104 protein-coding genes, 3 tRNA genes and 3 rRNA genes (1 of these 110 cut by a window edge) are annotated in these 114,556 nt (G+C 66.3%); 63 read left to right on the top strand and 47 right to left on the bottom strand.

Features of this window, described 5'->3' with window-relative positions:
- The 4 genes in view from ACUWEX_RS00550 to ACUWEX_RS00535 are tightly spaced (at most 42 nt apart) and all read left to right on the top strand, a layout consistent with a single transcriptional unit that may run on beyond the window.
- Positions 1–403: the end of a glycoside hydrolase family 1 protein gene (locus ACUWEX_RS00550; protein WP_079726363.1), read on the top strand. The gene continues 1,049 nt to the left of window position 1, outside the view; only the last 403 of its 1,452 coding nucleotides appear in the window; its start codon lies off the left edge, out of view; its stop codon occupies positions 401–403.
- 42 nt (positions 404–445) lie between these two features.
- A complete protein-coding gene (locus tag ACUWEX_RS00545; RefSeq protein WP_445996750.1) occupies positions 446–1,276 on the top strand; it encodes a PRD domain-containing protein in 831 nt (276 codons plus the stop codon).
- 28 nt (positions 1,277–1,304) lie between these two features.
- Positions 1,305–1,568 carry an HPr family phosphocarrier protein gene (locus tag ACUWEX_RS00540; protein ID WP_079726361.1) on the top strand — a complete coding sequence of 88 codons (264 nt, stop codon included), beginning with the start codon at positions 1,305–1,307 and terminating at the stop codon, positions 1,566–1,568.
- On the top strand, positions 1,568–2,296 hold the full coding sequence (locus tag ACUWEX_RS00535) for a histidine phosphatase family protein (RefSeq protein WP_445996749.1): 729 nt from the start codon (positions 1,568–1,570) through the stop codon (positions 2,294–2,296). Before ACUWEX_RS00540 ends, ACUWEX_RS00535 begins: the two co-directional genes overlap by 1 nt.
- Here the strand turns inward: ACUWEX_RS00535 and ACUWEX_RS00530 are convergent.
- The 4 genes from ACUWEX_RS00530 to ACUWEX_RS00515 form a co-directional block, all read right to left on the bottom strand.
- Complete coding sequence (locus ACUWEX_RS00530) at positions 2,228–3,220, bottom strand: hypothetical protein (protein ID WP_445996748.1); 993 nt, start codon at positions 3,218–3,220, stop codon at positions 2,228–2,230. The two genes, ACUWEX_RS00535 and ACUWEX_RS00530, sit on opposite strands and share 69 nt — an antisense overlap.
- A gap of 187 nt (positions 3,221–3,407) precedes the next feature.
- Entirely contained in the window at positions 3,408–4,493 is a 1,086-nt protein-coding gene (locus ACUWEX_RS00525) for a Gfo/Idh/MocA family protein (RefSeq protein ID WP_445996747.1), read from the bottom strand.
- A gap of 84 nt (positions 4,494–4,577) precedes the next feature.
- Positions 4,578–5,609: a S66 family peptidase gene (locus tag ACUWEX_RS00520; protein WP_445996746.1), complete on the bottom strand. Its 1,032-nt coding sequence runs from the start codon at positions 5,607–5,609 to the stop codon at positions 4,578–4,580.
- Between the two features lie 9 nt (positions 5,610–5,618).
- The gene (locus ACUWEX_RS00515) at positions 5,619–6,104 is read right to left on the bottom strand and encodes a YxiG-like protein (RefSeq protein WP_079726356.1); all 486 of its coding nucleotides are present in this window, start codon (positions 6,102–6,104) and stop codon (positions 5,619–5,621) included.
- Between the two features lie 36 nt (positions 6,105–6,140).
- On the opposite strand from ACUWEX_RS00515, the gene ACUWEX_RS00510 reads away from it, so the two are divergent.
- From ACUWEX_RS00510 to ACUWEX_RS00500, 3 genes are all read left to right on the top strand, one after another.
- Positions 6,141–6,797: a hypothetical protein gene (locus ACUWEX_RS00510; RefSeq protein ID WP_143785250.1), complete on the top strand. Its 657-nt coding sequence runs from the start codon at positions 6,141–6,143 to the stop codon at positions 6,795–6,797.
- Between the two features lie 95 nt (positions 6,798–6,892).
- The gene (locus ACUWEX_RS00505) at positions 6,893–8,482 is read left to right on the top strand and encodes a purine-cytosine permease family protein (RefSeq protein ID WP_079726354.1); all 1,590 of its coding nucleotides are present in this window, start codon (positions 6,893–6,895) and stop codon (positions 8,480–8,482) included.
- On the top strand, positions 8,479–9,024 hold the full coding sequence (locus ACUWEX_RS00500) for a cysteine hydrolase family protein (RefSeq protein ID WP_445996745.1): 546 nt from the start codon (positions 8,479–8,481) through the stop codon (positions 9,022–9,024). The genes ACUWEX_RS00505 and ACUWEX_RS00500 overlap by 4 nt, the downstream gene beginning before the upstream one ends.
- A gap of 69 nt (positions 9,025–9,093) precedes the next feature.
- Here the strand turns inward: ACUWEX_RS00500 and ACUWEX_RS00495 are convergent, their stop codons facing one another.
- Positions 9,094–10,197: an alkene reductase gene (locus tag ACUWEX_RS00495; RefSeq protein WP_445996744.1), complete on the bottom strand. Its 1,104-nt coding sequence runs from the start codon at positions 10,195–10,197 to the stop codon at positions 9,094–9,096.
- Positions 10,198–10,287: 90 nt separating this feature from the next.
- Here ACUWEX_RS00495 and ACUWEX_RS00490 point away from each other — a divergent pair, with 90 nt between their 5' ends.
- A complete protein-coding gene (locus ACUWEX_RS00490) occupies positions 10,288–11,019 on the top strand; it encodes an AAA family ATPase (protein WP_445996743.1) in 732 nt (243 codons plus the stop codon).
- Here ACUWEX_RS00490 and ACUWEX_RS00485 read toward each other — a convergent pair.
- A complete protein-coding gene (locus ACUWEX_RS00485) occupies positions 10,999–11,853 on the bottom strand; it encodes a helix-turn-helix transcriptional regulator (RefSeq protein WP_445996742.1) in 855 nt (284 codons plus the stop codon). The genes ACUWEX_RS00490 and ACUWEX_RS00485 overlap by 21 nt on opposite strands.
- Before the next feature lie 101 nt (positions 11,854–11,954).
- Here ACUWEX_RS00485 and ACUWEX_RS00480 point away from each other — a divergent pair, with 101 nt between their 5' ends.
- The 4 genes from ACUWEX_RS00480 (at position 11,955) to ACUWEX_RS00465 (ending at position 16,197) form a co-directional block, all read left to right on the top strand.
- Entirely contained in the window at positions 11,955–12,635 is a 681-nt protein-coding gene (locus ACUWEX_RS00480) for an SDR family NAD(P)-dependent oxidoreductase (RefSeq protein WP_445996741.1), read from the top strand.
- Between the two features lie 125 nt (positions 12,636–12,760).
- On the top strand, positions 12,761–13,165 hold the full coding sequence (locus tag ACUWEX_RS00475; RefSeq protein WP_079726348.1) for a DUF2256 and DUF3253 domain-containing protein: 405 nt from the start codon (positions 12,761–12,763) through the stop codon (positions 13,163–13,165).
- Between the two features lie 263 nt (positions 13,166–13,428).
- On the top strand, positions 13,429–15,465 hold the full coding sequence (locus ACUWEX_RS00470; RefSeq protein WP_445996740.1) for an ABC1 kinase family protein: 2,037 nt from the start codon (positions 13,429–13,431) through the stop codon (positions 15,463–15,465).
- 48 nt (positions 15,466–15,513) lie between these two features.
- Positions 15,514–16,197 carry an SDR family oxidoreductase gene (locus tag ACUWEX_RS00465; RefSeq protein WP_445996739.1) on the top strand — a complete coding sequence of 228 codons (684 nt, stop codon included), beginning with the start codon at positions 15,514–15,516 and terminating at the stop codon, positions 16,195–16,197.
- A 95-nt stretch (positions 16,198–16,292) separates the two neighbouring features.
- Here the strand turns inward: ACUWEX_RS00465 and ACUWEX_RS00460 are convergent, their stop codons facing one another.
- Positions 16,293–16,598: a DUF7882 family protein gene (locus tag ACUWEX_RS00460; protein WP_079726345.1), complete on the bottom strand. Its 306-nt coding sequence runs from the start codon at positions 16,596–16,598 to the stop codon at positions 16,293–16,295.
- A gap of 222 nt (positions 16,599–16,820) precedes the next feature.
- Entirely contained in the window at positions 16,821–17,354 is a 534-nt protein-coding gene (locus tag ACUWEX_RS00455; RefSeq protein WP_200811457.1) for an Lrp/AsnC family transcriptional regulator, read from the bottom strand.
- Between the two features lie 159 nt (positions 17,355–17,513).
- On the opposite strand from ACUWEX_RS00455, the gene ald reads away from it, so the two are divergent.
- The 6 genes from ald (at position 17,514) to ACUWEX_RS00425 (ending at position 22,736) form a co-directional block, all read left to right on the top strand.
- Positions 17,514–18,635 (top strand): alanine dehydrogenase, encoded by a 1,122-nt coding sequence (gene ald, locus ACUWEX_RS00450; RefSeq protein WP_445996738.1) that lies wholly within the window; start codon positions 17,514–17,516, stop codon positions 18,633–18,635.
- 100 nt (positions 18,636–18,735) lie between these two features.
- On the top strand, positions 18,736–19,410 hold the full coding sequence (locus ACUWEX_RS00445) for a DUF4166 domain-containing protein (protein WP_445996737.1): 675 nt from the start codon (positions 18,736–18,738) through the stop codon (positions 19,408–19,410).
- 9 nt (positions 19,411–19,419) lie between these two features.
- Positions 19,420–20,862, top strand: a complete 1,443-nt coding sequence (locus tag ACUWEX_RS00440; RefSeq protein WP_445996736.1) for a hypothetical protein — start codon at positions 19,420–19,422, stop codon at positions 20,860–20,862.
- Positions 20,863–21,115: 253 nt separating this feature from the next.
- Positions 21,116–21,709, top strand: coding sequence for a sulfite oxidase-like oxidoreductase (locus ACUWEX_RS00435; protein WP_445996735.1), 594 nt, complete (start codon positions 21,116–21,118; stop codon positions 21,707–21,709).
- On the top strand, positions 21,685–22,428 hold the full coding sequence (locus tag ACUWEX_RS00430; RefSeq protein WP_445996734.1) for an FAD-binding oxidoreductase: 744 nt from the start codon (positions 21,685–21,687) through the stop codon (positions 22,426–22,428). The genes ACUWEX_RS00435 and ACUWEX_RS00430 overlap by 25 nt, the downstream gene beginning before the upstream one ends.
- Entirely contained in the window at positions 22,428–22,736 is a 309-nt protein-coding gene (locus ACUWEX_RS00425) for a DUF6510 family protein (RefSeq protein ID WP_079726339.1), read from the top strand. The genes ACUWEX_RS00430 and ACUWEX_RS00425 overlap by 1 nt, the downstream gene beginning before the upstream one ends.
- 94 nt (positions 22,737–22,830) lie before the next feature.
- Here the strand turns inward: ACUWEX_RS00425 and ACUWEX_RS00420 are convergent, their stop codons facing one another.
- The gene (locus tag ACUWEX_RS00420; protein WP_079726338.1) at positions 22,831–24,426 is read right to left on the bottom strand and encodes a hypothetical protein; all 1,596 of its coding nucleotides are present in this window, start codon (positions 24,424–24,426) and stop codon (positions 22,831–22,833) included.
- A 186-nt stretch (positions 24,427–24,612) separates the two neighbouring features.
- Here ACUWEX_RS00420 and ACUWEX_RS00415 point away from each other — a divergent pair, with 186 nt between their 5' ends.
- The 4 genes from ACUWEX_RS00415 to ACUWEX_RS00400 all read left to right on the top strand — a co-directional run bounded on the left by ACUWEX_RS00415 (position 24,613) and on the right by ACUWEX_RS00400 (position 29,320).
- Positions 24,613–25,068 carry an SRPBCC family protein gene (locus ACUWEX_RS00415; protein ID WP_079726337.1) on the top strand — a complete coding sequence of 152 codons (456 nt, stop codon included), beginning with the start codon at positions 24,613–24,615 and terminating at the stop codon, positions 25,066–25,068.
- A 176-nt stretch (positions 25,069–25,244) separates the two neighbouring features.
- A complete protein-coding gene (locus ACUWEX_RS00410; RefSeq protein ID WP_445996733.1) occupies positions 25,245–26,858 on the top strand; it encodes an APC family permease in 1,614 nt (537 codons plus the stop codon).
- 18 nt (positions 26,859–26,876) lie between these two features.
- Positions 26,877–28,112, top strand: a complete 1,236-nt coding sequence (locus tag ACUWEX_RS00405; RefSeq protein ID WP_445997588.1) for a saccharopine dehydrogenase C-terminal domain-containing protein — start codon at positions 26,877–26,879, stop codon at positions 28,110–28,112.
- A 110-nt stretch (positions 28,113–28,222) separates the two neighbouring features.
- Complete coding sequence (locus ACUWEX_RS00400) at positions 28,223–29,320, top strand: aquaporin (RefSeq protein WP_200811456.1); 1,098 nt, start codon at positions 28,223–28,225, stop codon at positions 29,318–29,320.
- Here ACUWEX_RS00400 and ACUWEX_RS00395 read toward each other — a convergent pair.
- From ACUWEX_RS00395 to ACUWEX_RS00360, 8 genes are all read right to left on the bottom strand, one after another.
- Positions 29,284–29,988, bottom strand: a complete 705-nt coding sequence (locus ACUWEX_RS00395; RefSeq protein ID WP_079726335.1) for a response regulator — start codon at positions 29,986–29,988, stop codon at positions 29,284–29,286. The two genes, ACUWEX_RS00400 and ACUWEX_RS00395, sit on opposite strands and share 37 nt — an antisense overlap.
- Positions 29,985–32,522 (bottom strand): ATP-binding protein, encoded by a 2,538-nt coding sequence (locus ACUWEX_RS00390; RefSeq protein WP_445996732.1) that lies wholly within the window; start codon positions 32,520–32,522, stop codon positions 29,985–29,987. Before ACUWEX_RS00390 ends, ACUWEX_RS00395 begins: the two co-directional genes overlap by 4 nt.
- Positions 32,523–32,529: 7 nt before the next feature.
- Positions 32,530–33,135: a potassium-transporting ATPase subunit KdpC gene (gene kdpC, locus ACUWEX_RS00385; protein WP_445996731.1), complete on the bottom strand. Its 606-nt coding sequence runs from the start codon at positions 33,133–33,135 to the stop codon at positions 32,530–32,532.
- Between the two features lie 59 nt (positions 33,136–33,194).
- The gene (kdpB, locus tag ACUWEX_RS00380) at positions 33,195–35,480 is read right to left on the bottom strand and encodes a potassium-transporting ATPase subunit KdpB (protein ID WP_445996730.1); all 2,286 of its coding nucleotides are present in this window, start codon (positions 35,478–35,480) and stop codon (positions 33,195–33,197) included.
- Positions 35,481–35,482: 2 nt separating this feature from the next.
- Complete coding sequence (gene kdpA / locus ACUWEX_RS00375) at positions 35,483–37,156, bottom strand: potassium-transporting ATPase subunit KdpA (RefSeq protein WP_445996729.1); 1,674 nt, start codon at positions 37,154–37,156, stop codon at positions 35,483–35,485.
- Positions 37,156–37,245, bottom strand: a complete 90-nt coding sequence (locus ACUWEX_RS00370; RefSeq protein ID WP_143785249.1) for a potassium-transporting ATPase subunit F — start codon at positions 37,243–37,245, stop codon at positions 37,156–37,158. The genes kdpA and ACUWEX_RS00370 overlap by 1 nt, the downstream gene beginning before the upstream one ends.
- Before the next feature lie 410 nt (positions 37,246–37,655).
- Positions 37,656–37,889, bottom strand: coding sequence for a DUF3072 domain-containing protein (locus ACUWEX_RS00365; RefSeq protein WP_077054599.1), 234 nt, complete (start codon positions 37,887–37,889; stop codon positions 37,656–37,658).
- A 141-nt stretch (positions 37,890–38,030) separates the two neighbouring features.
- Positions 38,031–38,114: transfer RNA gene (locus tag ACUWEX_RS00360), tRNA-Leu, on the bottom strand.
- Positions 38,115–38,315: 201 nt separating this feature from the next.
- Between ACUWEX_RS00360 and ACUWEX_RS00355 the strand changes: the two genes are divergently transcribed.
- The 7 genes from ACUWEX_RS00355 (at position 38,316) to pknB (ending at position 47,357) form a co-directional block, all read left to right on the top strand.
- Positions 38,316–39,068 (top strand): FhaA domain-containing protein, encoded by a 753-nt coding sequence (locus ACUWEX_RS00355; protein ID WP_445996728.1) that lies wholly within the window; start codon positions 38,316–38,318, stop codon positions 39,066–39,068.
- Positions 39,065–39,658 carry an FHA domain-containing protein FhaB/FipA gene (locus tag ACUWEX_RS00350; protein ID WP_079726328.1) on the top strand — a complete coding sequence of 198 codons (594 nt, stop codon included), beginning with the start codon at positions 39,065–39,067 and terminating at the stop codon, positions 39,656–39,658. Before ACUWEX_RS00355 ends, ACUWEX_RS00350 begins: the two co-directional genes overlap by 4 nt.
- Before the next feature lie 5 nt (positions 39,659–39,663).
- On the top strand, positions 39,664–40,911 hold the full coding sequence (locus ACUWEX_RS00345; protein WP_079726327.1) for a Stp1/IreP family PP2C-type Ser/Thr phosphatase: 1,248 nt from the start codon (positions 39,664–39,666) through the stop codon (positions 40,909–40,911).
- Between the two features lie 110 nt (positions 40,912–41,021).
- The gene (locus ACUWEX_RS00340) at positions 41,022–42,362 is read left to right on the top strand and encodes an FtsW/RodA/SpoVE family cell cycle protein (RefSeq protein ID WP_445997587.1); all 1,341 of its coding nucleotides are present in this window, start codon (positions 41,022–41,024) and stop codon (positions 42,360–42,362) included.
- Positions 42,359–43,816 carry a peptidoglycan D,D-transpeptidase FtsI family protein gene (locus ACUWEX_RS00335; RefSeq protein ID WP_077054603.1) on the top strand — a complete coding sequence of 486 codons (1,458 nt, stop codon included), beginning with the start codon at positions 42,359–42,361 and terminating at the stop codon, positions 43,814–43,816. Before ACUWEX_RS00340 ends, ACUWEX_RS00335 begins: the two co-directional genes overlap by 4 nt.
- Entirely contained in the window at positions 43,813–45,540 is a 1,728-nt protein-coding gene (locus tag ACUWEX_RS00330; RefSeq protein ID WP_445996727.1) for a protein kinase domain-containing protein, read from the top strand. Before ACUWEX_RS00335 ends, ACUWEX_RS00330 begins: the two co-directional genes overlap by 4 nt.
- A gap of 77 nt (positions 45,541–45,617) precedes the next feature.
- Positions 45,618–47,357, top strand: coding sequence for a Stk1 family PASTA domain-containing Ser/Thr kinase (gene pknB, locus ACUWEX_RS00325; protein WP_079726323.1), 1,740 nt, complete (start codon positions 45,618–45,620; stop codon positions 47,355–47,357).
- Between the two features lie 120 nt (positions 47,358–47,477).
- Here the strand turns inward: pknB and ACUWEX_RS00320 are convergent, their stop codons facing one another.
- From ACUWEX_RS00320 to ACUWEX_RS00310, 3 genes are read right to left on the bottom strand one after another with little or no spacing between them, the layout of a single operon-like run.
- On the bottom strand, positions 47,478–48,113 hold the full coding sequence (locus ACUWEX_RS00320; protein WP_079726322.1) for an anthranilate synthase component II: 636 nt from the start codon (positions 48,111–48,113) through the stop codon (positions 47,478–47,480).
- A gap of 4 nt (positions 48,114–48,117) precedes the next feature.
- Positions 48,118–48,276: a hypothetical protein gene (locus ACUWEX_RS00315; protein WP_179100253.1), complete on the bottom strand. Its 159-nt coding sequence runs from the start codon at positions 48,274–48,276 to the stop codon at positions 48,118–48,120.
- A 34-nt stretch (positions 48,277–48,310) separates the two neighbouring features.
- Positions 48,311–49,081 (bottom strand): class E sortase, encoded by a 771-nt coding sequence (locus ACUWEX_RS00310; RefSeq protein WP_445996726.1) that lies wholly within the window; start codon positions 49,079–49,081, stop codon positions 48,311–48,313.
- Between the two features lie 137 nt (positions 49,082–49,218).
- On the opposite strand from ACUWEX_RS00310, the gene ACUWEX_RS00305 reads away from it, so the two are divergent.
- Positions 49,219–49,464 (top strand): cell division protein CrgA, encoded by a 246-nt coding sequence (locus tag ACUWEX_RS00305; protein WP_077055528.1) that lies wholly within the window; start codon positions 49,219–49,221, stop codon positions 49,462–49,464.
- 178 nt (positions 49,465–49,642) lie between these two features.
- Here the strand turns inward: ACUWEX_RS00305 and ACUWEX_RS00300 are convergent, their stop codons facing one another.
- Both ACUWEX_RS00300 and ACUWEX_RS00295 read right to left on the bottom strand, forming a co-directional pair.
- Positions 49,643–50,482, bottom strand: a complete 840-nt coding sequence (locus ACUWEX_RS00300; protein WP_079726320.1) for a rhomboid family intramembrane serine protease — start codon at positions 50,480–50,482, stop codon at positions 49,643–49,645.
- Positions 50,483–50,620: 138 nt separating this feature from the next.
- Positions 50,621–51,160 (bottom strand): peptidylprolyl isomerase, encoded by a 540-nt coding sequence (locus tag ACUWEX_RS00295; protein WP_077054609.1) that lies wholly within the window; start codon positions 51,158–51,160, stop codon positions 50,621–50,623.
- Positions 51,161–51,272: 112 nt separating this feature from the next.
- Between ACUWEX_RS00295 and ACUWEX_RS00290 the strand changes: the two genes are divergently transcribed.
- The gene (locus ACUWEX_RS00290) at positions 51,273–51,794 is read left to right on the top strand and encodes a hypothetical protein (RefSeq protein ID WP_077054610.1); all 522 of its coding nucleotides are present in this window, start codon (positions 51,273–51,275) and stop codon (positions 51,792–51,794) included.
- 181 nt (positions 51,795–51,975) lie between these two features.
- On the opposite strand, the gene ACUWEX_RS00285 is transcribed toward ACUWEX_RS00290, so the two are convergent.
- The 13 genes from ACUWEX_RS00285 to dnaA all read right to left on the bottom strand — a co-directional run bounded on the left by ACUWEX_RS00285 (position 51,976) and on the right by dnaA (position 66,265).
- Entirely contained in the window at positions 51,976–52,401 is a 426-nt protein-coding gene (locus ACUWEX_RS00285; RefSeq protein ID WP_445996725.1) for an NUDIX hydrolase, read from the bottom strand.
- A 76-nt stretch (positions 52,402–52,477) separates the two neighbouring features.
- The gene (locus tag ACUWEX_RS00280; protein WP_445996724.1) at positions 52,478–53,104 is read right to left on the bottom strand and encodes an FMN reductase; all 627 of its coding nucleotides are present in this window, start codon (positions 53,102–53,104) and stop codon (positions 52,478–52,480) included.
- An 11-nt stretch (positions 53,105–53,115) separates the two neighbouring features.
- Positions 53,116–54,282 carry an LLM class flavin-dependent oxidoreductase gene (locus tag ACUWEX_RS00275; RefSeq protein WP_445997586.1) on the bottom strand — a complete coding sequence of 389 codons (1,167 nt, stop codon included), beginning with the start codon at positions 54,280–54,282 and terminating at the stop codon, positions 53,116–53,118.
- Between the two features lie 259 nt (positions 54,283–54,541).
- A tRNA-Ala gene (locus ACUWEX_RS00270) sits at positions 54,542–54,614 on the bottom strand.
- A gap of 45 nt (positions 54,615–54,659) precedes the next feature.
- Positions 54,660–54,733: transfer RNA gene (locus tag ACUWEX_RS00265), tRNA-Ile, on the bottom strand.
- Between the two features lie 72 nt (positions 54,734–54,805).
- The gene (locus tag ACUWEX_RS00260) at positions 54,806–55,210 is read right to left on the bottom strand and encodes a DUF3566 domain-containing protein (protein ID WP_077054613.1); all 405 of its coding nucleotides are present in this window, start codon (positions 55,208–55,210) and stop codon (positions 54,806–54,808) included.
- A 4-nt stretch (positions 55,211–55,214) separates the two neighbouring features.
- A complete protein-coding gene (gene gyrA, locus ACUWEX_RS00255) occupies positions 55,215–57,830 on the bottom strand; it encodes a DNA gyrase subunit A (protein WP_445996723.1) in 2,616 nt (871 codons plus the stop codon).
- Between the two features lie 66 nt (positions 57,831–57,896).
- Positions 57,897–59,924, bottom strand: coding sequence for a DNA topoisomerase (ATP-hydrolyzing) subunit B (gene gyrB, locus ACUWEX_RS00250; protein ID WP_079726315.1), 2,028 nt, complete (start codon positions 59,922–59,924; stop codon positions 57,897–57,899).
- A gap of 121 nt (positions 59,925–60,045) precedes the next feature.
- Positions 60,046–60,531 carry a DUF721 domain-containing protein gene (locus ACUWEX_RS00245; RefSeq protein ID WP_179100230.1) on the bottom strand — a complete coding sequence of 162 codons (486 nt, stop codon included), beginning with the start codon at positions 60,529–60,531 and terminating at the stop codon, positions 60,046–60,048.
- Positions 60,524–61,855 carry a DNA replication/repair protein RecF gene (locus ACUWEX_RS00240; protein ID WP_445996722.1) on the bottom strand — a complete coding sequence of 444 codons (1,332 nt, stop codon included), beginning with the start codon at positions 61,853–61,855 and terminating at the stop codon, positions 60,524–60,526. The genes ACUWEX_RS00245 and ACUWEX_RS00240 overlap by 8 nt, the downstream gene beginning before the upstream one ends.
- Before the next feature lie 57 nt (positions 61,856–61,912).
- On the bottom strand, positions 61,913–62,800 hold the full coding sequence (gnd, locus tag ACUWEX_RS00235; protein WP_079726312.1) for a phosphogluconate dehydrogenase (NAD(+)-dependent, decarboxylating): 888 nt from the start codon (positions 62,798–62,800) through the stop codon (positions 61,913–61,915).
- Between the two features lie 25 nt (positions 62,801–62,825).
- Positions 62,826–63,971: a DNA polymerase III subunit beta gene (gene dnaN, locus ACUWEX_RS00230; protein WP_077054618.1), complete on the bottom strand. Its 1,146-nt coding sequence runs from the start codon at positions 63,969–63,971 to the stop codon at positions 62,826–62,828.
- Positions 63,972–64,891: 920 nt separating this feature from the next.
- Positions 64,892–66,265, bottom strand: coding sequence for a chromosomal replication initiator protein DnaA (gene dnaA / locus ACUWEX_RS00225; protein ID WP_407668747.1), 1,374 nt, complete (start codon positions 66,263–66,265; stop codon positions 64,892–64,894).
- Between the two features lie 445 nt (positions 66,266–66,710).
- Here dnaA and rpmH point away from each other — a divergent pair, with 445 nt between their 5' ends.
- The 8 genes from rpmH to ACUWEX_RS00185 all read left to right on the top strand — a co-directional run bounded on the left by rpmH (position 66,711) and on the right by ACUWEX_RS00185 (position 73,238).
- The gene (rpmH, locus tag ACUWEX_RS00220) at positions 66,711–66,848 is read left to right on the top strand and encodes a 50S ribosomal protein L34 (protein ID WP_010204566.1); all 138 of its coding nucleotides are present in this window, start codon (positions 66,711–66,713) and stop codon (positions 66,846–66,848) included.
- 20 nt (positions 66,849–66,868) lie between these two features.
- The gene (gene rnpA, locus ACUWEX_RS00215) at positions 66,869–67,207 is read left to right on the top strand and encodes a ribonuclease P protein component (RefSeq protein ID WP_079726310.1); all 339 of its coding nucleotides are present in this window, start codon (positions 66,869–66,871) and stop codon (positions 67,205–67,207) included.
- Complete coding sequence (gene yidD / locus ACUWEX_RS00210; protein WP_077054621.1) at positions 67,204–67,515, top strand: membrane protein insertion efficiency factor YidD; 312 nt, start codon at positions 67,204–67,206, stop codon at positions 67,513–67,515. The genes rnpA and yidD overlap by 4 nt, the downstream gene beginning before the upstream one ends.
- 7 nt (positions 67,516–67,522) lie before the next feature.
- A complete protein-coding gene (gene yidC / locus ACUWEX_RS00205) occupies positions 67,523–68,515 on the top strand; it encodes a membrane protein insertase YidC (RefSeq protein WP_079726309.1) in 993 nt (330 codons plus the stop codon).
- A gap of 4 nt (positions 68,516–68,519) precedes the next feature.
- Entirely contained in the window at positions 68,520–69,029 is a 510-nt protein-coding gene (locus tag ACUWEX_RS00200) for a Jag family protein (RefSeq protein WP_445996721.1), read from the top strand.
- A gap of 19 nt (positions 69,030–69,048) precedes the next feature.
- Positions 69,049–69,678 (top strand): 16S rRNA (guanine(527)-N(7))-methyltransferase RsmG, encoded by a 630-nt coding sequence (gene rsmG, locus ACUWEX_RS00195; protein ID WP_234991032.1) that lies wholly within the window; start codon positions 69,049–69,051, stop codon positions 69,676–69,678.
- 1,581 nt (positions 69,679–71,259) lie between these two features.
- Positions 71,260–72,168, top strand: coding sequence for a ParA family protein (locus ACUWEX_RS00190; RefSeq protein ID WP_079726306.1), 909 nt, complete (start codon positions 71,260–71,262; stop codon positions 72,166–72,168).
- 14 nt (positions 72,169–72,182) lie between these two features.
- The gene (locus tag ACUWEX_RS00185; protein WP_445996720.1) at positions 72,183–73,238 is read left to right on the top strand and encodes a ParB/RepB/Spo0J family partition protein; all 1,056 of its coding nucleotides are present in this window, start codon (positions 72,183–72,185) and stop codon (positions 73,236–73,238) included.
- A 616-nt stretch (positions 73,239–73,854) separates the two neighbouring features.
- Here the strand turns inward: ACUWEX_RS00185 and ACUWEX_RS00180 are convergent.
- From ACUWEX_RS00180 to ACUWEX_RS00150, 7 genes are all read right to left on the bottom strand, one after another.
- Positions 73,855–74,808 carry a D-alanine--D-alanine ligase family protein gene (locus ACUWEX_RS00180; protein WP_445996719.1) on the bottom strand — a complete coding sequence of 318 codons (954 nt, stop codon included), beginning with the start codon at positions 74,806–74,808 and terminating at the stop codon, positions 73,855–73,857.
- Between the two features lie 18 nt (positions 74,809–74,826).
- A complete protein-coding gene (locus tag ACUWEX_RS00175; protein WP_445996718.1) occupies positions 74,827–76,149 on the bottom strand; it encodes an aminotransferase-like domain-containing protein in 1,323 nt (440 codons plus the stop codon).
- A gap of 106 nt (positions 76,150–76,255) precedes the next feature.
- Complete coding sequence (gene trxA / locus ACUWEX_RS00170) at positions 76,256–76,579, bottom strand: thioredoxin (RefSeq protein ID WP_077054629.1); 324 nt, start codon at positions 76,577–76,579, stop codon at positions 76,256–76,258.
- A gap of 92 nt (positions 76,580–76,671) precedes the next feature.
- A complete protein-coding gene (gene trxB / locus ACUWEX_RS00165; RefSeq protein WP_445996717.1) occupies positions 76,672–77,715 on the bottom strand; it encodes a thioredoxin-disulfide reductase in 1,044 nt (347 codons plus the stop codon).
- Positions 77,716–77,805: 90 nt separating this feature from the next.
- Positions 77,806–79,449: a murein biosynthesis integral membrane protein MurJ gene (murJ, locus tag ACUWEX_RS00160; RefSeq protein WP_445996716.1), complete on the bottom strand. Its 1,644-nt coding sequence runs from the start codon at positions 79,447–79,449 to the stop codon at positions 77,806–77,808.
- Positions 79,442–81,724 carry a DUF6049 family protein gene (locus tag ACUWEX_RS00155; RefSeq protein WP_445996715.1) on the bottom strand — a complete coding sequence of 761 codons (2,283 nt, stop codon included), beginning with the start codon at positions 81,722–81,724 and terminating at the stop codon, positions 79,442–79,444. The genes murJ and ACUWEX_RS00155 overlap by 8 nt, the downstream gene beginning before the upstream one ends.
- 141 nt (positions 81,725–81,865) lie before the next feature.
- Complete coding sequence (locus tag ACUWEX_RS00150; protein ID WP_234990920.1) at positions 81,866–82,222, bottom strand: hypothetical protein; 357 nt, start codon at positions 82,220–82,222, stop codon at positions 81,866–81,868.
- Positions 82,223–82,370: 148 nt separating this feature from the next.
- Here ACUWEX_RS00150 and ACUWEX_RS00145 point away from each other — a divergent pair, with 148 nt between their 5' ends.
- Positions 82,371–83,345, top strand: a complete 975-nt coding sequence (locus tag ACUWEX_RS00145) for a phosphodiesterase (protein ID WP_079726298.1) — start codon at positions 82,371–82,373, stop codon at positions 83,343–83,345.
- On the opposite strand, the gene ACUWEX_RS00140 is transcribed toward ACUWEX_RS00145, so the two are convergent.
- Entirely contained in the window at positions 83,263–84,927 is a 1,665-nt protein-coding gene (locus ACUWEX_RS00140) for a stealth family protein (RefSeq protein ID WP_445997585.1), read from the bottom strand. The two genes, ACUWEX_RS00145 and ACUWEX_RS00140, sit on opposite strands and share 83 nt — an antisense overlap.
- Before the next feature lie 375 nt (positions 84,928–85,302).
- Between ACUWEX_RS00140 and ACUWEX_RS00135 the strand changes: the two genes are divergently transcribed.
- From ACUWEX_RS00135 to rplI, 9 genes are all read left to right on the top strand, one after another.
- Positions 85,303–86,910 (top strand): DUF7059 domain-containing protein, encoded by a 1,608-nt coding sequence (locus tag ACUWEX_RS00135; protein ID WP_445996714.1) that lies wholly within the window; start codon positions 85,303–85,305, stop codon positions 86,908–86,910.
- Positions 86,911–86,970: 60 nt separating this feature from the next.
- On the top strand, positions 86,971–88,428 hold the full coding sequence (locus ACUWEX_RS00130) for a CCA tRNA nucleotidyltransferase (protein WP_445996713.1): 1,458 nt from the start codon (positions 86,971–86,973) through the stop codon (positions 88,426–88,428).
- Positions 88,429–88,480: 52 nt separating this feature from the next.
- Positions 88,481–88,723 (top strand): hypothetical protein, encoded by a 243-nt coding sequence (locus ACUWEX_RS00125; protein ID WP_077054638.1) that lies wholly within the window; start codon positions 88,481–88,483, stop codon positions 88,721–88,723.
- Positions 88,724–88,876: 153 nt separating this feature from the next.
- A complete protein-coding gene (locus tag ACUWEX_RS00120) occupies positions 88,877–89,062 on the top strand; it encodes a hypothetical protein (RefSeq protein WP_077054639.1) in 186 nt (61 codons plus the stop codon).
- 187 nt (positions 89,063–89,249) lie between these two features.
- Positions 89,250–90,593, top strand: a complete 1,344-nt coding sequence (locus ACUWEX_RS00115; protein ID WP_445996712.1) for an ABC transporter substrate-binding protein — start codon at positions 89,250–89,252, stop codon at positions 90,591–90,593.
- Between the two features lie 121 nt (positions 90,594–90,714).
- Positions 90,715–91,089 (top strand): 30S ribosomal protein S6, encoded by a 375-nt coding sequence (gene rpsF / locus ACUWEX_RS00110; RefSeq protein WP_077054641.1) that lies wholly within the window; start codon positions 90,715–90,717, stop codon positions 91,087–91,089.
- Positions 91,090–91,094: 5 nt separating this feature from the next.
- The gene (locus ACUWEX_RS00105; protein ID WP_077054642.1) at positions 91,095–91,616 is read left to right on the top strand and encodes a single-stranded DNA-binding protein; all 522 of its coding nucleotides are present in this window, start codon (positions 91,095–91,097) and stop codon (positions 91,614–91,616) included.
- 23 nt (positions 91,617–91,639) lie between these two features.
- Positions 91,640–91,900: a 30S ribosomal protein S18 gene (gene rpsR / locus ACUWEX_RS00100; protein WP_077054643.1), complete on the top strand. Its 261-nt coding sequence runs from the start codon at positions 91,640–91,642 to the stop codon at positions 91,898–91,900.
- Between the two features lie 11 nt (positions 91,901–91,911).
- Positions 91,912–92,364, top strand: a complete 453-nt coding sequence (rplI, locus tag ACUWEX_RS00095; RefSeq protein ID WP_077054644.1) for a 50S ribosomal protein L9 — start codon at positions 91,912–91,914, stop codon at positions 92,362–92,364.
- Between the two features lie 69 nt (positions 92,365–92,433).
- Here the strand turns inward: rplI and ACUWEX_RS00090 are convergent, their stop codons facing one another.
- Entirely contained in the window at positions 92,434–92,580 is a 147-nt protein-coding gene (locus tag ACUWEX_RS00090; protein ID WP_159449443.1) for a hypothetical protein, read from the bottom strand.
- A gap of 191 nt (positions 92,581–92,771) precedes the next feature.
- Between ACUWEX_RS00090 and ACUWEX_RS00085 the strand changes: the two genes are divergently transcribed.
- From ACUWEX_RS00085 to ACUWEX_RS00070, 4 genes are all read left to right on the top strand, one after another.
- Positions 92,772–94,265: an FAD-dependent oxidoreductase gene (locus tag ACUWEX_RS00085; RefSeq protein WP_445996711.1), complete on the top strand. Its 1,494-nt coding sequence runs from the start codon at positions 92,772–92,774 to the stop codon at positions 94,263–94,265.
- A 560-nt stretch (positions 94,266–94,825) separates the two neighbouring features.
- The gene (dnaB, locus tag ACUWEX_RS00080) at positions 94,826–96,205 is read left to right on the top strand and encodes a replicative DNA helicase (protein ID WP_077054646.1); all 1,380 of its coding nucleotides are present in this window, start codon (positions 94,826–94,828) and stop codon (positions 96,203–96,205) included.
- 100 nt (positions 96,206–96,305) lie between these two features.
- Positions 96,306–96,962 carry a DUF308 domain-containing protein gene (locus ACUWEX_RS00075; protein ID WP_445996710.1) on the top strand — a complete coding sequence of 219 codons (657 nt, stop codon included), beginning with the start codon at positions 96,306–96,308 and terminating at the stop codon, positions 96,960–96,962.
- Positions 96,959–97,213 carry a hypothetical protein gene (locus ACUWEX_RS00070; protein WP_445996709.1) on the top strand — a complete coding sequence of 85 codons (255 nt, stop codon included), beginning with the start codon at positions 96,959–96,961 and terminating at the stop codon, positions 97,211–97,213. The genes ACUWEX_RS00075 and ACUWEX_RS00070 overlap by 4 nt, the downstream gene beginning before the upstream one ends.
- 69 nt (positions 97,214–97,282) lie before the next feature.
- On the opposite strand, the gene purB is transcribed toward ACUWEX_RS00070, so the two are convergent.
- The 3 genes from purB to ACUWEX_RS00055 form a co-directional block, all read right to left on the bottom strand.
- Entirely contained in the window at positions 97,283–98,671 is a 1,389-nt protein-coding gene (gene purB / locus ACUWEX_RS00065; RefSeq protein WP_445996708.1) for an adenylosuccinate lyase, read from the bottom strand.
- Positions 98,668–99,114: a low molecular weight protein-tyrosine-phosphatase gene (locus ACUWEX_RS00060; RefSeq protein ID WP_445997584.1), complete on the bottom strand. Its 447-nt coding sequence runs from the start codon at positions 99,112–99,114 to the stop codon at positions 98,668–98,670. Before ACUWEX_RS00060 ends, purB begins: the two co-directional genes overlap by 4 nt.
- A gap of 103 nt (positions 99,115–99,217) precedes the next feature.
- On the bottom strand, positions 99,218–99,616 hold the full coding sequence (locus ACUWEX_RS00055) for a phage holin family protein (protein WP_077055531.1): 399 nt from the start codon (positions 99,614–99,616) through the stop codon (positions 99,218–99,220).
- A 98-nt stretch (positions 99,617–99,714) separates the two neighbouring features.
- On the opposite strand from ACUWEX_RS00055, the gene ACUWEX_RS00050 reads away from it, so the two are divergent.
- The 10 genes from ACUWEX_RS00050 (at position 99,715) to rrf (ending at position 114,489) form a co-directional block, all read left to right on the top strand.
- Entirely contained in the window at positions 99,715–100,821 is a 1,107-nt protein-coding gene (locus ACUWEX_RS00050; RefSeq protein WP_445996707.1) for a histidinol-phosphate transaminase, read from the top strand.
- A 4-nt stretch (positions 100,822–100,825) separates the two neighbouring features.
- A complete protein-coding gene (locus ACUWEX_RS00045; RefSeq protein ID WP_445996706.1) occupies positions 100,826–101,968 on the top strand; it encodes a thiamine pyrophosphate-dependent dehydrogenase E1 component subunit alpha in 1,143 nt (380 codons plus the stop codon).
- 74 nt (positions 101,969–102,042) lie between these two features.
- On the top strand, positions 102,043–103,002 hold the full coding sequence (locus tag ACUWEX_RS00040) for an alpha-ketoacid dehydrogenase subunit beta (RefSeq protein ID WP_407668746.1): 960 nt from the start codon (positions 102,043–102,045) through the stop codon (positions 103,000–103,002).
- A 94-nt stretch (positions 103,003–103,096) separates the two neighbouring features.
- Positions 103,097–104,611 carry a dihydrolipoamide acetyltransferase family protein gene (locus ACUWEX_RS00035; protein WP_445996705.1) on the top strand — a complete coding sequence of 505 codons (1,515 nt, stop codon included), beginning with the start codon at positions 103,097–103,099 and terminating at the stop codon, positions 104,609–104,611.
- Positions 104,612–105,134: 523 nt separating this feature from the next.
- Positions 105,135–106,424: a quaternary amine ABC transporter ATP-binding protein gene (locus tag ACUWEX_RS00030; RefSeq protein ID WP_445997583.1), complete on the top strand. Its 1,290-nt coding sequence runs from the start codon at positions 105,135–105,137 to the stop codon at positions 106,422–106,424.
- Entirely contained in the window at positions 106,421–107,350 is a 930-nt protein-coding gene (locus ACUWEX_RS00025; protein WP_445996704.1) for an ABC transporter permease, read from the top strand. The genes ACUWEX_RS00030 and ACUWEX_RS00025 overlap by 4 nt, the downstream gene beginning before the upstream one ends.
- A gap of 76 nt (positions 107,351–107,426) precedes the next feature.
- The gene (locus ACUWEX_RS00020) at positions 107,427–108,317 is read left to right on the top strand and encodes a glycine betaine ABC transporter substrate-binding protein (protein WP_445996703.1); all 891 of its coding nucleotides are present in this window, start codon (positions 107,427–107,429) and stop codon (positions 108,315–108,317) included.
- A gap of 737 nt (positions 108,318–109,054) precedes the next feature.
- Positions 109,055–110,576: ribosomal RNA gene (locus ACUWEX_RS00015) — 16S ribosomal RNA — on the top strand.
- A 461-nt stretch (positions 110,577–111,037) separates the two neighbouring features.
- Positions 111,038–114,159 (top strand): 23S ribosomal RNA (locus ACUWEX_RS00010).
- Positions 114,160–114,372: 213 nt separating this feature from the next.
- Positions 114,373–114,489 (top strand): 5S ribosomal RNA (rrf, locus tag ACUWEX_RS00005).
- The 16S, 23S and 5S rRNA genes sit together here, the layout of an rRNA operon.
- The last annotated feature ends 67 nt before the right edge of the window (positions 114,490–114,556 follow it).

Raw genomic sequence — 114,556 nt, 5'->3', positions numbered from 1 at the left:
GAGCGAGTGGGGCTGGCAGATCGACCCCGTCGGCCTGCGCATCTCGCTCATCGACCTGTACGACCGGTACAACAAACCGCTGTTCATCGTCGAGAACGGCCTGGGCATGCGCGACGAGCTGACGGATGACGGAAAGGTGCACGACCCTTACCGCATCGACTACTTCCGCCGGCACTTCGAGCAGATGATCCAGGCCGTCGATGAGGGTGTCGACCTCATGGGCTACGTGAGCTGGGCTCCCATCGACCTGATCAGCGCATCGAGTTCTCAGATCTCGAAGCGATACGGTTTCATCTACGTCGATCAGGACGATCTCGGCAACGGTTCCGGCGACCGGCTGCGCAAGGATTCGTTCTTCTGGTACCAGAAGGTCATCGCCTCGAACGGCACCGACCTGGAGTAGTCGCCCCGCCGCCCGGTGCGGTGGGTGTCGATGGAGTCACGCATGCAGATCATCAAGAAGGTGCTCAACTCGTCGGTCGTGCTCGTCGAAGACGAGCGCGGCGTCGAGCGGGTGCTGCTCGGCAAGGGCATCGGTTTCGGTCAGAAGGCCGGAACCGCCCTGCCGTCGACCGCCGCGGACCAGGTGTTCGTGGCGCTCGACGACTCCGACCACCGCAACCTCGTCGAACTGCTGGCCCAGATTCCGGCCGAATACGTCGAACTCACGCGCGCCATCGTGGCGGATGCCGAGGGCTCCGGTCTCGAGCTCGACCCGCACATCTACCTGACGCTCACCGACCACCTGCACTTCGCGGTCGACCGGCAGCGTCGGGGGCTGTTCGTGGCCAACCGGCTCGCGTGGGAGATGCGCACCGTCTACCCCACCGAACACGCCATCGGGGTGCGCGCCGTCGAGCGGCTGCGCGAGCGGCTGCAGGTCGAGCTACCCGCCGAGGAGGCCGCCAACGTGGCCTTCCACCTCGTCAACGCCGAGGTCGGCAAGGTGGGCATCGACTCGCAGCGCGTCGTGCAGCTCATCGCGCAGGTCACCCAGATCGTGTCGCACACGAGCGGCGTGCGCGTGAACCGCGACGATCTGCACTCCTCACGGTTCGTCGCGCATCTGCAGTACTTCGCCGAACGGTTCTTCGCCGGCAAGCTGCTCACGAGCGAAGACGACTTCCTGTTCCGCAGCCTGAGCGAGCGCTATCCCGCGGCCGTCGCCTCGGCCGAACGGGTGCGCACCTTCGTGCGCCACGAATATGACGCCGACCTCCCCAACGAAGAGGTCGCGTTCCTCGCCCTGCACATTGCACGGGCGTCATCCGAATAGGTTTGATCACAGAAGAAAGGCACCACCCATGGCACAACGCACCACCACCGTCGCCTCGTCCGTCGGCCTGCACGCCCGCCCCGCCGCCGTGCTCGCCAAGGCCGTCGCCAAGACCGGCCACGAGGTCACCCTCACGGCCAAAGGCAAGACCATCGACCCGAAGAGCCTGCTCTCGGTCATCGCGCTGTCGATCGGCCACGGCGACGAGGTCACCCTCGACGTGACCGGTGACGACGCCGAGCGTGTCGCCGACGAACTACAGGCGCTGCTCGAGTCGGACCTCGACGCCTAGTGCCCTCCGTCGCGCGCATCCATTTTGTCCGGCACGCCGAGACGCTGTTCAACGTCAACCGCCAGCTGCAGGGGTGGTGCGATTCGCCGCTCACCGAACGCGGTGAACGCCAGGTCGCCGCGCTGGGCGAGTGGATGCGTGGGGTGCCGCTGACCGCGGCGTTCATGAGCGACCTCACGCGCACGCGCACCACCATGGCGGGCGCGCTGGTCGGCCACCCCGACCTCGAGCCCGTGCCCATGACGGCGCTGCGCGAGTGGCACTACGGCGGATGGGAAGGGCAGCCCAACCCCGACATGTGGACGCCCGTCTATGCCGACCACGGTTTCACCTACAAACCCGGTTCGGGCAGCTGGCCCGCGCTCACGATCGACAGCTTCGACCACGTGATCGACTCGATCCACGCGCACGACCCGCTCGGCCGGGCCGAGACATCCGCTCAGGTTCGCGCGCGCGTCGAGACGGCTTTCGAGACCATCCTTGCCGAGGCGCGCTCGGGTTCGGGTGACGTCATCGTGGTCACGCACGGCACCATGCTGGGCAGCCTCCTGCGGCACCTCGTGCCCACCAACGTGTCGCCGCCCTCGGGTTACCCCAACTGCGGCGTCGTCACGGCCACGGTCACCTGGCCCGACGCCGACGCCCCGGATGCCGCGGCCTCAGCTGCGGCGCTCAGCTACACCGTCACGCTCGCCGACGTCGACGGCTCGAACGCGACCCCCGCCTGATCGGGTTCGCAACGCTCGGGCGGCGAGGCCGAGCGCGGCGACGACGATCGCGAGGGCGACGTAGCGGAGCGAGACGCCGGGCTCGAGAAGAGCGGCCTGGAAGACCTGCAGCCCGTAGTCGAGCATTTCTGCGGGGTAGCGGGCGAGGCCGCGGGAGCCGATGGACGAGGTGACGGCCGTGAAGGTGACCGGGCCGATCCACAGCACGATGAGGCTGAAGAGGGCGGCCACGATGCGGCCCGCCGACCCGAGCCCGCACCACGCGATGGTGAGGCCGACGACGATGGCGGGGATCCACAGTGAGGCCGACTGCAGGAACGCGAGGAAGTCGGGCGGGACCGGCTGAAGCGTGTGCGGCAGAATGAGGCCGCTCAACCAGGGGCCGAGCGCGACGGCGGCGAGGCTCGTGCCGACCAGGACGCCCGCGGCAGGGGCTGCGGCGATGAGGCCGAGCACGAGCATCCCGACCCCCATGGATGCCGCAGCACCGCCCGTCAGGCCGTAGAAGTAGAGCTCCGTGGCGCTGGTCTCGCGCAGACCGTCCTCGACGACGGAGGCGGTCTGGATGACGGCGATCAGCTGCACGAGCAGAACCCCGGCGGCCACCGCCGCCGTTCCGAATCGCGGCCGGCGCTGCTTCGTCAGGCGCGCGACGAGGCCGCCGAGCGCCGAACCCACCGCGATCACGCCGATGAGCAGCGTCACGAAGTACTGACTGAAGGGCAGCAACACGAACGGCATCGGCTCGCCGAGCCCGGCCCCCTCGTCGGCCCACAGGTTCTGCAACGGCAGCCGCATACCCGTGATGATCCAGGGCAGAAGCCCCACCACGGCAGCGCCGATGCCCATGAGCACGTAGAGCCACACGTTCCAGGTCTTCGCCGCAGCGGTCCCACTTGCGGTAGCGGTAGCGGTAGCGGTCACATTCACGTCTTCAGAACTCCCCCGGTCATGCACGCCGTCAGCCTAGCGGCCGTGACGCCTGAGGCGACCCGGCCAGCAACTGCGTTTCCGTCCCGTGAGTATCCGAGTTACTCATAAACTCGGCGGCGCTTTTTATGAGTAACTCAGTTACTCATAATCTCTGGGCTGACGGTTATGAGTAACGGGGTCAGTCGGCCCAGGCTTGGCGCGCGGAGCGGATCGTGTCGCCCGTCTCGGCGGCCCGGTGCATGAGTATCCCCAGGTAGTGGTCCTGGCTGGCCTCGGCGAGGCTGTAAAGCGCGGGGCCGCCCGCGATGTGGTCGCGCATGCGCACGAGGCAGCTGGCGATGGCGATCTCGTCGTCGTTGAGGCGCGCGGGCGCGAACTCGTTGACGTACTCCCACGACGAGCCCACCAGGATGCCGCGCAGGAACATGCCCTCGAGGTTGCCGCCCTCCCCCGTCGCGACGCGGCGGAACTCGGAGAACACGGGCGTGCGGAAATCGTCGAGGTACGCGAGGTCGAGGTTGTTGATCTCGCCGCGGTCGCCACGGATGAGGATGCGGTTCGCGCGGATCCAGGAGAAGTACTGCTCGTCGGCGAAGTCGTAGACGCCGAGGCGGTCGCCGAAGTCGAGGCGGGCCGAGAGCTGCCGGGCGGTCACGTGCGACTCCTCGCGCGGATCGCCGTCGCGGTCGGGCCCCTGCACGAGCGGGGACTCGAAGAGTGACGCGGTGATCACGGCATCCTCGAAACCGATGCCGAGCGCCCGCCGCAGCACGCTCACGCCGTGATAGTCGTGGCACTGCGCGACCAGGGCCGAACTGACCGTGCCCAGGCGACCGGATGCCGCGACCCCGAGTTGCGCCCGCAGCAGCGGCGACAGGTGATACTGCTCGGCGACCTGGATGATCGCGCCCCCGAGCACGAGCTCGTGCAACCATTCGAGCGCCGCGACGTCGGGTGCGGGCGGCGTCTCGGTGAGCACGGGCATGCGGCGCTCGGCGAGTTGCGCGATGATCGCGGGCGCGGCGTCGCGCGGCACGGAGACGACCACGAACTCGGGGGTGGAGGCATCCAGGAGCGCGTCGATGTCGGGAAAAGCTCGCACGTTCCACTCGGTTTCGATGGCGCGGGCGGTCTCGGGGTTGCGCGTCACGAGGCCCGTCACCTCGAAGCGGTCGGGCAGGGCGCGGGCGATGCGCAGGAAGAACTCGCTGCGCCATCCGCTGCCCATGATGCCGAATCGGATGCGGTCGCCGTTGTCGCTCATGCGTCCAGCCTAAAGTCGGTCGCCGGGTGGCGCGAGGTTCGGGCACCGGGCCGCCCGCGCGGTTCTCTCAGCGAGGAGGCGCGCTCAGGGGACGAGGCGTTGCGTGATGCGGGCGGATGCGGCATCCCACTCGACCTCGGCGAGCGCGCCGTTGACGAGCGGCAGCTGCGGCGGTTCGTGGCCGACGTCGGCGTCGTACAAGACCGGGATGCCGAGGCCGCCGAGCGTGTCGGTCAGCGCCTGCAGCCGCGGGTAGCCCGGGCTTTCGGGGGCCGGGGTGCGGCCGATGAGTACGGCATTGGCGTGATCGAACCAGCCGGCGAGGCGCAGGCGGTGCAGCAGGCGCGCGGTTTCGAGAGTGTCGGCTTCGGCCGCCTCGAGGTAGACGAGCAGGCCCTCGGGGGCGTGGCGGCGGGCGAATCCGTCGAGGTCGCCGGAGGGGGTTCCGGGCAGGAGCGCGATGGTTTCGAGGCATCCACCGATGAGTCGGCCCGTGACCGTGACGGGGTCGTCGCCGTCGAGGCGGCGCCAGCGCGTCGGTTGCTCGTAGGCGTCGTCGCGCGTGCGGGGTTCGGTGGCCCAGGGACCCCACGGCCGGATGCGGCGGCGAGGGGCGGCCGATTGCACGAGGATGGCCCCGGCCGGCGCGGTGACGACATCCACCCAGCTGGAGAATTCGACGGGCAGCTCGTAGGGCGTGTCCATGAGGTTTGCCCCGTGCAGCGTGGCGATGCCCGTTGCGAGGGTCAGCGGCGTCATAAGCGTGGACAGGTCGGAGTAGCCGATCAGCCAGGTCGGGTCGACGGCCAATGCGTCGACGTCGAGCCGGTCGAGCAGGTCGACGGCGAGGTCGCCACCCCACGGCGGGATGACGGCGCGCACAGTCGGGTCGGTCATCATCTCGGTGAGCTCGGCGGCGCGGGCCTCGGGCGGGCCCGACGTCACGCCGTCCACGCGGGCCAGCTCGCCGACACGTGTGCGGAATCCGTGCGCGGCAACCGCGTCGAGCGCCGCGTCGAGCCGGTCGTGCAGCGACGCGGGAACCCCCGAAGACGGTGTCGCTACGCCGACGAGATCGCCGGCGACGAGGGGGCGTGGGTAACGGATTCCGACCATCGCCACAGCCTAACGACCGTGCGCGGGCACGATGAAGGGCGCATAGCCCGCGGGTGCCGGCTCGACGCGCAGATCGGAGAATACGACCGTCAGGGTGTGGCCGTTCGCCTGCACGCGGACCTCGTGAAACGGGATCCCGACGTCGGCCGACCAGGAGCGAGCGAGCTCGGAATCGGGAACAATCGCGAAACCGGGGTAGATCGCCTGCCACTTCACGCCCCAGACATACCCGTCGAGGTCGATCCCGGTCGCCGCGTCGATCAGACGTTCGTCGAGCGAACCCGCCCAGCCGGTTGGGCTCAGGGCCGTCGTGACCTCGGCGCGAACGCAGTTCACGAAGAGGAACCGGAGGAAGCGCGTCGGGATGCCGGTGCTCGGCGCGGCACTGGTCTCGATCACGACCTCGTAATCCCTCATGTACGTCGTGAAGCCATGGAAGACGATCGCCTCGTCGAACACGTCATCGAACGCCGCCTGCATCTCCCCGATATCCATGACCCCCAGGCTAAGCGCCCGGCTAGGGTGGCGTGCATGCCCTCCGTTCCGGCGACGCCGCTTTTGACGATCGCTCATGATCCGCGTCGCCTGCGTCGGCAATTGGTGGGCTCGGGGCTCGGCGTGCTCGCGGCCACCGCGCTCATGGGCTACTTCCTCTGGTTGGCATGGCGCGAACCCGCCGCGTGGCTGCTCGTGGTGTTGTGGGTGCTGCCCACGCTGCTGCCGCTCGCCACGTTCGCCGAGTTCGTCGCGGTCGCGCGCAGCCGCGATCGCAGCGTGCTGCAGGTCTTCGACGATCACGTGCTCATCGCCCAGAAGGTCGTCGTGCCGTGGCGGCACATCCGCCGGGTCAGCGTCGTCGACGAGCAGGGCGGCACCCTCGCCGGCGGCCGAGGAAAGTGGATGTCGCGCGTCTCCGTGCTCGCGCGCCCCTTCGGTCTCGGCGACGGTCAGCGCGGTTTCAACTTTCACCTCGACGACTACGAGCGGCTCAAACGTGAAGCGGGCTCGGCAGGCGCGCTCCATTTCGCCGATCCGTCGCTTCTCGACACCACGCTGCCGGCCGACAGCGCCGCCGCGTACTGCTTCGTCTCCAACGAACTGACGTCCGTCGACTTCTGGGGCGCCCAGCGGGCCCTCGCGGCCATCGTCGCGGCGAAAGGGGTCGGCTTCGGCCCCTCTCGCGTCTGAATGCACGCCGCGGGAATGAGCGAGCGCGCGGCGTCCGTTACCTTTGACACACCGAGCGCGGCCGATGCCCGTGCCCCGCCGACGAAGGGACCGCCATGTCCGCGAACAGCACGCCCTCCTCATCCGCCCCGTCGTCGCGACCAGCGGGCTCATCGTCAGCCTCGTCGTCAGCGTCATCGACGGCCGCCGATGCCGCCAGCCGCACGCTCGGCGTCGAGCTCAACGGCATCAACGTCGTGCACGAGAGCGAGCACAAGGGGCGCCCGCGCGACCTCTTCTGGCCGTGGTTCGCCGCCAACGTGTCGGTACTGGGCGTGAGCTACGGCTCGTTCCTGCTCGGCTTCGGCATCTCGTTCTGGCAGGCCACCGTCGTGGGCCTCATCGGCATCGTGGTGTCGTTCCTCTTCTGCGGCATCATCGCGCTCGCGGGCAAACGCGGCAACGCGCCGACCATGACGCTCAGCCGCGCGCCCTTCGGCGTCAACGGCAACCGCGTTCCCTCCGCGATCTCGTGGGTGCTCACAGTTGGTTGGGAGACCGTGCTCGCGTCGCTGGCCGTGCTCGCCACCGCGACGGTGTTCGAGGCGCTCGGCTGGGAGGGCGGCGTCGTCACGAAGGTCGTGGCGCTGGTGGTGGTCGCCGCGCTCATCGTGGGCGGAGGCATCCTCGGTTTCGAGTTCATCATGAAGCTGCAGATGTACATCACGATCGTCACGGGCGTGCTGACGGTGGTCTACATCGTGCTCGTCGCGCCGACCATCGACTTCGCGGCCGTCTCGGCCATCCCGGCGGGTTCAGCCCCCGCATTCATCGGCGCGCTCGTGTTCATGATGACCGGTTTCGGCCTCGGCTGGGTGAATGCCGCCGCCGACTATTCGCGCTACCTACCGAAGTCGGCCTCCAGTCGCGGCGTGGTGTTCTGGACCACGTTCGGCGCCTCGCTCGCACCCCTGCTGCTGCTCTTCTTCGGCCTGCTGCTCGCCGGCAGCGACCCCGAGCTCAACGCCGCCATCGCCTCCGACCCGATCGGCGCGCTGACCACCATCCTGCCGATCTGGTTCCTCGTGCCGTTCGCCATCGTCGCCATCCTGGGCCTCGTCGGCGGCGCCGTGCTCGACATCTATTCGTCGGGCCTCGCGCTGCTGAGCACCGGTTTGAAGGCGCCGCGCTATGTCGCCGCCTCGATCGACGGGCTGCTGATGATCGCGGGTGCCATCTACGTGGTGTTCTTCGCGGCCGACTTCCTCGGCCCGTTCCAGGGGTTCCTCATCACGCTGGGCGTTCCGGTCGCGGCGTGGTGCGGCATCTTCATCGCCGACCTGCAGCTGCGCAAGAAGGACTACGCGCTGGCCGAACTGTTCGACCCGAAGGGTCGCTACGGCAACTGGAACGTGCGCGCCATCCTGCTCATCGTCGTCGGCGCGATCGTCGGCTGGGGCTTCGTCGTCAGCTCGTCGCCCGGCTTCGAGTGGGAGGGCTACCTGCTGGGCCTCGTCGGTGGCAAGGACGGCGAGTGGGCCTACGCCAACCTGGGCGTGCTGTTCGCCCTCGTGATCGGATATCTGGGCACGCTCGTCTTCGGCCGCGCCTCGGTGCGCCGCCAGGAGTCGCTGCCGACCAACAACGAGCAGATCGCGGGTCGGGCGGCTGCAGAAGCCACGACGCCGACGGGGCTCGACCGATGACCAGCACGCTCATGATCATCGACATGCAACGCATCTTCGGTGAGCAGACCAGTGGATGGTTCACGCCCGAGTTCGCGGCCGCGTCGGAGGGTTCGCGCCGCCTGCGTGCCGCCTTCGGGTCGCGCGTCGCCCTCACCCGCTTCGTCCCTCCGGCCGAGCCGCAGAGCGCGTGGGTGCCCTACTACGAGGACTGGCCGTTCGCCCTCGATCCCGCCAACGCCGACCTCTACGAGCTGATGCCCGAGTTCCCGGTCGACGACGCCACGGTCATCACGCGCACCACGTTCGGCAAGTGGGATGACAACACCCGGTCCGCGCTCGGCAACCCCGACAGCCTCGTGCTCACGGGAGTGTCGACCGACTGCTGCGTGCTCTCGACGGCCCTCGCCGCCGCGGATGCCGGGGTGCACGTGCGCGTGGTCACCGATGCCTGCGCGGGTGCCAGCGCGGCCGACCATCAGCGCGCGCTCGACGCCATGGCGCTCTATGCGCCGCTCATCGAGCTGACGACCGTCGACGAGGTTCTCTCAGAGATGGCGTAACTCCGGTCACCACGACGACGCCCGCCCCGGCAGTGCCGAGGGCGGGCGTCGTTTCGTGCGTTCCGCAGGTCACGCGTTCGCGTCCTCGCGGGTTCCGTTGGCTTCGGCCAGCGTCGGGTAATCGGTGTAGCCGTGCGGGCCGGGCGAGTAGAACGTCGACGGGTCGGGCTCGTTCAGCTCGGCATCCTGGGCCCAGCGCTCGGCCAGGTCGGGGTTGGCGATCGCCAGGCGGCCGACGGCCACGGCATCCGCGTGGTCGCCACCGACGAGCTCGAGAGCCTCGTCGCGCGTCGTCATGACGCCGAAACCGGTGTTGGCGATCCAGTTGCCGCCGAAGCGGTGGCGCAGGTCCTGCACGAGCGAGCCCGTAGGTTCGGCGTGCAGCACGCTCACGTAGGCCAGGCCGAGGGGCGCGATGCCGTCGACGAGGGCCTCATAGGTGGCGCGCACGTCGGCGTCGTCCTTCTCCCAGACATCCTGGATGTTGTGAGCCGGCGAGATGCGAATGCCCGTGCGGCCGGCACCGATGGCCTCGGCAATGGCCGTGGTGACCTCGACGCCGTAGCGGGCGCGGTTCTCGGGCGATCCGCCGTACTGGTCCTCGCGCACGTTGGCGACGGGCGACAGGAATTCGTGCAGCAGGTAGCCGTTGGCGCTGTGCACCTCGACGCCGTCGAATCCGGCGCGGATGGCGTTGCGGGCGCCGGCGACGAGAGCCTGCTTGGTGGTCTCGAGCTCGTCGAGCGTGAGGGCGTGCGGCACGGGGAAGGCCTGCTTGCCCGTGGGCGTGTAGAGCTCACCCTCGATGGCGACGGCGCTCGGCGCGACGATGCGGTCGGTGCCCGTGATGTCGGTGTGGGTGACGCGTCCGCCGTGCATGAGCTGCAGCACGATGGTTCCGCCGGCGGCGTGCACCGAATCGGTGACGACCTTCCAGCCGGCGACCTGCTCGTCGGTCTCGATGCCGGGCTGGCCCGAGTAGGCCTTCGACTCCTGCACGGGGAAGACACCCTCGGTGACGATCATGCCGAGGCCGGCGCGCTGCGTGTAGTGCTCGACGACGATGTCGCCGGGAACCCCGTCGGCGCTCGAGCGCATGCGGGTCAGCGGGGCCATGGTGATGCGGTTGGCAAGGTGCAGGTCGCCGAAGGTGGCGGGCGAGAACAGGTCCATTGATGAAGCCTTTCGAGAGATCGGTACCAACGCTGAAACGCTCGCGCAGCATCCCTATTCCATGTCGGTGGGGTCTGTCAGAGTATTCACATGGCCCAGGATGATTCGGACGCGTTCGGTCGCCTGCCCGTGCGGCAGGTGCGCGAGCTGTCGGTCAAACCGATGGCGCGCACTCGCTGGCCGGCCACCCTGGCGCCCGTGCGGCAGCTGCTCGACGACGGTCTCGACCTCGGCGCGATCACGGTGCTCGTCGGCGACAACGGCGCCGGCAAGTCCACGATGGTCGAGGCCATCGCCGCGGTCTACGGCCTGAACCCCGAGGGCGGGTCGACGAGTTCGAGATATCAATCGCGCGTCGACGAGTCGGGGCTTGCCGAACATTTGCAGCTGGTGCGCAACGGCGGTGCATCCAAGCGTGGCTTCTTCCTGCGCGCCGAGACCATGCACGGCTTCTTCACCTACCTCGAGTCGATCGGCGACTCCGGGGTGTTCCACGAGCGCAGCCACGGCGAGTCGTTCCTCGACATCGTGGTCGAGCGGTCGCGCATCAGCGGCCTCTGGATCCTCGACGAGCCCGAATCGGCGCTCTCCCTGCCGGGATGCTTGGCGCTCATCGGCCTGCTGCGCGATCTCGTGGCCGGGGGCTCGCAGATCATCCTGTCGACGCACTCACCCGTGCTCGCCGCCATCCCCGGGGCCGAGCTGTACGAGATCGGCGAGTGGGGCATCCGCGCCTGCGACTACGACAACCTCGACCTGGTGCGCAATTGGCGGGCGTTCCTCGACGCCCCCGAGCGCTATCTACGGCACCTCGACGGCTGACGCCGACCCGGCGAAGGTCTGCAACCCCGTGACGCGCAGCAGCTCGAGAGCTTCGGCGTGCCGGCTGCCGGGAACGGTCGTGTAGACGACGATGCGCAGGTCGCCGCCCGGCACCGCGAGCACGTCGCAGTCGATCTCGATGGGGCCGACGGGTGTGCTCACGACCTTGCGGCTCGACCGGTGTTCCGCGATGCGCGCCGAGCCCCAGCGACGCTCGAATTCGGGCGAGCTGGACCGCAGGCGTGCCACGAGGGCAGCCAACGACGGGTCCCGCGGGTAACGCCCGACCGCGGCGCGCAGATCGGCCACGAGGTCGCTGGCGAATTCTTCCTCGTGGATGTCATCGAACTCGACGCCGTCGTGCCCGTGCGTGAAGTGCCGCCAGACCAGGTTGCGTTCGAGCGCCGATTCGGCCGACGGGTCGCCGTTGACGGCCGCCCACAGCGGGTTCCACATGATGATGTCGTGCGCCGCGCTGAAGACCGCGAGCGGCACGTCGCCGAGCCGGTCGACGAGCCGTTGCACCCCGGGCGTGACGTGGCGGGGCACGAGGTCGCGCGAGGGTGGCGCGGCGCCCGCGACACGGTAGAGGTGGTCGCGTTCGTCGACGCTCAGGCGCAGGGCCAGGGCCAGGGCTCCCAAAAGCTGTGGCGACGGATGCTGCGCCCGCCCCTGCTCGAGCCGCACGATGTAGTCGACGCTCACCCCGGCGAGCGCCGCCAACTCTTCGCGCCGCAAACCGGTGGCGCGTCGCCCCGAACCCGTCGGCAGCCCGACATCCGCGGGACTGAGCCGTTCACGCCAGGACCGCAGCACACTCGCGAACTCACTCATCACCCCATCATGCCCCGGCGGCGCGCCCGGTCGGTGGTATCAGCAGTCCTACCGTCGACCAAGGCCTGTGCGCAGGGCCGATCGGGGCGCAGGCTGTGAACATGACAACGACACTCATCACCGGGGCCAACAAGAGCCTCGGCCTCGAAACCGCCCGCCGCCTGATCGACGCGGGCCACACCGTCTATGCCGGCATGCGCGACCCCGCCAACGGTGACGCCGCCCGGGCCCTCGGCGCCCGCATCGTGCAACTCGACGTCACCGACCAAGCCAGCGTGGATGCCGCCATCGCCGCCCTGCCGAACCTCGACGTGTTGGTGAACAACGCCGGCATCCTGGGCACCTCGTTCGGGGTCGACGACCTCGACGCCGACGCCATGCGCACCGTGCTCGAGACCAACGTCGTCGGCATCGTGCGGGTGACGCAGGCTGCGCTTCCGCTTCTGCGAGCGTCCGAGCATCCCGTGATCGTCAACGTCGCCTCTGGCGTGGGCTGGCCGCGATTCCTGTCCACCGAGACGGCCGACGAGTTCCCGGTGAAGGCCGTGCCCTATGCCTCCTCGAAGGCCGCGGTCATCGCGCTGACGGTTCAGTATGCGAAGAACCTTCCCGACTTCCGCGTCAACGTGACCGACCCGGGCTACACCGCCACGGACTTCAACGGGCACGGCGGCCACCAGACCATCACCGAGGGCACCGACGCAACGGTCGCCCTGGCCCTCGTCGGCGCCGACGGCCCGACGGGTGAGTTCCACAGCCGCCACGGCCGCATCGACTACTAGTCGGCTGCCAGGTCACCGCGCGGCGGTTCGTCAGCCCCGTAACGCTGGCGTGCCGCCGCGCACCTGAAGGATGTCGCGGGGAGCCAGCCCCTTGACGCGGGCGTGCCGTCGCGCACACTTGAAGGATGGCTCACAAACAACGCTCGGCAGCCTCCCCCGTGCCCGAGAGCAAGGTCTGCGCCTCCTGCGGCCGCGAGATGCAGTGGCGATCGAAGTGGGCCGACAATTGGGATGCCGTGCGCTATTGCTCGGACGCCTGCCGACGCCGCGGCGTCACCGACGTCGACCGCCGTCTCGAAGAAACCATCATCGAACTCCTCGACAAACGCGCCGCCACCTCCACCATCTGCCCGTCGGATGCGGCGCGGGCCGTCGGCACGAAGGACGACTGGCGCGACCTCATGGAGCCCGCCCGCCGCGCCGCCCGCCGCCTGGTCGACGCGGGCGTCGTCGACATCACGCAGGGCGGCTCGGTCGTCGACCCCTCCACGGCCCGCGGCCCCATCCGCATCCGCCGCCACCGGCCCTGATGGGTCTCATCCTCGAACCTTGAGAACGGGACCGCCTGGGCTCCGTTCGTCAGGAGTAGTGTCGGGCCGACGGAACCCGTCGACGGCAGGCATCAGAGTAACGATCGACCCGATCCCAGCCCGGGGCAACGGGCAACGGGCAACGGGCACTAAACGCAACAGACGAACCCGAGCCGCGCGCGGACATTTCTCCTGAGCCCCCGGCCGCGCCCCGCACTAGGCTGAGCGCACGCGCCAGGCGACCGACACCGGGGGTTTCACACGTGTATCTGTTCATCGTCATTCCCCTCGCGATCGTCTACGCCCTCGGCGTCGGCTTCGTCACCCGCCGCCTGCTCGGCGCACCGGTCGGGTGGCCGCGCACCTTCGTCGTGGGCCTCGTCGTCTTCGCCACCAGCGTGCCGTTCACGCAGTACACGGCCGGCAAGGCGGGCTTGCTCGACGGCACCGGCGGCCTCGACGTGCACCCCGTCGTCGCGCTCGCCTTCATCCTGCTCGCCTTCGGGTGGACCTTCGCGTTCGGCGTCGCCTTCCTCGTCGGCATCGAGGCCATCTGGCCCACCGCGTCGGTGCCGAACCCCATCTACGCGTTCCAGGAGGCCGTGCACCGCCGCCGCCGCACCCAGCGCTACCTGCAGATCCTCGCGATCGCCTCGCGCCACGGCGTGGGGCACGCCATCCACGGTCACCCTCATCGACGCACAGCGGCGGATGCGACGGCCGGCGCCTCGGTGGCGACCACCCCCAGCAGCACACCGTCGCCCTCCGGGGCCACCCGCTCCCCCGACGCCATCGTCTCGTTCCTCAACGACGCCGGAGTCACCTTCGTGAAGCTCGGCCAGGTCATGTCCACGCGTCGCGACCTGCTGCCCCCGCGCTTCATCGAGGCGCTGTCGTCGCTGCAGACGAGCGCCACGACGCTCCCCTGGTCGGATATCGAGCGCGTCGTCGAGCGCGAGCTGGGTCGGCCGCTCGGCGAGGTCTTCGCGTGGGTCGATCACGAACCCCTGGCCGCGGCATCCGTCGCTCAGGTGCACCGCGCGACGCTTCTCGACGGCACCGATGTGGTGCTCAAGGTGCAGAGGCCGGATGCCGAGCGCCAGGTGCGCGCCGACGTCGACATCATTCTGCGCATCGCCGATCGCATCGAGGCCAAGACGTCGTGGGGAGCCGAGTTCGGGGCCGTGTCGCTCGCCAACGGTTTCGCGAAGACGCTTGAAGAAGAGCTCGACTACCGCATCGAATTCGGCAACACCGAGATAATCCGCAGTGCCGTCGAGCACACGGCATCCCACGTCTTGTCGGTGCCGCGCGTGTTCGGCGAGGCGAGCAGCCGCCGCGTGCTGACGCAGGAGCGGGTCGACGGCATCCCTCTCGGCAAGGCGCAGGAACACCTCGCGAGCATGCCGATGGTAGACCGCCAGGCGCTGGCCGAGGCGTTGCTGGATGCCGTGCTGCAGCAGGTCATCGTCGAGGGCGTGTTCCACGCGGATCTGCACCCGGGCAACCTCATCCTGCGCGAGGACGGCACGCTCGGCATGATCGACTTCGGTGCCATCGGTGTGCTCGAGCGCAGCATGCGCGAGGCGTTAGCCACACTGCTGCTAGCCGCGGCCAGTGAAGACGATGTCGCGACGACCGACGCCCTACTGCTCGTGGTCACGGTTCCCGACGGCACCGACACGCAGGCCATGCAGCGCGAGATCGGAAAGGTGCTCACGTTGATGCGGCATCGCAGAAAGGGCGACGGCTCGATCTTCAGCGTGCTGCTCGACGTGATCCGGGCCTACCACCTGGGGCTGCCCGCATCCCTGAGCTCGGCTTTTCGCACCATCGTCACGCTCGATGGATGCCTGACACTGCTCGATCCGGATTTCGACCTCGTCGATCACGCCCTCAAACGCGTGCCCCACTTCATGCGGCACCTGCTCAGCCCCGAGCGACTGTTCGCATCGGCTCAGGCGCAGGCCGCGACATCCCTCGCCACGCTGCGCAAGCTGCCGCGGCGCATCGAATCGGTGTCGTCGCGCATCGAGAACGGCACCTTCAGCGTGCGCGTGCGCTCGTTCGCCACGGGCGACGACCGCTGGTGGGTGTCCACGCTCGTCTCCGAGACCGTCGGTGTGCTCATCGCCATCACGGCGGTCGTGGCCGGCATCGTGCTCGTCGTGACCGATTCGGGGCCCTACATCGTGCCCGACGTGCGACTTTTCGCGTTCCTGGGGTCGACGATCGGGCTCGTCGGGTTCATCCTGATACTGCGGTCGTTGCGACGCGTCTTCCTCACGAAACCGCGCTAGCGACCCGCGCCGAAGGAATTCTGACCCCGAAGGGACGTTGTACCGAAGATGACAGTAATCATCGCAGGAGGACACGGAAAGATCGCCCAGCTCTTGGAGCGTCGACTGGCGGATGCCGGCCAGGAGGTCGTCGGAATCATCCGCAACCCCGACCACGCCGCCGACCTCGAGAAGGCCGGAGCGAAAGCCCTGGTGCTCGACCTCGAGTCGATCGACGCCGACACGCTCGCGAAGCACCTGCAGGGTGCCGACGCCGTGGTGTTCGCGGCCGGTGGCGGAGCGAAGAGCGGCGCCGAGCGCAAGATGACGGTCGACCGCGACGGCGCGATCCTGTTGGCGGATGCCGCAGAGAAGGCCGGCGTCGACCGCTACGTGATCATCTCGGCCATGTCGGTCGACGGTTTCGACGTCGAGAAGTCCACGCTGCCCGTCGACGACAACGACGATGCCGCCGTGTGGGAGGTGTACCGCCGCGCCAAGAGCGAGGCCGACGCCGACATCCGCTCGCGCGACTTCGACTGGACGATCGTGCGCCCCGGCGCCCTGACCGACGACGCCGGAACCGGACAGATCACGACCGGTGCGACCGTCGACCGCGGCGAGATCCCCCGCGCCGATGTCGCCGAGATCGTGGCGACCGCCATTCTCGAGGGAACGGCCGTGCGCACGCAGTTCGAGGTCATCTCGGGCGAGACGCCGATCTCCGACGCCCTCGCCGAGATCAAGTACTAAGCACGCACTCGGCGAGCGGTTCAGGTTCGCCCGCCCACGAAAAAGGGACCGATCAGACGATCGGTCCCTTTTTTCGGTCACATGCGGCCGTGCGGTCAGGCCTGCGGCGGCTCCGGCATGATCTGCATGCCGTTGGTGCTCGACGCGGAGATGAGCATGGCTTCGGCCCAGGCACGGTTCAGCACGGGCTCGCGGCCGCCGAAGAAGAGGAAGTGCAGGGGGATGCCGGGGTGCAACCAGATGGTGCTGCGCCCGCTGCCCTGATCGTGGCCGTGATCCCACGACAGCGTGAAGGTCTCGCCGCGACGAAGCTTCGTCACGATGGCCACCTTGAGGTGGGCCAGCAGGCGGTCTTCGAATTCGATTTCGGTGCTTCCGTCACCGTAGATCAGTTTTCCCATCGTGCCGCGCCAGTCTCCTCTGAAAACGATCGCACCAGGCTCCCGGGGGTGGGCGGAGGGGATCGGATTCCGAGTTTATGGACCGCGTAGAAGTTCCCGAAATCTGACCGCAAGGGGGCGAAATTTGAGGTCTATTTGCTCTATAATTTCGCTTTACAGGTCGTCGAAGAGTGGTCGCTTCGACAGGCGAAGGAATCACGCAGGCCCGGTGCGCTTTCGCGGCTAACGGGGGTCGAGCGCCGGGCTGTTTTGGTAGTGCTCGAACATCACGCTCGTCCGCGTCGATGCTACCGCGGGGTGGGCCGAGAGGTGCGTCACGACGAAGTCCCGCAGATGGTCTGAGTCACGCGTGGCCAGGTGCACGATGAAGTCCTCCGAGCCCCCCAGAAAGAAGAGCTGCACGACATCCGGCAGTGAACGCATCTCTTCGGTGAAGGTTCGGATCTGTTGACGAGCACCCGCGCGAATGTTGACGCTGATGAGCGCCTGCAGCCCGAGCCCGACGGCCGCCGGGTCGATGTCGGCCCGAAACCCGCGGATGGCACCCCGGTCGACCAGCGAACGCACGCGAGCCACGCACGTCGAGGGGGCGATGCCCACCCGCTCGGCCAACTGATTGTTCGGCAACCGAGCGTCACCCGCCAGCTGGGCCAGGATGGCGCGGTCGATCTCGTCCAGGTCTCGTGTCTGATCGCGCCCGCGCACCGCGCCCTGCTCACCCGCCCGCTCCCGCACATTCTTCGGTGACACCGACATCGAGACCCCTTCTCGCCGCATAATCCTGCAAATTGGATGCAGTGAACCGCTGATTCTGCACAGTTTACGTCCTCGTAACGCAGAATACGGAGCATTGTTCTGTCGCGAACGACCGGCAACGACGCCGGCGCTGAGACGGCCTCTCGATTGGAGAAACGCATGCGCGTCGGCATCCCCACCGAAATCAAGAACAACGAGAACCGGGTGGCGATCACGCCCGCCGGAGTGCACGAACTCGTGAGACGTGGTCACGAGGTCATCGTCGAGCGGGGCGCGGGTCTCGGCTCGTCGATCTCCGATGGCGACTACACGGCGGCGGGCGCGACGCTCGCCGAGACGGGCGACGAGGTCTGGGCCACGGGCGATCTCATCCTCAAGGTCAAAGAGCCCATCGCCGAGGAGTACCCGCGCATGCGCTCCGGGCAGACGCTCTTCACCTACCTGCACCTCGCAGCATCGAAGCCGTGCGCCGACGCCGTGCTCGCCTCGGGCACCACGGCCATCGCCTACGAGACCGTGCAGCTGCCGAACCGGTCGCTGCCCCTGTTGCAGCCCATGAGCGAGGTGGCGGGCCGACTCTCGACCCAGGTCGGCGCCTACCATCTGATGCGCGCGGCGGGCGGTCGAGGCATCCTGCTGGGCGGCGTGCCCGGAACCCAGAAGGCCAAGGTCGTCGTCATCGGCGGCGGCGTGGCGGGCGAGCATGCCGCGGCCAACGCGCTCGGCATGGGCGCCGACGTCACCATCATCGACCTGTCCATCCCGCGATTGCGCGACCTCGAGGTTCGTTTCGGCGGCCAGATCCAGACGCGTGTGTCGTCGACCTACGAGATCGCGGCGCAGCTGCGCGAGGCCGACCTGGTCATCGGTTCGGTGCTCATCCCGGGTGCGCAGGCGCCGAAGCTCGTGACCGACGAGATGGTCTCGACCATGAAGCACGGCTCGGTTCTGGTCGACATCGCCATCGACCAGGGCGGATGCTTCGAGGGTTCACGCCCGACCACCCACGACGACCCCACCTTCGCCGTGCACGACAGCGTCTACTACTGCGTCGCCAACATGCCGGGCGCCGTTCCCGAGACGTCCACCCGTGCGCTCACCAACGCCACACTGCCCTACGCCATCGCGCTGGCCGAGAAAGGCTGGAAGAAGGCGGTCTCGGATGACCAGGCGCTCGCGCTCGGTCTCAACGCCCACGCCGGCTCGCTCACCAACGCCCCGGTCGCGCGCGCACTGGGCCTCCCGTCCATCTCCCTCGACGAGGCCCTCGCGCTGAGCTAGCGCGGGCCTCGGCCGCTCGACCCGACCCCGGCGGCCTCGGTGCAGGCGCGTCCAGCGTCGCGCGAGCTCGACCGGGCTCCGCCGGGCTAGAGTCGCCCATATGCCAACCCCGTCGCCCTACGAAGCCGCGATTCCCGCGGTGTTGGCTCTCCTGCATCCGCGCCTGCGCCTCTACTTCTCGGCCATCCCCCGCGGGTCGGTCGGCCGCGGCGAGGGGGTGTTCCACACGGTCGGCACACCGCGGCGGTGGATGTGGCCCGTGCTCGCAGTCTTGGCCCGGCGCAGCATCCTCTTTCCCGTGTGGCAGCGGGACGTGCCCTTCACTGTGGAGAACAGGCCCGTGGTGGGTGCGGGTGGGCACCCCGGGGTCGCGGCCACACGGACGTTTCGCCTGGCCGGGCGCTCGGGATCGGGCCGCCGCGACCGCGACATGGTCGATGTCATCGCCGAGGAGGACGGCTCACTCATCGACCGTCTGGGACTCGGAGCGCCGCTCTGGGCCCGCTTCGACGCACGCGCCGAAGACGGCGCACTGTTGCTTCGGTCGAACGCCGTCGCCCTGCGCTTCGGCACGCGGCGTCTGCGCATCCCCCGTGTCGTCGCACCGCGCGTGACCCTGCGCGAAGCCTTCGACGAATCCGTCGACCGCCAGCGCGTCGACGTCACCCTGTCGCTCCCCCTCGTCGGGCTCATCTACGAATACCGAGGCACGTTCCGCTACGAGATCCGCCCAGAACAAGCTGGTTCTGAGGGTTCACACACCGCAACTGCCTAGAATCGGCGTATGTCTGGCGCACTGTGGTGGCTTCCCTCGCTCATCGTTTTCGGGGGCGCCGCCGTCGCGGCCGTTCTGCTCGTGCGCGGTCTACGCGCCCGGGGCCGCCGGGTGCTCGAGGCTGAGGGGCGCACCCCCGAGGCCCTCGACCAGCGTGCCGGTCTGGCCCTGGTTCAAGCCGACGATGTCGTGCGGCAGGCCGAGGACGAGGTGGGCTTCGCCGAGGCCCAGTTCGGCAAATCCGATGCCGCCCAGGTGGCTCGCGCGGTGAGTTCGGCACGACAGGCCCTGCGCGAAGCATTCCTCCTGCGCCAGAAGCTCGACGATCATATTCCCGATACGGAATCTGACCGCACCCGTTGGAATACGCGCATCATCGAGCTGTGCGCCACGGCGACGCGACTAGTCGAAACAGAGAACTCCTCACTGAGCGAGCGACGCTCCGTCGAGCGCGATGCCCCCGAACGACTTGCCCAGCTGACCGCCGGTCTCGCCGAAACCGAAGCCGCCCTCCCCGCCGCGCGGGCCACGCTCGACGCCCTCGCCCGCCGCTTCTCGCCCACTGCAATCGGTGCCGCTGCCGACGCACCCCGCACCGCGGCGGCCCTGCTCGCCGAAGCGCGACGATCAGCGGATGCCGCGGCCGACGCCGTTTCACGTGGAACACTCGCCGCTCCCCACCTCGACGCCGTCGCGCGCCACCTCGGAACGGCCCGCACCACATTGGCCCAGGTCGAGCACATCGCAGAGACCCTCAACGGGGCGGCCAGTGAACTCGAAAGCTCCCTCGCCGATACGCGGGCGGGCATTGCCGAGGCTCGCGCCGCGCGTGACGCCAACCCGTTGCCCGATGCGGCCGACCTGATCGGCGACGCGATCACCGTTGCCCAGCGCGCGGCCGACGACGCAGAGACGCAGGTGCGCGCCCTCGCCACGGGGCCCACCGCAACGGGAGCGATTGGCGCCGCGAACGGTGCCCGTGCCGCGAGCCTTCCGCCGCGCGCCGATGACGGCGACCCCGCAGTCGCCGAGGCTGACGGCGAATCCGCGACCGACGCCCGACGCGAGCTCGTTCCCGTGGGAGGGCTCAATCCGCTGCCGGCCGTCGGACGACTGCGCGATGCATCCCTGCAACTCGACCAGGCGCTGGCCGAGGCCCGCAGCAACGTCGAACGCATTAAGAATGCGCAGGCCGCCCTGCGCGGAGCGATCTTCTCGGCCAACAGCTACATCGAGGTCGCGGCCGACTTCATCACGTCGAATCGTTCGCGCGTGGGTCCCGAGGCGCGCACGCGCCTCGCCGAAGCGGAACGACAGATCGTGCTCGCCGGCGCGTCTGCCGATCCGGTCGAAGCGCTCGACATCGCCCGCCGGGCCGCGCGGCTCGCACAAGACGCCGATGCCCTCGCCCGCTACGACGCCGGGCCGCGGCAGGCGCCGATCCGCGGCTGACAGACGCGACGTCCACCACTGACACGCGCGGCCCCCGTCACTGAACGACGCGGTCACGGCCGCGGGTCACCCCGTCCTCGGTCGTCGAACGTCGCCCCTTCCGCCTTTCAACGAGCAATCCTTCGACAAATAAGTGTTGCGCCGCCCCAGCCGCACGCACGAGAATCAGCGGCAGGGCACGCGTTGCGCGTTCGCACGGGCGGCGGTCGAGCCATCCGCCGCGCCACTCGCGCACCGATCGAAGGGCGACACCATGGCTGTCATCTCACGCGGGTTCGGGGCGCGCCGCCGCGAATCGACGCCCGACCTCCCGCCCGGGCAGTTTCTCACCACCGACTTCCCGGTGCTCTCGGCCGGGCCGACGCCCGAGGTCGACACCGCGGAGTGGGAATTCCTCATCCGCACCGAGACGGGCGACGAGAAGAAGTGGTCGTGGGATGAGCTGCAGGCGCTGCCGCAAGAGACCATCGACACCGACATCCACTGCGTCACGCGCTGGTCGAAGCTCGGCACCACCTGGCGCGGCGTCTCGCTCGACACGCTCTTCGCCGAGGTCGAGACCAGCTACGACTTCACGATGGTGCACTCCTACGGCGGCTACACGACAAACCTGCCGCTCGAGGACCTGCTCGACGGCAAAGCCTGGATCGCAACCGAGTTCGACGGGGAGCCCCTCGAGCCCGAGCACGGCGGCCCCGCCCGGCTCCTCGTGCCGCACCTGTATTTCTGGAAGAGCGCCAAGTGGGTGCGCGGCATCGTCATGCACAACGACGACGACCCCGGGTTCTGGGAGCAGAACGGCTATCACACCTATGGTGACCCGTGGCAGGAGCAGCGGTATTGGTGACGCGGGCCGAGTGGTTCGTGGGCACCGTGACCGAGGCGACGATGTTGACGCGCACGGGCCGACGTCTGCTCGTCGAGGTTCCCGGTTGGCCCGGCAACCGCCCCGGCCAGCACCTCGACCTGCGGCTCACCGCTGAAGACGGCTACCAGGCCGTGCGCTCCTACTCGATCGCCTCGTTCGGCGACGGTCAGGCCGTCGAGTTGGCCGTGGACGAGCTGCCCGATGGCGAGGTGTCGCCCTACCTCGTCGAAGACGTGATCGTGGGCGATCAACTCGAGGTGCGCGGGCCGCTCGGCGGCTTCTTCGTCTGGGATGCCGAGCAGACCGAACCCGTGCAACTCATCGCCGGCGGCAGCGGCATCGTTCCCCTCGTCGCCATGGCCCGCGCCCACCACGCCGCGGCGAGCGCCGCCCCGTTCCGCCTGCTCTACTCGGTGCGCACCCCGGCCGACGCGTACTTCGCCGACGAGCTGCTGTCCCTGGTCGACGCTTCGTTCGCCCTCGACTGGGTCTACACGCGCGAGACCCCGAGCGGATGGCCTCGCCCCGCCGGCCGGGTGACGCGCGAGTTGCTGGCCGAGACGTCGCTGTCGGCTTCCGATGCCCCCACCGTGTACGTGTGCGGCCCCACCGGTTTCGTCGAGGCCACGGCGAAGGCGCTCGTCGCCCTCGGCCACGACCCGCAACGCATTCGCACCGAACGTTTTGGAGGTTCGTGATGTCGTCTCACCCGTTCCCGCATCTGGCGGACGGCGTCACCTCGACCGTGGAGAACGTCGACGGCAACGCCCTCGCCGGGCCACTCTCGGCCTTGTTTGCCGCCGACCTCACGACGGCGCTCGTCACGTGCCGTCATTGCGGCGACGAGGCCCCGCTCGCCACGGCCGTCGTCGAGCGCGATGACTCGTCCGACATCGTCATCTGCCGCGGCTGCACCCACACGCTCTTCACGCTGCACCACTCCCCTGCCGGCCTGCGCCTCGACCTCGCGGGCCTCGCGGCACTGGCCGCGCCGCCGGACAGTTGACACGCGAGCGCCGGTCATTTCGTCGCCCACCTCGGCCCTGCGCGGTTCCTCTCGACGCCGAGCGACGGTTCGCTCAGAATGTTGCGCTCCCCCGCTATTGGTAGGTGACCAGGTCGGGCAGCGGCGCGACGTCGCGCATCGTCTGCTCGGGCGTGAGCATGGGTTTGTCTTCGTCGTAGAAGTTCTTCCAGCCCCACGCCATGCCCTCGGGGGCGCCCTGGTGCAGCGCCCGCCACGTGGCCTGTTTGTCGGGCTGGCCGCCCTGGCCGTCGGCGTGGATGAGCATGGCCAGTTCGGGGTGTGACATGTCGAGCGTCTGCCGGTCCTGGATCATGGCGAGACGGAACTGGTGCAGCACGAACATCTTCGGCGGCAGCCCCTTCTCGTTGGTCAACTGCGCCAGCCAGGCGGACACCTCGTTGACCTCGGCCGCCGACACCGAGCCGATCTGGCGCAGCGGAACCTGGTCGGGCTTGAGCCGCCATTCGGGGTCGAGCGCCAGGCCCACGTTGGGCAGTTCGAGCAGCGATTGGTAGCGCTTGGCCTGGGTGAGGAAGTCGCTGCGGCCGGGCTGCAGGTCGAGCACCACGTATTGCCCGGCATCCGCGGCAGCCTGAATCCAGGGGCGGATGGTTTCGGGGTCGATCTCGTTGGAGTAGTCGCCGTCGGGCCCCGCCGCCCCCGCCGCCACGGTCGCGATGATCTCCATGAGGGGCACGACGGTCTTGTCGCTGAGGCTTTCGTAGGGCGCGGCGACGTCTTTCGCGCGCTGCACGGTGCCCGCGGCATCTTGCTCGCCGAGCACGCCGAGCGCGCCCGTGCCGATGGCGCCGTAGAGGGCCACGAATTGGTGACCGGGGAAGAGCATCTGACCGCCACCAGGCAGCTGGTAGCCGGTGCGTGCCGAACGCACCTTCCAGTCGAGCGCCTGCTGGTCGGCGAAGGGGGCGCCCAGGGCGAGCACGGCGTCGTCGGGTGCGGCGGCGAGGGCCGTGATGGCGTCGGCGGATGCTTGCGGGTTGGCGTCTGCGGCGGGCAGCGCGTGCACGGGCACACCGGCCGCGCGGGCGGTCGCCGAGGCGGCGAGCGCGCTCGGGTCGTCGGTCGCGAGGGCGAGGGTCTTGCCGGCGCGTTCGCCGCGTTCGAGGCGGGGTACATCGTCGTCGGATGCGGCGGACCCCGTAATGATGCGTCGCTCGTCACCACCGCCGCCATCTGAGCCATCGCCGGGAACGTCGAGTCGCTGCGCGTCGACCTGTCCGTAGGTCACCACCGTGTGCGCCTTGAGGCGGTCGAGCTCGTCGTCGACAGCGTTCGCCGTCTGCTCGTCGGAGCCCTCTTCGGGCGAAGCGGAGGCGGTCGACCCCGTCTCGCGAGACGCCGCGCCGAGCAACATCGGCACACCCAGCTTCTCGGCCTCGGCAGCCGCGGCCCCTTGCGCATCGGCGTCATCGCTCGCAGCGACGACGACCACGGATGCTTCGCCGAACAGCTGCCGGCTGGCCACGAGCGCATTCGCCGCGGCATCCCCGTCGGCCACCGTGAGCGCGTCGGTGGGGGCCGTCAGCACGGTGCGCGCGGCGGACGGCGTCTTCGGCCCGGTCGGGCTCGTCGCCGTGCAGCCGGTCAGGGCCACGAGCCCCGCCAGCGCGGTCGCGGCGAGCGCGGTCGTCGTTCGGCTTCGGGCCATGGTGCACCTCCCAGGTCGCGTCAGCCATGCTACCGGCGGCCCCCGACGGGCCCGCAAACCCGGCTCTCGAACGCGGCGTGTCCTCTAGCACGTCGTGCGCATTCTCGACACCCCGCGCGCGAAGAGATGCCCCGGCGTAGCGTCGATATCGATCTCGTAAACCGCACAACGCAGAGGAGTATCACCATGACCCAAACGATCGAAACCGTCGACGTCAACGTCCCCGTGTCCGTCGCCTACAACCAGTGGACGCAGTTCGAGGAATTCCCGCACTTCCTCGACGAGGTCGAATCGATCACCCAGGTCACCGACACGTTGACGGTCTGGAAGGTCAAGGTCGGAACGGTCGAGCGCGAGTTCGAGGCGAACATCACCGAGCAGCACCCCGACGAGCGCGTCGCCTGGAACAGCACGGGTGGCGAGGTCGACCACGCCGGTGTCGTCACGTTCCACAAGCTGTCCGACACCGAGACGCGTGTCACCGTGCAGATCGACTGGGAGCCCAAGGGCCTGCTCGAGAAGCTCGGTTCGACGCTCGGCGTCGACAACCACGCCATCAAGAAGGACCTGAAGAACTTCAAGGAGTACATCGAGTCGAAGGGCACCCCCGACGGCGCCTGGCGCGGTGACGTCGAGGCCTAAACCTCGCACAGCATGACAACGGCGGCGGCGTCTCGTTTCGAACGGGATGCCGCCGTTCCGCGTGTCACGAGAAAAACCCTCACGACCTGAGCCCCGCGGGTCTAGTGTGAACGCACCACAGCACCATCGGCGTTATCTGCCGCCCCGAGCGGCCCAGAGACAAGGATGCCCGCACGATGACCGATGCACCGTCCACCCGAACCCCCGGCCGCCCTCCCGTCCCTCCCGAGAACGGTGCGGGCAAGGGCCTCGCGGCGGGCACGCTCGGCACGGCCGGTTCGGTCGTCATCGGGCTCGCCTCCACGGCCCCCGTCTATTCACTTGCCGCCACGCTCGGCTTCGTCGTGTTGGCCGTGGGCGCTCAGGCCCCGATCGCGTTCATCCTGGCGTTCATCCCCATGCTCTTCGTGGCCTTCGCCTATCGCGAGCTCAACCGCGAGATCCCGGATTGCGGCACGTCGTTCACGTGGGCGACCAAGGCTTTCGGCCCGTGGGTGGGGTGGATGGCGGGGTGGGGCGTCGCTGTCGCCGGCATCGTGGTGCTCGCCAACCTCGCCCAGATCGCGGGCACCTACCTCTGGTTGCTGATCGGTGACGGCTCGCTGGCCGAGAACGGTTTCCTCGTCACGGCCACGGGTGTCTTCTTCATCGCCGCCATGACGTATATCAGCTACCGCGGGCTCGAGATCGGCGAGAAGCTGCAGGTGGTTCTGCTCGCCATCCAATACGCGGCCCTCGCGCTGTTCGCGATCCTGGCCATCGCGAGCGTCGTCAACGGCACGGCGCCCGACCCGACCATGCCGACGCTCGACTGGTTCAACCCGTTCGCGTTCACCGATGCGACGGGTTTCACCGAGGCGATCCTGCTGGCGCTTTTCATCTATTGGGGCTGGGATGCCTGCCTCGCATTGAATGAAGAGACGAAGGATCCCCGCCGCATCCCGGGCCGTTCGGCCATCATCTCGACCGTCATCCTGTTGGTCACCTACGTGGGTGTCACGGTGGCGGCCATGATGTATGCGGGCGTCGGCGAATCGGGGCTGGGCCTGGCAAACCCCGACGGCTCGGACGACATCTTCTTCGCGCTCAAGGATGCGCTGTTCGGTCCGCGGGCGTGGCTACTCGTGGTGGCCGTGCTCGTGTCGGCCGTGTCGTCGACGCAGACCACCATCCTGCCGACCGCGCGCGGCACCCTGTCGATGGCCGTCTACCAGGCTCTGCCCGCGCGTTTCAGCGTGGTGCACCCGCGCTTCAAGACGCCGTCGTTCTCGACGCTCGTCATGGGCGCGGCCTCGATCGCCTACTACGTGATCATGACGGCCGTGTCGAGCAACATCCTCGCCGACTCCATCCTGTCGCTGGGTCTCGCGATCGCGTTCTACTATGCCATCACGGGTTTCGCGTGCGTCTGGTATTTCCGCCGCAACCTCTTCGACTCGGCGCATAACTTCTTCTTCCGCTTCCTGTTCCCGCTGCTCGGCGCCGTGCTGCTCACGGCCGCGTTCGTGAAGTCGGCCATCGACATGGTGAGCGTCGACTACGGCTACAGCACGCTGCTCGGCATCGGCGGAACCTTCGTCGTCGGCATCGGCTCGCTCGCCCTCGGGCTGGTGCTCGCGATCATCTGGTGGGCGTTCCCCGGCTCGAAGCGTTTCTACCGCGGCGAGAGCCTCAACCGCGACACCCCGGTGCTCGTGCCGGATTCCCCCGATCTGACCGTCGCCGCGCACACCATCGCCGCGCACTCCGACGACGACACCGCCCCCACCGCCCGTCCCGAAGGGAAGTAGTCCATGACCGAGCACCGCCTGCGCATTCTCATCATCGGAGCGGGAGGCGTGGGCTCTGCGGCCGTGCGCATCGCCGTGCGGCGACAGTTCTTCGAGCTGCTCGTGGTGGCCGACTACGATCCGGCCCGCCCACAGGTGCTCGTCGACGCGCTCGGTGACGACCGGTTGCGCGCGGCACAGGTGGATGCGTCATCCGCGGATGCCGTCGCCGCCCTCATTCGCGAGCACGGCATCACGCATGTGCTCAACGCCGTCGACCCGCGGTTCGTGATGCGCATCTTCGAGGGCGCCTTCCAGGGCGGCGCCACCTACCTCGACATGGCCATGAGCCTGTCGGAGCGGCATCCCGACCACCCCTTTTCTCAGACCGGCGTCATGTTGGGTGACGAGCAGTTCGCGGCGGCCTCGGCGTGGTCGGATGCGGGGCGCCTGGCGCTCGTGGGCATGGGCGTCGAGCCCGGCCTCTCCGATGTCTTCGCCCGGTATGCCGAAGACGAGCTCTTCTCCGAGATCGAGGAGCTGGGCGTGCGCGACGGCGCCAACCTCACGGTCGAGGGCTATGACTTCGCGCCCTCGTTCTCGATCTGGACGACGATCGAGGAGTGCCTCAACCCGCCCGTCGTCTTCGAGCGCGAGCGCGGCTGGTACACGACCGAGCCGTTCTCCGAGCCGGAGGTGTTCGAGTTTCCCGAAGGCATCGGCCCGGTCGAATGCGTGAACGTGGAGCACGAGGAGGTCATCCTCATGCCGCGTTGGACCAACGCCCGCAAGGTGACGTTCAAATACGGCCTCGGCGACGAGTTCATCGAGGTGCTCAAGACGCTCAACAAGCTGGGTCTCGACAAGACCGAGCCGCTCACCGTGAAGGGTGTGCAGGTGTCCCCCCGGGATGTCGTGGCGGCGGCGCTGCCCGACCCCGCAACGCTCGGCGACAAGATGCGCGGGAAGACGTGCGCGGGCCTGTACGTCACGGGGCGCGGCACGGATGGCGCACCCCGGGCCGTCTACCTCTATCACGTGGTCGACAACGAGTGGTCCATGCGCGAGTACGACTCGCAGGCCGTGGTGTGGCAGACCGCGGTGAACCCCGTGGTGGCGCTCGAGCTGCTGGCGCGGGGAACCTGGTCGGGAGCGGGGGTGCTCGGCCCCGAGGCCTTCGACGCGCGACCGTTCCTCGAGCTGCTCGCCCAGCCGGCGCCTGCCGGGTATGGCTCGCCGTGGGGCCTGGAGGAACGCGAAGCGCCCGAGTTGTGAGGACGCCGCGCGGCGGGGGGTTCGGTGCGCCGGGGAGGGCCTGAGTTCGACGCGCCGACGTTCTCAGCAAATTTCTTCCGTTCAGACGTTGATATTCTAGAGTAGAGAATATGAGCTACCCTGATGCGCCCCAACCCGCGACCCCTCAGCCCCATACCTCGGCCAAACTCCTCGCCGAAGCCGCCGGCACGTTCCTGCTCGTCTTCGCGCTGACCGGCACGGCCACGTTCTCGGCCTTCTTCGGCATCGAACCCTCGAACCCCCTCGGTGTCGGGTTCCTGGGTGTCGCCCTCGCGCTCGGCCTGGCCGTCATGATCGGCGCCTACACTTTCGGCCCGATCTCGGGCGGCCACTTCAACCCCGCCGTCACGCTCGGCCTCGCGGCGGCACGCCGCTTCGCGTGGCGCGAGGTCCCCGCCTACATCGCGGTGCAGCTGGTCGGAGCAATCGCCGGTGCGGCTGCCGTCCTGGCGATCGCCTCGGGCGGGCCGCTCGGCTACCTCGAGCGCACGCTCGTCGACGGGTTCGCGTCCAACGGCTACGGCGAGCTCTCGCCCAACCTGTTCTCGCTGTTCTCGGTCGTCATCGTCGAGGTGGTCGCCACGGCGCTGTTCCTTTTCGTCATCCTGGGGGTCACGCACGCCCGAGCCAACGCCGGGTTCGCGCCCATCGCCATCGGGCTCACCCTGACCGTTCTGCTGCTCGTCGCCATCCCTATCGACAACGCCTCGCTCAACCCGGCCCGCTCGCTCGCAACCGCCATCTTCGCCGGCACGCCGTGGCTCGTGCAGGTCTGGGTGTTCCTCGTCTTCCCGAGCCTCGGCGGGCTCATCGCGGGCTTCGTCTACTCGACCCTGTTCGACCGCGAGAAGATCGCATCGGATGTCGCGCCCGCCGTCGTTCGGCTCGAACCCGCCGCCCCGCAGCCGGCGCCCGCGGCCACCCCCAGCGCAACGGCGTCTATCCCCGCCGCCGCTCCCGGAGTACCCGTCGCTTCGGCACCCTCTCAGGAGCCCGCGTCCAACCCGTCCCCGGTGTCTGCCCAGCCAGCCGCCGCGACGGCGGCGCCCCAGGCCCCCGGCGCTCCAACTGCCGCCGCTTCCCCGACTCCGCCTGCTCCCCCTGCTCCCCCGGCTCCCCCGGCTCCCCCGACCATCCACCCCGGAACGGCCTACGGCTCGACGCCCCCATCCGGCGCGAAGCGATAACCCATGCCGGCCTCGGTGAGCAGATGCCGGGGTCGGGATGGTTCGGCCTCCAGCTTCTTGCGCAACTGCCCCATGTAGAGGCGCATATAGCCGGTGTCCTCGGTGTGGTGCGGCCCCCATACCTCGGTCAAGAACGCGTCGCGCGTCACGAGCTTGCCGGGATTGCGCAGCAGCAACTCCAGGATCTTCCACTCGGTGGGTGTCAGGCGCACGGGCGTCGATGTTCCGTCGCCCCCGCGCCGCACGATGTGTTTGGCCGCGAGGTCGACGCGCACGTCTCCGAACTCGATGACGGGTTCGTCGGCCGCGGTCGGCTTGCGCCTCGTCAGGGCCCGGATGCGCGCCAATAACTCGTCGATCGAGAACGGTTTGGTCACATAGTCGTCGGCTCCGGCATCCAACGCGTCGACCTTGTCGGCGGCGCCCGTGCGACCCGACACGACCAGAATGGGCACCTCGCTCCATCCGCGCACCCCCTCGATCACGTCGATGCCGTCGAAATGGGGCATGCCGAGGTCGAGCATGATGAGATCCGGATGCTGCTCGATGGCGGCGTTGAGGGCCTCGCGCCCGTCGGCGGCCGTCACGATCTCATAGCCGCGGGCGCCCAGGGTGACGCGCAGCGCCCGCAGGATCTGCGGGTCGTCGTCGGCGATCAGAATCTTCACGGGGTGTCCTCTTTCGGTACCGGCTGGGCGTCTCGGGCGCCGGGTTCGCAGCCGAGCTCCGCCGCGGGCAACGCCACGATCATGGTGAGCCCGCCGCCCGGGGTGTCTTCGGCCTCGAGGGTTCCGCCCATCCCCTCGACGAATCCCTTCGACAGCGCCAGCCCCAAGCCCAGGCCCGTGCTGTTGTCGGTGTCACCGAGTCGCTGGAACGGCACGAACACGTCGGCGCGGCGGTCGGCCGGAATGCCGGGGCCCTGGTCACTCACGCGGATCTCGACCCGCCCCCCGAATGCGCTCCCCGCCACGCGCACGCGGCTGCCCTCGGGCGCATAGCGCACGGCGTTCGACAGCAGGTTCACGACCACGCGTTCGAGCAGCACCTGGTCGGCAAGCGCCGCGGGCAGGCCGCCCGGCAGGTCGAGTTCGACGTCTCCCGGGCCCAGATCGAGCTCGTCGAGCGCCGGCAGCACGGCCTCGGCCACATCGGTCGGTTGCAGCGACACCGCGAGCACCCCGGCCTCGACCCGGCTGACGTCGAGCAAGTTGGTCACCAGCACGGCCAGCGATTCGAGGCTTTCGGATGCCGTGGCGAGAAGTTCGTCGCGATCGGCCGCCGTCCACGCGACCTCGGTGGAGCGCAGTCCGCTGACGGCGGCGGTCGCAGCGGTGAGCGGTCGGCGCAGGTCGTGCCCGACGGCCGCGAGCAGGGCGCTGCGCATGCGGTCCGCCTCGGCCAGCGAGCCCACCACGTCGGCGGTCTCGGCGAGCGCGTTGTGTTCGAGCGCCTGGTCGATCTGCGTGGTGATGACGCTCAGCAGGCGGCGCTCCGAGGCCGCGAGGTCGGGGCCGTGCAGCTCGAGGATGGCGCGTTCCCCGACCGGCATGGTGGTGACGCGATCGTCGGCGGCCGGTTCGCCGTCGGTGGTGAGCACCGTGTGGCTCGAGGCATCCAGCAGTCGCACGCCCGTCAACGAGAAGGCCTCACGGGTGCGCGTGACGAGGGCCTGCAGGGCGTCCTGGCCCCGCAAGACGCTGCCCGCGACCGTGGCGAGAAGCTCGGATTCGGCGGCCGAGCGGCGCGCCGATCGACTACGCCGGGCCGCCTGGTCGACGACCACGCTCACCAGCACGGCGATGACGATGTAGAGCAGCAGGGCGAGCAGGTGCAGCGGGTCGCCCACCGTCACGGTGTAGAGCGGCTGCACGAAGTAGTAGTCGAGCGTCAGCCCCGAGAGCAGCGCGGCGAAGAGCGCCGGCCAGATGCCGCCGACGAGGGCGACGACCACGACCAGCAATTGGTAGGAGAGGACATCCGAGGTGATCGATTCGTCCGACCGGAATTGCACGAGCAGCCACGTGAGCAACGGACCACCCGCGAGCGCCACGAGCGCACCCATGATGCGGCGCTTGGGGCTGAGCGACCCGCCGAGCCCCGGCAGCGTGAACCGCGAGCCCGCGGCCCCGTGCGTCACGATGTGCACGTCGATGTCACCCGATTCGCGGATGACGGTCTGCCCGATGCCGGGCCCCGTGAACGCCGCGGCCAACCGCGAGCGCCGGCTCACCCCGATGACGAGCTGTGTGGCATTGGACGCCTTCGCGAAATCGACCAGGGCCCGCGGAACGTCTTCGCCGATCACCTGGTGATACGTGCCCCCCAGCGTGTCGACGAGCGCGCGCTGTGCCGCCAGGGCCCCGGGCTGCGCGTCGCGCAACCCGTCCTGGCTGATCACGTGCACGGCCAACAGTTCGCCCCCCGACGACCGGGCCGCGATGCGGGCCCCGCGGCGCAGCAGGGTCTCCCCCTCGGGCCCGCCCGTCAGCGCCACCACCACGCGCTCGCGCGCCTCCCACTTGTGGTCGATGCCGTGCTCGCGGCGATACCGCTTGAGCGCGCTGTCGACCTCGTCAGCCAACCACAGCAGCGCCAGCTCCCGCAGCGCCGTGAGGTTGCCGAGGCGGAAATAGTTCGACAGCGCGGCGTCGATGCGTGCGGCGGGATAGACGAGCCCGCCCGACAGGCGATCGCGCAGCGCCTCGGGCGCCAGGTCGATGACCTCGATCTGGTCGGCGCCGCGCAGCACGGCGTCTGGAACCGTTTCGCGCTGCGGCACACCCGTGATCTGTTGCACCACGTCGTTGAGCGATTCGATGTGTTGGATGTTCACGGTCGACACCACATCGATTCCGGCGTCGAGCAGCACCTCCACGTCGTGCCAGCGCTTCTCGCGGTCATCGCCCGGCGCGTTGGTGTGCGCCAATTCGTCGACCAGGGCCACATCCGGATGCCGCGCCAGCACCGCCTGCGTATCCATTTCGTCGAGCTCGACACCCCGATGCCCGACCTGTCGTCGCGGCACCACCTCGAGCCCGTCGACGAGTGCGGCGGTGGCCGTGCGGCCGTGGGTCTCGACGATGGCCACGACCACGTCGACGCCCTGCTGCTGCAGCCGATGCCCCTCTTCGAGCATCGCGAACGTCTTGCCCACGCCGGGAGCGGCGCCGAGCAGCACCCGCAGCCGCCCACGTTTCATCAGGTCATCAACCCATCTCGGCGACAGCGGCGTTGAGCTGCAGCACGTTCACGGTCGGTTCGCCGAGGTAGCCGGCATCCCTTGCCTGAATCTTAGACTCGACGAGCGCCCGCACGTCGTCGGAGCTCAAGCCGCGCTCGTCGGCGACCCGCTGCACCTGCAACAGCGCGTATTCGGGGCTGATGTGCGGGTCGAGACCGGATGCCGAGGCCGTCAGCGCGTCGACCGGCACCTCGCCGGCCGGCACACCGTTGAAGTCGGCCACCTGCGCGCGACGCTCCTCGATGGCCGCGATCAGGTCGGCGTTCTCGGGCCCGAGGTTCGAGCCCGAGGAGGCCGCCGAGTCGTAGCCGTCGCCCGCGGCGCTCGGCCGGGGCTGGAACCACTCGGGCAGCGGGTTGCCGTCGGCGTCGCTGAATGACTGCCCGATGAGCGCCGAACCGACCGTCTGACCGCCGACCTCTTCGAGCGATCCGTTGGCCTGGGCCGGCAGCGCGCCCTGCCCGATGCCGAGGATCACGAGCGGGTAGGCGAGGCCCAGCACCACCGTGAAGACGAGCATCGCTTTCACCGCCACCCAATACTGTTTCGCTGCGTTCCGGGCCTGGCCCATGATTCCTTCTTCTTTCTGGATGTCTGTGACTGAGTGTGTGTGAGGGCGGCCGGGGCCGGCTAGAACCCGGGAATCAGGCTGACGATCAGGTCGATCAGCTTGATTCCGATGAACGGCGCGATCACGCCGCCGAGACCGTAGATCAGCAGGTTGCGGCCGAGGATGCTCGACGCACTCGCCGCGCGATACTTCACGCCCCGGAGCGCCAGCGGGATCAACGCCACGATCACCAGCGCGTTGAAGACGATCGCCGACAGGATGGCCGAGGCCGGCGAGCTGAGCTGCATGATGTTCAGCACCGCGAGGCCCGGGAAAACGCCCGCGAACATGGCCGGGATGATGGCGAAGTACTTGGCGATGTCGTTCGCGATCGAGAACGTGGTCAGCGCGCCGCGCGTGATGAGCAGCTGCTTGCCGATGCGCACCACGTCGATGAGCTTCGTCGGGTCGGAGTCGAGGTCGACCATGTTGCCGGCCTCTTTCGCCGCCGAGGTGCCCGTGTTCATGGCCACACCCACGTCGGCCTGCGCGAGCGCGGGGGCGTCGTTGGTGCCGTCGCCCGTCATGGCGACGAGGTTGCCACCCTCCTGCTCGCGGCGGATGAGTTCGAGCTTCTGTTCGGGCGTCGCCTCGGCGAGCACGTCGTCGACACCGGCCTCGGCGCCGATGGCCTTGGCCGTGAGCGGGTTGTCGCCCGTCACCATCACGGTGCGGATTCCCATGGCGCGCAGTTCGGCGAAGCGTTCCGCGATGCCCTCCTTGACGACGTCCTTGAGGTGCACGACGCCGAGGATGCGGGTGCGGGGTGCCGCAGCATCCGCCGAGGCTTCGCGCACGGCGACGACGAGCGGTGTTCCACCCGACTGCGAGATGCGGTTGATCTCCTTGTCGAGGCGCCCGGCCACGCCGGGGTTCACCTCGCCGGTCTCGCGCACCCAAGCGAGCACGGCCGAGCCGGCGCCCTTGCGGATCTGTTCGCCCGACGGCAGGTCGACGCCCGACATGCGCGTCTGAGCGGTGAACGGCACGACGACGGTTCCCACCTCGAGCGCGGCGCCGTCCTCGCGCGATCCGAGCCCCTCGTTGCGGGCCAGGTCGACGATCGACTTGCCCTCGGGGGTCGGGTCGGCGTCAGAGGCGAGGGATGCGGCATCCGCCAGTTCGCCGAGCGTGACACCGTCGAGCGTCACGAACTCGGTTGCGCGCCGGTTGCCGTAGGTGATGGTGCCGGTCTTGTCGAGCAGCAGCGTGGTCACATCGCCCGCGGCCTCGACGGCACGACCCGACAGCGCCAGCACGTTGCGCTGCACGAGGCGGTCCATGCCGGCGATGCCGATGGCCGAGAGGAGCGCCCCGATGGTGGTCGGGATGAGGCAGACGAGCAGGGCGATCAGCACGGGCACGCTCACGGCCGCGCCCACATAGGACGCGATCGGGTTGAGCGTCAGCGCGACGATCACGAACACGATCGACAGGCTGGCGAGCAGGATGTTGAGGGCGATCTCGTTGGGCGTCTTCTGCCGGGACGCGCCCTCGACGAGACCGATCATGCGGTCGACGAAGGTCTCGCCGGGTTTCGACGTGATGCGCACGACGATGCGGTCGCTCAGCACGCGGGTTCCGCCCGTGACGGCGCTGCGGTCGCCGCCCGATTCGCGCACGACGGGGGCCGATTCGCCCGTGATGGCCGATTCGTCGACCGAGGCGATGCCCCAGACGATGTCGCCGTCGCCCGGGATCGACTCGCCGGCGCGCACGATGACCGTGTCGCCGAGGGTGAGATCGGCTGACGACACCTTCTCGGTGGGGGCGTGTTCGGCCGCGGCATCCGCGTCGGCGTCATAGCTGGTGACGCGTTCGGCCACGGTGTCGGTGCGGGTCTGACGCAGGCTGTCGGCCTGGGCCTTGCCGCGACCTTCGGCCACGGCCTCGGCCAGGTTGGCGAAGAGCACGGTCAGCCACAGCCACACGGCGATGGCCCACGTGAAGCCGCCGGGCACGCTCTGGCCGCCCGAGGTTCCCACGCCGCCCACGAAGGGTTCGGCGATCGCGATGAGCGTGGTCAGCGCCGCGCCCACCTCGACGATGAACATGACGGGGCTCTTCCACATGAGGCGCGGGTCGAGCTTGCGGAAGGCGCCGGGCAGGGCCTGGACGAGTTGCGCGGGCGAGATGGCGCCGACGCGGGGGGCCGGGGCTGCGCCATCCGATGCCTTCTTGCCGCGGCGGTGCGGCGCGCCGAGCTGCCGGGGTGAGCCGTCAGCGTGCGTGCCGTCGGCGAGAGCGTGGCCGTCGTGCGCGCCGTCGGCGGCCGGGGCGTTCTCGATCGTGTTCGAGCTGGACATGTTTATGACAACCCTTCCGCCAGGGGACCCAGCGCGAGTACGGGGAAATAGGTGAGTGCGGTGACGATGACCGTCACGCCGACGAGCATGCCGACGAAGAGCGGTCGGTGCGTGGGCAGCGTTCCGGCGGTCGAGGGCACCTTGTCCTGCGCCGCGAGCGAGCCGGCGAGCGCCAGCACGAGCACGATGGGGATGAATCGGCCGAGCAGCATGGCCACGCCCAGGGCCGTGTTGAACCAGGGCGTGTTGGCCGTCAGCCCGGCGAAGGCCGAACCATTGTTGTTGGCGGCCGATGTGAAGGCGTAGAGCACCTCGGAGAGGCCGTGCAGGCCGGGGTTCCAGATCGATGTGCCCTCCACGTTTCCGCGAACCGCCGGGATGGCGAAGCTGAGCGCCGTTCCCGCCAGCACGAGAGTCGGTGTGACGAGGATGTAGAGGCTCGCGAGCTTGATCTCCGTGGGCCCGATCTTCTTGCCCAGCAGTTCGGGCGTGCGGCCCACCAGCAGGCCGGCCACGAAGACCGCGATCACGGCGAGGATGAGCATGCCGTAGAGGCCGGAGCCCACGCCGCCGGGCGCCACTTCGCCGAGCATCATGTTGATCATGGGCATCATGCCGCCGACGCTCGTGTAGGAGTCGTGCATCGAGTTGACGGCACCCGTCGACGTGAGCGTGGAGGTCGAGCCGAACAGCGTCGACCCGATGATGCCGAATCGCATCTCCTTGCCCTCCATCGCCCCGCCCGCGAGTTGCGGTGCGGTGCCGGCTCCCCCGAGTTCGAGCAGCGTCAGGGCCGTGAACGACACCAGGAAGATGGATGCCATGGCGGCGAGAATGGCGTAACCCTGCTTGTTGTTGCCCACCATGCTCCCGAAGGTGCGCGGCAGGCTGAACGGGATCACCAACATGAGGAACACCTGCACGAGGCTGGTCCACGCGGTCGGGTTCTCGAACGGATGCGACGAGTTCGCGTTGAAGAACCCGCCTCCGTTCGTGCCCAGCATCTTGATCGCCTCCTGTGAGGCAACCGGCCCGCCCGGGATCGACTGCGTGTTGCCCGCGAGCGTGTTCACATCGGTGAACCCGTTCAGGTTCTGGATGACTCCGCCGGCGATGAGCACGACCGCAGCCACGGCGGCAAAGGGCAGCAACAGGCGCAGGATGCCGCGGCTGAGGTCCACCCAGAAGTTGCCGATGGTGCCCGAACGGCGTCGCGCGAAGCCGCGCACCAGGGCGATGGCCACGGCGATGCCGACAGCCGCGGAGACGAAGTTCTGCACGGCGAGACCGGCCAGCTGCACGCTGTAGCCCATGGTCACGTCGGGCGAATACGACTGCCAGTTCGTGTTGGCCACGAACGAGGCCGCCGTGTTGAACGACAGGTCCTCGGGGATGGCGGGGAACCCGAGCGAATACGGAAGCACCGCCTGCGCGCGCTGCAGCACGTAGACGAAGAGCAGCCCGATGAGCGAGAAGGCGAGCACGCCGCGCAGATAGGCCTGCCAGGTCTGCTCGGAGCGGGGGTTCACGCCGATGAGCCGGTAGAAGCCGCGCTCGACCCGCAGGTCGCGATCGGAGGTGTAGATACGCGCCATGTATTCGCCGAGGGGCTTGTACACGAGCACGAGTGCCGCCACGAGCGTGGCGACCTGAAGGATGCCGAACCACGTGTCCATCAGAAGCGCTCCGGTTTCACGAGCGCCCACACAAGGTAGCCGATGGCGGCGACAGCCAGCACGGCCGCGAGGACGTTGAAGACGATCACAGTCGCTCGACCCCCCGGGCGACCAGGGCGACGACCGCGAAAAGCACGATCACGCCGACGATATAGAGAACGTCGAGCACGGCAAGACTCCATCCAGACTTCCTGCGCGCACCTCGCGGCACGCGGGCCCCTGTTCGGCGCCAGAGCCATCAGACACCCGCCCGCACCTCGCCTAAACGATCCTCACGTTTTCCTCACGCCCCCTCCCCCACCCCTCACGAAACCAGAACGCTCGGCCCGAACGCGCGCCCGTCACGCTGCCCCGTCCCGCCTCCGCCAAACTGTCTCGAGCAAGATGTTCCACGTGAAACGTCCTCCTCAGCCCGCTGCTCGGGACGCGGCGAGCACAGAAAAGCGCCCGCCCTGCCTTCTCGGCAGAACGGGCGCTCTATATAAGGAGTCGGGCGGTGTTACTCGCCGCGCCCCGTCTTCTTCTGCAGGCGATCGATGTGCTCGGATGCCTCGGCCTTCGTCATATCGGCCGACAATTCTTCGTCGGCCTCGCGGGCCAGCGTGTCGAGGTAGCTCTTCTGCGCCTCGGTGATCGGCTCGTCGCCTGTCACCCAGTCGCTCGGATCTTTGCTCGCGCTCGTGTCGGCGTCGGCTCCCCGACCGCCCAGGGTCTCACCACTGTTGTCTGTCATGCCCCCATGCTAAATCGCCCCACCGACATCCCCCAGGCCCTTGCGCATCGCGCAATCCGTCGCACGAACATGCGGCGCCATGAATGATAGAAGGCCCGGCCGGTCTCCCGGTCGGGCCATCATCTCACTGCGTACGATCTGTGCGCGAGGGGGGACTTGAACCCCCACGCCCTTTCGAGCACTGGCACCTGAAGCCAGCGCGTCTGCCAATTCCGCCACTCGCGCGATCGCGACACGCGAACGTGTCAACTCAGCGAGATTAGCACGTAGACTTCCTCCGCGCCATTTGGCGCAGGAGCCGCCGCGAGGCGGGTCGCAAATAGCCCCCGTCGGGCCGCGTTTCCGCTGCTCTGAACGCGTCTCTCAGTACATCCCACTAACATGTCCCTAGCCGTTTGAGCACGCATTTATTGGATCGGGAGACCCGTGGGCATACTGGACAACTTCGAGAAAGGTCTCGAGCGCGCCGTCAATGGCGCCTTCGCGAAGACCTTCCGCTCGGGGCTGCAGCCCGTCGAGATCAGCTCCGCCCTCAAGCGCGAGCTCGACACCCGCGCGGCCGTCGTCACACGCGAGCGCATCCTGGCCCCCAACCGCTTCCGTGTGCGCATGGCCACGACCGATCTCACGCGCATGCAGGGCCTCGGCCCGGCCCTCATCGACGAGCTCGTCGACGTTGTTCAGTCGCACGCCACCAAGCAGGGCTACCAGTTCGCGGGCGGCGTGCGCATCGACCTCGCCGCCGACGAAACGTTGTCATCGGGCATGGTCCAGGTCGATTCGCAGAACGTGAAGGGCCAGGTCAGCTGGACTCCCGTCCTCGACGTCAACGGCAAGCGCTACCCGATCACGCAGAGCCGCACGGTCATCGGCCGCGGCAGCGACGCCGACATCACGATCGACGACTCGGGCACGAGCCGCAAACACGTCGAGATCCTGTGGGATGGCACCAACGCCCAGGCTCGCGACCTCGGTTCGACCAACGGCTCCGAGCTCAACGGCCGCCCGTTCTCGCAGGCCGCCCTCGAGCCCGATTCGGCCATTCAGATCGGCCGCACGCGCATCATCTTCCGCATCCTGCCGCAGTCCGACGACGCGGGCCGCGCCAGCGCTGGCCGCGCCGACGACGTGACCCGCCTCAACGATGTGAACGACGGTTTCTGGGGGCCCGGCCGATGAGTGAACTGACTTTCCTGGTGCTGCGCATCGCCTTCCTGGTGCTGCTGTGGCTGTTCGTGTTCGGTGTCGTCTACGCGCTGCGCTCGGACATGTTCGGGCAGGGCACGCGCAAACCCGCCGACGCCAAGGGTGCGCGCGCCTCGGGTTCGCCCGCCGCAGCCGGGGCAGCCGGTGCCGGTGCGGGGGCAGGTCTCGCGGCCGCGAGCGCCGCCGCAGCCACGGCTAGCAAGCCGAAACCGCGCCAACAGGCGGCAGCGCCGGTCGCGAGCGGCCGCCGACATGAGGCCGCCACCATCCACAACACCACCAGGCTCGTCATCACGGCGGGTCCGAAAGAGGGGCTCGAGGTGCCCCTCGGGCGCGAGCCGCTCACCATCGGGCGATCGAGCGACTCGACGCTCGTCATCCGCGACGACTACACCTCCTCCCACCACGCCCGTCTCCTGCTCTGGAACGAAGACTGGATGGTGCAGGACCTCGACTCGACCAACGGCACCTATCTGGGCGGCAAGCGCATCGCCTCGCCCACGCAGATCACGCTCGGCACCCCGATCAAGGTCGGCGCGACGACATTCGAGCTGCGACGGTAGACACAATGGCCTCAGGCAACAGCGCGGCGATCTCCCATGTGGGCAAGATCCGCTCGAACAACCAGGATTCCGGATATGCCGGAAACCGCTTGTTCATGGTTGCCGACGGCATGGGCGGGCACGCGGGCGGCGACGTCGCCTCGGCCATCGCACTCAAGCGCATCATCGAGGCGGATGTCCCCTACGAAACCGCCGCTGAAGCCGAACTCGCGCTGCAAGAGGCCATCACGGCGGCCAACGGTGAGCTCGCCGACACGGTTTTCGAGCATCCCGAGCTGACCGGCATGGGAACGACCGTCGACGCCATCGTGGTGGTCGGCGACGAGATCGCTCTCGCCCACATCGGCGACTCGCGCATCTACCTCTACCGCGACGGCGAGCTGTCGCAGATCACGGTCGACCACACGTTCGTGCAGCGGCTCGTCGACTCGGGCCGCATCACGGCAGAAGAGGCAATGGTGCATCCGCGCCGCTCGGTGCTCATGCGCGTCCTGGGCGACGTCGATTCGGCGCCCGAGATCGACACGCAGGTGCTGATGACGCACCCGGGCGACCGCTGGTTGATCTGTTCGGACGGCCTATCGGGGGTCATCGACAACGACTCCATCAAGAAGGCGCTGGCCGAAGAGATTCCGGCCCAGCAGGTGGCACAGAAACTCGTCAAGGACAGCCTCGACCACGGGGCGCCCGACAACGTCACCGTCGTGATCTACGACGTGGGCGCCGAGCCCACGCCGGCCGCGACATCCCCCGTCGTCGTCGGTTCGGCCGCCAAACCGCTCGCCTTCGAGTCGAACGAGCCGCGCCGCACGGGCTTGCTGCCGTCGCTGCGCCTGCACTCGGGCCGCGCCACGCCCTCGGGCCCCAGCCACTTCGAGTCGGCCGCCGAGGACTACTACGACGAGCTGATCGAAGAAGATGCACGCCGCGCCAAACGGCGCCGGCTCACATGGTTGGTCGGGTCGATCGTCATCGCCCTCGCGATCATCCTCGCCGTTCTCCTGGCCTACGCGTGGACGCAGACCCGGTTCTACGTCGGGTCGGACACCAACACGGTCGTGATCTACCAGGGCATCCAGCAAGACGTCGGGCCCATCTCGTTGTCGCACCGGTATGAAGACACGGGCGTGCCCCTGTCGCTGCTCTCCACCTACGACCGTCAGCAGATCGAGGGAACCATCAGCGCCGAGTCGCTGAAGGACGCCAAAGACATCGTCTCGAGGCTGCGCACCACGGCGGGGGGCACCGAATGACCGCCGCCGACAACACGCCCACGGTGGGCGTCAACCGCGCCTCCGGCCCCGTCGTCGACGTGCAGAACCGCACGAACGAGTTCCAGGCCGACACAGGCGTCATCCGCACGATGAAGAAGCTGCGGTTGCCCAAGAAGCTGCGCAACCGCGAGCTGGCGCTGCTGATCTTCGCGAGCGTCATCAACCTCTCGGCCCTCGTGCTCGTGCAATTGGGAGCCCTCGGCGCCGTCGAACCCGAGCTGCTCATGCTCGGCGCGGGCCTGTGCGTTCTCGTGCTGGCCCTGCACGTGTGCCTGCGCTATGTCGCCCCCAACGCCGATCCGCTGCTGTTGCCCATCGCCACGGTGCTCAACGGCCTGGGCGTCGCCATGATCTACCGCCTCGACATCGCCGAGAAATACGCGGGGTGGAGCGCATTCTCCACGCGTCAGATCGTGTGGAGCGCCATCGCGATCGTGGCCGCCATCGTCGTCATCCTGGTGGTGCGCAACCACCGCGTCCTCTTCCGTTACACCTACGTGTTCGGCCTCCTCGCGTTCCTGCTGCTGCTGTTGCCGCTCATCCCCGGCATCGGCCGCGAGGTCAACGGCGCGCGCGTCTGGGTCGGCATCGGAGGCGTCCTCAGCTTCCAGCCCGGTGAGATCGCCAAGATCGCCCTCGCCATCTTCTTCGCGGGCTACCTCGTGCGCACGCGCGAGAGCCTCGCCATGGTGGGCAAGAAGTTCCTCGGCATGCGCTTCCCGCGCCTGCGCGACCTCGGCCCCATCCTCGTGGTTTGGGCCCTCTCGATGGCCATCATCGTCTTCCAGCGCGACCTCGGAACGGCCCTGCTCTACTTCGGCCTCTTCACGGTCATGCTCTACATCTCCACCGCCCGCCTCAGCTGGGTGCTCATCGGCCTCACGCTGTTCCTCGGCGGCGCGGCCATCGCCAGCCAATCCCTCACCTACGTCAACGGGCGATTCAACAACTGGTTGGATGCCTTCAGCCAACAGGCCTACGACGCGCAGGGTGGCAGCTTCCAACTGTTGCAGGGCATCTTCGGGCTCGCCCACGGCGGACTGCTCGGCACCGGCCTCGGCCAGGGTCGCCCCCAGATCACGCCCCTCGCCGAGAGCGACTACATCATCGCCAGCCTCGGCGAAGAGCTCGGCCTCGCGGGCGTGTTCGCCATCCTCGCGCTCTACCTGCTGCTCGTCTCGCGCGGCATTGCCATCGGCTTCTCGAGCCAGGATGACTTCGGCAAGCTGCTCGCCGTCGGACTCTCGTTCACGGTGGCCCTGCAGGTCTTCATCATGGTCGGAGGCGTGACGCGCGTCATCCCCCTCACGGGTCTGACGACACCGTTCCTGGCCGCCGGCGGGTCGTCGCTGGTGGCGAACTGGATCATCGTGGCGCTGCTCATGCGCCTCAGCGACAGCGTCAAACGAAACCAGGGGGTGTCGGCATGAACCGCGAACTCCGGCGCCTGAGCGTCGTCGTCCTGGCCATGTTCCTGGCCCTCTTCGGCAGCACCACGGTCATCCAGGTCATCCAGGCAGAGGCCCTCGCCAAGGATGCCCGCAACACGCGTGCCCTCTACGACTCCTACGACGTCGAGCGCGGCGCCATCCTGGCGAGCGACGGCACCGTGGTGGCGCAATCGGTGCCGACGGGCGACGAGTTCATGTACCAGCGGCAGTACCCGCAGGCCGATCTCTACTCGGCCGTCACGGGCTACTACAACCCCACGCAGGGTTCGACGGGCATCGAGCGCTCGATGAACGAGTATCTGTCGGGCACGAGCAACACGCAGTTCTTCGACACGCTCAACCGCATCGTCGCGGGCCAGGCGCCCCGCGGCGCGGCCGTCGAGCTCACGATCGACCCCGTCGTGCAGCAGGCCGCGTCCGATGCCCTCGGCGACCGCCGCGGAGCCGTCGTCGCCATGAACCCCAAGACGGGCAAGATCCTCGCCATGGTGACGAGCCCCGACTACGACCCCAACACGCTCGCTTCGCACGACTCGAAACAGGTCCTCGAGCAATACCGGGCGCTCAACGCAGACCCGCTGCAGCCGCTCATCAACCGCGCCATCCAGGGCAACATGAACCCGCCCGGGTCGACCTTCAAACTCGTCGTCGTCTCGGCCGCGCTCTCCACGGGCGACTACACGCCCGACACCGAGCTGCCCAACCCGGTCTCCTACACACTGCCGGGCACCTCCACCGAGGTCTTCAACTTCACACGCGGTGCCTGCGGCCCGGGCGAGACGGTGACCATCGCCGAAGCCCTGCGTCAGAGCTGCAACGTGCCCATGGCCGAGCTCGGCATCAAGCTCGGCGACGACGTCATCCGAGCCGAGGCCGAGAAGTTCGGCTTCAACAGCGGCTTCGACATCCCGACCACCGTCGAGGGCAGCGTCTACCCCGACGACCTCAACGCACCGCAGACCGGGCTGTCGGCCTTCGGACAGTCCGATGTGCGCGCCACGCCCATGCAGATGGCCATGGTCTCGGCCGGCATCGCCAACGGCGGCGACGTCATGAACCCGAGCCTCGTCGACCGCGTCGTCGGCCGAAACTTCGAGGCGCTGCAAACGTTCGAACCCAGCGTCAAATCAACCGCGATCTCAGAGGATGTGGCCAAGCAGATGACCCAGATGATGATCGCCAACGTCGATACCGGCCAGGCCAACAATGCAAGAATAGAGGGGGTCGACGTGGCCGGTAAGACCGGAACCGCGCAGAACGGTGATGACGATCCGTACACGCTGTGGTTCACCGGTTTCGCGCCGGCTGCGAATCCCGAGGTCGCTGTGGCGGTCGTGGTGGAGAACGATGGAAACCTCGGGCGGCACAGCTCGGGCAACATCGTGGCTTCTCCGATCGCCAAGAAAGTCATGGAGGCGGTGCTGAACAAATGAGACCCACAGCAGGGCTCACCTTCGGTGGGCGATACGAGCTGGAGTCCCGGATCGCCATCGGCGGCATGGGAGAGGTATGGCAGGCCACCGACCAGGTGATCGGCCGCACCGTCGCGATCAAGATCTTGAAAGACGAATACCTGGGTGACCCGGGCTTCCTCGAGCGTTTCCGCGCCGAGGCCCGACACGCGGCGCTCGTCAACCACGAGGGCATTGCCAACGTCTTCGACTACGGCGAAGAAGACGGCAGCGCCTTCCTCGTCATGGAACTCGTCCCGGGCGAAGCCCTGTCGAGCCTGCTCGAGCGCGAAAACGTGCTCCCGGCCGACAAGGTGCTCGACATCGTGGCCCAGACGGCCGCCGCCCTGCAGGCCGCGCACGCCGCGGGTCTCGTGCACCGCGACATCAAACCGGGCAACCTGCTCATCACGCCCGACGGCCGCGTCAAGATCACCGACTTCGGCATCGCACGCATCGCCGACCAGGTTCCGTTGACCGCGACCGGCCAGGTTATGGGCACGGTGCAATACCTGTCGCCCGAGCAGGCGTCGGGGCACCCCGCATCCCCCACCACCGACATCTACTCGCTCGGCATCGTGGCGTATGAGTCGCTCGCCGGCCGACGCCCCTTCACGGGCGAGTCGCAGGTGGCCATCGCCATGGCGCAGATCAACGAGATGCCGCCCGACCTGCCCGTCACCGTCTCCGAGCCGGTGCGCCGCTTCGTCATGTCGATGATCGCCAAGAAGCCGGCCGATCGTCCCTCCACGGCGGCCAACGTCGCCCGCGCCGCTCAGGCCCTGCGTCGCGGCGACATCACGGCCGCCACCATCGCCGTGCCCGCCATCGCCGGTGTCGCCGCCGGTTCCGACGCGGCCACCACGCTGCTGGCCGCCGGGGGTGCCGACGACGCGACGCAGCTGCTCACGGCATCCGAGCCGCCCGTCACCACCGCGCCCACGCCCATCGACCCCGAGAAGAAGAAGCGCAGCCCGTGGACGTGGCCGCTCATCGCCCTCGTCGGCCTGCTCGTCATCGTGCTCGTGCTGTCGCTCATCGCCCTGATGAACCAGAACAACGCGTCCACCGACCCCAGCACCACACCCGTGCCGTCAGAGACGGCTTCGCAGCCGGCCGAGACGCCCACCCCGTCGTCGACGCCCACGCCGTCGCTCATCGCGGTCGACCAGGCCGAGTTCGTGGGCATGACCTACGACGAAGCCGCTGCGCGCCTGCAGCAGCTGGGCCTCGCGTCGAAGCGCGCCGTCGGAAGCGCGGCATCGACCTCCGACGACGTCGGCACGGTCTACTCGATCGAACCCGAGGGCAACCTCCCGCGCGGCTCGGTCGTCACGGTCACGGTCTACGGCGATATCGCTCAGATCCCCACGCCCACCACCACCCCCACGATCTCGGGATGCTCGGGCGCCGCGTGCACCCTCGCCCCGGGTTCCACGGTCACGGTCACCTGGCCCACGTTCACCGGCTGCCCGGCCGGCCAGGAGCTCACGGGATACCGCCTCACCACCTCCGGCGGGGTCGTGCAGAACGCACCCGGCGGAGCGGTGAAGTCGAACAGCGCGCAGGTGCTCATCAACGACGCCCCCGGTGCCTTCACGGCGTCCTACTCGGCATTCTGCAATGAGGGCGAGAGCTCGCAGTCGCCGTCGGCCAACGCCACGATCGCCGACACGTCGCAGCCGACACCCACGCCGACTAATTGACCTAGTATCAAAAGCTAAGACGACCACGATCCTCTCCCCTTGGGGAGGCCGGATCGTCGAAGAGAAGGAGTACCTGCGTGGCTGACGATCAACGCGTCCTCGCCGGACGCTATCTCGTCGGCGACCTCATCGGTCACGGGGGCATGGCCGAGGTGTTCCGGGGCACAGACACGCGCCTGGGGCGCACGGTCGCGATCAAGATCCTCCGCTCCGAGCTCGCGACCGATCCCGCCTTCCGCACCCGTTTTCGCCAAGAGGCGCAGGCCGCGTCGCGCATGGCGCACCCCACCATCGTGCGGGTATACGACGCGGGTGAAGAAACGACGACCGCCGCAGATGGCCGCACCGTGCGCGAGCCGTTCATCGTCATGGAATACGTCGAGGGCCGCACCCTCAAGGCCATGATCGCCGAGGGGCCGATCGAGCAGACCGAGGCCGTGCGCATCTCCGAGGGCATCCTCACCGCACTCGAGTACTCGCACCGCGCGGGCGTCGTGCACCGCGACATAAAACCCGGCAACATCATGATCACGCCCGACGGTCGGGTGAAGGTCATGGATTTCGGCATCGCCCGGGCCGTCTCCGATTCGTCGACCACGGTCGCGCAGACCACCGCCATCCTCGGCACGGCCGCCTACTTCTCGCCCGAGCAGGCGAAGGGCGAGACGGTCGACGCACGCACCGACCTCTACTCGACGGGCGTCGTCCTGTTCGAGATGCTCACGGGTCGCGCGCCGTTCCGCGGAGACACGGCGGTTGCCGTCGCCTACCAGCACGTCAGCGAGACGCCGGTCAAGCCGTCCTCGGTCAACCCGCAGGTCTCGCCCGCCCTCGATGTCGTCGTGCTTCGCGCGCTGCACAAGGGCCGCAACGACCGCTACCAGACGGCCGCCGAGTTCCGAGACGACCTCGTGCTCGCCGGTTCGGGCAAGGTTCCGCTCTACCGCCGACAGGAGGACGCCAGCACGGCGCTCTTCGGCACGGCCGTCCCCACGTCCACCAGCACCGAGCAGGCGCTCCGTCAGCTCACCACCGACACCACGGTCACACGCACGCAGCGCCGCCCCCCGGTCGTCTGGATCTGGGCGGGCATCGCCGCCGTCGCCGTCATGCTCCTCGCGGTCATGTTCTGGGTGGTCACGCTGCCCACGGGCTCCACGCTGCCCACCGACACCCGCACCATGCCCAACGTGGTCAACGTCGCCGAACAAGACGCCCTCGACACCCTCAACGGGCTCGATCTCGTCCCCGTCGTGCAGCGTGAGGCCAGCGACACCGTCGACCCCGGCATCGTCATCCGCACCGACCCCGCCGCGGGCCTCAAGGTGCCGCGCGAGCAGAGCGTGCGCGTGACGGTCTCTTCGGGCCCCGAGCAGGCCGTCGTACCCGAGGTCACGGGCCAGGGCACGGATGCCGCGGTGCAAGCCCTGCAGGCCGCGGGCCTCGTCGCGGGCTCCCAGAACAAAGAGAACTCTCCCACGGTTCCCGCCGACACGGTCATGCGGTCGGATCCCGCTGCTGGCACGCCGGTCGAAAAGGGCAGCACCGTCAACCTGATCGTGTCGTCGGGCCTCGTCACCATTTCGGATGTCCGCGGCCAGATCTTGTCGGTCGCCACCGAGATGATGTCCGACCCGGCCATCGGCCTCACGGTCGCTCCGAAGCCCGACCCGTCGTGCCCGGCGCAGGCGAACAGCCCCGTCACGAACCAGTCGCTGGCTCCCGGAGACGTCCCCCAGGGCTCGACGATCGAGCTCAGCTACTGCTCGGGTGGCGCACCCTCGACGCCGTCCGCCCCGGCCCCCGACGAGGGCTAGCGCAGCTCATATCCCCGCAGCCCAGGCGGACCTCACGCGGCTCATATCCCCGCAGCCACGGCGGTCCTAGCGGTCGACAGCCGTGCCTCAACGTCACAGCAGAAAGCGCGAGATGTAGCCCTACAGCTGAACGAGGGGGCTGAGTCCTCGCGCCGTCACAGCGGCCTCGGGCAGACCGGATGCCGCGAGCCAGTTGCCCAGCATCTGGTAGCCGCCCTGCGTCAGCACGCTCTCGGGGTGGAACTGCACGCCGTAGATGGGCGCACTCTCGTGCTGCACACCCATGATGACGCCGCCCTGCGTGCGGCTGGTCACGGTCAGTTCGGCGGGCGTCGTGCCGTCGACGACGGCCAGCGAGTGGTAGCGCGTGGCCGTGAACGGCTGCGGAACGCCGTCGTAGATGATGCTGTCGTCGTGCTCCACGAGCGACGTCTTCCCGTGCATGAGTTCTTCGGCGACCGTGACGGTGGCGCCGAAGGCTTCGGCGATCGCCTGGTGGCCGAGGCACACGCCGAAGAGGGGCGTACCCGAAGCGAGTGCGGCGTTGACCATGGGGATGGAGACGCCGGCATCCGACGGTTTGCCGGGGCCGGGCGACACCAGCACGGCGTCGTATTCGGCGAGCTTCGCCGCGGAATCGGCCGCCGCGAAGGCGTCGTTGCGCAACACCTCGGTCTCGGCACCCAGCTGCTGCAGGTAGCCGTTGAGGGTGTAGACGAAGCTGTCGTAGTTATCGATGACGAGTACTCGGGTCATGCGGTCAACCTCCTACGGTGACATCCGTCGCGTTGGTGAGCTCTTGAACCCAGGGGAAGACCCACGTGACGAGGCTATACAACACGATAGCGACGATCACGAGCACGATCAGCAGCCGGATCCACCAGGGGCCGGGCAGGATGCGCCAGAACGCTCCGTACATGTCTTGTCCTCTTCTTACTCGATGAGTGTGGGTGCTACTTCTGCGCCGCGAGCTCGGCCGGTGGGCCGGCCTCGGTCGGGCGCCACGAGTCGAACACGCCGTAGGCGACGATGCGCTCGGCCGTGGACAGCTTGGGGTTGCAGCTCGTGAGCGTGATGAACGAATCGGTCATCTCGGTGACCTCGGTCTGCGGCACCGGGTTCAAGACGTCGACGGCCTTGGGCGTGACGTACTCGAGGGTGCGGAACTTGTAGGTGTACCAGCCCTGCTTCGTCTGCACGATGATCGAGTCGCCCACCTGCAGCTCGGCGATCTGGTTGAGGGGCTTGCCGTAGGTGTTGCGGTGACCCGCCAGCGCGAAGTTGCCGTTTTCTCCCAACACCTGCGTGTCGGGGTAGTGGCCGATGCCGATCTTGTCGAGTGTGCGTGCCTTGCTGACGCCGCCGGCGATCTCCGAAAAGTAACTCTCTCCGAAACGGGGCACGCGTAAGACGGCAAATGTTTCTCCGTCGGCAGGATCCGGCGAGACAGCTGGCGCACCGAAGTCAGTCTGCTCGGACGTCGGCAAGTCGCCCAGATCGCCTGCCCAGCTCTCACTCAATTGAGACGCGGCTCGGTCCTGCTCAGCCCGCACCACGATGTCGTTCCACCACAGCTGCCACACCAGATACAGCATGACGAGCAGTCCGGCGGTGAAGAGAAGCTCGCCGAGCACGCCGAGGAACGTCACCTTGGGCGGCCGCTTGGCCGTCTTGCGGGTGCGACGCTCGCGGCGGGTCACAGGTGTGCCGTGGGCAGTGGTCATGGTGGCGATTCTACCGAGCGCGTATGACGCAAACCCTGCGAGTGCCGTGGGAGCGTCGCGGGCACCCGGCGGAAGCGCGCCCCCACCAGCACCGTTCACTCAGCGAAGGGGTCGATCCTCCCGCTACAATGGGCGGCATGGCACGCACCAAGCAGAACACCAAGCCCCTGGCATCCGACACCGAGCGATCGGGCGAGCAGGCTCCCAACCCCGTGTGGTTCAAGCCGGTCATGTTCGGTTTCATGCTCGTGGGCCTCGCGTGGATCATCGTCTTCTACGTCAGCCAGGGCGTTCTGCCCATCCCCGCGCTGGCGTCGTGGAACATCGCGGTCGGCTTCGGCATCGCCTTCATCGGCTTCCTCATGACGACACGCTGGCGCTAGCGGGTCCCACCACACACGTTTTCGCGCTGCCGAACATCAGCCGCCGCATCCTGAGAACCAGGTGCGGCGGCTTTTTCGTGTCTTTGGGGCTGCGTGGGACTCCCGAGCGCCCTTACCGCAATTACACGGGTGTAATTATCCCCAGTGTTAATAAACCTGTGGATAACTTTGTGTTGGTCTACACGAAGACGTAGATCAGGCTCACGGCGACGAGCACGACGGCAACGGCGATGAGCAGCGCGATCTGCGTATTCTTCTGGTTGCGGCGGCGTGTCTCGAACAGGATGAGGCCGATGATCGCGCCGACGACCAGCCCACCGAGGTGCGCCTGCCACGAGATGCCGAACCCGGGCACGAAGCCGATCACGAGGTTGATGCCCACCAGCACGAGCAGGCCGGTCATGTCGCCGCCGAGTCGTCGCTGGATCACGAGGAACGCGCCCATCAACCCGAAGATCGCACCGGATGCACCGACCACACCCTGGAACGGGCTGGCCAGGAACATCACGGCCACCGAACCGCCGAGCGCCGACATGAGGTAGAGCGCGAGGTAACGCACGCGCCCCAGCATCGGCTCGAGGATGCGGCCGAAGAGGAACAGTGTGTAGAGGTTGAGCGCCAGGTGCAGGAAGTTGCCGTGCACGAACGCCGCGGTCAGCATGCGCCACGGCTCGAAAGGAACCCCGATGCCGGGCATCGAGTAGGCGCCCGCATACGACAGCGCATTCGTGACCAGGTTGCCCGTCACGAGCTGCAGCACATAGACCACGGCGCAGATCGCGATGATCGCATAGGTGACCACCGGCGCCTCAGACGACGCGGTGAGGATGGTGGGGCGCACCTGTCGCGGCGCCGATCGCCGCTGCTCGGCCATGCACTCGGGGCACACCACACCGACGGCGGCCGGGGTCTGGCATTCGCCGCAGATGGTGCGACCGCACCGCTGGCAGAGCACGAAGCTCTGACGATCGGGATGCCGGTAGCAGAAGTTGTCGCGGTCGGGTTGGGCCTGGCTCATGCGAACCTTCAGCTCCTCGAGGTTGGGGCGGATCGACGACGTGCGGTAAGAAAAACGGCCCCGGAACCGAAACCCGCTCCTGGAGGAGCAGAGATTCGGCGCCGAGGCCGCGGAAGCGCTGGTCGCGCCAGTCGGGGCTTACGCCTCGGTGACGGTGACGTTCTGGATGACGATGTCGTCGAGCGGGCGGTCGCGCGCGTCGGTGGGGACGGCGGCGAGCTTGTCGACGATCTTGCGGCTGGCGTCGTCGGCGACCTGGCCGAAGATGGTGTGCTTGCCCTGCAGCCACGTGGTCGGGCCGACGGTGATGAAGAACTGCGAACCGTTGGTGCCCTTGCCGCCGATGGTGCCGGCGTTGGCCATGGCCAGGATGTAGGGCTCGGTGAAGCCGAGCTCGGGGTGGATCTCGTCGTCGAACTGGAAGCCGGGGCCGCCCGTTCCGGTGCCGAGGGGGTCGCCGCCCTGGATCATGAAGCCGGGGATGATGCGGTGGAAGATCACACCGTCATAGAGAGGACGCTTGGTGGGCTGACCGGAGGTGGGGTCGACCCACTCGATGTCGCCCGTTGCGAGGCCGGTGAAGTTCTTCACGGTCTTCGGTGCGTGGTTGCCGAACAGGTTGACGACGATGTCGCCATAGTTGGTGTGGAGCGTTGCGACAGCGGTGTGCGATGACATGTTCCCAATTCTTACACATGCATACCTGCGCAACCCATGTGCCTCTCCGAGCATTCAATGGCAAGATGGGGGCATTCGTCCGCACGAAATCGATGATCGATGGAGGTCAGCAGTGAGTCTGTCACGCAAGCGCAAGAAGGAGCTGAAACGGCTCAAGAACCACGCCAACGATCTGTGGCAGTCGCAGCAGGAAATCCTTGACCACGCCAACGCCGTCGCGCGAGAAGCAGGCCGTCAACTGGGAAATTACAGCCGCGAGCAGGTCGCTCCCGTCGTTCGCGGAGCCTATGACCAGCGCCTCGCCCCGGTCGTCGACCGCGGCGTGAAGGTCACGCACAAAGTGGCCGACGAGGCCAACCGGGCGTTCAACAAGAACGTCCTCCCCGCTGTCGGCACGGCGCTCGGCGCTGTCCTCAGCGTCGGCGACATCGCCAAGGACACCCGTGTTCGCTCAGCGCTGAACCGCCTGCAGGGCAAGCCGCCCGTCAAGAAGGGTCCCGGCGCGGGCACGGTCATCGCGATCGGTGTCGGCGTGGTCGCCGCTGCCGGAGTGGCCTACGCCGTCTGGCAGACCTTCCGCGCCGACGACGAGCTCTGGGTCGCCGAAGAAGAGCCGGTTCTGCCGAACCTGTAACGATCGTTCGGCCGCTCCGCCAGGTCGCGGCCGTCACGCCGAGAAGGGCGCATCCTCACCGAGGGTGCGCCCTTCTTTCGTTCCACCGCCGGGTGGGGCAGCGCCGGCCGGCACCGACGCGGAGCGATGTCTACCGCGCATCTGCGAGGCGGCTGAGCAGCCGCCCCTCTGTCTCGGTCGGTCAGAGTGTCTCATCGAGCATGCGCATCGCCACCTCGACGAGGCCCACGCGCTTGAGCGTCGGGAGCGCCGACAACGGATGCCAGGCGGCATAGTCCGTCGAGCCGTCCTCCTCGAACGTGAGGTCGCCGCCTGTCACGTGCGCGCGGTAGAGGATGCGGATGGCATGCAACGGACCCTGCGCCGCCGGGTCGAGCCGCCGCGTCGCCGGCACGACATAGGAGTCGATGCCGATGAGGCCGTCGAGTTCGGCTTCGTAGCCCGTTTCTTCGAAGATCTCGCGCACCGCGGCATCCGAGGGATCTTCACCGGGGTCGATGCCGCCGCCGGGAAGCGTCCAGCCGTCGTGCCCGCGCTCGTTCCAGTGGGCGAGCAGGATGTTGTCGCCCTCGATGATCACACCGTATGCCGCAACCCGAATGTCCATGCGCACAGCCTACGCGGGCATCCCGGGGTCAGACGCGGGGATACCCTCCACGACGGTCAACCTCACATGGGCGGGGCTACTGCCCTTGGGCCCGCAACATGTCCTCGAACGACATCTCGAGCGCGAACGGGTCGGCCTGCGGCGTCCGCGGTGACGAACCGATCACGGCGTTGGCTAACTCACCGGCCGCGCGCGCGATGCGAGAAGGCAGGTCGGCCACCGTGTCGGCGCCGTCGCCCCAGTCGGAGCTGGCCGCGAACACTCCGGTGCTCACGGGCGCCGCGTGCAGATAGGTGAACAGCGGGCGGATGGCGTAGTCGATCGCGAGTGAGTGTCGCGTCGTGCCCCCGGTCGCCCCGAGCAGCACGGGCGTGCCGACGATCGCCTCGCGATCGAGGATGTCGATGAACGACTTGAACAGACCGCTGTAGCTCGTGCTGAAGATGGGCGTTACCGCCACGATGCCGTCGGCCGCCGACAGGGCGTCGAGCGCCTCACGTAGTTCGGCCGAAGGGAACCCCGTCAGCAGGTTCTTGGTCACGTCGAGCGCGTGGTCGCGCAGCTCGATGACACGAACGGATGCCTCGACGCCGCTCTCGGCCAGACGCGACACCGTGGCATCCGCAAGCCGGTCGGCCAAGAGGCGCGTGGACGAGGGGTTGCTCAGTCCGGCGCTCAGCACGACGATCTTCTTCTCGGTCATGACGGCCCTCCTTAGGCCACGACGCGCTGGGCGTCGGTAGAACGTGAGTCAGTGTCAGTGGATGCCGCAGCGTCGCTCTGTGCGCCTGCAGCGGCTGCGAGCTCGGAGTCGCGAGCAAGAACCAGCGCCTCGTGCGTCGGACCCTCGGGAACGTGGGCCGGCCGCAGCTTGGCGAACTCGGCGCGCAGCACGGGCACGACCTCTTCGCCCAGCAGGTCGAGCTGCTCCATGACGATCTTCTCGGGCAGTCCGGCGTGGTCCATGAGGAACAGCTGGCGCTGGTAGTCGCCGAAGTACTCGCGGAACTCGAGCGTGCGGTCGATGACCTGCTGCGGGCTGCCGACGGTCAGGGGCGTCTGCTCGGTGAAGTCCTCGAGTGAGGGACCGTGTCCGTAGACGGGCGCGTTGTCGAAGTAAGGGCGGAATTCGCGCACGGCATCCTGAGAGTTCTTGCGCATGAACACCTGGCCGCCCAGGCCGACGATCGCCTGGTCGGCGCGACCGTGACCGTAGTGCTCGAAGCGCTGGCGGTAGAGCTGGATCAGGCGCATGTAGTGCTCCTTGGGCCAGAAGATGTTGTTCGCGAAGAACCCGTCGCCGTAGTAGGCCGCCTGTTCGGCGATCTCGGGGCTGCGGATGCTGCCGTGCCACACGAAGGGGGGCACGTCGTCGAGAGGCCGGGGCGTCGACGTGAAGCCCTGCAGGGGCGTGCGGAAGTGCCCCTCCCAGTCGACCACGTCTTCGCGCCACAGGCGGTGCAACAGCGCATAGTTCTCGATGGCCAGCGGGATGCCTTGGCGGATGTCTTTGCCGAACCACGGGTAGACGGGCCCCGTGTTGCCGCGGCCCATGATGAGGTCCACGCGGCCGCCGGCGATGTGCTGCAGCATCGCGTAATCTTCAGCGATCTTCACCGGATCATTCGTGGTGATGAGCGTCGTCGACGTGGACAGGATGATGCGGTCGGTCTTCGCCGCGATGTAGCCCAGCATGGTGGTGGGCGAGGAGGGCACGAAGGGCGGGTTGTGGTGCTCACCGGTCGCGAAGACGTCGAGGCCCACCTCTTCGACCTTCTGCGCGATGCGCAGGGTCGACTGGATGCGCTCACCCTCGGTCGGTGTGTACCCGGTCGTGGGATCGGTGGTGACGTCGCCCACCGTGAAGATGCCGAACTGCATGCTCATCGCCTCTTTCCATGTCTATGCATTTGCATACAATCACTCCAACACCCCCCACGCAAATCTATTCCCGCCTTCCTACGCGCTCGTGGGACCCAGCGAAATGACCGTCGTGAGAGTGCCGCTTCTGAGCGGAAGTCATGCCTCACTGCGCGCCTGTGGACCCTGTGACGGCTGCGCAAAAGCGTCGCACCCAGATCGTCGCGTTAAGCGACGAAACCCGCCGGGCGGGGACCGGCGGGTTCAGAAATATTACGGGTGGAGACGAGGGGAATCGAACCCCTAACCCCCTGCTTGCAAAGCAGGTGCTCTGCCAATTGAGCTACGTCCCCGTTGGGGATTGTTGTGATTGGTGAGAATCAGTGACGTTCCCCGAGTGGGGCTACCAGGACTTGAACCTGGGACCTCTTCGTTATCAGCGAAGCGCTCTAACCGCCTGAGCTATAGCCCCGTCTGGGCAGGTTAGACATTACCGGATTTCCGTGGGATTCGTAAATCGGCGCCGCTCCTGCCCCGTTTGTGGTCAGTTGTTGGTGAATCCGACCAGCAGACCGCCCGTGATCTTGACGCTCAGGTTGTAGAGAGCGGCCGTGATCGCGCCGAGCGCGGTGATGACGACGAGGTTCAGAATGGCGAGCACGACGGCGAATCCCATGACCTGTCCGAGGCCGAAGAGGTCGGTGAGGGTCATGCCTTCACCGGCGACGGTCTCGTAGAGTTTGTCGATCTCGCCGAAGAGACCGGTGCGATCGAGCACCGTGTACACCAGGAAGAAGAACACGATGGTGATGACCGCGAGGGCGACGGCGACGAGGAAGGACAGCTTCACGGCCGACCAGAAGTCGATGTAGACGAGCTTCAGTCGCACCTGCTTGGTGCTGGGTCGCTTGGTCGATTTCTTGGCCAGCTTCTCGGCAACAGTACTCATGTGGTTATTCTTCCTTCTCCGCCTCGGCGACCGGCTCGATCTCGGCTGCGGGAACGTCTGCTTCCGCTACCTCAAGATTCCGGTCGCTGTTCTTCGCGAGGGCGATGATTCTGTCTTCTTCGGCGAACCGAGCGAAGACAACCCCCATGGTGTCGCGGCCTTTCGCCGGAACTTCGGCCACGGCAGACCTTACCACCTTGCCTCCGGCGAGAACCACGAGCACCTCGTCGTCCTCCTGGACTATCAGCGCGCCCGCAAGTTCTCCGCGGTCTTCACTCAGTTTGGCGACCTTGATGCCGATTCCGCCTCGGTTCTGCAGGCGGTACTGGTCGACCGAGGTGCGCTTGGCGTAGCCACCTTCGGTGACGACGAAGACGTATCCTTCATCGCTGACCACGGATGCCGAGAGCAGCTCGTCGTCGCCGCGGAAGTTCATTCCGATCACACCCGAGGTCGACCGGCCCATGGGGCGCAGCGTCTCGTCGGAGGCCGTGAAGCGGATGGACATTCCCTGGCGCGACACGAGCAACATGTCGGAGTCTTCTTCGACGAGCAACGCGCCGACGAGTTCGTCACCCTCGCGCAGGTTGATGGCGATGATGCCGCCCGAGCGGTTGGTGTCGTATTCGGTGAGCGCGGTCTTCTTGACGAGGCCGTTACGCGTGGCGAGTACCAGGTACTTGGCGGCCTCGTAGTCGCGGATGTCGAGGATCTCGGCGATCTCTTCGTCGGGCTGCATGGCGAGCAGGTTGGCGACGTGCTGACCCTTGGCGTCGCGGCCGGCCTCCTGCACCTCGTAGGCCTTGGCGCGGTAGACGCGGCCCTTGTTGGTGAAGAACAGCAGCCAGTGGTGCGTGGTGGTGACGAAGAAGTGGTCGACCACGTCATCCGCCCGCAGTTGGGCGCCCTTGACGCCCTTGCCACCACGGTGCTGCTGGCGGTAGTTGTCGCTGCGGGTGCGCTTGATGTAGCCGCCGCGCGTGACGGAGATGACCATCTCTTCTTCGGGGATGAGGTCTTCGACGCTCATGTCGCCGTCGTAGCCGAACATGATCTCGGTGCGGCGGTCGTCGCCGAAGCGGTCGACGATTTCGGTGAGTTCTTCTGAGACGATCTCGCGCTGGCGCTCGGGGCTGGCGAGGATGGCCTTGAACTCGGTGATCTGGCGTTCGATCTCGTCGTGCTGGTCGATGATCTTCTGGCGCTCGAGGGCGGCCAGGCGGCGCAGCTGCATCTCGAGGATGGCGTTGGCCTGCAGTTCGTCGACCTCGAGCAGGTCGATCAGGCCCTTGCGTGCGTCGTCGACGGTGGGCGAGCGGCGGATGAGCGCGATGACGTCGTCGAGGGCGTCGAGCGCTTTCAGGTAGCCGCGCAGGATGTGGGCGCGGGCCTCGGCTTCGCGCAGGCGGTAGGTGGTGCGGCGGACGATGACTTCGATCTGGTGGGCGACCCACGCGGTGATGAAGCCGTCGAGCGCGAGCGTGCGCGGCACGCCGTCGACGATCGCCAGCATGTTGGCGCCGAAGTTCTCTTGCAGCTGGGTGTGCTTGTAGAGGTTGTTGAGCACGACCTTGGCGACGGCATCCCGCTTGAGCACGATGACGAGGCGCTGGCCCGTGCGGCCGGAGGTTTCGTCGCGGATGTCGGCGATGCCACCGATCTTGCCGTCTTTGACCATGTCGGCGATCTTGATGGCGAGGTTGTCGGGGTTGACCTGGTAGGGCAGCTCGGTGACGACGAGGCAGGTGCGGCCCTGGATCTCTTCGACGCTGACGACGGCCCGCATGGTGATCGAGCCGCGGCCGGTGCGGTAGGCATCGTGGATGCCCTTCACGCCGAGGATCTGGGCTCCGGTCGGGAAGTCGGGTCCCTTGACGCGCTGCATGAGCGCCTCGAGCAGCTCTTCGCGGGATGCCTCGGAGTTGGCCAGGTGCCACAGGGCACCCTCGGAGACCTCGCGCAGGTTGTGCGGCGGGATGTTGGTGGCCATGCCGACCGCGATACCGACCGAACCGTTGACGAGCAGGTTGGGGAAGCGCGAGGGCAGCACGGCGGGCTCTTGCGTGCGGCCGTCGTAGTTGTCCTGGAAGTCGACGGTTTCTTCGTCGATGTCGCGCACCATCTCGAGGGCGAGCGGCGCCATCTTGGTTTCGGTGTATCGCGGGGCGGCGGCGCCATCGTTGCCGGGCGAACCGAAGTTGCCCTGGCCGAGCGCGAGCGGGTAGCGCAGGCTCCACGGCTGCACGAGGCGCACGAGCGCGTCGTAGATGGCCGAGTCGCCGTGCGGGTGGAACTGGCCCATGACGTCGCCGACGACGCGCGCGCACTTGGAGAAGGCTTTGTCGGGGCGGTATCCGCCGTCGAACATGGCGTAGATGACGCGTCGGTGCACGGGCTTCAGGCCGTCTCGCACCTCGGGCAGCGCGCGACCCACGATGACGCTCATGGCGTAGTCGAGGTAGGAGCGCTGCATCTCGAGCTGCAGGTCGACCTGGTCGATGCGGCCGTGCTGGTTGAAGCGCAGCGTTTCGGCGGCCTCGGCCGCGGCGGCGTCCGCTTCGGCTTCGCGCGTCGATGCCTGGTCGTCGGCGTCGCCGGTCGTGGGGGTTTCGTCAGCCATGTCTTCTTTTCTCGTTCGCTTCGTCTAACTCAGTTCGCGGTCGTCGTCATCGTGCGGGCGGGCCCGTTAGATGTCGAGGAACCGCACGTCCTTGGCGTTCTTCTGAATGAATGTGCGTCGGCTTTCGACGTCTTCGCCCATAAGGGTGGAGAAGATCTCGTCGGCTGCGGCGGCATCGTCGAGCGTGACCTGCATCAGCGTGCGGGTCTGGGGGTCCATGGTGGTCTCCCAGAGCTCTTTGTAGTCCATCTCGCCGAGACCCTTGTAGCGCTGGATGCCGTTGTCTTTCGGGATGCGGCGGCCGGCGGCGATTCCGTCGGCGAGCAGGGCGTCGCGCTCCCGGTCGCTGTAGACGTATTGGTGCTCGGCGTTCGTCCACTTGAGACGGTAGAGCGGCGGCTGCGCGAGGTAGACGTAGCCCTGGTCGATGAGCGGACGCATGTAGCGGAACAGCAGCGTGAGCAGCAGTGTGGTGATGTGCTGGCCGTCGACGTCGGCGTCGGCCATCAGCACAATCTTGTGATAGCGCGCCTTGTCGGGGTTGAAGTCTTCGCCGATGCCGGCACCGAAGGCCGTGATCATGGCCTGCACTTCGGCGTTTCCGAGGGCGCGGTCGAGGCGCGCCTTCTCGACGTTGAGGATCTTGCCGCGCAGCGGCAGGATGGCCTGGGTCTCGGGGTTGCGCCCCTGCACCGCCGAGCCGCCGGCCGAGTCACCCTCGACGATGAAGATCTCGGAGATGGACGGGTCTTTCGACTGGCAGTCCTTGAGCTTGCCGGGCATGCCGCCACCCTCGAGCAGACCCTTGCGGCGCGCGGTCTCACGCGCTTTTCGGGCGGCGAGGCGCGCCGTATTGGCCTGCATGGCCTTGCGGATGATCTCTTTCGCCTGCAGCGGGTTGCGGCCGAACCAGTCGCCCAGCTGATCGCCGGCGACCTTCTGCACGAACGCCTTGGCCTCGGTGTTGCCGAGCTTGGTCTTCGTCTGGCCCTCGAACTGTGGCTCGCCGAGCTTGACCGAGATGACGGCCGTCAGGCCCTCGCGCACGTCTTCACCCGAGAGGTTGTCGTCCTTCTCTTTGAGGATGCCTTTTTCGCGCGCGTACTTGTTCACGAGCGACGTGAGCGCCGCACGGAAACCCTCTTCGTGCGTGCCACCCTCGTGCGTGTTGATGGTGTTGGCGTAGGTGTGGACGCTCTCGGTGTATGCCGTCGTCCACTGCATGGCCACTTCGAGCGCGATCTTGCGCTCGGTGTCTTCGGATTCGAACGAGATGACGTCGTCGTGCACCATCTCGGAGCGCTTGGCCTGGTTGAGGTATTCGACGTAGTCGACGAGGCCGCGCTCGTAGAGGAACACGTCGGAACGCTCGGCGTTCTCCTCGACCGTGACGTCTTCGCCCTCGGTCGCGGCGTCTTCACCGGTCTCGATGACGACCTGTCCGGCCCGCTCGTCGCGCAGGGCGATCTTCAGGCCCTTGTTCAGGAACGCCATCTGCTGGAATCGGGTGCGCAGCGTGTCGTAGTCGAAGTCGACGGTCTCGAAGATGTCGTCGTTCGGCCAGAACGTGATGGTGGTGCCGGTCTTGTCGGTGGCCTCGCCCTTTTCGAGGGGCGCGTCGGGCACACCGTTCTGGAAGCTCTGACGGTAGACGTTGCCCTGGCGGCTCACCGCGACATCCAACTTCTTGGAGAGGGCATTGACCACCGAGCTGCCGACGCCGTGCAGGCCACCGGAGACCGCGTATCCGCCGCCGCCGAACTTGCCGCCGGCGTGCAGAATGGTGAGCACGACCTCGACGGTCGACTTCTTCTCGACGGGGTGGATGTCGACCGGGATGCCTCGACCGTTGTCGATCACGCGGACGGCGCCGTCGGCGAGGATCGTGATGTCGATGGTGTCGCAGTAACCGGCGAGGGCCTCATCGACGGAGTTGTCGACGATCTCGTACACGAGGTGATGCAGACCGCGGGGGCCCGTCGAACCGATGTACATACCCGGGCGCTTGCGAACGGCTTCGAGCCCCTCGAGAACCTGGATATCGTTGGCGCCGTATTCGTGCTGCGTCGTACCGCTTTTCGGTTCTGATGACATATGAAATTGGGCTCCAAACCGTCTGTTACTCGACAGTCGATTCTATCAGTTGAGTCCCAGTTCACGGGCGTATTTGGCGATCTGAGCCACTATTTTCGCGTGGGTGACCTGTTTTGTCCGGTTATCCGTAGGTATCGCGCACGCCGCGCCCTTGAACCGATCTGAGGCCCCGTTTGAAGGATGGGACGTCCGGCCCGAGAAAGCGGATGCTCTGAACCCCGGCTTCGGGAAAACGCTTCACGATGTGGGTCATGATCTCGACGCGCATCATGCGCAGTTGCGTGGCCCACGCGGTGGAGGCGCACTGCACGATGAGCACGCCTTCCTCGACGCCCACGGGGGTCGAGTGGTTGGCGGTCTCTTCGCCCGCGAGCTCGGCCCACCGATCGACGAGCTCGCTCTGCGCGAGGGGCGAGTCCCAGCCGAGCTCGGAGGTGAGGGACATCACGACGTCGCCGAGGCCGCGGGGTTCGCGGCCCTTGCCATAGGGCACGGTGTCGGCGTCGACGGTCTCGCGCCGTTTGCGTCCCTTATATCGAGGGCGTTCGCCGGCGAAGATCTCCTTGAAGTGCTCGTACACGCGCACGGCTTCGGTGTTATCAGCCACGGTCGGTCTCCGTGGCGACCGCGCTGTCACTCGGGTTGTCAGTCGGGTCATCGCTCAGCACTGCGTTGTCGCTCGTTCCGACGATCTCGCCCGCGGCGATCCGCACGGTGCGTGCCGTGAGCTGCTCGGGCACATCGTCGAGCACGGCCGCGGTGATGAGCACCTGCTCGTAGCCGGAGATGGCCTCCGCCAGGCGGCGGCGACGCGACTGATCGAGCTCGGCGAACACGTCGTCGAGGATCAAAACAGGGTCGCCGAGGTTGGATTCGCGGCGCAGCAGCTCGGCCGAAGCCAGCTTGAGCGAGAGCGCGAACGACCACGATTCGCCGTGGCTCGCGTATCCCTTGACCGGCAAGCCGTTCAATTCGAAGAGGAGGTCATCGCGGTGCGGGCCGACGAGCGTCACACCGCGGTCGAGTTCGGCGCGGCGACGTTCCGCTATGCGGCGACGGAAAGCCTCGGTGACCTCGGCCGGCGTGGGCAGTGCGGCACCGGAACCGTCGGTCGCCGACGCCGTGCTGCCGACGCCATCCGACGCAGACTCTGCCCCAACCGAACCCGAAGCGCCAGACGCAGCGGATGCCGGAGCCGGGGCATTCGGAAAACCGTCGTCGTCCGCATCCACACCGTCGACCGACATGATCAGGCTGATGCGCGGACCGTGGTCGTCACCCACGACGGAGCGGTATGCATCCTGCAGTGGCGCGGCCATCTCGGCCACCAACCGGCTGCGCGCGCCGATGATCTCGGTGCCCAGCGTGATGAGTTTGTCGTCCCAGACCTCGAGCGTCGAGAGTTGAGTTTCCTTCAGCCCCGAGCCCCGGGCGGACTTGAGGAGCGTGTTGCGCTGGCGCAGCGTGCGGTCGTAGTCGGCATACACACCCGCCATGCGCGGCGTGCGCAGAACGATGAGCTGGTCAGCGAATTTGCGTCTGGCCGAGGGGTCCCCGCGCACGATGCCCAGGTCTTCGGGTGCGAACAGCACGCTCGAGAAGTAGCGGGGCAGCTCGCGGGGTTTGATCTGACCGCGATTCACTTGCGCCCGGTTGGGTGTCGACCGGTTGATCTGCACCTCGGCCAGCAGGTCGCGCCCGTTGTGTTCGAGGCGGGTGCGGATGATTGCGGAATCGCGGCCGGCCCGGATCATGGCCTGATCGGACGACACCCGATGAGAGCCGAGGGTGCTCAGATATCCGATGGCCTCGACCAGGTTGGTCTTGCCTTGGCCGTTGCGGCCGATGAAGAGGTTGGTGCCGGGCGCGAGTTCGACATCGGCCGCCGCGTAGTTGCGGAAATCAGAGAGGGTAAGGTGCCGAACGATCACGCCGTCACCTTACCCTCGTCGTCCGTCACTGGAGCCTCGGCCCCAGCGGCAGAGGTGTTAGTCGTTCGACTTGACCGCGTGGCCGCCGAACTGGTTGCGCAAGGCCGCGACCGCCTTCATGGCGGGCGAATCGTCCTGGCGCGACACGAAACGCGCGAAGATCGACGCGGCGATCGTCGGAACGGGCACGGCGTTGTCGATGGCTTCTTCGATGGTCCAACGGCCCTCGCCGGAGTCCTCGACGTAGCCCTCGATCTTGGCGAGCGTCGGGTCTTCCTTGAGCGCGCGCACAAGGAGTTCGAGCAGCCAGGACCGCACGACGGTGCCGCGCTGCCAAGCCTCGAACGTTCCCGGAACGTTCTTGATGAGGTCGCTGCGCTTCTCGAGCAGCTCGTAACCCTCGGCGTAGGCCTGCATCATGGCGTACTCGATGCCGTTGTGCACCATCTTGGCGTAGTGGCCGGCGCCGACCTCACCCACGTGCACGAAGCCCTCTTCACGGGGGCCCTCGGGGCGCAGCGCGTCGAACACGGGCATGACGCGCTCGACCTGCTCGGCCGAACCGCCGACCATGAGGCCGTAGCCGTTCTCGACACCCCAGACACCACCCGAGACACCGGCGTCGATGTAGTCGATGCCCTTCTCGGCGAGCAGCGCGGCGTGCTTGAAGTCTTCGGTGAAGCGGCTGTTGCCACCGTCGATCACGAGGTCGCCGGCTTCGAGGTGCCCGTTGAGCTCTTCGATGACGGAGTCGGTGATCTGGCCGGCCGGGACCATGACCCACACGGTGCGGGGGGCCGGCAGGGCCTGGACGAGCGCTTCGACCGTGGGAACGTCGGTGACATCGGGGTTGCGGTCGAAACCGGTCACCTCGACGCCGGCCTCGCGCAGGCGGGTGCGCATGTTGTTTCCCATTTTGCCGAGACCGATGAGGCCAATGTGCATTGCAATCACGCTTTCTTCTGTTTACTTAGCGCAGCAGCAGGTTGGGCTGCAGCAGGTACTTGTAGCTGTCGGCGCCCGGCTGGTCTTTCGAGCTCTGGCTCGTGATCAACATGGGTCCCGGCTTGTTCGTGTTCTCCGATTTGGTGAACGAGAAGCGCACGAATTCGCTGCGAACGGCGTTCAGGCCGTCGATGAGGAACTGCGGCTTGAGGGAGAGCACGATGTCGTCGCCGGTGAGGAGAGCGTCGATGCTCTCGGATGCCTGCGCATGTTCGCTGCCGACGGCCTCCATGATGAGTCCGTCGATGGTGAAACTGAAGCGGAGCGCAGCTTCGCGCTCGAGTACCAGAGAGACGCGTCGCACGGCCTCGATGAGCTCGGCGGTGTTGATGACCGCGTAGTTTTCGGTGTTCTCGGGGAACAGGCGGCGCACGGGCGGGAACGAGCCCTTGATCAGCAGCGACGTGACGGTCTTCTTGTCGGCGCTGAAAGCGATGAGCTCGCGGTCGTCCTTGTTGGTGAAGCTGACCGAGATGGTGCCCGAGTGGCCGAAGGTCTTGCCGACCTCTTGCAGCGTCTTGGCCGGGACGAGCGCCGTGAAGTCGCCGCCCTCGGAGGTTCCGTTGTCCCAATCGATGTTGCGCACGGCGACGCGGTATCGGTCGGTGGCCACGAGGCCGAGCGAGTTGTTCGAGACCTCGAGCTGCACGCCCGTGATGACGGGGGTGACGTCGTCACGGGAGGCGGCCACGGCGACCTGGGCGACGGCCGTGGCGAATTCCTCGGCAGGAACGAGGCCCGACTGCTCGTCGACCTGCGGAACGCTCGGGTACTCCTCGACGGGCATCGAGAGCAATGTGAAGTTGGCCGATCCGCACGACACCAGGATGCGGTTCTCGTCGGTGCTGAACTGCACGGGCGCGTTGGGCAGACGGTTGGCGATGTCGGCGAGGAGGCGGCCGGAGACGAGCACCGTTCCGGCTTCTTCGACGTCTGCCTGAATCTGAGTTTGTGAGGAGACCTCGTAGTCGAAGCTCGAGAGCACGAGTCCGTCTTCGCGGGCGTCGATGAGGACACCGCTCAGGATCGGGAGGGTCGTGCGCTGGGGCAGGAGCTTGACGGCGAACGAGACGGCTTCGCTGAAGACATCCCGGTTGACGCTAAATCGCACAGTGGTTCCCCTGTCATTTCGAGGTACGAGTCGTGACCATGTTAGCCGGATGCCTGGATCGCTGTAGTTCCACGAACCGCGCTCGTTCGGCCCAGCCGCAAAAGGTTGTCGGCCAGAGAAATGTTTAAAGAACTGTTAATGGTGTTAACGCCTGTGGATAATGTGGATAACTCGGTGGAGAGCGCTCAAACACTGGGAACTACAACCGTGTGACTTGTTGACAGGGTGTGAAACGGGTGGGGATGCCGGTGCCGGCCAATTCCGCATAAACACGGGTCTATTCACAGGCCGCGGTCGAGTTTCAACAGACACGCCCGAGATAATCCACAGTTATCCACAGGTTGTCCACATTGTGTAACACGGCCGTAATTCGTCTCTCCCCAGCCTGTGGATTACTTCGTAGCCTGTGGATAACTCGAGGCGGATCGGCACGTTTTGGCACCGGTTCGGCGGCAAGCGTGAGGTTGGCTTGTGTGAAACGCGTCGAAGCCCATGAGGTGTCGGCATCCCAAAAAAATTCGAGGGAAATCACGAAGTTCTGGTGGAGCGCCGCCGTGGAGCCTTCGAAGCGTTGTCCTGAGGCTCTCAACTGATTGTTCTCCGGGTGCTCAGGATCGTTTCTGGAGAACGATTTTCGGGGTTCGGGGTTCGGGGTTCCGGGTTCGGGGTGCGGGATGCGGGTGGCGCGCGCTCGAGGTTACGCAATCCATGACGCTGCACAGAGCGGGGCCGGCGGAGCGGGTGGCGGGCAGGCATCCACGCCCCCAGCGCGGCGAGGCACGTCAAGCGCGGCAAGGAGCGTAGGGACACGTCGATGCGCATCGGAGGATCAAGCGCATCGACTAAGTACACGGAAGGACGGCGCGGCACGTCGGTGCCAGGAAGGCGTGCGACGGACGCGCGGCCCGTCGGCGCCCACGTCAGTTGTTGAAGCGGTGTCCCTGCTTGATGCGGCTCGTCAGCTCGGTCACCTGGTTATAGATGGAACGACGCTCCTGCATGAGGTCGCCGATCTTCTTGTTGGCGTACATGACCGTGGTGTGGTCGCGGTTGCCGAAGAGCTGACCGATCTTGGGCAGCGACAGGTTGGTCAGCTCACGACACAGGTACATGGCGATCTGACGCGCCGTGGCGACGGCCTGCGATCGTGACGAGCCATACAGGTCGTCGACGGTGAGCTTGAAGTAGGCCGCGGTCGTATTGATGATGTCGACGGGCGCGATGACGTTGTCGTCGTCGAGCGTGACGAGGTCTTTGAGCACCGTCTGCACGAGCACCATGTCGATGGGGGTGCGGTTGAGGCTCGCGAAGGCCGTCACGCGAATGAGCGTTCCTTCTAGTTCGCGGATGTTCGACGACACCTTCGTGGCGATGAACTCGAGCACCTCATCCGGGATCTGGAGCTTTTCGCTCTGCGCCTTCTTGCGCAGGATGGCGATACGCGTCTCGAGGTCGGGCGCCTGCACATCGGTGATGAGGCCCCACTCGAAGCGCGAACGCATACGATCTTCGAAACCGGTCAGCGCCTTGGGCGGCAGGTCGCTCGTGATGACGACCTGCTTGTTGTGGTCGTGCAGCGTGTTGAAGGTGTGGAAGAACGCTTCCTGGGTTTCGGCGCGACCCTGCAAGAACTGGATGTCGTCGATCAGCAGGATGTCGATATCGCGGTAACGGGCCTGGAACACCGAGCCGCGGTTGTTGGCGATCGAGTTGATGAAGTCGTTCGTGAACTCTTCGCTACTCACATAACGCACGCGCACGCCGGGATACAGGCTCATCGCGTAATGACCGATGGCGTGCAGGAGGTGGGTCTTGCCGAGGCCGGACTCGCCATAGACGAAGAGAGGGTTGTATGCCTTGGCGGGCGCCTCGGCAACAGCAACGGCAGCGGCGTGGGCAAACCGGTTCGATTGTCCGATGACGAAGTTGTCGAAGGAGTACTTCATGTTCAGGCGTGTGTCGTTCTGGCGCGGCGGCAGAACGGGTTCGGATGGCGACATGCCCCCCGCGCCGGCGTTCACGCCGTTGATGCCACCCATGCCGTTGCCCGGGAACTGCGACTGCGGGGTGTCGATGTACCCCTGCGGCTCGGACGCGCCCACTGCTGCTGCGGTCTCGGCGTAGGCCTCGTACTCTTCCTCGATGATCTCGGGATTCACGACCACGGCGAACGTGCTGGCGCCGTATTGATCTTCGAGGGATGTCAGCGCCTGCAGCAGCGGTGCGCGCATGCGCATGTTGAGCTGGCCAGCGGTGAATTCGTTGGGCACCTCGAGGTAGACCGTGCCGGCCATGACGCCCTTCGGCACGACCAGATTGAGGAAGCCATGCAGAGGCGGCGTGATGCGTTCGTCAGTGGCGAGTACGCCGAGCACGTCTTGCCACATGCGCGTGGTTGGATCGGTAGCGTCTGACATACATCCTCGGGAAGTTATTCACAGGTTTATCCACCGATGCTCGCACATGCCCGCAATGATCGGGAACTCGGCGCAGAAAGCTGGGGATAACTTCCCCAACGGTAACGACCATGCAGTGATTCGGGCAAATTTACTCCACGAGGCCCCGCGTGTCAGCATCCGTTTTACCCGTGAGTTCGTCCATAATCGTAGATTGGTCTGCCCTCGGTTTGACCGCACGGCTTCGAGGCCGTAGTTTTAATCAGTTGACGTATGCCTCCGGGCGCTAAATCTTTCCCTGTGATCCCGATGTCGCAGTGAGATCCCAAGTGGAGTGAAAACTATGAGCAAGCGAACTTTCCAGCCGAACAACCGTCGTCGCGCCAAGGTGCACGGCTTCCGTCTGCGCATGCGCACCCGCGCCGGCCGCGCCATCCTCGGCGCACGTCGCCGCAAGGGGCGCACCGAGCTCTCCGCGTAACAGCGCAGCTACGGTTCTCCGTGCTCGCCTCCTCGCACCGAATTACTCGCGGCGACGACTACCGCCGCGTAGTGCGCCGTGGCAAGAGGCGTGCAGCGGCGAACACGGTCACCTACATCACGATGAACCCGAACGGCGGATCCCCGCGGTTCGGGTTCATTGTTGCAAAAAACGTGGGCAACGCGGTTCATCGCAACCGTGTCCGTCGGCGCTTGAAGGCAGCTGCCTACGCGCTGGTTCCCACGGTCGGCGATGGAACGGATGTGGTGGTGCGAGCGCTTCCCGCGGCATCCGATGCATCCTTCGCTGATCTGAGTGCCGAGCTTGCCCGCGCCATGGCGCCGAAGGATGCGCGATGAACGCTGTCGTCGATTCGGTGCTGCTTCTCCCCCGCAACTCGGCCGTCGCGGCACTCAAGGCCTATCGCACAGTGATCTCACCGCTTTATGGCGAGGTGTGCAGGTATTATCCATCGTGTTCTGCATATGCAGTCGCGGCGATCCAGCAACACGGTGTGGTGATCGGGTCGGCGCTCGGAGCCGCTCGAATTGCACGGTGCCACCCGTGGGCGGCCGGCGGGGTCGACGATGCGCCCGCGAAAAAGAACTTCCGTTACGACGTGACCCCGCACGGGTTCGTCATTACGAACAGCCAGAGAAAGGCGTAACCCCGCAATGGACCTTCTGTCGACCATCCTCTGGCCACTCAAATGGGTGGTCGAGCTGTTGCTCGTCGCCTGGCACTGGGTGTTCAGCGCCATCGGCCTCGACCCGGCAGCCGGTCTGACCTGGGTTCTCTCGATCGTCGGCCTCGTGCTCGTCGTTCGTGCCGCGCTCATCCCGCTGTTCGTGAAGCAGATCAAGAACCAGCGACGCATGATGGAGGTCGCGCCCCAGCTGAAGAAGATTCAGGAGAAGTACAAGGGCAAGAAGGACCAGTTCTCGCGTGAGGCCATGAGCCGCGAGACTATGGAGCTCTACAAGAAGACGGGCACCAACCCGCTCGGCTCGTGCCTCCCCCTCCTCGTGCAGATGCCCATCTTCTTCGCGCTGTTCTCGGTGTTGAACGATGCTCAGCACTCGAAGGAGGGTGTCGGCCCGCTGAACGCGACGTTGGCGGACCAGTTCGGTGACGCATCCCTCTTCGGTTTTGCGCCTCTGCACCTCAGCTTCTCGGGCGCCATGAACGCCGTGGGCGGCCCCGAGGTCGGCGTGATGGTCGTTGCGGCAATCATGGTGGTTCTCATGACCGCGTCGCAGTTCATCACGCAGCTGCAGATCGTCTCGAAGAACATCTCGGACGAGACCAAGGCCAGCCCGATGTTCCGCCAGCAGAAGGTGCTGCTCTACATCCTCCCGTTCGTGTTCCTGTTCTCCGGTTTCACGTTCCCGCTGGGCGTCATGTTCTACTGGCTGACCTCCAACATCTGGACGATGGTTCAGCAGTTCCTCATCATCCGCAACATGCCCATGCCCGGCACCGAAGCGGCGAAGCAGCGCGAAGAGCGCCTGGCTCGCAAGGGCAAGCTCGTCGTCGAGTCCCCTTCGGCCGAGACGGTCGTCGTGCAGGAGAAGAAGCCCACGCAGCGCCAGCAGCCCATGGGCAAGAACCGCGCCAAGAAGACCGGTGGCGCCCCCGGCACGCCCAACATCAAGAACGGAAGCTAGACGGATGTCTGACACCACACACGCCGAGGAACGCGTCCTCGACGACGCGCCCACACTCTCGCAGCTCGAAGAAGAGGGCGAAGTCGCGGCAGACTACATCGAAGAGTTCCTCGACATCTGCGACTTCGATGGCGACCTCGACATCGACGCCCGCAACGGACGCGCCTACGTTGGCGTCACGGCGACCGATAACAGCAGCCTGCGCGTCTTGGCCAAGACCGACGTGGTCAACGCCCTGCAGGAGCTCACACGCCTCGCCGTGCAGAGCAAGACCGGTGCATTCTCGCGTCTCATCCTCGACATCGGCGGGTCCCGCGAGGCCCGCCAGCAGGAGCTGACCGAGCTCGTCGAGCGTGCGATCGAGCAGATCGAGGCCGGCGCTCAGTCCGCGGCACTCCCCCCGATGTCGAGCTATGAGCGCAAGCTCGTGCACGATGTGGTCTCCGAGCGCGGTTTCGTCTCCGAGTCCGAGGGCGAAGGCCGCGACCGTCACACCGTCATCACGCGTTCCTAACGTGGCCCTCTCCCCCGATATTCTCGAGGCACTCGAGCCCGAACCCGCTGCTGCGGAGACGGTTCTCGGCGACCGCCTCGACGCCGTGCGTGCCTTCACGCATAACCTGGCGCAGCACGGCGAAGAGCTCGGCCTCATCGGGCCTCTCGAGCTTCCTCGACTGTGGACCAGGCACATTCTCAACTCAGCGCTGCTCGGGCCGCTGCTTCAGCCCGGGCTGGTAGGCGATATCGGATCGGGCGCAGGTCTGCCGGGGCTGGTGCTGGCGTTGCAGCGACCCGACGTGCAGTTCGTTCTGGTCGAGCCGATGGAACGTCGTACCGACTGGCTGTCGTCGCAGGCGCGGGAATTGGGTCTCGACAATGTCGAGGTTCGTCGCGCCCGCGCCGAAGAGTCCGGTCTCGAGGGCCAGCTCGACCAGGTGACCGCGCGCGCTGTCAGTGCCTTCAAGAAGCTTCTGGCGTTGACCGCTCCCCTGCTTCGCGACGGTGGTGAACTTGTGCTCCTCAAGGGTGCGAACGCGCAGGCCGAGATCGATGCCGCCGCCCGAGAGATCAAGAAGTACCGCGTGAAGGATGTCCGCGTGGAGGTGTTGGGTGAAGGCGTCGTCGCTGAGCCCACTCGTGCGTTGCTCGGCACTGTTCGCTAGCTCATCTCTGGTCGACCATGCTTCTACGGTGATCGTTGATGGTGGCCCTTTACCTCGTGATTCAGTTTTTCTAGGCGTTGTCGGGCGTCCTTAAGTTCCCTCTCATCAGGAACTTCCCGGGATGGCGCGACTCCACTGCGTCGGAGGGATCCCCGGCGGATGCGTCTTGATCGGCTGATTCGAAACTCTGCGTCGCGGTCTGACCGCCAACTCCCACGTACTGCGTTGTGCGCAGCCGGTCGATCAACCTGTGCGCTCGTGCTGGCTGGCGCACGCCAGTTCGATTTGCCGTCACCGAGCTGGAGCCTCGCTGATCCTATGTTTCACGTGAAACATGATGACGCGATCCGTTTCGTGGGTGCTCGCATCGTTCATCGTCCTGCAGACAGGATGGCACCGCGGACTCTCGGCTTGGGGCTGAGATTGAACGCGCTGTCCCTCCTCCTGGCTCCGGGCACGGCGGTGGGCTGATGCGGCACGTTACCTCCGGGGACGCGATCTTCTGAGCCCACTCCGGAGGAGCGGGGCGACCCCCTGGCATGTCATACCTACGGATGTCGTGAAGCTACAAAGGCTGTAACGCATACCTGGATATCATCGATAATCGGCTTGGCCTCTACGATTCATTAGAGGAGCGGAGACATGTTTCACGTGAAACGGTCCGGAGTGCGGTGAAAGAGCTCGGATGAGCCATTGATGGCTCGCCGCTACCAGCTTCACAGTCGAATCATTCTTGTGGAGAGTAACCGGCGGCAGCATCGCTATCCCCGGTGCTGCGTAGCGGCCGGTACTTCATAGGCTCACTTCGGTCGAATACAAGTTGCCTGCCTGCGGATTTTCAATGCGGAGTATTCCCTGCCGGCCGCTGCTGCGTTTCACGTGAAACACTCGCGGGTCTCTGCTCTCCGATTGCGCGGTTCGCCGGAGTGCGCGGCCTAGTGTGTTCGGGGTGTGGGAGAGATCCCGGCACGCAATTGCGACCGTTCCTGGAAGGCGCCTCGTGAAGCACCTCTCCGGGGTCCGCGATAGTCGTTTCGCTCGAACGCTCCGCGATAGTCGTTTCGTTCGAACGCTCCGCGATAGTCGTTTCGTTCGAACGCTCCGCGATAGTCGTTTCGCTCGAACACTCCGCGATAGTCCTCCGAGCAGATGGTGAGCACATGTCGCGAGCGGCTTGAAAGAAGGGTAACTCTTCGGACGTGGGGCTTCGTACACCTTGAGCTCCGTACAGGCTGGACTCCGTCCATGTTGCACTGAGGGAGCTATCCGTCGGGACGGCCGGCTCTCGAGGTAGCCACAGCACCGAAATCGAGATTGCGAGGCGGTTCTTGATCGCAGTTGGACTGAATTTGCCGAGAAAAATCGCGCTGAGAACGATCCTGAGGCCGACGGCGGCGATCGCAGGATGCAAAAATTGTAGCTTTCAGACCGCTAATTCAGTGTTGCGAAGTTGCGATCGAGGAGTTTGACCGCAAGAGGGTGGGTTCGATGGCGGCAGCCGTCGGCGCCGTCGGGTACGGTTGATATGACCCCGACACAAGAAGGTTTCACGTGAAACAATCAGAGCCAAGCGGCGACGATATGAGCTTCGGCTCGTTCGAGGATTCACCGCTGGCGCGCGAGCTGGCTGACCTCACCAAGCGTCGTAAGCGCGTCGCCGATGTGTCCGCTCCCCTCCCCCGAACGACCCGTGTCATCACGGTCTCCAATCAAAAGGGCGGCGTGGGTAAGACGACCACGGCCGTCAACGTGGCCGCGGCCATGGCGAAACTGGGCGCGCGCGTTCTCGTGATCGACCTCGACCCGCAGGGCAACGCATCCACTGCACTCGGGGTGCAACACCACGCCGATGTCCCCAGTGTCTACGATGTTCTCATTGACGATTTCCCTCTCACGGAGGTAATCCAAAAGAGCCCCGAGTTCGACACTCTCTTCTGCGCGCCATCTACGATTCACCTGGCTGGGGCCGAAATCGAGCTCGTTTCGCAGGTTGCCCGTGAGCACAGACTACGGACGGCTGTCGAAGATCTGCAACGCTCTGTCGACCAGCCGTACCACTACATCTTCATCGACTGCCCGCCGTCGCTGGGTTTGTTGACGATCAACGCCTTCGTCGCGGCATCCGAGGTCATGATCCCTATTCAGTGCGAGTACTACGCGCTGGAGGGGTTGAGTCAGCTCCTGGGCAGTATCGAGCTGATTCAGAAGCATCTCAATCCGACTCTCTCCCTGCAGACTATCTTGCTCACGATGTTCGATGGCCGCACGAATCTTGCCAACCAGGTGGCCGACGACGTGCGCAGCCACTTCACCGACAAGGTGCTTCAGGCCGTCATTCCTCGCGCCGTGCGCATCTCCGAGGCGCCGAGTTTTGGCCAGACAGTGATCTCCTACGATCCGTCGTCGCTCGGTGCGATCTCCTACCTCGAAGCCGCCAATGAAATGGCGCGCCGGTACGGCGACAAACTCACAACTTCCCCGCAGAACTAAGGAGCGCAACACAGATGGCGACGAAACGAACAGGACTCGGGCGGGGCATCGGTGCCCTGATCCCTACGGCTCCCGAAGGCTCTGCCGCGCGGCCGGTCGATGTGTTCTTCCCTCATAGCGACGCGTCGAAGGCTGCCTCGCAGCCCGAATCCCCCGCGACGGACGTGGAGACCATTGCCGACGTTCCGGCTGTGACCGAGGTGGCGACCCCTGACTCCGAGAGCACACCGAACCTGGTTGCCGTGCCGGGTGCGCGCTTGGCAAGCATCGCACAATCCGACATCGTGCCCAATGCCGTACAGCCGCGAACCTACTTCGACCCGGAGCACATGTCGGAGCTTGTGCACAGCATCCGTGAAGTGGGTGTTCTGCAGCCCATCGTCGTGCGCTCACTGCCCGGTTCGGAGGGCAAGTACGAGCTGATCATGGGTGAAAGGCGACTGCGCGCATCGCAGGAGGCCGGGCTGACCACCATCCCCGCGATCGTCAAGGACACCGCCGACGAGGACATGCTTCGCGATGCCCTGCTCGAGAACCTGCACCGCTCACAGCTCAACCCCCTCGAAGAGGCCTCGGCCTACCAACAGCTGCTCGAGGACTTCGGAATCACACAAGAGCAGTTGGCGGAACGAATCGGACGTTCGCGTCCGCAGATCTCCAACACGCTCCGCTTGCTCAAGCTACCCGCAACAGTGCAGAGCCGGGTCGCGTCCGGCGTTCTCAGCGCAGGACACGCTCGAGCCGTGCTCGCGGCCGGCGATGTCGAAGCGATGCAGAAGCTCGCCGACAAGATTGTCAACGAGGACCTGTCCGTTCGCGCAGCGGAAGCGGCCGTGAGTCAGTCCTCCGCGAAGAAGGGCAAGCCGTCGGCCGGCAGCCGCCGCGGGGTTCTGGATGACATCGCAGATCGTCTCGGCGATCGCCTGGACACCCGCGTGCGCATCGGGCTGTCGGCAAAGAAAGGCCAGATTGCGATCGATTTCGCCACCATTGGGGACCTCAACCGTATCCTCGGCATCCTCGGTGAACCCGGATATGGAGATACCGCGGCATCCGCCGACAAAAACTAGCCGGAACAGAGGCGACACGAGGCGGCCCGCGGCAACGACGGGCCGCCTTTCGTTTCTCTGACGGCGCTCGTCTGCGTACGATCCGAAGGAACGACGGGGTCGTGTAAGCAGGGGCACCACGCTCAGCGGCCGCATGCTCAGCGGTCACATGCTCAGCGGTCACACGCCCAGCGGTTACCAGCTCCAAGGGAATGGGGCCCGCCGCTTCCTGTCGTCAGCCCCTCTCACGGCAAGTCCCGAGGCACGATAACACCCCGTTTCTTCAGCGCACCGAGGCAGTAGGCAGCTTCGTTCAACGTGAGAGTAGCCCGTCAGACACGAGAGTAGCGCCGTCAGGCACGTGAGCAGCACTGTTAGACGCAGAGCAGCGCGTTAGACGCAGAGCAGCGCGTCAGCCATGAGAGCCACCCTGATACGGATGAGAGCAGCCCCGTCAGGGATGGGGGCAGCACTGCCGGCGTGAGAGCAGCACTGCGGGCGTGAAAGCAGCCCCGATAGGGATGACTGCGGCCGAGCAAAGACTGCCAGTCGACACAGGCCCATCACATGTTTCACGTGAAACACGACAGGCACCCTCCAGGTGTGAAGGCTGCCTGTCGTGGGACGAAAGCGTGCGTCAGCCGCGGGCGGCGAACTCTGCCAAAGCGCCGTAGGTGTCGGCGAGCGAGCGTCCCGCAGCCTCAATGGCCTGAGGGAAGAGCGAGGTTTCTGTCGTGCCGGGAATCATGTTGGCCTCGAGGAACCACACTTCGCCCGCGGCATCCACGATGACATCGATGCGCGAAACGTGGCGCAGGCCCAGGACCTGGTGCACCTGGAGGGCGACCTCGGATGCGCGAGCAGCGACCTCGTCGGAGACGCGCGCGGGTGCGTAGAAGGTCGTCTCCCCCGCGTTGTACCGCGCCTCGAAACTGTAGACGCCCGAGACCGGCTCGATCTCGACCGCGGGAAGAGCCTCGGGGCCGTCACCCGTGTCGATGATGGAGATGGCCAGCTCCGTGCCCTCGATCTTCTGCTCGACGAGCGCGACATCGGAGTAGGTATAGGCGTCGACGAGCGCGCGCGGCAGGTCGGACTCGTCCGCGACGATGGTGACTCCCTGCGCCGAACCGCCCTGCGCGGGCTTGACCACCGAGGGGGTGCCGACCGCGGCCGCCAGTTCAACGATGACTCCCCCGGCGCCGAGCTCGCGGAACGTCTCGCGGGGCATGCTGATCCACGGCGCCGTTTTGATGCCGGCACGGTCGACGAGGATCTTCGCCGTGGGCTTCGACCAGGCCAGAGACGCCGCGTGCGGTCCGCTGCCGAGGTAATGGATGCCGCGGGCACCCAGCAGGGCTTGGAGCGCGCCGTCTTCGCCGCTGGCGCCGTGCAGCGCGGGCCACACCACGTCGGGCCCGGCTTCGAGGATCGTCGCGAGCGTGCCCGCACCGGGGTCGAGCAGGGTGACGCGATGGCCGGCGGCCACGAGCTCGTCGGCGACCCGACGGCCCGAACGCAGGGAGACGTCCCGCTCATGGGAGATGCCGCCCGCCAGGACGACGACGGACAAAGAGTTCTCGGATGACATCGATCGGCCTCTCGGGGATCAGTTCAGGTTCGGCGGGGGTGTGCTGACGTGGCGATCACTCGAGCGCGACTCGAGCATGCCGGTGCCGGCGAAGGTCTCGAGCAAATCGATCTCGCCGTTGATCACGGTGGCGAGGCGCCGAATGCCGACGCGGATGTTTTCGGGCGTCGGGTGGCAGAACGACAAGCGCATGGCGTGACGACCTCGGCCGTCGGCGAAGAACGCCGTTCCGGGCGTGAACGCGACGAGCTCCTTCACCGCGCGCGGCAGCATCTGCTTGGAGTCGAGCTGATCGGGCAGGGACAGCCAGACGTAGAAGCCACCGTTCGGATCGGTCCACGTCAGGTCGGGCAGGTATTCGGCCAACGCCGACACCATGGCCTTTTTGCGCTCGTGGTAGACCCCGCGGAAGGTGTCGATCTGACCCTTCCAATTAGCCGTCTTCAAATACTCGGCGACGGTCAGCTGGCTGAACGCGCTGGGCGACAGGATGGCCGACTCGGCAGCGAGGATGAGCTTCTCGCGGATAGCGTGCGGTGCGAGCACCCAGCCGACGCGGAAGCCCGGGGCCAGAGTCTTAGAGAAGGAGCCGAGATAGATGACACCCTCGTCGTCGATCGAGCGCAGGGCATCCGGAGCCGGGTGATCGAAGTAGAGCAACCCATAGGGATTGTCTTCGACGACGAGAATCTCGTTGGCCCGGCAGATCTCGAGGATCTCTGGGCGGCGCTCGGCACTCAACGTGATGCCGGCCGGGTTGTGGAAATTGGGGATGGTGTAGAGGAACTTGATGCGACGGCCCTGGCCGCGCAGCTGCGCGATCGTCTGGCGCAGCGCATCGGGGATGAGGCCGTCATCGTCCATGGCGACGTGCACGACGGATGCCTGATAAGACCGGAACACGCCGATCGCACCGACGTAGCTGGGCGCCTCGGCCAGGATGACGTCGCCCGGATCGATGAAGAGTTTGGTGACGAGGTCGAGCGCCTGCTGCGAACCCACCGTCGTGACGACATTGTCGACCGTGCCGCGGATGCCCTCGAGCGCCATGACCTCGAGAATCTGCTCGCGCAGCACTGGTTGACCGGCTCCCGAACCATACTGCAGCGCCGTGGCGCCCTGCTCGCGCATGACGCGGGCGATGGAGTCGGTGATGACATCGTGCGGCAGGGCCGACACGTTGGGCATGCCACCGGCGAGCGAAACCACCTCGGGGCGACTGGCCACGGCGAAGAGGGCTCGGACCTCGCTGGCGGACAGGCCGGCGGTGCGCTCGGCGTAGTTCGAATACCACGGGTCAAGGTTGTTCCCGACGGAGCGGGGGGTGCCTGGTTCTTCCACGTCAAATCCGTTCTGATCTCTTCACATGCTATCGGGGCTTCTCGGGTGCTTAAACAAAAGTGACCCGCCCGGCAGATTGCCGGACGGGTCACTCGAGTGCGTCAGGCTATGCCAGGAAGGCGGCCAGGTCGGCCTCGAGGGCGGCCTTGGGCTTCGCGCCCACGATGGACTGCACGACCTCGCCACCCTTGAAGACCTTCAGGGCGGGGATGGACGTGATCTGGTAGTCGACGGCCAGCTGCGGGTTCTCGTCGACGTTGACCTTGACGATGTCGAGCTTGTCAGTGTTCTCAGACGCGATCTGGTCGAGGATCGGCGAGACCATGCGGCAGGGACCGCACCAGGCGGCCCAGAAGTCCACGAGGACCGGCTTGTCGGACTGCAGCACTTCCTGGTTGAAGGACTGCTCGGTTACGGCGCGTGCGCTCATTGTTATCTGCTCCTTGTTGGTGGTCGGGTGAGTCTGAACGGCTCGACGTGCGAGCCGGGGTTGGTGAGGCTGGAGGGCCGCAGCGGTGCCGGTTAGGCGCCGACGGTGGCCGCTTCGCTTGCGCTGGCCGCGGCGCGGGCACTGGCACTTTCGACGGCCTCGGCTTCCGCCTCGACCTCATGATCGGCCGGGGCGTCGAGGTGGGCTTCGGCCTGCTCCAGTTCGGCCAGGTAGCTCTCCATGTCGAGAGCAGCCACCGTGCCCGAGGCTGCCGCGGTGATCGCCTGACGATAGTGCGGGTCGATCACGTCACCCGCGGCGAAGACACCGGCGAGGCTCGTGCGCGACGAGCGACCGTCGACCGCGATGACGCCGTCGGAGGTGAGCTCGAGCTGCTGGTGCACGAGGTGCACGCGCGGGTCGTTGCCGATGGCGACGAAGAGGCCTCCGAGGGGAAGGACCTGCTCGGACCCGTCGACCGTGTTGCGCAGCGTGACCGACTCGACGGCGTTCTCACCGTTGATGCCGACGACCTCGTTGTTCCACAGGAACTCGATCTTCTCGTTCTGGAAGGCGCGCTCCTGCATGATCTTGGAGGCCCGCAGCGAGTCCTTGCGGTGGATGACGTAGACCTTCGACGCGAAGCGCGTGAGGAACGTGGCCTCTTCCATCGCGGAGTCGCCGCCGCCGACGACGGCGATGGTCTTCTCCTTGAAGAAGAACCCGTCGCACGTGGCACACCATGAGATGCCGCGGCCGCTCAGGCGCTCCTCGTCGGCCAGACCCAGCTTGCGGTAGGCCGAACCGGTGGCGAAGACGACCGAGCGGGCCTCGAGGGTGCCGCTGTAGCCGGTGGTGACCGTCTTGACGGGGCCGTCGAGGGAGACCTCGGTGACATCGTCGAGGATGACCTCGGTGCCGAATCGCTCGGCCTGCTCCTGCATCTTGAACATGAGGTCGGGGCCCTGGATGCCCTGGGGGAAGCCCGGGAAGTTCTCGACCTCGGTCGTGTTCATGAGCTCGCCGCCCGCCTCGACGCTCGACGCGATGAGGACGGGTTTGAGGTTTGCACGTGCGGCATAGATGGCCGCGGTGTAACCCGCGGGACCCGAACCGATAATGATGACGTTACGCACGACGGATGCTCCTCGCTTTTGTGCTCGTGACGGCTAAAACACATCCTAGCCGCGCAGTATTCCGAGCCGCCCGGGACGACGCGTGGCGCCTCAGCGACCCAATCGGCGCAACACCGGTCGCAGCGCCTGGCGCAGCTCGGGCACCCGGAAGATCGCCAGGAAGAGCACATAAACGAGCGTCATGACGGCTCCGATGATGCCCATCGAGACGAGCGCTCCGAACGCGCTGCCGACCGCGAAACCATCCGGAGAATCGATGCCGAGCACGATACCTGCGATGCCACCGACGACGGCCGCGGGAACAGCCGAGAAGCTGAACAGCAGCACGCTGTTGACGACGTGCTGGACGTCGAGCCCGTTCAGACGCCGACGCAGCAGGAAGAACGCCAAAAACATCTGCAGGGTGCCCGCGACCGTGCTCGTGAGGGTCAACCAGAAGGCGATGGCATCCGCCGGCAACAGCAGCGCGAACGAGGCCAAGGCAGAGAACAGGACCACCTGGAACACCGTGAAGAAGAAGGGCGTGCGCGTGTCGCCGAGAGCGTAGAACGCGCGCTGCACGACGAACAGGATGCAGAACGGGACGAGCCCGAGCACGTATCCGACGATCAGGAGCGCGAAGTCGACCGTTTCGGCATAGGAGCTCGAGAACAGGCTGGCGAATGGGTAGGAGCAGACGATGAGGCCCGCGGCGGCCAACACGATGAGCAGGGACACCTGGCGAATGGATGTCGAGACATCCGATCTGAGGGCCACGAAGTCCCGCTCGCGGGCGTGCTCGGACATCTGCGTGAAGTAGGCCGTCGTCAGCGACACCGTGATGACCGAATGCGGCAGCATGAAGATGAGCCAGGCATTCTGGAGCGCCAGCACCGACGGTCCCTCACCCGAGGCGACGTTGGCGGTCTGCGACTGGACGAGGCCGGCGAGCTGCGTGGCGATGATCATCGCGAAGGTCCACCCGGCCAGGCGTCCGGTCGCGCGCAGGCCCACTCCGCGCCAGTGGAAGTCGGGCCGGAAGTGCAAGCCCACCCGGCGCCAGAACACGAACAGGATGACGGCCTGCACGGCCACACCCACGGTGGCCGAGCCACCCAGCACGGCGATCATGTCGGGTGTGAAATCGCCGGCTTCGCGCGGGCTAGCAGCCTCGGCTCCGTAGACGATCTGGAAGAGCACGAGCCCGGCGATCGCGACCACGTTATTGAGCACGGGCGACCACGTGAAGGGGCCGAAGATCTTGTGTGCGTTCAAGATCTCGCCGAGCACCGTATACAGGCCGTAGAAGAAGAGCTGAGGAATGCACCAGTAGGCCAGGGCAATGGTCAGAGCCATCTGATCGGGCGGCAGCGTGGCGGCCACCAACCGCACGAGCACGGGCGCGGCGAACGTCGCGACGACGGTAGCGCCAGCCAACACGACGATCGCGATGGTCAGAAGCTTGTTGATGTAGGCGTGGCCGCGATCGGCGTGCAGGGTGGCCCGCACGATCTGCGGCACCAGGATGGCGCCCAGGACGCCGCCGGCGATGATCGCATAGACGGTGTTGGGCAGCTGATTCGCGTTGGCGAAGGCGTTGCCGCCGACACTGATCTGACCGAGGGTGGCGGTGAGGATGATCGCCTTCACGAAGCCCAGCAGGCGCGACACCAGCGTGCCCGAGGCGAGCAGGGCGCTGGCCCGGCCGATGCTGGAAGATCGGTTGCCGCGCGCGGGGGTGGCGGCGTTAGTCATTGCCGTCCGGCTTCCCGGTTGCTTCGGTTGCTTCGGTTGCTTCGGGGGTCTCGGGAGTTGCAGCGGTCTCGGGGGCTGCGGCCGTCTCGTCGGCACGGCGTTCCGCACGACGCTTCAGGATGGTGCGCACCAATCCGCCGACGAAGAGCAGCAACACGAAGGTGCCGAGGATGATCGCGCCGATGCCCTCCCAGTCGGCTCGCACGACGACCGGCACGAAGGCGTCAGAGGCGACCCGCACACCCGTGGCGCTGAAGAGCTGCAGGCGCACCGTGACGTCACCGTTGCCGAGGCGTGCTTCGACCGGCACCGAAACGGTCTCGCGCGAGTTGGCGGGCACCTTCTTGGTGACCGAACCGTCGATGTCGAGGCGCGGGTTGCTGGCGCTGGCGTCGAGGCGCACGGTGATCGGGTAGCCGAGGTCGTTGCGCACGGCGAAGGGCAGGGATGCTTGGCCGCTGATCATGGTGATCTGGCTCGTCGTGGCCAGTTGCACGGATTGCAGCGTGCGCGAGGTCTGCTCGCGGTGCTTGTCGACGGCGGCGTCGAAGGTGTCGGGCGTCTGCTGCCATCCGATCGCGGTCAACGCCAGGAGTTCGGCGCGTTCGCGGCCCGTGAGCAGTTCGGGTTGGTCGAGCACGGTCGCGAATTCACCGAGGCGGGATTCGTTCTTCCAGCGGTCCGCGAGGTCCGAGAGGCGGTCGCTCGGTTCGGCGGCGTCGACAATGGCCGTTTCGACGGATGGCTGCGACCGCGCGTCGTCGAGTGTGGCGACGCGTGTGCCGGCCAAGCTCTGCAGCGACCCGATCGCCTCACCGACGCGGAACGAGGTGGGAGGCACGCCCCGGTCGAGTGTCAGCAGGACCACGGTGCCGTCGGACGCGGCGTTGCTCGAGAGCACGGCGAGGCGCGACGACAGGGCGTTGAGGGCATCCTGCTGCTGGTCGGGCGTGACGGCGGTGACGGTTGCGGCGCGGAATTCGGCCGACGCGGGGGCATCGGACACCAGCACGGATGCGTCACCCACGCGGGCTGAGGCCGAGGCGGTGGCTGCGGCATCCAGTTGCGTGTTGGTGCTCGAGAGGATGGTCTGCGTTGCACCGGACGCTTGGAAGACGGGCAGGTCGCTTGCCGCCGCGCTGTCGTCGGCCGGCCAGAGTATGCCGTCATCGGTATATGGCCAGTCGAGCAGCTGGGCGAGGTCGGGGAGCGCGGGTGAACCGTCGGGTTGGGTCGTGGCCGTCGGGGTAGCGCCCGGCACGCTGTGCGCGCCGTCGGTGCCCGCGGTCGACGGTTCTGTGGGCACGGCCGGCGGCGGTGTCATGCCCGCGAAGTTGGCGGGGTTCATGCCGTAGAGAAGTGAGGTCGGCTGCAGGAGCGCGTCGAAGCCCATCTGCGATTGCGCCGCCGGGTCGGCGTCGGCGTACTGCAGCGCGAAGGTCTCGTTGGTGGCCGATTGGAGCCGTTCGAGCCAGCTCGTGGCCGATTCGGGGGCGGCCGTTCCCAGGGCGCGGATGGAGGCGATGATGCGAGGGTCGATGCCGATCGCGACGGGGCGGTCGCGGACTCCGTCGAGCTGACGCGTGAGCACACCGGAGGGTCCGGTGTAGGTTTCGAGCAGGTCGGCGGGGATGAGGCCATCGGCGCTGGCCGGAACGGTGAGCGGCACGGCCACGGCGACGCCGACGGTGGCGGGTGCCGCGGTCGGCGTGAAGATGAATGTGTCTCGAGATTCGGCTGTGGCCGCGCCGGCCGAGTAGGAGGCGCGGATGGGATATACGCCGTAGTCCGCCGGCAGTTCCAGCGAATCGGCGGGTACGAGGATCGATTCGGTCGAGAACGACGCACCTGGTGAGATTTCGTCGACGTCGACGGCGGTGATTTCGTGTCCGGTGCGGATATCGGCGACGAGCTGGTCGGCCTCGGCAGCACCGTCGTCGCCCGCCCCGGGGTTGGTTCCCATCCACGCGTCGAAGGCGTTGGTCGCGTCGATGCGGCTCGATCCGGATGACAGCACGAGCCGGCCGGCGGGAATGGTCTCGGCGGTGCGGTTGGTCACCGACGCCGTGACGGTCATGATGCCGCCGGGCGCTACGGGGCTGCCACTCAGGTGCAGATTGGCCGTGATCTCATCTGCCTGCGCGACACCGGGGGCGATGCCCGGGGCAACCGCCGTGACCGGGGAAGCCACTCCCCCGTGGCTCGTGACGGCCAGTGCGGCGGATGCTGGCCCGCCGACGATCAGGGACGCCGAACCGACTGCGAGGGCGATCACCTGGCGCAGTCGTACTGCTGATCGGAATGGGTTCATAGGCTGCCTGCCGGCGCGCGACGTTCGAGCCGACATAACTCCCGATTCTAGGGCGACTCGCTGTGCGCCGCCCCCACGGCGCGCGAACCGTGACGCGAAGGTCGCTCAGCCGCGGCGGATGCGCCCCATCATCGACCAGGCGGCCCTCATGAGTGATGGATGCTCGAGCGCGATGCGTCGCAGCAACTCGAACTCCACGTCATCCGCGTTCTGCCGGTGCTGGGCGGCATCGGGCAGCGAGCTCAGCCCCGCGAGCCGGGCCATTCCGTGTTGGGCGGCCAGGCCCGAATCGTGCAGTTCGTCGTCGCGGATGGCGGCAACGACGAGTTCGTCGGCACTCGGCAGCTCGTGCACGAAATCGGCGGGGTCTTCGCCCTGACGCGACCGGTGCTCATAGAGAACGTAGAGTTCGAGTCGAGCGTCGGCGCGCATCTTTTCGAGTTGGTGTGGCGCGATCTTCACAATGCGGCCATGTTACGCCCGACATCCGACACTCACATCGGCCCCACATCCGCTTCCGTCTTTTGTGTGGCGTTCACCGAATGTTCGGAATAGTCTGCTGAGCTAAGTATCACGAAGGCTTGAGCAATGGGCTTGGGCCGCTCGACGAATGGGACATCCTGTGGATCTCCGAACGGCCGAATACCCGAGGCCGGACCATTTCATTCTTCACGTGAGTGACACTCACCTGCTGGCCGGCACCAAGCGCCTCTACGGGCAGGTCGACAGCACCGAGTACTTGCGCCGACTCTTCGTCGAACTCGAGGCGTCGCGCGGCCGCCCCGAGGCCATCGTCTTCACGGGCGATCTCGCCGATCGGGGCGAACCCGAGGCCTATCAGCGTCTGCGCGAGATCGTCGAACCGGCTGCCGCCCGCATGGGTGCCCGCGTCATCTGGGTCATGGGCAACCACGACAACCGCGAGAACTTCCGCGAGGGTTTGTTCGACGAGGTGCCGACGATGCGCCCCGTCGACCGCGTCTATGACATCAACGGTTTGCGCGTGATCACGCTCGACTCCACCGTTCCGGGCCTGCACCATGGCGAGATCGCGGGCGAGCAGCTCGACTGGTTGGCTGAGGAGCTCTCGGTAAAGGCGCCGCACGGCACCATCCTTGCGATGCACCACCCGCCGCTGCCCAGCGTGCTCGACCTGGCGGTCAGCGTCGAGTTGCGCGACCAGGGCGGCCTGGCCGAGGTGCTCGAGGGCACCGATGTACGCAGCATCCTCGCCGGTCACCTGCACTACTCGTCGAGCGGCACGTTCGCGGGCATCCCCGTCTCGGTCGCTTCGGCCACGTGCTACACACAAGACCTCACGGTGCCCACGGGCGGCACACGGCCTCAGGATGGCGCGCGAGCGTTCAACCTGGTGCACGTCTACCCGTCCACCGTGCTGCACTCGGTGGTTCCCCTCGGAGAATTCCCGACGCTCGGCTATGTGGATGCCGACGAGAGCGCCAGCCGCCTGTTGCGGGCCGGCGTCACGATCGGCGGGCCTGTTACTCGTGCACCGACCCGCGAAGAGCCGTTGACCGTGCCTCAGCCTGCTTCGGTGCCGGAGCCGGTGCCGTCGCTTCGCTGACCGCGGCCTTCTCCCACGGCGCCACGATCGGGAAGTAGCGCTCGAGGAAGTCGGTGACGGCTTCGGTGCGGGTCTCGACCGAGATCTCGGGCTTCGAGCCGTCGTTCAGGCAGAACATGTCCTGGTTGCGGCGTTTCAGCAGTCGGTCCATCTGTCGCAGCGACGACTTCAGGGTCGTCTCGATGTATTTGACCTTGGCATCGGTCTGCACGACCGCCTTGCCGGTCATGAGCGCGTAGTAGTGGTAGAGCGAGTTGGTCACCGAGATGTCGGTGGCCGAGCGGAAACGGCTCGCGGCGGTCTGCGTGAACTCGGTGGGGAACTCGTTTTCGAGCTCGCGCATGACGCTCTTGCGCAGGGGCGCGGCCGAGTGCTCGAGGTGGCGCGTGGTGACCTTGCCGAAGCGCTCGCGCAGCAGGCGTCGGTTCACGCGGGCGGCGTTCTCGAAACCGCTGCGCGACGGGTCGCTGTCGCCCAGGCCGATGCGCGTGTGCGCCTCGACGAACTTGGTCACCCCGCCGGGCGAGAAGAACAGCTGCGGGCCGATGGGGCGGCCGAAGAACATGTCGTCGTTGGAGTAGAGGAAGTGCTCGGCCAGGCCGTCGATGTAGTGCAACTGCGATTCGACGGCGTGCGAGTTGTGCGTGGGCAGCACCGAGGTGTCGGGGAAGAACGTCTCGCTCGGCACGATGGTGACGAGGGGATGCTCGGCCAGCCACGCGGGGCGCGGCGAGTCGGTGGCGATGAAGATGCGGCGCACCCAGGGCGCGAACATGTAGACGCTGCGCAGGGCGTACTTCAGTTCGTCGATCTGGCGGTAGCGGGCCTCGGAGTCGTCGCCGTCGCCGACCACGTAGTTCTTCATGCGCTTGGCGCGGGCGCGCTGGAACTCGATGTCCGAGCCATCCACCCAGCTGAAGACCATGTCGATGTCGAAGTTGAGGTCGCTCGCGAGCGGGGCGAACATGTTCTCGAGCGTCGGCCAGGTGCGGCCGAACATCTCGACGGTGTCTTCGACGGCCTCGGAGCGCGGCAGTTCGCGGCGCATGAGCGCGTTTTCGGTGGGGGCGACGATCTCGTCGTCGCCGAAGCGCCAGAGTTCGAGCTGCAGGGCGGTCTCGGGGCCGTAACGCAGGCGGCCGAGGGGTTCGACGCGGGGACGGTAGAGGCGGAAGATGGCGGCCTTGCGGGTGTCGGAGAGGGCGCCGTCGGCGAGCAATACGGGCTCACCGGCATCCCGGTCGACGGTTTCTGAGTAGAAGGGCTCGTTGGCGAATGCCTCGGCGAAGGCGGCCTGCAGGGCGCGGCGTTCTTTGCGGTCGACGGCGATCACGAGGCGGTCGTTGTCGCCGCGCACGAGGAGGTACTGGATGCCGGCGGCCTCGAGGGCGTCGCGCACGGCGATGAGGTCTTCGATCATCGAGTCGCGCGGCGTGAGGTGACCGTTGAGCAGGGCGAATTTGCCCTTGCGCTGCACGATGTCATCGCGCTCGAGGCGGCGGGGCCGGGTGCTGTTGGCGATGAGGACGAGCTCGGGGGCGGTGGAGATCTGCGATTCGGGCAGGCTCGGCGCCGAGCGCATAAACGAGGATCCGTCTCCTCCGCTTGACTGCGTGGTGGCTTCTGTTGTCATCTGCGTCCCCCTTCCGGTGCGGGTGTTGTGCGAGCGGTTCTCGGTTCGAGTTCGTTCGCCTGCGGTGGCCGCGAGGCCTGTTCCGTGTGCTTGATGCGAGTGGTGCTCACGATGCGCGCCGTTTGGCGGGAGCATCGTCGTTGTGTGGCGGGCCGACCGGTGGTCGGATGTCCGCGGCGGCTGAGCCTCGGCTCTCCCCGCCTCGACGTCGTCGTCGCTGCCCTGCACCCTGTCTGGCGCGCGATCGATGGGATGCGGTGCGCGGACGGGTTCGGGCTCTGTGCTCATCATACGTGCACTGTTCGGTCGGTCGAGCGCGGGGGCATGCAGTTGAATAGTGAGGTGACTGACACGCTCATCGACCGCCTTGCCGCCGACCTCGAGACCTCCGATTTCTCGGTCGGTACGCTGTCCGAGCTGTGGGGTGAGCGCGCCGAGCAGGCCCTGCACCGTGGCGAGCGGGTTCCGGCGCTACGTGCGCTCGCCGCACGCCAAGCAGCACAGGCACCGGAGCCGGCCTCGGCGTCGGAATCCGAATCGATGTCCGCCTCCGTCGATCCCGCCGAGACGGCGGCCACGTTGGCCTCCCTCTTTCTCTTGGGCGTTCCCGTCGATGCGTCGGCGCTCGCCGCATCCCTTCCGACCCTGGGCCTCGATGGCGCCGTCGAATTGGGCCTCGTCTCTGTCGAGGACGGTCGGGCCCGCGCCCGCGTCGACCTGCGGCCCTACAGTTTCGTCGACACGGCCGGCGCCGGCAGCTGGTGGATCGTCTCCGATCTCGGCGAGATGGTGCTCGAGGGCGCGCTCACGACCGATCACGTGCTGGGCGTCGGCGGAGCTTCCCTCACCTTGAGCGGCTTGATGGTGTCGCGGCCGGTTGGGCGTGTGCTCGATCTCGGCACCGGATGCGGCATCCAGGCCCTGCACGCCGCGCGCCACGCCGAGCACGTGGTCGCCACGGATATCTCGCCCCGCGCGCTCGAGATCGCCGCCCTCAACGCGCGGCTCAACGGTGTGCACAACATCGAGTTCCGTCTCGGCGACATGTTCGAACCCGTCGAGGGTGAGCGCTTCGACCAGATCGTGACCAACCCTCCCTTCGTCATCACCCCGCGCCGATCGGATGTCCCGGCCTACGAATACCGCGACGGCGGTCGCATCGGCGACGGCATCATGCGCGAGGTCGTCACGGGCGTCGGTCGTCACCTGAACCCCGGTGGCATTGCACAGATGCTCGGAAACTGGGAGTACCGCTCGGGCGAAGACGGTCTCGACCGCGTGCGCGGGTGGGTGCAGGCATCCGACACGCCGCTCGACGTCTGGCTCATCGAACGCGAGCGACAAGACCCCGCCGCCTACGCCGAGACGTGGATCCGCGACGGCGGCACGCGCAGCGCAACCCCCGACTTCGACCGTCTCTATAACGCCTGGCTGGATGACTTCGCCGAACGCGGTGTCGAATCGGTCGGTTTCGGCTACCTCACGCTGCGCCGCGCCCCCGCCGTCCCGACCGCCGAACCCCTGCGACGCTTCGAGCGCATGCCCGACGCGCTCGCCGCTTCATCGGGTCTCGGCACCCACATCGCCGCCGTGCTCGACGCGCACGACTGGATCGCGGCGCACGACGACGACGCGCTCTGGCGCGCCACGCTGCAGGTGGCACCCGACGTCACCGAGGAACGCAACTACTGGCCGGGTAACGACGACCCGTCCACCATCACGCTCAAGCAGGGCGGCGGTTTCGCCCGCACCGTGAAGCTCGATACGGCGCTCGCGGCCCTCGTCGGCGCATCGGATGGCGAGCTGCCGGTCGGCGTCATCGTCGAGGCCATCGCACAGCTGCTCGAGGCCGACGTGCCGGCGCTCCGCCAGGAACTCCTCCCCCGCGTGCGCCAGCTCATCCTCGACGGTTTCGTGCAGCCGCTCGCCTGACCGCCCTGCGCGGCGTCGCCTGACCCACCTGCCCCGGCGCCGCCCGCTACGATTGGGGGCATGGTGAGCATGGCGGATTCTTTGGCACGCCTCGGCGCACTCGCACAGTCCCCCATCGTGGCCCGGCTCGCCGAGGCATTCGACGCGGCGGGGTTCGAATTCTCTCTCGTCGGCGGGCCCGTGCGCGATGCCATGCTCGGCCGCGAGGTGCACGACCTCGACTTCACGACCAATGCGAGCCCCGACGAGATCCTGGCGGTCATCGCCCCCCTGTCCGACGCGCACTGGGACATCGGCCGCGAGTTCGGCACGATCGGCGCCCGGGTGAGCGCGCGCGACGCATCCGGTGCCGCCCTCACCGATCAGGTCGAGATCACCACCTACCGCGCCGACGCCTACGACGGCGTCACCCGCAAACCCGTCGTGGCCTTCGGCGACACCCTCGAGAGCGATCTCGCCCGCCGCGACTTCACGGTCAACGCCATGGCCTTGCGCCTGCCACAGATGGCGCTCGTCGACCCGTCCACGGGCGTCGAAGACCTGCTGGCCGGCATTCTGCGCACCCCCAGCACGGCGGATGTCTCGTTCGGCGACGACCCCCTGCGCATGTTGCGCGCCGCCCGCTTCGCCGCCCAGCTCGGGTTCACGCCCAGCGACGACACGGTCGAGGCCATGCGCCGACGCGCCGACAGCCTGTCGATCGTCAGCATCGAACGCGTGCAGGGCGAGCTCACCAGACTGTTGTGCACCGACAGCCCCCGCGCCGGCATCCAGCTGCTCGTCGACACCGGGCTCGCCGACCTGGTGCTGCCCGAGATTCCGGCGCTGCGCCTCGAGGTCGACGAGCACCACCACCACAAAGACGTCTACGAGCACTCGCTGACGGTGCTCGATCAGGCCATCGACTACGAGAAGCAGCGGCATCCGGGCACACCCCCCGACCTCACGCTGCGCATGGCGGCCCTGCTGCACGACATCGGCAAGCCGGCCACGAAGAAGCTCGAATCGGGCGGAACCGTCACGTTCTACCACCACGACGTGGTCGGCGCGAAGCTCGCCAAGAAGCGACTGACGGCTCTGCGCTACGACAACGACACCATCAAGAACGTGTCGCGCTTGATCGAGTTGCACCTGCGTTTCTTCGGCTACTCCGAGGGTGCCTGGAGCGATTCGGCCGTGCGCCGTTACGTGCGCGATGCCGGGCCGTTGCTCGAGCGCCTGCACATGCTCACGCGCGCCGATGTCACAACGCGCAACCGCCGCAAGGCCGACCGGCTGGGTTTCGCCTACGACGACCTCGAGCAGCGCATCGCCGAATTGCGCGAACAAGAAGAAATGGATGCCGTGCGCCCCGACCTCGACGGCAACCGCATCCAAGAGGTCCTCGGCATTCCTCCGGGGCGTGAGGTCGGCGAGGCCTACCGCTGGCTGCTCGAATTGCGCCTCGACAACGGCCCGCTCGGCGAGGAAGAAGCCATCCGCCGCCTGCGCGCGTGGTGGGCCGAGCGTTCCGCCTGAAAGTTCGTGCAATCTTCTTCACACCGCTCCCCCTGCGGCGTAGTTTGATGCCATGAGCCACGAGAAGAACGACGACGCTGTCGAATACGAGACCCCGGGCAACCCCGTCCACGAGCAGCAGGAGGGCGACGTCGAGTACACGACGCCCGGCAACCCCCATCGCGATGACGACGACGACAACGGCGGTGCGGATGTCGCGACGCCCGGTGTCCCCATCGCCGACGCCCAGCACGAGGCCGAGAAGCACGTGCCGCACGCGACCCCCGGCAACAACTCGGCCATCTCCGAGGACTGACGCCCGACCCTCCCCTGTGTGGCCACCCGAGCAGCGCGCCGTTTCACGTGAAACCCCTGCCGCCCGGGTGGCCTTTCTTCGTGACCTGGCGCCCGCCGAGACACCTGTCCTACAGTGGACGGAAGTCATAACGGTCAACGGAGAGGAACATCGATGTCGGATCGTCCCAACGACGAAGAGCTCATCGGCCCCGGAAGCACAGCGGATGCCGCCCCAACCTCGCTCGGTCACCCCACCGACGCTGACGGCGAAGACGAACCCGCGCTCGGTGCCGGCGAAGGATCGACCGGTCGCACGCAGCTCGCCGACAAGAACTTCACGCCGACCGATTTGAGCTGATCTGGGGCGGTTTTCAGCCGACTTTACGGTGCGCCTGATAACCTCGCCCCTTTGCAGACCGGTGTGCACGACGTGCGCCGCCGGCATTGCGACCTGTCGCGGAACCCCACCGCGAGCCCGTCAGAACGACGTCCGATCGTTCGTGGCGGGTGCGCCGCGATGACATACACCCGATAGAAAGCTCCCCATGCGTCACAAACTCCTCCAGTCGGCCACGGTCGCCCTCACCGCAGCCCTCGCGCTCGCCGGATGCTCGGCCGGTTCGTCCACGTCATCCGATTCGGCCGATTCCAGCGCCGACACGACCGTGACGTTCCGCCTGTGGGACGAGACGGCCGCGGCATCCTACGAGAAGTCGTTCGCCGAATTCGAGAAGCAGAACCCCGGCATCGAGGTCGACGTCGAGGTCGTGCCCTGGGCCGACTACTGGACCGAGTTGCGCGCCGACGTCGCCGAGGGAAACGCGGCCGATGTCTTCTGGATGAACAACTCCTACTTCGGCAATTACGCCGACAGTGGCAACCTCATCGACGTCGACACGGCGCTGGGCGAGAACGCTAAGAAGGACTGGACGCCGTCCGTCGTGAAGCAGTTCACCCGGGACAAGACCCTGTGGGGCGTGCCGCAGACCTACGACGCGGGCATCGCCGTGTATTACAACAAGAAGTTGCTCGACGAGGCCGGCATCGACCCGTCGACGCTCAAGGATCTCGAGTGGAACCCTGACGAGGCGAAAGACACCTTCCTGCCTGTCGCCCAAAAGCTGACGAAGGACACGTCGGGCCGAGACCGCCTGAACGGTGAGTTCGATGCCAACGCGATCGCCACCTTCGGCACCAACCTGGGCTACGACCTGCAGGCCATCCTGCTCCCCTACATCGGCTCCAACGGCGGCCAGTTCCAAGACGGCGACGACTTCGACTTCGCCGATGCCAAGACGACCGAGGCCGTCGAGTATGTCGTGAAGGCCGTCAACGACAAGAAGGTCGCGCCCCCGGCATCCGACACCAACGACAACTCGGACTTCAGCCGCGACGCGTTCCTCGAGGGCAAGATCGCGCTGTTCCAGTCGGGCCTCTACAACCTCAAGAGCATCGACGAGGGTGCCGACTTCGAGTGGGGCGTCGCGCCTGCGCCCGCCGGTCCCGCCGGCAACGTCACGGTCACCAACGGCATCGTGGCCGCCGGCAACGCGCAGAGCGAGCATCTCGACGCCACCAAGAAGGTGCTCACCTGGCTCGGCTCGACCGAGGGTGACACCTACCTCGCCACCGACGGCGCCGCACTGCCCGCCGTCGATTCGGCCCAGAAGGTCTTCCTCGATTACTGGAAGAAGCAGGATGTCGACGTCACACCGTTCCTCGACGCCGTGAAGGCCGCGAAGCCCATCGAGTCGCCGTCCGGCGTCAACTATGCCGCCGGGTTCGCCGCTTACGACCCCATCTTCAAGCAGATCTTCGCGGGCCAGACGCCCGTCTCCGACGGCCTGAAGAAAGCCCAAGATGCGGCCAACGTCGCCATCAACAAGTAGGTAATCGGGCCGAAGTCGGCTACGATAGGCAGGTTGCCTGGGCTACGTCTAGCCGGGCACGATGCCACAACCCTCCTGTTGCAGAGAGTCTGCAACCGTTAAGTCCGAAGGAGGTGGGTTAATGACGCATCAGTACGAACTCATGGTTATCTTGGACCCCGAGATCGATGAGCGCACCGTCGCTCCGAGCTTGGACAAGTTCCTCAACGTCATCCGCAACGATGGCGGATCGATCGACAAGGTCGACATCTGGGGCCGTCGTCGTCTCGCTTACGAGATCAACAAGAAGACCGAAGGCATCTACGCCGTCGTCGACTTCACGGCCACCAGCGAAGCCACGCAGGAGCTCGACCGTCAGCTGAAGCTGTCCGAAGCCGTCATGCGCACCAAGGTGCTGCGGGCCGAAGAAGCCATCGCTCAGGTCGCTTTCGAGCAGAAGCGCTCGGAAGAAAAGGCTGCCCGCAAGGCACAGAGCGCCGCCAAGAAGGACGCCTAGTCCCCATGGCCGGCGAAACCGTAATCACCGTGGTGGGCAACCTCACGAGCGATCCTGAACTGCGTTACACGCAGAACGGCCTCGCGGTTGCCAACTTCACCATCGCTTCCACCCCGCGCAGCTTCGACCGCGCGGCCAACGAGTGGAAAGACGGCGAAGCGCTGTTCCTGCGTGCAAGTGTCTGGCGTGACTTCGCCGAGCACGTCGCCGGATCGCTCACCAAGGGAAGCCGTGTCATCGCCACCGGTCGCCTGAAGCAGCGCTCGTACGAGACGAAAGAGGGCGAAAAGCGCACCAGCATCGAGCTGGAGGTCGACGAGATCGGCCCCTCGCTCCGCTATGCGACCGCTCAGGTTCAGCGCGCCCAGTCCTCCGGAGCCCCTGGTGGCGCCGGCGGCGGTGGAGGCCGCGGACCGGCAGCCGTCCAAGACGAGCCGTGGGCCGCAAGCGCCCCCGCTCAGTCGTCCTCGTCAGGCGCCGACAGCTGGAACACTCCCGGCTCGTACGGCGACGACACCCCGTTCTAAAACTTTAACGAAGGAAACCTACTATGGCTGGAAAGTCTGGCGGCTCGAGCCGCAAGCCCGCCCGCGGTAAGGGCGCAAAGGTCGTCGCACCCGCGAAGGCGATCCGCGTCGGCGTTATCGACTACAAAGATGTCGCAACGCTCCGCAAGTTCATCTCCGAGCGAGGCAAGATCCGCGCTCGTCGCATCACCGGCGTCTCCGTGCAGGAACAGCGCCTCATCGCCCGTGCCGTGAAGAACGCCCGCGAAATGGCGCTCCTCCCCTACGCCGGCTCCGGCCGCTAAGGAGCAACCCCATGTCGAAATTGATTCTGACGCACGAGGTCACCGGCCTCGGTCAGCCGGGTGACGTCGTCGACGTCAAGAACGGCTACGCCCGCAACTACCTGGTTCCCCAGGGCTTCGCTGTCACGTGGAGCCGCGGTGGCGAAAAGCAGATCGAGCAGATCAAGGCGGCTCGCGCCGCTCGTGAGCTCGCCACGCTCGAAGAAGCCCAGGACCTCAAGCAGAAGCTCGAGAACAACAAGGTCAAGCTCACGGTCAAGGCCGGCGCCGAAGGCCGTCTGTTCGGGTCCGTGAAGACCTCCGACATCGCCAACGCGGTTTCCGCGTCGGGCGTCGGCGAGGTCGACAAGCGCAAGGTCGAGATCCCCAACCCGATCAAGGTCGTCGGCGAGCACACCGCAACGGTGCGCCTGCACGAAGACCTCTCGGCCACGATCACCCTTCAGGTGGTTGCAGCCAAGTAACACCACGAAAGCGGGGGTCCGGGCATCTGCCTGGGCCCCCGCTTTTGCGTGCGCGCGAGTGAGTGTCGCTCAGTCGGTGGCCTCGCCCGCGACCTCGTCCGAGTCATCCGGGTCGACCTTCTTGATGACCTCGTTGTCCTCTTCGGCAACGGGAGCCGTCGCCTCGTCCTCTCGCAGGTAGTCGCCCGATGCGATGTCGTCGTCGTGATGAGACATGTGTCGTCCTCTCGTCCTGATGCGGTGCTCGGCTGTGCAGCCGTGCGGTTCGACGCTAAGTGCCCGCTCTCGGGTGCGCAATGGGGTTGTTAGCGCATCATCCGAGGTCTGTCGAGCCGTAGACCGTCGTTCGCGCGTCATCCGATCATGGAGACGTGGCCGCGACGCCTGGCCGCCCGAGGAGGATGACGATGAGCCCCGTATCGCTGTGGAACGCACACGCCCCCGAATTCGTCAGCGACCCGTTCGTGGTCGAAGACCGCGCCGATGTCATCGTGGTGGGTGCGGGCCTCACGGGCCTCATCACGGCCACCCTGCTGGCCCGCGCGGGCGTCGATGTGCTCGTGCTCGAGGCGCGCACGCCCGGGGCCGTGACATCCGGCAACACCACCGCCAAGATCAGCGTCCTGCAGGGCACGAAGCTGTCGACCATCCTGTCCCACCACTCCGAGAAGCTGGGCCGCGCGTATGTCGAGGCCAACACCGACGGGCAAGCCCTTCTGCTGGCCCTGTGCGCCGAGTGGGGCGTCCCGGTCGATATCCGAGACTCCTACACCTATGCGGTGTCAGATCAGGGGCTGAAACAGGCGCGTAAGGAGTTCGAGGCCAACGAGAAGCTCGGTCTGGGTGTCGAGTGGGTCGAAGCATCCGAGCTGCCCTATGACATCGAGGGCGCCGTGCGGATGCCGGACCAGGCCCAGTTCGACCCCATGGACTTCATCCCGGCCGCCATCGCCGACATTCGGGCTCACGGCGGCCGCGTGGTGTCGGGCGTGCGCGTGACGGGCGTCGACATCGAATCGCCCACCCTCGTCGAAACCGAGCGAGGTGACGTGCACGCCGAGAACGTCGTGCTGGCGACGGGCATCCCGATCCTCGACCGCGGCGGCTACTTCGCCAAGGTCGCACCCACGCGCTCCTACGCCATCGCCTTCACGGGGGCCTCGATCATCCCCCAGGGCATGTACCTCTCGGCCGACACCCCAAGCCGTTCGGTGCGCCAGGCGACAGTGGATGGCGTGGACTACCTCGTCGTCGGCGGCAACGACCACCCCGTGGGGCGCGGCGGCTCGGAACGCGAGAAGGTCGCCGACCTGGTGAGCTGGACCGAGGAGCACTTCCCCGGTGCTCAGGTGGCGTATTCGTGGTCGGCGCAGGACTACAGCTCGCACAACCAGATCCCCTTCGTCGGGGCACTCCCCCGCGGGCGCGGCAAGGTCTACATGGCCACGGGCTACGACAAGTGGGGAATGACGAATGCGGCCGCGGCATCCCTGCGTTTGCTGGCCGAATTGACGGATGCCGAGCAGCCCGCTTGGGCGAAGGTCTGGGGCACGCGCATCACGACGCCTGCCGATTTTGCGGAAGGTGCCCTGCACAACGCCGAGGTCGGCGTGGAGATCGTGAAGGGCTGGGCGCACGTGCTCACGGGGGCGCCTTCTGAGGCTCCGGCCGAGGGCGATGGGGTGGTTACGCGCGCCTCCGACGGTCTCGCGCCGGTCGGCACCTCGACGGTCGACGGGAAGACCTGTGCGGTCAGTGCGGTGTGCCCCCACCTTGGAGGAGTCGTGTCGTGGAACGACCAGGAGAAGACGTGGGACTGCCCGTTGCACGGTTCTCGATTCACGGCGCAGGGGCACTTGCTCGAGGGGCCGGCCGTGAAGGGTCTCGCGGTACACGAATAAAGTCGCAACGGGAGGGGCCGGTCGGCGGCCCATTCCGAGAGAAAGTCGCCGCCCGGTGTCGCTCGCGTTCGAGGCACCGGGCGTCGTTGTGCGCGGGCCCATCGGACGTCGTACACCCGTGGCGAGTTGCGAGTCAAGTCGATCTATGCACAGGTTAACGGCACGTTGTGAACATTCAATGTGTGATCGAAAGAGTTTTCCACCGGCTGCCTGTGAGTGACTAATAACCTGATCAAGCAGACTTTCGGTCAGTAAATTATTTCGTTATCCACAGCTTTCCACACAGGTTGTGCACACAGCGTGCGGCGTTTCGCCCATGTTATGCACAAAGTTATCCACAGGCACATTTGCTGTGGAGAGACGGCTGTCCCTAGTGTGGGGCAGCGCCTCGTTCCCGAGCGAAGACGCGAGAACGAGTCACCGATCCAGCACTGTCAGCGGTCGGAGGTTTACTAGAGCAGACGCCGCACCCGAAGTGACACGCTGCTCCAGCATCCGTTGGTGGTTCCCGTGCCTGTGGCGCCCCGAAAACTACGTGTGCACCAGGGAAGGAGACCAGAGTGTCAATCGCCCACCTCGGCCTCGCAGATGATCGCTCGGGCTCGAACCCGTCCTACGGTTCAGACCGCACCCCGCCGCACGACCTGTTGGCCGAACAATCCGCCCTGGGTGGCATGCTCCTCTCGAAGGATGCCGTCGCCGACGTCGTCGAGGTCGTGCGCGGCCCCGACTTCTACGTCCCCAAACACGAGATCATCTTCGACGCCCTGCTCGCGTTGTACTCGCAGGGCGAGCCCACCGACGTCATCGCCGTCACCGACGAACTCATCAAACAGGGCGAGCTGTCGCGCGCCGGCGGCGCCGACTACCTGCACACGCTGACGAGCCTCGTTCCCACGGCTGCCAACGCCGGTTTCTATGCCTCCATCGTCGCCGAGCGCGCACTGCTGCGCCGCCTCGTCGAAGCGGGCACGCGCATCGTGCAGATGGGTTACGCGGGTGAGGGTGAGGTGCTCGACCTCGTCAACAACGCGCAGGCCGAGATCTATGGCGTCACCGGGTCCACCGAGAGCGAAGACTACGTGCCGCTGAGCGACGCCGTGGGCGCGGCCTTCGACGAGATCGAGGCCGCGAGCGGAACCGACGGTCAGATGGCGGGTGTTCCCACGGGTTTCATCGAGATGGATGACCTCACCAATGGTTTCCACCCGGGCCAGCTCATCCTGGTCGCCGCCCGCCCCGCACTGGGTAAATCCACGCTGGCCCTCGACTTCGCGCGCGCCGCCGCCATTCACAACGACCAGCCCACCATCGTCTTCTCGCTCGAAATGGGTCGCAGCGAGATCGCCATGCGACTCCTGTCGGCCGAGGCATCCGTGCCCCTGCAGAGCATGCGCAAGGGAAACGTCGACCAGCGCGACTGGACCAAGCTCGCGTCGACGCGCGGCAAGATCAACGACGCTCCCCTCTACATCGACGACAGCCCCAACATGACGCTCGTCGAGATCCGCGCTAAATGCCGTCGGCTCAAGCAGCGCGTGGGCCTCAAGATGGTCGTCATCGACTACCTGCAGCTCATGACGAGCGGTAAGCGCGTCGAGAGCCGCCAGCAGGAGGTCTCCGAGTTCTCACGTGCGCTCAAGCTGCTCGCCAAAGAACTCAAGGTGCCCGTCATCGCGCTGTCGCAGCTGAACCGTGGCCCCGAGCAGCGCGCCGACAAGATGCCCGCCATCAGCGACCTGCGCGAGTCCGGCTCGCTCGAGCAGGACGCCGACATGGTCATCCTGCTGCACCGCGAGAGCGCCTACGAGAAAGACAACCCGCGCGCGGGCGAGGCCGACCTCATCGTCGCCAAGCACCGTAACGGCCCCACGCGCACCGTCACCGTGGCGTTCCACGGCCACTACTCCCGCTTCGCGGACCTCGCGCCGGGCATGTAGCTCGGCGCGCGCCGTCTCCCGCGCGATCGGCACACCGCCCCCGCTCAGCGCGAGCGCGTAGGATGGATGCATCCCCCTGACGAGAAATGAGGCGCCGCACGTGGCACGATCCGCTGTCGCTGAGCCCACGAGCTCGCGTTATTGGATCGCTCTCGTGGTCCGTGCCGTGCTCGCGCTCGTCATCGCCGCCGTCGTGACCTTCTCGGCCGACCACTCCCCCGAATTCGGGCTCACGGTCTTCGCCCTGTTCGCGATTCCTTCGGGCATCGCAACAGCGCTCCTGGCACGTCGCGCCGAAGCGGCGAGCCACGTCGACGCACTGAGCATTCGTCTCATCATGACCTCGGGTGCCCTCACGGCCGTCGCCGGCATCATCGCGTTGATCGTGCGCAGCAACGGCACCAGCGCGCTCATGTGGCTCATCGTCCTCTGGGCCGCCATCACGGGCGCCACCGAGTTCATCGCCGGCCTGCGCGCTCGCAAGACGCTCGCCGCCGCCCGCGAATGGCTCGCCGCCGGAGCCTTCGGGCTCATCCTCGCGATCGCCGTGCTGCTGGTGCCCGGCGGCCTCGACCAACACTTCGTCGGCCCCGACGGCGTCGAGCGCTCGCTCACGTCCGCGGTCGTCACCGTCGGCATGTTCGGCGCCTACGCCGCCGTGCTCGGCGTCTACCTGCTCATCGGCGGGCTCTCCCTCAAATGGGGCGCCTCGGCCGATCGACGCACCGAAGCTACACCCGTGGAGTCCTCCTCATGAGCCAACCGTCCCGCCGCGAGATCCTGAAACCGATCGAACTTCTCGTGATGGCGGCCATCGCGGCCGTCTTCACCGGCGTCATCGTGCTCATGTCCACGCGCGAGCCCGTCATCGCCCTCGTCGCCTTCGGCGTGGCGTTCGTCGTCACGCTCGTCGTCATCGCCATGTTCGTGCTGTCGATCAAACCCGACGACATCGAGCGGCACGAGATCGACGACGAAGACGACGAGTCCCCGGTCTCTCCTCACTAATCACTGGCACACACAGAAGAAGCCCCGACCACATCCGGTCGGGGCTTCTTCTTATTCTGCGTTCAGCGCTCAGGCCTGCGGCAACCGGTCCACCAGCTCGTCGGCCAACCCCACGTACGTGGCGGGCGTCAGCGCAACCAGACGCGCCTTCGCCGCATCCCCGATGTCGAGCTTCTCGACGAACGAGACCAGGTCGTCGCGACCGATGCGCTTACCCCGGGTCAGATCCTTCAGCATCGCGTAGGGGTCGTCGATCGACGAACGCCCGGCAACCACCTCGGCGCGGATGACGGTCTGGATGGCCTCGGCGAGAACCTCCCAGTTGTGGTCGAGGTCGTAGGCCAGGGCATCGCGGTCGAGGTCGATCTCGCGCAGGCCGCGCGCCAGGTTGTCGAGCGCCAGCAGCGAGTGCCCGAGACCCACGCCGATGTTGCGCTGCGTGGTCGAGTCGGTGAGGTCGCGCTGCAGCCGCGAGGTGACGAGCGTGGCCGCCAACGAGTCGAGCAGGGCGCTCGACAGCTCGAGGTTGGCCTCGGCGTTCTCGAAGCGGATGGGGTTGATCTTGTGCGGCATCGTGGACGACCCGGTGGCGCCGGCGACGGGGATCTGCCGGAAGTAGCCGATCGAGATGTACGTCCAGATGTCGGTGGCCAGGTTGTGCAGCACGCGGTTGGCGTGCGAGACCCGGTTGTAGAGCTCGGCCTGCCAGTCGTGCGACTCGATCTGCGTGGTCAGCGGGTTCCACGTGAGCCCGAGCGATTCGACGAACTCCTGCGAGATGGTGGTCCAGGATGCCTCGGGGTCGGCGGCCACGTGAGCCGCGAAAGTGCCGGTGGCACCCGAGAACTTGCCGAGGTATTCGGTGCCCTCGATCTGTGTCTCGATGCGTCGCAGCCGCCACGCGGTGACGGCGAGCTCGCGGCCCATGGTGGTGGGCGTCGCGGGCTGCCCGTGCGTGCGGCTCAGCATGGCGTCGGCACGGAAGGCCTGCGCCTGACGCGTCAGCTCGGCGATCACGCCGCGGTAGGCCGGCAGCCACACCTCGCGCACGGCCAGCGACACCGTCAGTGCGTAGCTGAGGTTGTTGATGTCTTCGCTCGTGCAGGCGATGTGGGTCAACTCGGCGATGGACGCCAGCCCGAGTTCGTCGAGGCGGTGCCGCACGAGGTATTCGACGGCCTTCACGTCGTGGCGCGTGACCGCTTCCTTCTCGGCCAGCCAGTCGATGTCGGCCTGCGAGAACTCGGTGTAGAGCGCGCGCAGGCTCTCCTTCTGCGCCGCCTCGAGCGGCGACGAGCCGAACATGCTGTGGTCGGTCAGGTAGATCAGCCATTCCACCTCGACCTGCACGCGGGCCCGGTTGAGACCGGCCTCGCTCAGGTATTCGCCGAGCGGCTGCACCGAGGCCTTGTAGCGGCCGTCGAGCGGGCTGAGCGGCTGAGGGGGAAGTGAGGTCATCGGAGGGCTCCCTGTCGGATGGCGGGTTCGAGTTGGCGGAAGAGGTGCTTGCACGCCTGCTCAATCATCCCAAGAACCTGGTCGAACATCGCATCGTCGGAATAGTAGGGGTCTGGCACATCGGTGAGGTGCGCCTGCCGCGCGTCGAAGCTCAGCAGCATCTGCACCTTGCTGCGCTCGCCCTCGGTGGGCGCCCAGGCCTTGAGGATGCGGTCGTGGCTGCGGTCGAGGGCCACCACGAGGTCGAGCTTGCCGAACTCGCCGGGGTCGAACTGTTTCGCCCGGTGCGCCGAACCGTCGTAGCCGCGCCGCGCGAGAGCGGCCACGGTGCGGTGGTCGGCCTGTTCCCCCACATGCCAGTCACCCGTGCCGGCCGAGGTGGTGACGACGTATTCTTCGAGCCGCGCGCCCCGCACGAGGGAGCGGAACACGACTTCGGCCATGGGTGAGCGGCAGATGTTGCCGGCGCACACGAAACTCACCCGATAGGGGACGATCTCTTTCTGCGGGGGCTCGGCGTCGAGGTCGGCCTTCTGGCCGGTCAACTCAGCGTCGACCTTCGTTCAACTGGGGCTTCAGGATGGCCCCGAAGATCCAGTTGATGATGCCCAGCACGAGGGCGCCGAGCACACCCCACCAGAAACCGTCGATGGTCAGGCCGAAGCCGAACCAGGAGGTGACGCCGGCGGTGATGAGCAGCAGGATGCCGTTCACGATGAACGAGATCAGCCCGAGCGTGAGGATGTAGAGCGGGAAGGCGACGATACGGATGAGTGTGCCGATGATCGCGTTGACGATTCCGAACACCAGCCCGACCACCAGATAGGTGACGACCGTGGGCAGGATGCCGTCGTCATAGGGGGTGACATGCACGCCGGCCACGATGAGGGTCGTGAGCCAGATCGCCACGCCGTTGATCACGATCCGTATCAAGAATTTGCCCATGGAACCCACTATCCCATCGGCCTCCCGTCGTGACAAAGCTGTTATTCGCCCGTTGGCCGTATTCCGTGCTCGGAATCTCAGCGCCGTAGAATCGCACAATGACCTCCGCCGAACGCCGACCCGTCAAGTTGCGCCCGGAAATCGTCGCATTGCCCCCTTATAAGCAGGGCAAACCGGCCCCCGTCGACGCCTATAAGTTGTCGAGCAACGAGAACCCTTACCCTCCCCTAGACGGTGTTATCGAGGACGTCGTGCGTGCGACATCCTTCAACCGTTATCCGGATGCCACGGCGCTCGCCGTGCGCGAGGTGCTGGCCGCGCGCAACGGCGTCTCGGTCGACGAGGTGCACATCGGCGCCGGTTCGGTGTCGATCATCAGCCAGCTCATCAGCGCGGCCGCCGGAGCGGGCGACGAGGTCGTCTACCCTTGGCGCTCGTTCGAGGCCTACCCGGGTCTCGTCACGGTCGCGGGCGCGACGAGCGTGCAGGTGCCCCTGAAAGCGGATGATTCGCTCGACCTCCCCGCGCTCGCCGAGGCCGTGACCGAGCGCACGCGCGTCGTCATCGTCTGCTCCCCCAACAACCCCACGGGCACCGTGGTCGGCGCCGCCGAGTTCGCCGACTTCATGGAATCCATCCCCGACGACCTGCTCGTCCTCCTCGATGAGGCCTACTACGAGTTCATCGACCGCGAAGACGCCGTCGACGGTCTCGCGCTCACGGGTCGCTACCCCAACCTCGTGGTGCTGCACACCTTCTCCAAGGCCTACGGTCTGGCCGGGCTGCGCATCGGCTGGGCGATCGGGCCCGTCGACATCCTCAACGCCGCCCGCGCGAGCGCCATCCCGCTGTCGGTCACCGAGCCGTCGCAGGTCGCCGCCCTGGCATCGCTCGAGCGCGACTCCGAGCTGGCCGAGCGTGTGTCGCACATCCGCGCTCGCCGCAATGTCATCCGCGACGGCTTCCTCGACCGCGGTCTGCGCGTTCCCGAGGCGCAGGGCAACTTCATCTGGCTGGGCGCCGGCGACGAGACCGATCGTGTGCAAGACGTCCTCTACTCCCACGGCATCGTGGCGCGGGCCTTCCCCGGTTCCGGCGTGCGCATCAGCATCGGCGAGGAGGAGTCGATCGCGAGCCTGTTCCGCGCGGCCGACGAGATCGCCCAGCTGCTTCCCGCCGCACATCCCCACTCGACGTTAGGTTAGAACGGTGACAGTTCCCCTTCATGATCAGGCTTCGCCTGCCGTGCAGTTCTTGTCGACGGACGGCGTGTTCAGCGTCTCCGAGCAGAGCGAGCAGTACGCCCCCTACCTCGAGCGTCTGACCGAGGCCGACCACCGCCGGTTCTACCGCGACATGTCGGTCGTGCGGGCGTTCGACGTCGAGTCGGCCAACCTGCAGCGCCAGGGCCAGCTGGCCCTCTGGGTGCCGAGCTTCGGGCAGGAGGCCGCCCAAGTGGGTTCGGCCCACGCCGCCCGGCCGCAAGATCACCTCTTCCCCTCTTACCGCGAGCACGCCGTGGGATTCGTGCGCGGCATCGACCTGCTCAACGTGCTGCGCCTGCTGCGCGGTGTCACGCACGGTGGCTGGGACCCGAAGGATCCGACCAACGGCAACTTCCACCTCTACACGCTCGTCATCGGCTCGCAGACGCTGCACGCCACGGGCTATGCGCTCGGCCAGAAGCTCGACGGTCGCACCAACACGGGCAACCCCGAGACCGACGAGGCCACCATGGTCTACTTCGGCGACGGCGCCACGAGCCAGGGGGATGTCAGCGAGGCCCTCGTCTTCGCGTCGAGCTACCAGACCCCGCAGGTCTTCTTCCTGCAGAACAACCACTGGGCCATTTCGGTGCCCGTCACCACGCAGTCGCGCACACCGTTGCACCGACGCGGCGACGGCTTCGGTGTGCCCAACGTGCAGGTCGACGGCAACGACGTCCTGGCGAGCTTCGCGGTCACGGCCAAGCACCTCGACGATGCGCGCTCCGGTCAGGGCCCGCAGCTCATCGAGGCGCTCACCTATCGCATCGGCGCGCACACCACGAGTGACGACCCCACCAAGTACCGCACGCAGGAAGAGCTCGACTCGTGGGTGGCCAAAGATCCCATCGCGCGCTTCGAGGCCTACCTGCGCTCGCAGAGTGCCCCGCAGTCCTTCTTCGACGATGTGGATGCCGAGGCCAAAGACTTCGCGTCCGACATCCGTCGCCGCACCCTGGCCCTCGAGACGCCCGACATGAGTCTCATGTTCGATCACGTCTACTCCGAGCCGCACCCGCTCCTCGAGGAGCAGAAGGCGTGGCTCACCCAGTACGAGAACTCGATGAACGGCGGGGAGTCCGCATGAGCGACACGATGACGAACACGCAGGCCACCGGCGGCGACGGAGCCGAGGCCCCGCGCGGCATCGAGAACCTGCCCATGGTGAAGGCCCTCAACGCGGGTCTGCGCCAGGCCATGCTCGACGACCCGCGCGTGCTCATGATGGGTGAGGACATCGGCCGTCTCGGCGGCGTCTTCCGCGTGACCGAGGGCCTGCAGCCCGAGTTCGGCACCGACCGCGTGCTCGACACGCCCCTCGCCGAGTCGGGCATCATCGGCACGGCCATCGGCCTCGCCATGCACGGTTTCCGACCGGTGTGCGAGATCCAGTTCGACGGCTTCATCTACCCCGGCTTCGACCAGATCACGTCGCAGCTGGCGAAGCTCACCAACCGGCACGAGGGCCAGCTCAGCATGCCCCTCGTCATCCGCGTTCCTTACGGCGGGCACATCGGCGCGGTCGAGCACCACCAGGAGAGCCCCGAGGCCTACTTCGCGCACACGCCGGGCCTCCGCGCGGTCAGCCCGTCGACGCCCAACGATGCCTATTGGATGATTCAGGAGGCCATCGCCTCCAACGACCCCGTCATGTTCTTCGAGCCCAAGAGCCGTTACTGGCCGAAGGGTGAGGTCGACTTCTCGTCGTCGGCCGTTCCGCTGCACGCATCGCGCGTGGTCCGCACCGGCACCGACGTCACGCTCGTGGGCCACGGCGCCATGGTCACCGTGCTGTTGCAGGCCGCCGAGCTGGCCGCCGCCGAGGGCACCTCGGTCGAGGTCGTCGATCTGCGTTCTCTCTCCCCGGTCGACTACGGTCCCGTCGTCGAGAGCGTGCGCAAGACCGGTCGCGCCGTCGTCGCGCAGGAGGCCTCCGGTTTCGCGTCGATCGGGTCGGAGATCGCGGCCACCATCACCGAGCGCGCGTTCTATTCGCTTGAGGCGCCCGTCCTGCGGGTCTCCGGCTTCGATACGCCGTTCCCGCCCGCCAAACTCGAGGGTCTGTTCCTGCCCGACGCCGACCGCATCCTCGAGGCCGTCGACCGGTCGCTGGCCTACTAGCCGGCACGCCAACACCCGGCCGGCCTTGCGCCGGCGAACCCCGCTTCACCCGTACCGCCCCGAGCGGCACCGCACGCACCGAATGGACTAACTCATGAGCGAGATGCGCTTTCCTCTTCCCGATGTGGGCGAGGGCCTGACCGAGGCCGAGATCGTGTCGTGGAAGGTCGCCCCCGGCGATCACGTGGCGCTCAACCAGGTGCTGGTCGAGATCGAGACGGCCAAGTCGCTCGTCGAGCTGCCGTCGCCGTTCGTCGGCACGGTCGGCGAGATCCTGGTCGACGAGGGCACGACGGTCGACGTGGGCACCCACATCGTCACCATCCAGTCGGGCGAGTCGGCGGATGCCGCAGCCACCCCCTCCGCGTCCGGTCCCGCTTCTGCGGCCGCCGCCCCCTCCGGTTCGGGCACCGCCACGACCGTGGGTACCGGCAGCGTCGGCGACATCCCTTCGGCCGCCGCGGCAGCCGGCCCCGCCGAGAGCGCGCAGTTCCGCATGGCGGGCACGGCCGATGTCCCGGCCACGCTGGCGCAGGCCGAAGCTCAGGCCGAGGCCTCCGCATCGGCTCAGCAGTCCGTCTCCGATACCCGTGACTCCATCGCCTCCGAGGAGCCCAAGCAGGGCAGCGTCCTGGTGGGCTACGGCACGGGCGGCCAGGTCTCCAGCCGCCGCACGGCCACGTCACGCCAGAACCTCCGTCCCGCGCCCCCGGCCTCTGTCCTGGCGTCGGTGCCGGCCGCGGCCGCCGTCCCCATCATCGTCAAACCGCCCATCCGCAAGCTCGCGAAAGACCTCGGCGTCGCGCTCGACACGCTCGAGGGCACGGGTCTCGCGGGCGAGATCACGCGCGACGACGTCGTGCGCGCGGCCAGCCAGCCGAAGGTCTTCCGCAACATCGAGACGCCCGAGTGGGCGCCCGAGCGCGAGGAGCGCATCCCCGTCAAGGGTGTGCGCAAGGCCATCGCCAATGCCATGGTGCAGTCGGCCTACACGGCCCCGCACGTGAGCCTGTTCGTCGATGTCGATGCCACCCGCACCATGGAATTCGTGAAGCGGCTGAAGGCTTCCACCGATTTCGCGGGCGTCAAGGTGTCGCCGTTGCTCATCATGGCCAAGGCCATGATCTGGGCCGTGCGCCGCAACCCGATGGTCAACGCGGCCTGGACCGACGAAGAGATCATCGTGCGCCACTTCGTCAACCTCGGTGTCGCGGCAGCCACCCCGCGCGGCCTCATCGTGCCGAACGTGAAAGACGCTCAGGCGATGACGCTGCTCGAGCTGGCCCGCGCCCTCGAACAACTCACGCTGACGGCGCGCGACGGCAAGACGCCGCCCTCCGATATGCAGCAGGGCACCATCACGATCACCAATATCGGCGTCTTCGGCATGGACACAGGCACGCCCATCCTCAACCCGGGCGAGGTGGCCATCGTCGCGCTCGGCACGATCAAGCAGAAGCCGTGGGTGGTGGATGGCGAGGTGCGCCCCCGTTTCGTCACGACCCTGGGCGCCTCGTTCGACCACCGCGTCGTCGACGGCGACGTGGCGAGCCGCTTTCTGGCGGACGTCGCGGCCATCATCGAAGAACCGGCGCTCCTCCTCGACTGACGGACGGCCCCCCGCGCGGCGCGATCGCGCGACGGGGTCATCTCGCCGCGCCGGGCTCCGAACGTCGCTCAGATCGCCCCGGCTGGACGCCTTCGATGGCGCTTCTCGATGCCCTCGAAGGTCACGGTAGGACAACAATGCCGATTGCCTGGTCAGGGCCACATTAGGGCGCCGCGAAGCCCGTCTCGCCGCGACATCCGGCCGTTCTCGATGTCCCCCGAATAGGCGACTCGGCCGCCCGTCGTTAGGCTGGACGACGGTCATGACGACCACACACCCAGTCCGCGATCGGGGTGCAGGGCCTCCGGGTCCGCGCGCCGCGGTCGTATGGTCCAGGGCGTTCTGGCCGGCTCCGAAGCAGCCAGACCGCGAACCCGTATCGCCGCGCTGAGTCCGTTCCGCAACGACTCGTGCGCCGCTTGATGTGGCGGGTTCCGACGCGCGCCCCGTGACCCGGCCGTGAGAAACGAAATGCGTTGCCCGCGCCCGGCGTCGGCAATGCGCTGGAGAACACGTGTCAGAAATGGTTGCCGTCAGCGCACGGAATCTATACAAGGTATTCGGAAGAAAACCGCGGGAGGTGGTGAAGCGTCTCGCGGCGGGAAGTGCGCGCGACGAGCTCACCGGCCTCGGCACAGCCGCGGTGATCGACGCCTCGTTCGAGGTGAAGCAGGGCGAGATCTTCGTCGTGATGGGGTTGAGCGGTTCGGGAAAGTCCACGCTCATCCGCATGCTCAACGGCCTGCTCGAGCCGACGTCGGGAACGGTCGAGGTCATGGGTTCGCCCATCTCCGGCATCTCCGACGCCCAGCTGCGCGAGGTGCGCAAGAAGAACGTCTCGATGGTCTTCCAGCACTTCGCGCTCCTCCCCCACCGCAGTGTGCGCGACAACGTGGCCTACGGGCTCGAGATCCAGGGCATGCCCCTCGCCGAGCGCCGCGAACGGACCGAGCGCATCATCCAGCGTGTGGGGCTCGACGGATGGGCCGACAAGCTCCCCGCGCAGCTCTCGGGTGGCATGCAGCAGCGCGTCGGTCTGGCCCGCGCGCTCGCCGCCGACACCGACGTCCTGCTGATGGACGAGGCGTTCTCGGCTCTCGACCCGCTCATCCGGCGCGAGATGCAGGAGCAGCTCGTCGAACTGCAGGCCGAGCTCGGCAAGACCATCATCTTCATCACGCACGACCTCAACGAGGCCATGTTCCTCGGCGATCGCATCGCGGTCATGCGCGACGGCCGCATCGTGCAGGTCGGCACCCCCAACGACATCCTCACCGACCCGGCCAACGACTATGTGGCCCAGTTCGTGCAGGATGTCGACCGCGCCCGTGTGCTCACCGCCGCGGGTGTCATGGAGCCCGCCCGTTCGGTCGTCTCGGTCGCCGCCGGCCCGCGCGCCGCCCTCCGTGCCATGCGCGACCTGCAGACGTCGGCCGCGTTCGTCGTCGGCCCGGGTCGTCGCCTCCTCGGTGTGGTGCGCGACAAGGACGTGCTGCGTCTGGTCAAGGCCAACGAAACCGACCTCAGCACGGTCATCCGCAACGACGCCGCCACGGTCACGGGTGACGTCCACCTGACGGACCTCTTCGAGAGCGCCGTCGAGAGCCCGCTGCCCGTCGCGGTGCTCGACGCCGAGAACCGTCTGCTCGGCGCCATCCCCCGCGTCACCCTGCTCGCCGCGCTCGGAAACGTGCCGACGACAACCTCCGAGCTCGACACCATCGAACCGGCACCCAGCGTCTCGGTCGAGACCATTACCGAGACCTTGCGCGTCACGGCCCCGAACAGCAGCACAGAAGGGACCCTCGTATGAACGAGTTCCGCATTCCCCTCGGCGAGTGGGCCGAAAGCGTCGTCGATTTCATCACGGATGTCTTCAGCGGCTTCTTCGCGGTCCTGCGAGCCATCTTCGCCGCCCTTTACGACGCGGTGGACCTGGTACTCGCCTCTCCCCCGTTCTGGGCCGTCATCATCGTCGCGGTCGCGCTGGCCTTCTTCGTGCGCGGCTGGAAGTTCGCGCTCGGCTCGGCGGTCGGTTTCCTCCTGATCGTGGGCGTCGACCAGTGGGAGAACGCCATGGATACCTTGGCGCTCGTCCTCGTGGCCAGCGCCATCGCCATCGCCATCAGCGTTCCCGTCGGCATCCTGGCGGCGCGTTCGGATACGGCGTCCAAGATCATCAAACCGATCCTCGACTTCATGCAGACCATGCCGGCCTTCGTCTACCTGATTCCGGCCCTCATCCTGTTCCGCGTCGGCGTGGTACCCGGAATCGTCGCGACCATCATCTTCGCGATGGCCCCCGGCGTGCGCCTCACCGAGCTCGGCATCCGCGGTGTCGACAAGGAGGTCGTCGAGGCCGGCCAGGCGTTCGGTGCCTCCCCCGGCCGCATCCTGCGCCAGATCCAGCTGCCCCTCGCCATGCCCAGCATCTCGGCGGGCATCAACCAGGTCATCATGCTGTCGCTCTCGATGGTCGTCATCGCGGGTCTCGTCGGCGCCGGTGGTCTGGGTGCCCAGGTGGTCGCGAGCCTGGGCCGCGTCGACGTGGGTCTCGGCTTCGAGGCGGGTCTCGCGGTCGTGATCCTCGCCATCTTCCTCGACCGCCTCACGGCGTCCTTCGGCACGCGTCGCGCTCGCCGCCCCTCTCGCACCGAACGCGCAGCGGATGCCGCATCCCCCGCCGCCTCGAGCGCCCCTCTCCCCCCGGCCCCGGCCTCTGCACGCGCGTCCCAGTGATGCTTCGCACCTCGAGCTGACCCCGCCGCGCCCCATACCCCCACCCCCGTCTTCTCCGACGGGACGAAAGGAAACAATGAAGAACCGCACCACAGCAACCCTCGCCACTGTCGCGCTCGCCGGAATGGTCGGCCTCGTCGGCTGTTCGTCCGGCACCGCCGAAACCCTCGACAACGGCGACCAGAAGGATGTCACGATCGCCGTCTTCCAGGGCTGGGACGAAGGGGTGGCCGCCAGCTACCTCTGGAAGGCCGTCCTCGAGGAGAAGGGCTACGACGTCGAACTCGAGGATGCCGACGTCGCCCCCGTCTATGAGGGACTCTCTTCGGGCGACTACGACCTGGTCCTCGACACGTGGCTCCCCCAGACCCACAAAACCTACATGGACCGCTACGGCAAGGATGTCACCGACCTCGGTGCCTGGAATGACGACGCCAAGCTCACCATCGCCGTGAACGAGGACGCCCCGATCGACTCCCTCGAGGAGCTGGCCGACAACGCCGACCTCTTCGACAACCGCCTCATCGGCATCGAGCCGGGTGCCGGTCTCACCGAGGCCACGCAGGAGAAGGTCATCCCCGGCTACGGTCTGGAGGACATGGAGTACCTCACCTCGTCGACGGCCGCCATGCTCTCCGAGCTGAAGTCCCGCACGGATGCCGGCGAGAACGTCGTCGTCACGCTCTGGACGCCGCACTGGGCCTATGACGCCTTCCCCCTGAAGGACCTCGCAGACCCGCAGGGCACGCTGGGGGATGCCGAGAGTATCCACTCGGTATCCAGCAAGCAGTTCGGCGACAAGTTCCCCACCCTCGAGGGATGGATCAAGAACTTCACCATGGACAGCGACCAGCTCTACTCGCTGGAGAACGCCATGTTCAACGAGAACTCCAGCGACGACTACGAGCCCATCGTGGCGAAGTGGATCGAAGACAACCGCGACTACGTGGACTCCCTCACGAAGTAGTCGCCCGGTGTAACACCCCTGGGTTCACCACCCGCTAGAAAGGCCGCGCTCACCGAGTGCGGCCTTTCGTGTTCGCCTGAGCGGCCGTGTCACCCGCGTCACACCCCGCCATTCCGAGGATATCCGGGCCAGACGGGCCACCCCGAAATTCTTCAGAAGTTTTTCCAGAATCACTTTTCCCCGGTAAACAGAGCAATCCCCGCCTCATCGCGGCCGTGGAAACGGCTCGTGTATGAGAAATGGCTTCTACGGCCTCTGAATCTGTCGTACAGTAGACAAGTTGCCGGGGACGGAAGCCGAAAGGCCCAGAAGCGAAGTCAACCAAAACCCCCGCTGAGAAGCACAAAATCCGATTACGGATCATCGTGTCAGCGTGGAAAACCCACACAACGAAATCTTCGATGTGAATCAGTCTGCCTGAAAATGACAAACCGGTTCGATTTGACAAGACTTCAAGATGTGGTAGGTTAGAGAAGTTGCCCTGATGAACAGCCTTCGGGTGGGTTTGTTGGGTGCGTCTGATCTTTGAGAACTCAACAGCGTGCACAATGTCAAATGCCAAATAACCTCGGCATCCATTTTTTGGGTGTTTGAGATTTCTTTGAGATTGAAAATGAATGTCAGTTGATATTCGGATTTGGTCAGATTGAACTCGTGTGGATTGTTCGCCTATTCCGGTGGCTGTTCACACATCTGAATGTGCCGTCGCTTCTTTGGGAGTGGTTGGCAGATAAACATTTACGGAGAGTTTGATCCTGGCTCAGGACGAACGCTGGCGGCGTGCTTAACACATGCAAGTCGAACGATGAAGCCCAGCTTGCTGGGTGGATTAGTGGCGAACGGGTGAGTAACACGTGAGTAACCTGCCCTTGACTCTGGGATAAGCGCTGGAAACGGCGTCTAATACCGGATATGACAACCGACGGCATCGTCTGGTTGTGGAAAGAATTTTGGTCAAGGATGGACTCGCGGCCTATCAGCTTGTTGGTGAGGTAATGGCTCACCAAGGCGACGACGGGTAGCCGGCCTGAGAGGGTGACCGGCCACACTGGGACTGAGACACGGCCCAGACTCCTACGGGAGGCAGCAGTGGGGAATATTGCACAATGGGCGAAAGCCTGATGCAGCAACGCCGCGTGAGGGACGACGGCCTTCGGGTTGTAAACCTCTTTTAGCAGGGAAGAAGCGAAAGTGACGGTACCTGCAGAAAAAGCACCGGCTAACTACGTGCCAGCAGCCGCGGTAATACGTAGGGTGCAAGCGTTGTCCGGAATTATTGGGCGTAAAGAGCTCGTAGGCGGTTTGTCGCGTCTGCTGTGAAATCCCGAGGCTCAACCTCGGGTCTGCAGTGGGTACGGGCAGACTAGAGTGCGGTAGGGGAGATTGGAATTCCTGGTGTAGCGGTGGAATGCGCAGATATCAGGAGGAACACCGATGGCGAAGGCAGATCTCTGGGCCGTAACTGACGCTGAGGAGCGAAAGGGTGGGGAGCAAACAGGCTTAGATACCCTGGTAGTCCACCCCGTAAACGTTGGGAACTAGATGTGGGGACCATTCCACGGTCTCCGTGTCGCAGCTAACGCATTAAGTTCCCCGCCTGGGGAGTACGGCCGCAAGGCTAAAACTCAAAGGAATTGACGGGGGCCCGCACAAGCGGCGGAGCATGCGGATTAATTCGATGCAACGCGAAGAACCTTACCAAGGCTTGACATATACGAGAACGGGCCAGAAATGGTCAACTCTTTGGACACTCGTATACAGGTGGTGCATGGTTGTCGTCAGCTCGTGTCGTGAGATGTTGGGTTAAGTCCCGCAACGAGCGCAACCCTCGTTCTATGTTGCCAGCACGTAATGGTGGGAACTCATGGGATACTGCCGGGGTCAACTCGGAGGAAGGTGGGGACGACGTCAAATCATCATGCCCCTTATGTCTTGGGCTTCACGCATGCTACAATGGCCGATACAAAGGGCTGCAATACCGCAAGGTGGAGCGAATCCCAAAAAGTCGGTCCCAGTTCGGATTGAGGTCTGCAACTCGACCTCATGAAGTCGGAGTCGCTAGTAATCGCAGATCAGCAACGCTGCGGTGAATACGTTCCCGGGCCTTGTACACACCGCCCGTCAAGTCATGAAAGTCGGTAACACCCGAAGCCAGTGGCCTAACCCTTGTGGAAGGAGCTGTCTAAGGTGGGATCGGTAATTAGGACTAAGTCGTAACAAGGTAGCCGTACCGGAAGGTGCGGCTGGATCACCTCCTTTCTAAGGAGCATATGGCGCCTCTTCGTTGAGGTGTCCAGAGCCGCGATCGAGACGAATGTTCTCGCGTGGTGCTCATGGGTGGAACATTGACATTGACATCATCGTGAACGTGTTTACGGCGAGTACGTCTTCTTCGGGAGATTGGAAAGTTGTGGCAGGGGAGTGGTGGTGTATGCACGCTGTTGGGTCCTGAGGGACCAGAAACGTGAAGGCCTCCTATTGAGGGGGATTTGCGGGACTGACTCTTACGGACCTTTTTGGTCTGGGACCTAGTTGATCGGCATTACTGGCCGGTTGGGTAGGTACCGCCCGTACTTTGAGAACTACACAGTGGACGCGAGCATCTTAGATGCGGAACTTTATGTTCCGTGTCTTGATAAACACAATGATTTATCCAACACTTCGGTGTTGGTGATCCATTGGTCAATTTCTTACGAGAAATTCGATTCGAACTCATGTGATTTCAAGTTTCTAAGAGCAAACGGTGGATGCCTTGGCATCTGGAGCCGAAGAAGGACGTAGTAATCTGCGATAAGCCTCGGGAAGCTGATAAACGAGCTGTGATCCGAGGATTTCCGAATGGGGAAACCCCGCCAGGCCCTTTGGGTGACCTGGTGACTCCCGCCTGAATATATAGGGCGGGTAGAGGGAACGGGGGGAAGTGAAACATCTCAGTACCCTCAGGAAGAGAAAGCAAAAGCGATTCCGTGAGTAGTGGCGAGCGAAACCGGAACAGGCTAAACCGATTATGTGTGATATCCGGCAGGAGTTGCATGGTCGGGGTTGTGGGACTTTTCTTTTCTGTCTGCCGATGGAGAAGGGTTAGAGCGCTGTATAGACGAATGATTTTGAATGATCAGTCAGAGAGGGTGCGAACCCCGTAGTCGAAATGCAGTTATCGCCCGAAGAGTATCCCAAGTAGCACGGGGCCCGAGAAATCCCGTGTGAATCTGTCAGGACCACCTGATAAGCCTAAATACTCCCAGATGACCGATAGTGAACAAGTACCGTGAGGGAAAGGTGAAAAGTACCCCGGGAGGGGAGTGAAATAGTACCTGAAACCGTTTGCTTACAAACCGTTGGAGCCTCCTTGTAGGGGTGACAGCGTGCCTTTTGAAGAATGAGCCTGCGAGTTAGCGATATGTGGCGAGGTTAACCCGTGTGGGGTAGCCGTAGCGAAAGCGAGTCTGAATAGGGCGATTCAGTCGCATGTCCTAGACCCGAAGCGAAGTGATCTATCCATGGCCAGGTTGAAGCGACGGTAAGACGTCGTGGAGGACCGAACCCACTTCAGTTGAAAATGGAGGGGATGAGCTGTGGATAGGGGTGAAAGGCCAATCAAACTTCGTGATAGCTGGTTCTCTCCGAAATGCATTTAGGTGCAGCGTTGCGTGTTTCTTGCCGGAGGTAGAGCTACTGGATGGCCGATGGGGCCCAAAAGCTTACTGACGTCAGCCAAACTCCGAATGCCGGTAAGTGAGAGCGCAGCAGTGAGACTGTGGGGGATAAGCTTCATAGTCGAGAGGGAAACAACCCAGACCACCAACTAAGGTCCCAAAGCGCGTGCTAAGTGGGAAAGGATGTGGAGTTGCACAGACAACCAGGAGGTTGGCTTAGAAGCAGCCACCCTTGAAAGAGTGCGTAATAGCTCACTGGTCAAGTGATTCCGCGCCGACAATGTAACGGGGCTCAAGCACGCCACCGAAGTTGTGGCATTTATATTTTAGCCCGGCCCACTTGTGGGTCCAGGCGTATGGATGGGTAGGAGAGCGTCGTGTGGCGAGTGAAGCGGCGGTGTGAACCAGCCGTGGACGCCACACGAGTGAGAATGCAGGCATGAGTAGCGAAAGACGGGTGAGAAACCCGTCCTCCGAAAGACCAAGGGTTCCAGGGCCAGGCTAATCCGCCCTGGGTAAGTCGGGACCTAAGGCGAGGCCGACAGGCGTAGTCGATGGACAACGGGTTGATATTCCCGTACCGGCGAAGAACCGCCCAAACTAATCCAGTGATGCTAAGAGTCTGAATCCTTGTCACTGATCCCTTCGGGGTGACGGTCAAGGCCTAGCGCTCGACCCTATGCTGGTGCGGTTAGCGTATTAACAGGTGTGACGCAGGAAGGTAGTCGGTCCTAGGCGATGGTTGTCCTAGGCCAAGGTTGTAGGCCGAGAGATAGGCAAATCCGTCTCTCATGAAGGCTGAGAACTTAAGGGGAGCCCGTAAGGGCATGATCCGATGATCCTATGCTGCCAAGAAAAGCATCGACGCGAGGTTCTAGCTGCCCGTACCCCAAACCGACTCAGGTGGTCAGGTAGAGAATACTAAGGAGATCGAGAGAATCGTGGTTAAGGAACTCGGCAAAATGCCCCCGTAACTTCGGGAGAAGGGGGGCCTAAGGCGTGAATGGACTTGCTCCAGTAAGCGCTGCAGGGCCGCAGAGACCAGTGGGAAGCGACTGTTTACTAAAAACACAGGTCCGTGCTAAGTCGCAAGACGATGTATACGGACTGACGCCTGCCCGGTGCTGGAAGGTTAAGAGGAACGGTTAGCCGTAAGGCGAAGCTGAGAATTTAAGCCCCAGTAAACGGCGGTGGTAACTATAACCATCCTAAGGTAGCGAAATTCCTTGTCGGGTAAGTTCCGACCTGCACGAATGGCGTAACGACTTCCCAGCTGTCTCAACCGCGAACTCGGCGAAATTGCACTACGAGTAAAGATGCTCGTTACGCGCAGCAGGACGGAAAGACCCCGTGACCTTTACTACAGCTTGGTATTGGTGTTCGGTGTGGCTTGTGTAGGATAGGTGGGAGACTGTGAAGCGGGCACGCTAGTGTTCGTGGAGTCATCGTTGAAATACCACTCTGGTCACTCTGGATATCTAACTTCGAACCGTAATCCGGTTCAGGGACAGTGCCTGGTGGGTAGTTTAACTGGGGCGGTTGCCTCCCAAAAAGTAACGGAGGCGCCCAAAGGTTCCCTCAACCTGGTTGGCAATCAGGTGGCGAGTGTAAGTGCACAAGGGAGCTTGACTGTGAGACTGACAAGTCGAGCAGGGACGAAAGTCGGGACTAGTGATCCGGCAGTGGCTTGTGGAAGCGCTGTCGCTCAACGGATAAAAGGTACCTCGGGGATAACAGGCTGATCTTGCCCAAGAGTCCATATCGACGGCATGGTTTGGCACCTCGATGTCGGCTCGTCGCATCCTGGGGCTGGAGTAGGTCCCAAGGGTTGGGCTGTTCGCCCATTAAAGCGGTACGCGAGCTGGGTTTAGAACGTCGTGAGACAGTTCGGTCCCTATCCGCTGCGCGCGCAGGAAATTTGAGAGGATCTGACCCTAGTACGAGAGGACCGGGTTGGACGAACCTCTGGTGTGTCAGTTGTTCCGCCAGGAGCACCGCTGATTAGCTACGTTCGGGATGGATAACCGCTGAAAGCATCTAAGCGGGAAGCCGGCCTCAAGATGAGATTTCCATGCCTTCGGGCGAGAGGCTCCCAGCCAGACGACTGGGTTGATAGGCCGGATGTGGAAGAGAGGACTAAAGACTCTCGGAGCTGACCGGTACTAATAAGCCGATAACTTGATAATCAACCACCCCCTTTGAGGGGTGAAGCATGAAATTCGTATCGAATGACATGATGCTACGCGTCCACTCTGTGGTTCTCGATGTACGGTCGAGAACAAAGCAACACAACATAACTGAACAGCTACACCCGTTCAGAACCCCACAACACCCGTGTTGTGACAGGTTCCCAGGGGTGAAGTCTTCGGAACATGAACTGATCGTATGATCCCTAATGTTTCGGCGGCCATAGCGAGAGGGAAACGCCCGGTCACATTCCGAACCCGGAAGCTAAGACTCTCAGCGCCGATGGTACTGCAGGGGGGACCCTGTGGGAGAGTAGGACACCGCCGGACTTAACATTGAAAATGGCCACCCAACACGCTTGGGTGGCCATTTTCGCTTTAACACCACCAGATGAGG

The sequence above is a fragment of the Okibacterium fritillariae genome (genome assembly GCF_052783725.1).
The sequence above is the reverse complement of the archived record's forward strand: the minus strand, read 5'-3'. Positions and strand labels throughout refer to the sequence as shown.

Coding starts and splice junctions, on each gene's coding strand:
- ACUWEX_RS00545 (WP_445996750.1), top strand. CDS start 446: ATGCAGATCATCAAGAAGGTGCTCAACTCGTCGGTCGTGCTCGTCGAA.
- ACUWEX_RS00540 (WP_079726361.1), top strand. CDS start 1,305: ATGGCACAACGCACCACCACCGTCGCCTCGTCCGTCGGCCTGCACGCC.
- ACUWEX_RS00525 (WP_445996747.1), bottom strand. CDS start 4,493: ATGAGCGACAACGGCGACCGCATCCGATTCGGCATCATGGGCAGCGGA.
- ACUWEX_RS00520 (WP_445996746.1), bottom strand. CDS start 5,609: ATGGTCGGAATCCGTTACCCACGCCCCCTCGTCGCCGGCGATCTCGTC.
- ACUWEX_RS00515 (WP_079726356.1), bottom strand. CDS start 6,104: ATGGATATCGGGGAGATGCAGGCGGCGTTCGATGACGTGTTCGACGAG.
- ACUWEX_RS00510 (WP_143785250.1), top strand. CDS start 6,141: ATGCCCTCCGTTCCGGCGACGCCGCTTTTGACGATCGCTCATGATCCG.
- ACUWEX_RS00505 (WP_079726354.1), top strand. CDS start 6,893: ATGTCCGCGAACAGCACGCCCTCCTCATCCGCCCCGTCGTCGCGACCA.
- ACUWEX_RS00500 (WP_445996745.1), top strand. CDS start 8,479: ATGACCAGCACGCTCATGATCATCGACATGCAACGCATCTTCGGTGAG.
- ACUWEX_RS00495 (WP_445996744.1), bottom strand. CDS start 10,197: ATGGACCTGTTCTCGCCCGCCACCTTCGGCGACCTGCACCTTGCCAAC.
- ACUWEX_RS00490 (WP_445996743.1), top strand. CDS start 10,288: ATGGCCCAGGATGATTCGGACGCGTTCGGTCGCCTGCCCGTGCGGCAG.
- ACUWEX_RS00485 (WP_445996742.1), bottom strand. CDS start 11,853: ATGAGTGAGTTCGCGAGTGTGCTGCGGTCCTGGCGTGAACGGCTCAGT.
- ACUWEX_RS00480 (WP_445996741.1), top strand. CDS start 11,955: ATGACAACGACACTCATCACCGGGGCCAACAAGAGCCTCGGCCTCGAA.
- ACUWEX_RS00475 (WP_079726348.1), top strand. CDS start 12,761: ATGGCTCACAAACAACGCTCGGCAGCCTCCCCCGTGCCCGAGAGCAAG.
- ACUWEX_RS00465 (WP_445996739.1), top strand. CDS start 15,514: ATGACAGTAATCATCGCAGGAGGACACGGAAAGATCGCCCAGCTCTTG.
- ACUWEX_RS00460 (WP_079726345.1), bottom strand. CDS start 16,598: ATGGGAAAACTGATCTACGGTGACGGAAGCACCGAAATCGAATTCGAA.
- ACUWEX_RS00455 (WP_200811457.1), bottom strand. CDS start 17,354: ATGTCGGTGTCACCGAAGAATGTGCGGGAGCGGGCGGGTGAGCAGGGC.
- ald (WP_445996738.1), top strand. CDS start 17,514: ATGCGCGTCGGCATCCCCACCGAAATCAAGAACAACGAGAACCGGGTG.
- ACUWEX_RS00445 (WP_445996737.1), top strand. CDS start 18,736: ATGCCAACCCCGTCGCCCTACGAAGCCGCGATTCCCGCGGTGTTGGCT.
- ACUWEX_RS00440 (WP_445996736.1), top strand. CDS start 19,420: ATGTCTGGCGCACTGTGGTGGCTTCCCTCGCTCATCGTTTTCGGGGGC.
- ACUWEX_RS00435 (WP_445996735.1), top strand. CDS start 21,116: ATGGCTGTCATCTCACGCGGGTTCGGGGCGCGCCGCCGCGAATCGACG.
- ACUWEX_RS00425 (WP_079726339.1), top strand. CDS start 22,428: ATGTCGTCTCACCCGTTCCCGCATCTGGCGGACGGCGTCACCTCGACC.
- ACUWEX_RS00420 (WP_079726338.1), bottom strand. CDS start 24,426: ATGGCCCGAAGCCGAACGACGACCGCGCTCGCCGCGACCGCGCTGGCG.
- ACUWEX_RS00415 (WP_079726337.1), top strand. CDS start 24,613: ATGACCCAAACGATCGAAACCGTCGACGTCAACGTCCCCGTGTCCGTC.
- ACUWEX_RS00410 (WP_445996733.1), top strand. CDS start 25,245: ATGACCGATGCACCGTCCACCCGAACCCCCGGCCGCCCTCCCGTCCCT.
- ACUWEX_RS00400 (WP_200811456.1), top strand. CDS start 28,223: ATGAGCTACCCTGATGCGCCCCAACCCGCGACCCCTCAGCCCCATACC.
- ACUWEX_RS00390 (WP_445996732.1), bottom strand. CDS start 32,522: ATGAAACGTGGGCGGCTGCGGGTGCTGCTCGGCGCCGCTCCCGGCGTG.
- kdpC (WP_445996731.1), bottom strand. CDS start 33,135: ATGGGCCAGGCCCGGAACGCAGCGAAACAGTATTGGGTGGCGGTGAAA.
- kdpB (WP_445996730.1), bottom strand. CDS start 35,480: ATGTCCAGCTCGAACACGATCGAGAACGCCCCGGCCGCCGACGGCGCG.
- kdpA (WP_445996729.1), bottom strand. CDS start 37,156: ATGGACACGTGGTTCGGCATCCTTCAGGTCGCCACGCTCGTGGCGGCA.
- ACUWEX_RS00365 (WP_077054599.1), bottom strand. CDS start 37,889: ATGACAGACAACAGTGGTGAGACCCTGGGCGGTCGGGGAGCCGACGCC.
- ACUWEX_RS00350 (WP_079726328.1), top strand. CDS start 39,065: ATGAGTGAACTGACTTTCCTGGTGCTGCGCATCGCCTTCCTGGTGCTG.
- ACUWEX_RS00345 (WP_079726327.1), top strand. CDS start 39,664: ATGGCCTCAGGCAACAGCGCGGCGATCTCCCATGTGGGCAAGATCCGC.
- ACUWEX_RS00340 (WP_445997587.1), top strand. CDS start 41,022: ATGAAGAAGCTGCGGTTGCCCAAGAAGCTGCGCAACCGCGAGCTGGCG.
- ACUWEX_RS00335 (WP_077054603.1), top strand. CDS start 42,359: ATGAACCGCGAACTCCGGCGCCTGAGCGTCGTCGTCCTGGCCATGTTC.
- ACUWEX_RS00330 (WP_445996727.1), top strand. CDS start 43,813: ATGAGACCCACAGCAGGGCTCACCTTCGGTGGGCGATACGAGCTGGAG.
- ACUWEX_RS00320 (WP_079726322.1), bottom strand. CDS start 48,113: ATGACCCGAGTACTCGTCATCGATAACTACGACAGCTTCGTCTACACC.
- ACUWEX_RS00315 (WP_179100253.1), bottom strand. CDS start 48,276: ATGTACGGAGCGTTCTGGCGCATCCTGCCCGGCCCCTGGTGGATCCGG.
- ACUWEX_RS00310 (WP_445996726.1), bottom strand. CDS start 49,081: ATGACCACTGCCCACGGCACACCTGTGACCCGCCGCGAGCGTCGCACC.
- ACUWEX_RS00305 (WP_077055528.1), top strand. CDS start 49,219: ATGGCACGCACCAAGCAGAACACCAAGCCCCTGGCATCCGACACCGAG.
- ACUWEX_RS00300 (WP_079726320.1), bottom strand. CDS start 50,482: ATGAGCCAGGCCCAACCCGACCGCGACAACTTCTGCTACCGGCATCCC.
- ACUWEX_RS00295 (WP_077054609.1), bottom strand. CDS start 51,160: ATGTCATCGCACACCGCTGTCGCAACGCTCCACACCAACTATGGCGAC.
- ACUWEX_RS00285 (WP_445996725.1), bottom strand. CDS start 52,401: ATGGACATTCGGGTTGCGGCATACGGTGTGATCATCGAGGGCGACAAC.
- ACUWEX_RS00280 (WP_445996724.1), bottom strand. CDS start 53,104: ATGACCGAGAAGAAGATCGTCGTGCTGAGCGCCGGACTGAGCAACCCC.
- ACUWEX_RS00275 (WP_445997586.1), bottom strand. CDS start 54,282: ATGCAGTTCGGCATCTTCACGGTGGGCGACGTCACCACCGATCCCACG.
- ACUWEX_RS00260 (WP_077054613.1), bottom strand. CDS start 55,210: ATGAGTACTGTTGCCGAGAAGCTGGCCAAGAAATCGACCAAGCGACCC.
- gyrA (WP_445996723.1), bottom strand. CDS start 57,830: ATGGCTGACGAAACCCCCACGACCGGCGACGCCGACGACCAGGCATCG.
- gyrB (WP_079726315.1), bottom strand. CDS start 59,924: ATGTCATCAGAACCGAAAAGCGGTACGACGCAGCACGAATACGGCGCC.
- gnd (WP_079726312.1), bottom strand. CDS start 62,800: ATGCACATTGGCCTCATCGGTCTCGGCAAAATGGGAAACAACATGCGC.
- dnaA (WP_407668747.1), bottom strand. CDS start 66,265: ATGGCCGGCACGGTCTACCTCGAGGTGCCCAACGAATTCACCGCTGGC.
- rpmH (WP_010204566.1), top strand. CDS start 66,711: ATGAGCAAGCGAACTTTCCAGCCGAACAACCGTCGTCGCGCCAAGGTG.
- yidD (WP_077054621.1), top strand. CDS start 67,204: ATGAACGCTGTCGTCGATTCGGTGCTGCTTCTCCCCCGCAACTCGGCC.
- yidC (WP_079726309.1), top strand. CDS start 67,523: ATGGACCTTCTGTCGACCATCCTCTGGCCACTCAAATGGGTGGTCGAG.
- ACUWEX_RS00200 (WP_445996721.1), top strand. CDS start 68,520: ATGTCTGACACCACACACGCCGAGGAACGCGTCCTCGACGACGCGCCC.
- ACUWEX_RS00190 (WP_079726306.1), top strand. CDS start 71,260: ATGAGCTTCGGCTCGTTCGAGGATTCACCGCTGGCGCGCGAGCTGGCT.
- ACUWEX_RS00185 (WP_445996720.1), top strand. CDS start 72,183: ATGGCGACGAAACGAACAGGACTCGGGCGGGGCATCGGTGCCCTGATC.
- ACUWEX_RS00180 (WP_445996719.1), bottom strand. CDS start 74,808: ATGTCATCCGAGAACTCTTTGTCCGTCGTCGTCCTGGCGGGCGGCATC.
- trxA (WP_077054629.1), bottom strand. CDS start 76,579: ATGAGCGCACGCGCCGTAACCGAGCAGTCCTTCAACCAGGAAGTGCTG.
- murJ (WP_445996716.1), bottom strand. CDS start 79,449: ATGACTAACGCCGCCACCCCCGCGCGCGGCAACCGATCTTCCAGCATC.
- ACUWEX_RS00145 (WP_079726298.1), top strand. CDS start 82,371: ATGGGACATCCTGTGGATCTCCGAACGGCCGAATACCCGAGGCCGGAC.
- ACUWEX_RS00140 (WP_445997585.1), bottom strand. CDS start 84,927: ATGCGCTCGGCGCCGAGCCTGCCCGAATCGCAGATCTCCACCGCCCCC.
- ACUWEX_RS00135 (WP_445996714.1), top strand. CDS start 85,303: ATGCAGTTGAATAGTGAGGTGACTGACACGCTCATCGACCGCCTTGCC.
- ACUWEX_RS00130 (WP_445996713.1), top strand. CDS start 86,971: ATGGTGAGCATGGCGGATTCTTTGGCACGCCTCGGCGCACTCGCACAG.
- ACUWEX_RS00125 (WP_077054638.1), top strand. CDS start 88,481: ATGAGCCACGAGAAGAACGACGACGCTGTCGAATACGAGACCCCGGGC.
- ACUWEX_RS00120 (WP_077054639.1), top strand. CDS start 88,877: ATGTCGGATCGTCCCAACGACGAAGAGCTCATCGGCCCCGGAAGCACA.
- ACUWEX_RS00115 (WP_445996712.1), top strand. CDS start 89,250: ATGCGTCACAAACTCCTCCAGTCGGCCACGGTCGCCCTCACCGCAGCC.
- rpsF (WP_077054641.1), top strand. CDS start 90,715: ATGACGCATCAGTACGAACTCATGGTTATCTTGGACCCCGAGATCGAT.
- ACUWEX_RS00105 (WP_077054642.1), top strand. CDS start 91,095: ATGGCCGGCGAAACCGTAATCACCGTGGTGGGCAACCTCACGAGCGAT.
- rpsR (WP_077054643.1), top strand. CDS start 91,640: ATGGCTGGAAAGTCTGGCGGCTCGAGCCGCAAGCCCGCCCGCGGTAAG.
- rplI (WP_077054644.1), top strand. CDS start 91,912: ATGTCGAAATTGATTCTGACGCACGAGGTCACCGGCCTCGGTCAGCCG.
- ACUWEX_RS00090 (WP_159449443.1), bottom strand. CDS start 92,580: ATGTCTCATCACGACGACGACATCGCATCGGGCGACTACCTGCGAGAG.
- ACUWEX_RS00085 (WP_445996711.1), top strand. CDS start 92,772: ATGAGCCCCGTATCGCTGTGGAACGCACACGCCCCCGAATTCGTCAGC.
- ACUWEX_RS00070 (WP_445996709.1), top strand. CDS start 96,959: ATGAGCCAACCGTCCCGCCGCGAGATCCTGAAACCGATCGAACTTCTC.
- purB (WP_445996708.1), bottom strand. CDS start 98,671: ATGACCTCACTTCCCCCTCAGCCGCTCAGCCCGCTCGACGGCCGCTAC.
- ACUWEX_RS00060 (WP_445997584.1), bottom strand. CDS start 99,114: ATGGCCGAAGTCGTGTTCCGCTCCCTCGTGCGGGGCGCGCGGCTCGAA.
- ACUWEX_RS00055 (WP_077055531.1), bottom strand. CDS start 99,616: ATGGGCAAATTCTTGATACGGATCGTGATCAACGGCGTGGCGATCTGG.
- ACUWEX_RS00050 (WP_445996707.1), top strand. CDS start 99,715: ATGACCTCCGCCGAACGCCGACCCGTCAAGTTGCGCCCGGAAATCGTC.
- ACUWEX_RS00040 (WP_407668746.1), top strand. CDS start 102,043: ATGGTGAAGGCCCTCAACGCGGGTCTGCGCCAGGCCATGCTCGACGAC.
- ACUWEX_RS00035 (WP_445996705.1), top strand. CDS start 103,097: ATGAGCGAGATGCGCTTTCCTCTTCCCGATGTGGGCGAGGGCCTGACC.
- ACUWEX_RS00030 (WP_445997583.1), top strand. CDS start 105,135: ATGGTTGCCGTCAGCGCACGGAATCTATACAAGGTATTCGGAAGAAAA.
- ACUWEX_RS00025 (WP_445996704.1), top strand. CDS start 106,421: ATGAACGAGTTCCGCATTCCCCTCGGCGAGTGGGCCGAAAGCGTCGTC.
- ACUWEX_RS00020 (WP_445996703.1), top strand. CDS start 107,427: ATGAAGAACCGCACCACAGCAACCCTCGCCACTGTCGCGCTCGCCGGA.